This window comes from Acinetobacter sp. BEC1-S18-ESBL-01 (genome assembly GCF_014169935.1).
In the GTDB taxonomy this organism is placed as follows: Bacteria; Pseudomonadota; Gammaproteobacteria; order Pseudomonadales; family Moraxellaceae; genus Acinetobacter; species Acinetobacter pittii.
Window position 1 is genome coordinate 2,302,981 of the sequence record NZ_AP022302.1, and the last position, 115,343, is coordinate 2,418,323.

Consider the following 115,343-nt stretch of genomic DNA (forward strand, 5'->3'; position numbering starts at 1 on the left):
GGGGGATGGGCGTGCGATAAATTTGGTCGCGTGCGCATTGTGGTTATTTCTATTTTAACTTTCTCGCTCCTCACCTGTGGCTTAGGTTTCACTCAAAGCTTTCTTCAGTTTGGTATTTTAAGATTTTTTGCATCACTGGGTTTGGGTTCACTTTATATCGCCTGTAATACACTCATGGCTGAATATGTACCAACACGTTTCCGCACAACAGTACTGGGCACTTTACAAGCAGGTTGGACGGTTGGCTATATTGTTGCGACTTTGCTTGCAGGCTGGATTATTCCTGATCATGGCTGGCGCATGCTGTTTTATGTTGCGATTATTCCGGTCATTATTGCTGTTCTCATGCATGTGCTTGTACCGGAACCAGAAGCATGGCAAAAGTCTCGACTACAACAACCTGTTATAGCTCAAAACGCATCGAAAACTTCGGCATTTAAGCTTATTTTCCAAGATAAACGAAACCGCAATATGTTTATCTTATGGGCTTTAACAGCAGGCTTTTTACAGTTTGGCTACTATGGTGTAAACAACTGGATGCCGTCATACCTTGAAAGTGAACTGGGTATGAAATTTAAGGAAATGACCGCCTATATGGTAGGTACATATACCGCCATGATTTTGGGTAAAGTTCTTGCGGGCATGATGGCCGATAAATTAGGACGTCGCTTCACCTATGCATTCGGTGCAATCGGTACTGCTATTTTCTTACCGCTAATTGTCTTTTATAACTCGCCAAGCAACATTTTATATTTACTGGTGACCTTTGGTTTCCTCTACGGCATCCCGTATGGCGTAAATGCAACCTACATGACCGAAAGCTTTGCAACAGCAATCCGCGGTACAGCCATTGGTGGTGCTTATAACGTCGGACGTTTAGGTGCTGCTTTAGCCCCTGCAACGATTGGTTTCTTAGCCTCTGGCGGCTCAATTGGGTTAGGTTTTGTCGTGATGGGTGCTGCCTACCTGATTTGTGGTGTGATACCAGCCCTATTCATTAAAGAAAAATTATATGACCCTCAAAAGTCATAAAAAGATCTATCAGATAGGTCATATGCCTATCTGATTGATGGTGCTAACGATCGAAACATGTGTTTTAAATTGTTAGCCAAAAATAAGGAATTTACTCATTAAAGTTAATCCTTATTTCCATATATGTAGAGTGTATCTACTCTTCATTTTAATTTTTTAGGTAAGCTTAGCTCCCAAGGGAGCTAAGCTTAAAAAAATATAGACCTAAACTTTGTTTAAGGTCGTTCACCCTGCCCTAAACGGCGTTCAATATCATCGAGTACATTTGGTAAGTCAGCGACACTATCAATCACATAGTGAGCGCCCGACGCATTCATTTTTTGGTATGCCTTATCTTTTAGAACAATCTGTTCATCAGCCGATAATGCACTCCACTCTTCATAGCTTAAACCGACTTCATTACCACTAATCGCAAGTCCTACTGTCCAGCATCCCGCATTTAAACCTTCATCAATACCCACCACGGTATCATCTACTTTTACAACGGTTTTGATATCGGATACGTCGAGTTGAATTAAGTTTTTCCATAGCATTTCAGGATATGGACGGCCAAATTTCACGTCACTTGCCGTAACGATACAGTCCGGTCGATAACCCTGATCGGCAGCATCTTTGACCAAACGACCAATCATCATGGATGCATAACCCGTGTTACTGCCAATTTTTGCACCACGCTTTTTAATATTTTCAAACGTTTCTAATGCTCCCGGAATTAAAGCAGAACATTTCGGAATAGAATTTAATTGATACGGAATAAAGTCTTTATATAAACGATCAATATCGGCTTCAGTTGCAGGCTTCCCATAGACTTCCTGCCATGCCGCTGCGACACGCGGCATTTTTAAAACGGCAGCAATATGGTCACGTTTTTCTAAACCCATTGGCGCACGCGCTTCTTCAACCGTAATTTCAATTTTATTGTCTTTAAATAAAGCCATAAAAGCCAAAATTGGTGCACGTGAGCCAAAATCTACTGTTGTGCCAGCCCAGTCAAAAACTACAGCCTGAATTTGTGTATTGTTGGTTGTCATGATGTATTCCCTTTAATTTAATAAAAATTATGCTGTTACAGCTTGATTGAGATGGCTTTCGCAGTAGCTCGCAATCGCAGCAAGAAGTCCTTCAATGTCATGAATATAAACTTCGCCAATATTGCCAATACGGAAACAGTTAAGGTCAGTGACTTTGCCCGGATAAATTACATAACCTGATTTTTTCAACGTTTCATAAAATGACTGGAAGCTAAATGTTTCGGCTGTTGGGTAAAGGAATGTGGTAATGATGGGCGATTGTGGGCACTCTTTACCGAGCACCAATTCAAAGCCAAGTTGTTGCATACCTTTAGATAAGGTTTGTTGATTTTGTAAATAACGTTGATAACGTGCAGCAACACCGCCTTCTGCTTCAAGCTCAAGTAATGCTTGATAAAAAGCACGCACCACATGGGTTGGTGAGGTAAAGCGCCATTTGCCGTTATGCTGTTCCATCGTGTTCCACTGATCATACAAATCGAGGCTAACCGAACGTGCTAAACCTTTACATGCTTCTAGGCAATCACGCTTTGCCAAAATAAAACCAAAGCCCGGAACACCTTGAATACATTTATTTGCACTTGAAATCAAAAAATCAATTTCAAGCTCAGCCATATCCATAGGCACACCACCAAATGAACTCATGGCATCTACAATCCAGATTTTTCCTGCTGCTTTAACTAAACGGCCAATGTCTTGAATCGGGTTTAAAATACCTGTGGTGGTTTCACAGTGCACACAAGCAACATGGCTAATGGCTTTATCTTCTAAAACGCGTTCAATCTCTTGTAAATCTGGTGTCTGGGTTTCTAAATAGTTCAGTTCTACAACTTCAATATTTAAGCAACGCGCCATTTGCACCATACGTGCACCGTATGCACCGTTATTAATAATCAAGATTTTTCCATCACGCGGAATAGCTGAACCAAGCACGGACTCAACCGCAAAACTACCACTGCCTTGCATTAACACAGCCGTATATTTTTCAGGTTGACTGGTTGCCAAGTTGACTAGACGAGAGCGGATATCTTGTACCAGCGAGTTATATTCTTGGTCCCAAGTACACCAGTCTTTTTGCATGGCACGGCGTACTGTTGCCGATGTTGATAATGGTCCTGGAGTAAGAAGCAAATACTTGTTCTCTAAATCCATATCGAGTTGGGGTTGCATGTTCATAATGTTACTCATTTCTTTCGCGTTCATTTCAATATACACCAATCTGGTTTAAACCAGATTACAAACTAGTAAATATTTTGTTCTAATATTTCTTTCATAAAGCCAGCCCCTGTAGTCATGCCCTTACCCGCAATCGCACTCACCAGAAAGATATTTTTTTCGGCTTCAGTGACACAGGCCAACTCATGTTCATGAGCCAGGTAATAACCATTCCAACGTTTTTGAATTGGAGGTAAAGTCAGCCCTAGTTTTTCGTGGCAGTACGTTTGAATAAACTCATTAATCCCTTCACGCTGCTCGAACTGAGGCGCTTCATTAATCGGATGGTATTCGTGACTATCGCCCACGATCAGTTCACCAAATTCGTTTTGTTTAATCAGAATATGAATACCGAATTCTTTAATGAAACCCTGTTGTGATGCTTTAACCAGCTCTGCATGACTTGGGCAAGTTTCAAAAGCTGGATAACGTGAAATGGATAAGCCCGAATAAAGAGAAGCATTTAAGTTTTGGTGAAACCGTTGAGTCAGGGCCATTTGCAAACCACAACGTTTCAGATTCAAGCTTTGTAAAAGCTCTGGATATAAAACATCGATCACTTCACCGTGGCAGATCAAAACTTTATTTGCCCGATATGCCTCACCACTTGCCAAACGAACCTGACAAATTTCATGCTGATATTGGGTTTGAACGACACAAGCATTGGTATAAATCTTTACACCTTTTCTTTCGGCATATGCCAATAGTCGCTGCCCAACCACATGCGGTTCGACAGAATAGTCTTCTTCAAAAACCAAGCCGCCTTGAAACTGCTGCTCGGGGTTTAAATAGGAAAATTGGGTGACCAGTTCCTCATGCTTTAGCAAATGAACTGGAATTTGATAGTTATTTGCACGCTCGGCAAACTCATTTAAAACCTGCCATTCAAGTGCCGTATTGGCGAGATACACACCTTGTCTTTGCTCAAATGAAATATCAGTTTCAGCCTGAATGCGTTGATAAAAAGAACGCGTTTCAAGCGCGTACTTTCGCCACTGTTGCTCTGGATGGGTTAAAGTCGATGTTCCAACCATGCCGAAATTACGGCGAGTTGCGCCCACAGGCTTGGCATTTTTCTCGAAGATACAAACTTTCAAGCCTTGTTCTTGTGCCTGTATGGCAGCGGACAAACCTAAAATACCTGCTCCGACAATAATTAAATCAAACTGTGCGTTATTCATAAGACTTCCAATTTACGAAATTTAGGATGAATAAACCCTTGCCTTGTTAAACAAAGCATTCAATTTCAGTCGGTTAAATAAAAATTGTGTTTAGCTAAAACTTAATGAGCGCTTTCGCGCCATTGCTGACTTCTTGCCATAATTTTTCTGGTAAATAACCAATGAATGAGTTTTACAACACATGAGGTCGTCAAAATGAGAATACTCATCGCAACAGCAGCAACTGTGTCTCCTGCATCATCCATATTTAAAACAGCTACCGCAGCTAAACTGGTGTCTGGTGAATAGAGGAAAATCGCAGCCGACACAGTGGTCATGGCATTCACAAAAACATAGACCGATACATCGCATAGCGCTGGAAAACACATGGGCAAATAAACTTTCCAAAAGGTTTTCCACTTCGATGTACCTAGAGTTTGTGCTGCCTGATCGAGCTGTAGCGGAATCTGTTTAATGGCATTGGTTAAAGTCAGGTGTGGGACGGTGTAATAATGCACGATGGTTGAAATCACCAAAATGGTCATGGTTCCATACAGCACATTTAAAGGGTTGCTTTGCTGGTTAAAAAATAAAATATAAGCAATACCTAGCACCAACCCTGGCACGGCAAGAGGTAATAAAACCAAAGCTTGCACATAGTTTTTAATGAATGAATGTGTCTTAAAACGTTCGGTTAATAGTGCCACCATAAAAATCAGTGCTGTTCCAAAAACCGTACTAAAGAGTGCCATGCGAACCGAGTTGAAGTACGCCGCCCAACCGCCGCCATCGACATATTCAAAACTGTAATGTGCTAAGGTTAAAGACAAATCATAAGGCCAAGACTGAATGAATGAAGCTAGCACTGCCGTAAAGATAATCAGTAAAATCGCACCTGAAACTAAACCACAAAATAAGCCCAGAACGACTTCAAGTTTTTTATTCGATGCTGAAACATAAGGTTTAGCCTGAAAAGCTTGAAACCGTGTATGGCGTTTGCTTTGAATACGATCGAAAATGAATACAAAAACTGCTGGTAACAACAATAAGATGGAAATCACTGCACCCATGCTCATATTTTGCTGACCAATAATCTGCTTATAGACATCAAGCGCCATCATGTTAAATGAACCGCCAATGACTTTTGGAATACCAAAATCGGTCAGCACATAAATAAAAGCCACTAGACTTGCGCTGATGAGTCCATAGCGAATTGCAGGTAGCGTGACGTGGTAATGTGTCTTCCAGATATTTTTGCCGAGCGACAAAGATGCCTCAATTAAACGCTGATCAACACTGCGAAAAGACACCATCATCAACATTAAAATTGCTGGAAATAGCCAAAAGCAGTAACTGATTAAAATACCGATTGGACCATAAATTTGTATATCGCCCAGTAAAGGTTTAAACACACCTTGCTTACCAAACAAATAAACCAATCCCAAAGACGGTAAAAGTGACGGCGCTAAAATAGGTAAAAAAGCGACCACTTTAAAGAAGCCTTTGCCTTTTATATTTACATTGGTGAGTGCAAAAGCATAAATACTGGCAAGAAATACTGTAATGACAGTAGCAGCACAAGCAATCCACACTGAGTTAAATATAGAGCTGAGTAAAGCTGGGCTTGCAAAATAATTATAAAAATTTTCAAGACCAACAAAACTCTGATTTTCATCAAAAAATGCGGTTTCAAACAGCATCATTAAAGGAGCAACAATCGCTAAAGTCAAAGCGATTGCGACCATAGCTAAAGCAATATTTGATCTTAATGAATATTCAGTTTTTCGACCCGGCTGTGTTTTTAAAACCGCTGAAGCAGCTTCATTTAACATAGTGCATACCCTTGTTCGTCAAAGACATGAATGAGCTGATTAGGTACTTTTATAAACATGAGTTCTTGCAAGGACTTGAACTTGGTATTTTCAATTTCAATTTGCAAGAGGTGTTTTGCCTGCTCAATTCCATCGATATGAATAGTGCAAAACAAACGGCGTTTGGCGCCTAAAAATTCAGTGCTTAATACTTTAACTGGCAAATACAACGATTCTTTATCACTGCCAAAATCATCAACTAACTCGACTGCTTCGGGTCTAAAACCAATGCTGTAGTTTTCCCCCGCTTTAAGTTTTTGCTGTTCCAAATTTAGAGCAATAAAACCTAAAACCTCGAGCTGATTAACTACCGAACAAGTGGCTTCTAAAAAGTTCATGGTACCAATAAACTTGGCAACGAATTGAGTTTGTGGCTTATAGTAAATATTGTGCGGCGTATCAATTTGCTCAATAACGCCATGATTCATCACCACAACACGGTCAGAAATGCTTAATGCTTCTTCTTGGTCATGTGTGACCATAATGGTTGGCAAATTAAGATGTGATTGAATTGAACGAATCTTTTGCCTTAGGTTTAGGCGTACCTGAGCATCAAGAGCAGACAAGGGTTCATCTAACAGTAAAATATCTGGATTCGGCGCAATTGCTCGAGCAAGCGCAACACGTTGCTGCTGCCCGCCTGACAATTGATTTGGATATTTTTTAGCAATATCGGGTAATTCAATTAGTTCCAATAACTGTTGAACTCGTTGACTACACTGTGTCTTATCCCATTTCTTTTTGTCTAAGCCAAACGCAATATTTTCTTCAACGTTTAAGTTTGGAAATAACGCATAGTTCTGAAACACAATGCCACATTGACGCTTTTCAGCACTCAACAACGTAATGTCTGTGCCCTTTTTTATAACCTTTCCATAATCAGATTTTTCTAGACCCGCAATTATGCGTAGCAATGTGGTTTTACCGCACCCTGAAGGTCCCAAAAAGCTCACGAACTCGCCAGCTTTCAGGTCTAAATTAATATGCGTTAGGGCCTGAAAGTGTTGGAACTTTTTTTGTATATCCACCACTTCTAAAACCGACGGACCATGTTCAGGATATTTATAGGTCGTTAATGACGACAGTAAATGCCCTGCTAACTCACCCTTCTGGTTTTGACCTAGTAGCGATGATTGCAATGACGAAGGAATTTGCATAATGAGGCCCTTATCCCAAAGATCACTTTTCAAAACGCTTTGACCATTCAGCCAAAATACGTTCACGCTGCTCAGCCGCCCAATAAAAATCATTTTTTACGAGCATTTGAGGAAGATTTTTTGGGAAGTCCATGGTGGTATTTTCAATGCCTTTGTAGGCCACCATTGAAAAGTTATGGGCATAGGCTTCATTTGCCGCTTTGCTTACCGACCAATTTATAAATTTTTGTGCGCTACTTAATTTCTTGGTTCCTTTCACAATTGCTGAGGCTTCCATTTCCCAACCTAAACCTTCAGTTGGATAAACCACTTCTAAAGGTGCACCCTCTGCTTTTAATTTAAAGGCTGGATAACCGAAGGAAATTCCAATTGGGATTTCACCCTGTGCAGCCATCTTGCAAGGTTTTGAACCCGAATGAGGATATTGTGAAATATTTTTATCTAAAGCCTGCATATAGTCCCATGCCTGCTTTTCGCCCCAAATTTGCATCCAAGCCGTGACATCTAAATAGCCTGTGCCACTCGAAGCTGGATTTGGCATCACAATCAGGTTCTTATAAATCGGGTTGGTTAAATCTTTCCAAGTTTTTGGAATTGGTAACTTACGTTTTTCTAATTCGACTTTATTCACACAGATTGCAGATTCCCATGCATCCATACCCGTCCAAGTCGGTACAGGTTTTTGGCTTACAAATTCCGGTTTTAAATTTTGCACACCTTCAGGTTTGAAAGGCTCAAGCATGTCTTTCTTTTCCATGACCAGCAAACTGGTTAAAGCAACACCAAAAGCCACATCCGCTTGAGGATTTTTCTGCTCTGCCAAAAGTTTAGCGGTGATCACCCCTGTTGAATCACGTACCCATTTTACTTTGAGTTCAGGATAGGCTTTATGCAATTCTTCTTGGTACTGTTTGAGCTGGTCGGCTTCCACTGCCGTATAGACTGTAATTTCTTCTGAGTTTTTTGATGTTGCTGATGAACATCCCATTTGAATAGCGACCACTACACCTAAAACTGATGCAGTACCGAGTTTAATTGTCTGTTGAACATACTGTTTCATCTGCAAACCATCGAATGCAATTATTTGATGATCGTATTTCAACAGCTTTATATGACAGTTTAATTAATCTGGTTTAAACCAGATTATATTTTTATGCTCGCGCTTCGAAATGTAAATCTAAAACATCATGTAGCCAATATTCTTGGTCAACATCGGTAATCACGCCTTCTTCATTTCTATTACTACGACGAATATATAAACCCAGTGCGCCCACATTGACATGCAGTGCTTTGGCCTGCTGTTCCGATAAAGCGGTTGGATACAGATTAATGTCGGCTCTAGTGATATGGCAGTCATATTGTTTTGCCATCAGTAAAGTAATCGATTGCTTAAGATCATGAGTTAAAAACTCAGGGAAAAACTCGGCGTTAACACGTAAATGCTCCACCAAAACAGGTCGACCATTAATACAACGACGTCGCCAAACTGAATAAATCGGATGCCCTTTTTCAACTTTTAAATGCTTGGCATCCCAAGAAGTGGCCTGAGTCAGCTCACTTGAAATCACTTCTGTCGAAGGTTCATAGCCTTGTTCAATCACAAACTGATTAAAGTTTTTAGTCGATTGTGGGTGATAAATAATACGAGGAGAACGGACATACCAACCACGGCGATCTAAGCGATAAATCAAACCATCGGTTTCCAAAGCCAACAAAGCTTCACGTGCAGCAACACGAGTGGTTTGGAATTGTTCAGAAAGCACCCTTTCCGAAGGGAGTTTTGCGTGGGCTTTTAATACGCCAGATTCAATATCGTGGGCAATTGCATCGCGGATAGGAATATATTTAGGTATGCGAGTTTGGTCCTGTTCCATACAAACTTAGAATTTATAAATAAAGAAATTAATAGCAATATACTGAAAAAATGTGACAAAAGCTTTTATTAATGCTGATCTTTTAAGCAAAACGCGTCCTATTCCCCGCTTTTTCCAATTCATTTTTTCATAAAAAAAATCGAGTGTTCACGCCTACAATGGCTTCGCAAAACTTTCCTTAGCTCATTTGTTCATCAAGAAAAAACGGCATGGCATAGCCATTACATCATATTTAATTAGACACTTTTTAAGATAAAAATTCATATTTCTATACGGACTCTTACACAGGAATTGATGGTTTGCACTAAAAATCAATATCAGCCCTCCTATATTACATCCTTGTAGAATTAGAATAATATGATCAAGAAAAAGCCAAACCATCCTAAGCAATAAAAAATACACTCATCATCTTATATTTATAAAGTCTTAATACAAAATTATTCATTTAATAAAAACTAAAATATTAAGAAAATTTCCTGATTTAAAAATAAACATAAAATTTTAATTCAACTAAAATCTTAAACAATAAATCGAATTAAAAAAAGAATATAAGACACACCAGTTCATTTATTACACAAAACCAAAACCAAACACCTACGGCTAAATAACATCCAACTATTCAATCAATCTAATTAATATTTATTTATAAAATTTAAATTAACTTATTAAAAACTATTAAATATGACATTAGACGCTTAAAAATTGACTCAAAATAATTCACAACTTCTAAACAGCTTTAATAAGTAACAAACAAACCAATGAAAAATATAGTTATTTTAATTTTTTGAATTCTATTGAATAAAATTATGGATATTTATTCACCCATTTTTTATATTTTACCAACCGATAAAAAATAAAATCAAATATATTTAAAAAAATAAAAAAATCTTTTGCAATAATAAAGTTAATTATTTACCAAATGTTATATTTTAAAAAATTTGATTAAAAATAGCACCAATAAATAGATTAAAAAATAACATTCAAAAAATTATAATAATTTTTCTTCTTGTTTTTTTTATGAATGTATATTTAGATTTAATTAAGATTAATTGAAATCAGATTTTTATTTTTTCAATTTAGTTTAAGCAAAATTAAACCTTACTTAATAGCGACTATAATATTTTAAGGAGAAAGTATTATTAAGACCAAATCGTGTGACATTTTAAATCAATTATATTTCAGTACTTAACCATAAAAATCCACCCAGCATTAAATTATATTTAGCCAGGAAAGATTAAAAAACTCATGAAACTTAAAACAAAATTTTCTCATCTCGCTTATAGCTGTGCATTAATATTATTCGGTTCGGTGCAATTTGCTCATGCAGCTCCCTTACTTACTCCCCATGTTACAAATGAAGTAAGCCCTGCACCTACAGCAAATGCATGGATAGAAATTGATACTCAAGCTTTTGAAGATAATATTAAAAGGACAAATCAGTTACTTAATGGCAAAACTCAACTTTGTATAGTCATGAAAGCTAACGCATACGGCCATAGTATTGATCTACTTATGCCAAGTGTTATGAAGTTAAACGTATCTTGTATTGGCATTACCAGTAATGCTGAAGCGGCTATGGTGCGTAAGCATGGCTATAAAGGCAAAATTACACGTTTACGTACCGCCACAGATAGTGAAATTATCAATGCACAGGTGTTAAATATTGAAGAGCTTTTAGGTAATTATGACCAAGCTGCTCGTATGTCTAAATGGGCAGAAGCGAACAATACAACTGTTCATTACAGCTTGGCTTTAAATTCAGGCGGTATGGATCGTAATGGTCTTGAAATGGCTACGGCTCTAGGCAAAGAACAAGCTGTTGCGATCACCAAACTTCCACATCTTAAAATTGACGGCATTATGACCCACTATGCAGTAGAAGATGAAAAATTTGTCCGTGAGCGTCTGGCGCAATTTAATGAACAAATCGCATGGTTGATTAAAAAAGCCAAACTGAATCGTAAAGAATTAACATTACATACCGCTAATTCATTTGCTACTGTAAATGTTCCTGAATCACATTTAGATATGGTTCGTGCAGGCGCAATTATATATGGGGATTTTCCTAATCACCCTGAATTTAAAGGTATGATGGCATTTAAAACACAAATTGCCGCAGTGAATAATTACCTGAAAGATTCAACTGTAGGTTATGACCAAACCTATACTTTGAAACGTGACTCTAGACTCGCAAACCTCCCTGTAGGTTATTCGGATGGCTACCGTCGTAGTTTTAGTAATAAAGCTTTTGTATTAATCAATGGACAAAAAGCGCCAGTGGTTGGTCGAGTCTCAATGAATACAGTTATGGTTGATGTAACAGATATTCCAGAGGCAAAAGCAGGTGATGAAGTTGTATTATTTGGTCATCAAGGCAATGCGGAAGTTAAAACGAGTGATTTAACCAGCCTTACAGGCCATATTTTGACAGAAGCCTATATCCCTTGGAGTAACTCTAATCCACAAGTGATTAAACCCCTTCAATCTCAGCAACAAGTGATATTAACCAATAATAAAGTTGCGGCAAAGGCCAACTAAACTTTAGGTGAATTGATAAGTAGCCCTATATTTTGAAAAGTATCGGGCTACTTTTAGCCGAATCACATCTTTTAAGCGATCTTATTCCATCCAGTTTTTATATAAAAAAAGGACATTTGCATGCCCTTTTTATTTTTACTTAGTCTTTAGCTTGCGTGCTTAAAACTATCAATTTGCTTAATCTCATAAGGCAAACCGACATAGTTTTCGGCCAATGTAGTTTTACCTGCAATCGAGCCAAGCACATAACTTAACTCGGCTTGTTTAATCTTATGATCAAACTCGCTCTCAGTTTCAAAACGATGCAATAAATGAGTCATCCACCAAGAAAAACGCTCAGCTTTCCATACACGTTGTAGGCATTTTTCTGAGTATTCATTTATACCTTGCTCGGAACCTTCAACATAATATTCAACAAGCGCACTTGATAAATAAGCAATATCAGATGCTGCTAGGTTTAGGCCTTTTGCTCCTGTCGGTGGAACAATATGCGCAGCATCACCTGCTAAAAATAGTTTTCCGAAACGCATTGGCTCGGTCACAAAGCTGCGTAACGGAGCGATACTTTTTTCAATAGAAAGTCCTGTGACTAACTTTTCACGACTTTCAGGGTCTAGGCGGTTTTTTAACTCATCCCAGAACTTTTCATCCGACCAATCTTCGACGTGGTCTGTTAAAGGCACTTGTAAATAATAACGGCTACGTGTTTCTGAACGCATACTACATAAAGCAAACCCACGCTCTGACTGTACGTAAATGAGTTCATCGGCTACAGGTGGCACATCGGCCAACACTCCTAACCAGCCAAACGGATAAACTTTTTCAAAGGTCTTAATTTTATCTTCTGGCACGCTAGCACGGCAGACACCATGGTAGCCATCACAACCAGCAATAAAGTCACACTGAATTTGAAAGGCTTTACCTTGGTATTCAAACTCAACTTTTGGTGCAGTGTAAAAATCTTTTACTTGTACATTTTGAGCTTCATAAAATGAAGTAAGCTGCTCTGCTTCACGCGCAGTCATTAAATCTTTAGTCACTTCGGTCTGACCATATACGGTCACTTGTTTACCACCCGTGAGTGCAGCCAAATCAACGCGATGCAATTCACCGTTGGTTAAGATTTCGATGCCCGAATGCGGTAATCCTTTGTCTTTTAAGTTTTGATCAACACCTGCTTGTTTCAATAAGTCGACCGAAACTTGCTCTAAAATTCCTGCACGAATCCGCGAAGCCACATATTCAGCACTACGTTGCTCAACAATAATATGGTCGATGCCAGCTTTATATAGAAGTTGCCCAAGCAATAACCCTGCTGGTCCAGATCCAATAATTGCAACCTGTGTCTTTAAAATATCCATAACTTCATCCTTGTTTCATCCTGACTTTTAAATTACTGGCTTTAAGTTTTGTGCACTATGTATCCAAGACGAAAATAACCGTTTATCATTTAGTTTGTCCGAATAGCGGACAGAAACAACCAAAATAACAGGAATGAAAGGATGCCTTCTCTCGATGCTTTTTTAGAGCACCCAAACTCGCATGAGAAAATTCGTCAAGAAGACTACATTGCAGGCTTAGCAAAAGGCTTGGCTTTACTCGAAGCTTTTGGAACAGATCGGCAACGGCTTAATGTCACTCAAGTGGCTGAGCGAACCGGTATTAGTCGTACAGCGGCAAGGCGTTATCTAAAAACTTTAAAATACTTAGGCTATTTAGAAACGGATGAACATTATTTTTGGCTCACGCATCGCGTGCTGCGCTTTTCAAGTTCTTATTTAAGCTCTGCCCACCTGCCTAAAGTTGCTCAATCATTTTTAAATCTTTTGTGCGCGCAGACATCTCTGACTTTTTCGATTGTGGTATTAGACGATAATGAAGTGGTGCCGATTGCCCGTAGTTATTTACCACAGCAAGATAATTTACGTGTCAGCCCTTATGGTATGCACTTAGGAAACCGCTTACCTGCCCATGCCACGTCTACAGGTAAAGTATTGCTGGCTGCACTACCCGAAGAAGCTCAGCATACGTGGGTAAAAAATTATGGTTTAAAACGCTTAACCCCGTTTACCATTGTAGATGAATCAAAGTTTTTTGAAGTGCTTAAGGATATTTCGTTATCGGATTATTGTCTTTCCAAAGAAGAACATGAGCTTGGTGTGATTGCGATTGCAGTGCCCGTATTTAACGCCCAAGGTCAAGCCATAGCAGCGCTTAACTGCATGTCTCAAACTAACCGTGTACAAGAAGATTATTTGGTTCAGCAAATTTTGCCATTGCTGCGCAACACAGCTAATGAGCTCAGAAATGTGATTTAAATAGACTTAGAAACTCTTGTGATCAATTAGAGGTACAAGAGTTTCAGTTCATGATTTTAAATGGCGAATTCTTTCACTTGCTGGCTTGCCAGATCTAATGCATTGCTGCGATAGGCCTGCATGTCTAAGCCTTCTGCATAGATAAAATCGACGTCATGAATGCCCATTAGCCCTAACACCGCTTTGAGATAAGGCGTTACTGCCTCAGTTTCTTGACCAACATGAATACCGCCACGACTACTTACCACCACCGCTTTTACGCCTTCGACCAAACCTTGAGGATAAGTTTCGTTGTAGCGGAATGTTTGTCTTGCTCGTGCCACCAAGTCAAACCAGTTTTTGAGTTGAGTCGGGACATTTAAGTTGTACATCGGTGCGCCTATCACCAATAAATCGGCACTTTTTAATTCAGCAATCAATTCATCAGACAAAGCAACAATCTGCTGAATGTCTTGATTTACATTTTCAGCCCCACGAAGCGCCTGAAAAATTTCTAAATCTAATACAGGCAAGTTCATTTCAGCTAAATTGCGTATGGTGATGTCATCTTGCAAACCTTGGTCTTTTCGATGTTCAAGCATGATATCGATTAGGCGATTGGTTTGTGAACCCTCACCCATAATGCTGGATTTTAATACCAATATTTTAGCCATGACCATCTCCACGTTTTCGATGAAACCATATTAACTCCACAATAAATTCAACAGTGGTGATATTATTTCTTATCATTGGTTCCTTTTAGGCAACAATCATGCAACATGAACTCAGTGCAATTTCTATATTTGTGACGGTGGTTGAAGCTGGAAGTTTTGTAAAAGCTGCCGAGCAATTGCATTTAACTCGCTCAGCCATTAGTAAAAATATTGCTCGTCTTGAAGATCAGCTTGGCGTTGCTTTATTTAAAAGAACAACACGCTCGCTCAGCATGACTGACGAAGGTGCTTTGTTTTATGAGCATAGCCGCCGAGCAGTGAATGAAATACAAAATGCAGCGGCTTTATTAGACCAAGGGAAAATAAACGCAACAGGCCGTTTACGAATGTCTGTGCCAGTGCTGTTCGGGCAACTCTTTGCTACCCCGCTCATGGTTAAATTTGCTCAGCAACATGCGGACTTACAGCTAGAAATTTCATTTAATGATCGAAATGTAGACTTGGTTGAAGAAGGTTTTGATTTATGCATCCGCATCGGAGCGTTACCTGACACCACTCAGCTCGTTGCCAAACCGATTGGTGAGCATCGAATGCTACTTTGTGCCTCACCTGACTATTTAAATGAAGCGGGTCCATTAGAAAATATTGAAGACTTAGACCAGCACGCCACGATTGCTGATCCGCATTTTGGTCAAATGCAAAAATGGCGACTTCAAAAGGAAAATGCAGAACCTTTATTTATAAAACCCAAAGCAAAACTTCTTTTAAATGACTTACAAGCCATTAAAAATGCAGCGCTTGCTGGAGCTGGTATCGCTTGGCTACCCGACTGGCTCATTCAAAATGAATTACAGGACGGTAAGCTGGTACAAGTGTTAGAAACCATGTCGAGCACTGCTTTTCCAATTCATTTGGTATGGCCTACACTGCCTTTTATGCCACTAAAAACCCGTCTTGCAATTGATTATTTGGCGCAGCATTTACCCCCTGAACTGAACAAACAAGCTTAAAATAGATAAAACCTTGCCCACTGGAACAAGGCTTTTTTAATATTCAAAGCCAACGTTTATTGCTTATATTCAAATGCATTGACCGCCTTATTTGCATTAAGGAAACAATCCAACATCTTTTCCCGATCGATTGCCCCATCTGAGCTTAAAAGCTGAATAATTGCGCCTTCAATCATATATAAAAATAGTTTGGCATCATGAAAAGTTGCATCGGTTTTTAGTTTTATAAGCTGGCTATAGATTTCATTCAGCAGCCATGTACGATATCTCACCGCGGTTATATAGGCTTTTGGATAGCTCAGTTTCGTTTCGAACATGGCTTTAAATAAGAGGTAGTACATCCCCTCTACCTCGGTGTGTAAGAAATAAAGCTGTTTGAGTTTATCGGTCGCGCTTGTGTCTTGAGCGTACTCTACAATTGAGACCACTTTTTCTTTTAAACGTTCTTTCTGCACGATCAAACAGATTTCAATAAACCGCTCTTTTGAATGAAAAAAGTTATAAAAAGTTGCTTTGGTAACTTCGCATTCTTTCACGATTCGATCTACCCCAACGGTATGAAAGCCACGATGGTGAAATAAATCAATCGACTTGTTGATGACTTGTATGGCACGGGAAGAAAGTACTAACTTTGGCATAGTTTTACCGTTATAAATTCTTGTTGTTTCTAAATGAGATAAAAAAGCCTGTGCCCTTTTTGGGAGAAAAAAAGGCAAAGCAAAGCCGCAAAGACTGTGCTTGGCACATCTCAAATTTGTTGTTACTAAGTTTTAAGTAAAAATGACTTTAAGCCTGAAAACCTTAAGGCGTTCAAGCTGCTTTAATTTTTAAGCTGTGTCGTTATAGCTTTTGGCTTCGAGAGCCAAGAAATAATGGATGTGCAAAGCCAACTCCTTTTTATGGGGAGTTCTGCCGACATTTAAATTATGGTGGCAGAACGAGAAAGGGTTCGCGGACTGGTACAACAACCAGCACACCCGAAGGTGTCCCTCTCCCGTCCTACCGCTACGGGAGGAGACGAGGAGATGCTCACACAAAATTATACCTCAGAAAGGAATAATTCTGATGCTGTTGTAATCGGTCCGCGACGACCGTCTGGCAATGTAGGCCAGCAGGCAAAGAATAGTGCTCAACCCTATTGCAGTCAAGCACACAAAATGCCATTTGTTTTAAATTAAATCATTAGAAAAGTAAGGCTAAATAATAGGTGGGTTATTGTTAAGTTGGGGTTAGAAGAGATTGGATTTTTAGGAAAAAGAAGGTGATAAGATGTCCTTACTACTCCTGCCAATTACATCTAAGTGAAAAATACTAAAAATCAAAATCAATTTCTCCAAATTTAAACTTATGGAAGTCGTGTAAGGACTGCTCTTTATCTTTATCTAAAACTCTTAAAGGTGTTTCATCAATATCAAGTTTCCACCAATCACTATTTTCACTAATAGTTAAGGCTTTAACTAACTTACCATTAAATCTTTTATAAATAATTGGTTTAGCTACACCTTTATTACCTTCTGAATTGCACTTATCAATAATATCTTCTATGCAATTCAACATTCCCAATGAAATTTTTGATGGTGTAGTAAGAAGATTTTCATACTCTTCAGTTAATGTTTGAGTATGGGCTTTCATACCAATTACTCCAATATTTCCTTCAGGAATTTGAGTAATTACAGGTACCGCTTTAATACCATTATCCGTCTCTTGCTCGATTAATTCAACTTTATAAAGGAAGTTTTTACCTGTATGAGGACAGCATAAAGCAAATAAATATTCATTATTAATCACCCTCTCCCAACTTTCAGAATCTAAAACATGCTTAGAAGCTGAACTAAGAGCTTCTTTTATAGAATACTCAATGATTTGCTTTATACCATCTACACTTATAGCATTGTAAATATCATCATCTGAATAAATATTATTTTCATATACTATATATCCAGTATTATAGAATGGATTATCTTTTGTATTACAATGTCTGATTAATGAATACTTAATTCCATTTATATCATAATCATGTTTCACTCTAATCTTATCTAAATGACCAACAACACTATTTATTACATGCTGTGCGATCAATGTACTACCAGCTAATGCGATTACACATTCGCCTTGATATCGTGTATAAGGAATATAATTTTTGAATGTTCTTAAAATATATGGTTGATTAACCACAATAGGAACAGCATATATTTTTTTAAATCCAGAAAGTAAAGTCACATTATTTGAAGTAATTGCTGAATCACCTATAAAGAAAATTTCTTCACCTTCATAACCTGCTACTACTAATGTCATAATTACCCCATATTTCCTACAATTAATACTACAACCTTTGCATCCAATACTTTTAGAACTTCAAGATCAAGTCCTAATGCTTTTTGTCTTTTCCCATACGAATCGGCTTTTAATGGTATCTAGCAACTGATGACATTACCAAGTTAAATCTGTTGCATGTATATCAGTATTTATAATATCTATTAAAAAATATTTGATAAAATCACTTCTCACATAAACTGTGCAGCCCAATTTCGAAATTCTTTTTTAGCAACATTATCTTTTATTGCATTTTCAATCTTTAAAATATTATCATAAGCTAAAAGCTTATTTCCCTTCAAACAAAAATCATTTATTTCATGCATATTTTGTTCATATGCCCTAAATTCTTTAACCAACTTTTTGCGATCTTCTTTTTTCATATCTCTTGGATGTTTTAAAGTTCTATGAATAGAAGAAAAATATTTTATTAAATTTTCTATTTCATATGCTTTATATATAATTTCAAAACATTCCACCTTTGCAATTTTCTCTCTACGATATAAATCTATTTTTATCTCACCCTGACTAGATGTAGCATCATAAATATTGCCCTGTGACTCAACCCGTAATCTTCTTTCATTTTCTATTTCTTGTTCAGTTTTCCTAATATTCATCCAAATATCGCCAGAATTGGTAATATTCTGACGTATATCAGCGACTGTCCAATAATTTAAACTTTCATTAGCAGTACTTAGCTGTTTAATTGTTTGAAGTATTTTATGAATTCCATATTTACCAGCAAATAAAGTTATTTTTTCATAATTATCTTTTAGCTCATTTATTAATAAAAATTTCTCTTCTAAAATTTTAAAGTTTTCAGACTCAGTTCTAAGAGTATTCATCAACTTATATTGTGCCTTGAATTCAGCTCCAAAATATTTTTTTCCACAATCTTTACCAATTATAATCTCTTTTCCAGTTTTCAACTTAACAAGAAAACCATAGTTATGTTTAGTTTTACATCGACTAATTCCACATTTAACTTTATCTCTAAATTGATAAGGTGCAATAATATGACTAAGATTGTCTATCGCTTCTTCTTCATTATTTATAGTAATTTCAGGCAAAAAATTTGGTCTTTCCTCAATATCTTTCCAATTGTAAATTAAACGGTATTCTTGCACTTCCAGCATTTAACAACCACCTATAAATTCTGCATTATGGAATTTTTGATTTGAAGCTTTAGTAATTTCTTGATATCAAGTCGTAATTTGTGCTTCGTTATCAACTTCAATATTGCTCAAGAAATCTCGAACACTTGCGAAAATGACATTAATTTGCCCTTTTTATTCAAGGCAATTATTAACTTATTAATTTTAATTTACCATATTTGAATCTATATAAAATACATTCAAGTGAATTGTGCGACAGATTAAGTCGTAGGATTAATTGTTATATAGTTCATACTGAAACAGTTAAAAGAATGATTATAAAAGAGCCCCTGTTTTTGCAGGGACTCTTTTTTAAAACCAACCACATCTTACGGCGCGAGTCTATAACAGGTCGATGTAAACAAAGCGACTCTATTATTCAAACCGTCTGTTATCAACACTTCATAATGCGCGAATTTTTTACTACTTCCGACCTTGGTTGCCGTTGCAAATAACACCCTATCCTTCGCACCGCTCATATAGCGAATATCTGCCTGTAAGCCAGTATATGGCGCATCCCCTGCATTACAAGCCATCGCAAAAGCGATATCGGCTAAAGAAAATATGACACCACCATGCACGCCGCCCAAGGCATTCATGTGCTCGTCTTTCACATTAAGCTTGCAACGCGCTTCATCAAAACTGCGATGCAGCACTTGAACACCCAATAGCTCTGCGAATTGATCAACCGCAGTCGTTTCCATATTTTGCACAAACGTCTCCCTACTCGTGCGAGTATTCCTTAAGTTTCATGAACTCATGTGTATTGAAATCGACTGATTAAAAGCCCTTAAACGCTATCTTGTTTAATCTGATAGTTTGAAGAACGAAAGTCCTTATAGGTCAGGCGGTCATCCAACTCTGAGCTTAAAGGCTGAACTTCTTGCATTGAGTTTAAGCAGCGCTGTGCAAGCTCAATGTACTCTTGCGTGCCTCTAGTTTTCCACTTTTTTTCTTGTTCTGATAAATCACGTGCAACCTTGGCAGGACTGCCCATTGCCAATACATTTGCCGGAATAACATCTTTGGTTTTGACTAGACTATTTGCACCAATAATGGTGTTTTCACCAATTTCGGCATAGTCCAAAATTACGCTGTTCATGCCGACCAAGACATTTTTACCAATACGGCAGCCATGTAAAGTTGTGCCATGCCCAATGTGACCCATTTCTTCAACTAAAGTCACGCTTTGCGGAAAACCATGTATGGTGCAGTTATCTTGTACATTAGCATTTTGCTTAATATGGATACGGCCAAAATCGGCACGCAATGAAGCAAATGGCCCTACATATACGCCCGCTTCAATAATCACATCACCAATTAAAACAGCAGTTGGATGTACAAAAGCCTCTGGGCTAACGACGGGAATAACACCGTCAATACTATAACAAGGCATGATTTAACCTCTCATTTGTCGCCACCAAACCTCCGAAACGGCGCCAATAATGTGCTGTGGCATTTGGCATTGGTCCTTCTGCTGTTGCGGCAACAGACAAGAAGTATTCATCCGCAGGTTCAAATACTTTTTTATAAATGTTCATTGATAAAGTTCGTGCACTAATCGCAGGCCAGTCAGTTGGCAACAACTCAAGCGGTAATGCAGGGTCTTTCAATAAAATCCGTCGATAATAATGAATCAGCAAAGTTCGAATTTGAAAGGCCTGAACCGGTTCGAGTTGTTCGTTTTCTTGCATCAGCAACACGCCAATTTCTCTAAAAATATCGAGAAACTGTAAATATCTTTGGCGTAATTCATCAATTGGCCAGTTGGTTCTAAGCATACGCCCGATGGTATCGACCGAATTATTAAAGAGCTGCAAGGTTTCAGCTTTAAACACCACCACTTGCTCACTCATATTTAAATCAACCAACAAACGTTGCAGTTCAATACGGTTACACCCCGGATAAGCCATTAAGTTTGTCGAAATATTGGCAAATCCTAACCATTCAAGTTCTTTTTTTAACAACGCTTTATTTTCAGTGTCGAGGCTAGACATCAGAATAAGATCCCAATAATGGTCCCACTCTTTCATCTGGTCGTTATAAATACGTTGTTCGGCTTGCAAATAGGTCGAACGGCTCGAATCGGTAATTCGATAAAAACTGGTTCTGCCGATTTTGTCCGAACATAACCAATCATTTTTAACTAAACGAAAAACTGAGGTTCTTACAGCGCGGTCATTAAAACCAAATAGCTCTAATAACTGAATCAGGCTTGCAAGACTAATGTTTCCACCCCGATGAAGTACTGAATCTCCAAAAATTGTCGAAATAAGCGAAGTTCCACTTAAGGTTTCATTCTTTACAACAGAATCAATTATTTGCTGTATTTTTGCACTCATACTCATGTCTTGGCGTTTAGTTTCAGGGTATAGATTCTATACCCTGAATGATCTTGATGTTAAGCAATCTGACGCATATCGATTACCCGCTTTGCCTTACCTTCCGAACGAGGTAAGGTCGCTTCCGTCACAACTTCTACAGTAACGCTAATCCCAATCATGGTTTTAATGCGCTTCATCAACTCCTGAGCAAGTTGATTGGCCTGTATATTACAGTTATGACACATCTCTGTACGAATATGCAAAGTATCCATATGTCCTTTTTTAGTCACCAAAATTTCATAATTTGGAACTAAATGCGGAACTTGCAAAATTTGCTCTTCAATTTGTGTCGGGAAAACGTTCACACCGCGAATAATGAGCATGTCGTCGCTACGGCCCACAATTTTATCCATTTTACGCATAACTAGATTTTCACCCGGTAGTAAGCGGGTCAAATCACGAGTACGGTAACGAATAATCGGTAAGCCTTCTTTGGTAATGGTGGTAAAGACTAGCTCGCCAAGTTCGCCATCTTTACAGACTTCACCTGTTTCAGGGTTAATAATTTCTGGGTAGAAATGATCTTCCCAAATTGTTAGACCTTCGCCCTCACCTAAGCACTGCATCGCAACGCCCGGCCCCATCACCTCAGACAAGCCATAAATATCAAGTGCTTTAATATTGAGGCGTTCTTCAATCTCACGGCGAAGTTCGTTGGTCCATGGCTCGGCACCAAAAATCCCGACTTTTAAAGACGTATTACGTGCAGTACCAAATTGTTGTTCGAGCTTTTCAATAATGCTCACGCAATACGATGGCGTAACCATAATTGCAGTAGGTTTAAAGTCTTGAATAAGCTGAACTTGCTTTTCAGTTTGCCCACCAGACATTGGAATAACCGTCGCACCTAAACGCTCGGCACCATAATGTGCGCCTAAACCACCTGTAAACAGTCCATAGCCATAAGCCACCTGAACCATATCTTTCGCGGTTAAACCTGCCATGCGTAAGCAACGCGCAACAATATCCGACCAAGTATTAATATCTTTTTGGGTATAACCCACCACGGTCGGTTTACCCGTTGTACCCGATGATGCATGTAAACGCACAATTTGCTCTTGCGGTACGGCAAACATTCCAAACGGATAGTTGTCTCTTAAATCCTGTTTGGTGGTAAATGGAAACTTCGCCAGATCGTCTAAAGTCACGAAGTCATCAGGATGTACACCCGCTTCATCGAACTTTTTCTTATAGACCGGACTATTTTCATATACAAAAGTCAGGGTTTGCTTTAACCGTTTAGTTTGCAGCTCTCTAAGCTCTGCAAGTGTTAATTGCTCAACATTATCCGTTGTAAGGCTGTCCATCGCCTCTCTCCTCATTATGTAATTTTAAAAACCGTCTGAATTAATTTAAGTTTTCCAAAATCAGTGCAACGCCTTGTCCAACACCTACACACATCGTGCAAAGCGCATAGCGTCCACCGCGTTTTTTTAGCTCACGTGTTGCCGTAATGACTAAGCGAGTACCACTCATACCGAGCGGATGGCCTAACGCAATCGCACCGCCATTTGGGTTCACGCGTTCATCGTCATCTTTTAGCCCAAGTTCACGCATACAAGCCAAAGATTGGGCTGCGAATGCTTCATTCAGCTCAATCACATCCATCTGATCTAGCGTTAAACCTGTTTGCTTTAAAATTTTCTGTACAGCCGGAACAGGACCTATACCCATATATTTGGGTTCAACCCCTGCACTTGCAATGCCTATCACGCGTGCTAAAGGTTTTAAACCATGTGTATCTGCAAATTCACGGTTGGTAATTAACACACACGCAGCACCATCATTTACACCAGAGGCATTTCCGGCAGTCACCGAACCGCCTTCTTTTTTAAACGGCGCTTTTAGCTTAGCGAGCGCTTCAAGTGTTGTTTCACGCGGATGTTCATCGCGGTTCACCACAACCACGTTTTTCTTACGATCTACAATCTCGACAGGCAATATCTCATCGTTAAAGAAACCGTTTTGTTGGGCAGCAGCGGTTTTTTGTTGGCTGTGCAATGCAAACACATCTTGGTCTTCACGACTAATCTGATATTTTTCAGCTACATTTTCGGCAGTTTCAGGCATGCTGTCGGTGCCGTATTGTGCTTTAAGTTGTTTATTTACAAAGCGCCAGCCAATGGTGGTGTCGTAAATTTCAGGTGTACGGCTAAACGCTTCGGTTGGTTTAGCTTGTACAAATGGTGCACGGCTCATTGACTCTACACCACCTGCCAACACAAACTGCGCTTCGCCAGCTTTAATAGAGCGTGCTGCAAGCCCTACTGCATCTAAACCAGAAGCACACAAGCGATTAACCGTCATGGCCGGAACTGTATCTGGTAAGCCCGCCAAGAGTGTTGCCATACGTGCAACGTTACGGTTGTCTTCACCTGCTTGGTTGGCACATCCTAAAAATACTTCGTCTACGGTATTCCACGGCAAGTTCGGGTGTTTATCTTTTAAATATTTGATGGGCAATGCAGCTAAATCATCTGCACGTACTGCACTTAAGGCACCTGCATATCGTCCAATTGGGGTACGAATAAAATCGCAAATTAAAACGTCTTCCATGTTGACTCCTGATTATGCAAATTCGGTCATATCACGTGAATATTGGGTAGCAATGTTTTGGGTTTTCGCTACGTATTGCTTGAGGTAGATACTCGCGCGATATTTTTCCTCTCCATACAGTGCATATAAGTTATTTAAGGTTTGGAGCACATAAGCGCCGCCCATTTGTGTCAACCACTGGTAAGGGCCTTTAGGATAATTCACTCCATATTTCATGGCATTATCAATATCTTCCAGACTCGCAACACCATGTAAACTTGCTTCGCAGGCTTCATTAATGAGTAAAGCGATGGTGCGTAAGGTTAACAGTGCCGGATGGTCTTTAATCCACATCACGCTGATGCCAAACTGTGCAAAGTAAGCCTCAACTTTAGCCAAATCACTTGCTTCACAAAGCTCGTTATGACTGAGTACTAAAGCTTCCGCGTGCTCAAAATCATGATGCCAATCCATTAAAACCACTTTACGGCTCAGGTAATGAATATTGGCTGACTCACCTTGGCTTAAACGTAAGTCGATATCATCAATCTGAAGAATATTGTCGTCGCTCGCAGATCCGCTTTTTAAACCTAAACGGGTTAAAAACGCAGGTAGCTGAGACCAAGTCCCTTTTAGCTGAATATGGGCATCGACTGGCTCGGCAACCACAGCTTGAGGCTGAAATGTCTCGTACAGATTTTTTTCGTTATAGTGATAAAAGCCTTGTTTTGACTTACGGCCCCAAGCACCCGCATCGACTAATTCTTTTTGAATGAGGCTTGGGCGGTAGCGTGGTTCGTAAAAAAACTCTTGGTAAACGCTTTGGGTTACCGAAAAGTTAACATCTTGCCCGATGAGGTCGGTAAGTTCACACGGCCCCATCGCAAAACCGCCGCATTGCTTTAAGGCATAGTCGAGTTGGTCGTAGCTGGTAACTTGTTCTTGCAGTGCTCTAAAGCCTTCTGCATAAAACGGACGTGCAATTCGGTTAACAATAAATCCGGGAGTCGACTTGGTGAGTACCGGAATTTTTTTCCAGCCCAACATCAAGTTTTTTAAAGCCAAACATAAGCTGTTTGGGGTTTTTAAGCCTTGTACAATTTCAACCAGTTTCATCACTGGCGCAGGGTTAAAAAAGTGTAAACCCACCACGCGCTCAGGGTGAGCAATGCCAGCCGAAATTGCAGTCACTGAAATTGAAGATGTATTGCTTGCAAAAATGGTTTGCGCACTACAAATTTCAGCAAGTTGCTTAAATAAAGACTGTTTAACTTCTTTTTTCTCAACGACCGCTTCAATAACTAAGTCAGCGTCTCTTAAAGCTTCAATTTGATTGACCACCGTTAAACGCGCTAAGGCTTCATCAGCTTGCTGCTGTGTGAGCTTGCTCTTTTCAACCAGCTTTTTAAAAGTCTGCCCTAAGCCTTGAGCGGCTTGTTGCGCTTTTTGAGCATCTAAATCATATAAAACGGTCGAGTGCCCATTAACGATCGCTAACTGAGCAATGCCGATGCCCATGGTGCCAGAACCAATGACGGCAATTCGGGCACGAGATAAATCTAAATCTGTCATGCTTAGCGCCCTTTAAAATTTGGTTCACGTTTATTCATAAAGGCTTGTACACCTTCACGATAATCTTCTGAACGACCCGCAATACGTTGTAAATCACGCTCTAACAGCATTTGCTCATCAAAGGTGTTATTACTTGATTGATGAATGGCTTTTTTAATAAGAGATAGACCAAAAGTAGGTTGTTTCGCTAAACGTTCAGCGAGTTCAGTCACCTTTGTTTTAAGTTCAGCATCTTCTACAACATCCCAAATCATGCCCCATTCTTTTGCGGTTTCTGCCGGTAGCTTGTCACCTAACAAAGCCAATCCCATCGCACGGGCATGGCCTACGGCACGTGGTAAAAACCATGTACCCGCAGAATCTGGAACCAAACCTAAGCGGCAAAAGGCTTGTACAAAGTTTGCCGATTTAGCTGCAATCACCAAGTCACACGCCAGTGCAATATTTGCCCCTGCACCTGCTGCCACACCATTTACGGCGCAAATCACAGGCTTTGGCATATTTACAATCGTTTTAATGAGCGGGTTATAGTAGGTTTCAATGGAATATCCTAAATCTGGAGCTTCAGCATTTGGGTCTACTACACGATCACCTAAATCTTGCCCTGCACAGAAGCCGCGGCCTTCACCACTAATTACGACGCAGCGAACATCCGGATTTTTAGTCCACAGATTTAAAACCTCAGCCACTTCACGGTGCATATCAACGTTAAAGCTATTCAGTGCTTTTGGGCGGTTAAATGTCAGGTAGCCAACACCATTTTTTTCTTCAGCAATAATATTTTGATAGTCCATCACTCACCTCTAAACACTGGCTTTCTTTTCTCAAAGAAAGCATTAATCCCTTCGTTTCGATCTTTTGTAGCCGCCAGCCAGACAAAGTTTTGACGTTCAAACTTGAGTCCCTGACTTAACGTTGTTTCATGAATACTTTTAATTGATTGTTTAATCACGCGAATCGCTAAAGGCGCTTGTTTGGCAATTTTGGCTGCAAGTTGAACCGCATATTCAACAGTTAATTCGGTCGGCACCACTTGACTGCAAATGCCGTGTTGCTCTGCCTGTTTTGCCGAAATCATCTCACCTGTCATGGCCCAGCGCATAGTAAGTTGTTGTCCAACCAAGCGTGCTAAACGCTGTGTTCCACCTGCACCCGGTAACATACCAAGGCCAATTTCAGGTAAAGCAAAACGGGCATTTTCACCGCAAATCACCATATCTGAATGCAAAACCAACTCGAACCCAGCGCCCAATGCATAACCATTAACTGCGCTAATCAGCGGTTTACTAAAGGCATCAATTTTTTGCCAAAGCTTCGGACGAATATCGAGTTGTAAAGTCACGGCGTCCATTGCAGCCAGCTCGCTAAGATCTGCTCCAGCCGCAAAACACTGAGCGTTACCCGTTAAAACCACCGCTTTGACTTGAGTATTATGTTCAGCTTCTTCGAGCAACTCGCACAAACACTGCAATGTTGCATTGTTTAAAGCATTTCTTTTTTCCGGACGGTTTAGGATTAATAACAAAACACCGTCAGCAGCTGTACTGGCTTTGATCAACTCTTGCATGACAGCCTCTATTCATCAAAACTCAAACGAACATTTGAGCCTTTTGGTAAGGTCTGACAGCTCAGCACATAGCCCTTTTCAACTTCATCTTCTTCAAGACTGTAGTTAAGGAACATATCGACTTCGCCAGAAAGTACCTTACAGCGACAGGTCGCACACACCCCACCTTTACATGCATACGGTAAGTCAGCACCTGCACGTAAAGCTGCGTCAAGAATACTTTCATCATCTTGAGCCACAGAAACAATTAATTCACGACCATCTAAAATGATGTTTACTTTTTCTTCTTTACGGTTTGCATCCGCTTCAACACTGCGTTTACGCGCTTGTCCTGTATGGAAACGTTCGGTGTGGATTCGCTCTTTGGCAATACCAAAGTTCGGCAAAGTGCTTTCTACAGCATTCATCATTTCGTCTGGGCCGCAGGCAAAAACATGGTCGAAGTTTGTTTCAAGCACTTCAAAATCAAAAAGTTGCTTAAGCTTTTCTGCATCAATACGACCATTCATCAGTTCACTGTCATTGAACTCACGAGAAAAAATATTGATGAGTTGAAAGCGTTCTTTAAACTGATCTTTCAAATCCATAATTTGCTCGGCAAACATGGTTTGTTTCCATGAACGATTGCCATAGAGCAACGTAAATTTTGCTTCAGGTTGCTCAAACAAAACTTGCTTAACAATCGATAAAATTGGGGTAATACCACTGCCCGCAGCAACGCCTAAATAGTTTTGTCCGCCCATCTTGGCTGCTTTTTGAAAAAACACCCCTTGTGGTGGCATCACTTCAAGCACATCGCCCACTTTTAAATGGTCATTTGCCCAGTTTGAAAATTGACCCTGATCAATTTTTTTAACCGCAATGCTGATGTCTTCTTTGCCTGCATAACTACAAATTGAATAACAACGGCGGATTTCACCAGCTTCGGTTAAATGGCGAATGGTTAAGTGTTGACCTGGTTGAAATTGAAATTGTTCTTGTTGTTCAGGTACAACGTCAAATGCAATACAAATTGCCTGATCGGTTTGTGGTGTAATACTTTTTACTTTTAATGGTACAAATTGGCTCATGGCTGATTTCCTTATCTAAAGACTTAAATACATTTGAAGTAATCAAAAGGCTCAAGACAGTCCTGACATTTATAAAGTGCTTTACAGGCGGTAGAACTAAACTCTGTTAACAGTCGGGTATGTCGGCTTTTACAACGTGGGCACTCGACACCATCATTTAAATGAACGTGAGTTCCACACTGATGCGCCAACCCTTCTGGTGGTGCAATGCCATAAACTTGCAGTTTCTTTTTCCCTGCTTCAGACATCCAGTCCGTGGTCCATGCTTCTGACAAATCAACCATGACTTTGACCGGTGTCAAAGCTTCTGCGGTAAATGCCTCAACAATTTGTGCTTTGAGCATATCTGTTGCTGGGCAACCGCTATATGTCGGAGTTAGACGAACAATAATTTCTTGTTGATCATTAAGCTCTACACCGCGGATCATGCCTAAATCGACAACCGATAAAACCGGAATTTCAGGGTCACTTACCGTTTGTAGAACATCCCAACATTGGTCGATGCAATGACGAATCATTTGCATGGCTCACCTCCTTGTCTTACCAGGTCATTCCCGGATAAGTTCTTTGAATACATTGCATTTCAGCCAACAAATAACCTAAATGCTCGGTATGCAATCCTTGTTTTGCACCGCGGCGATAAGCACCGTTCACAGCAACATTTAATTCAAAGCGCTTAAGCTCATCTGCAATGCTTTGGTTCCATTGTTCTTTTTCATTTGAAAAATCTGGAATCACGCCTTCTGCAACTAGTGCTTTTTCGTCTGCACTCAGTTCAAATAATTCAGCGGTAAAGCGCCATAAATTATTTAATCCGTCTTGTACACGTTGATGCGCTTCATCTGTGCTTAAACTTAAACGCTCCATCCAGCTTGTCGAAAAGCGGATGTGATACTTCACTTCTTTTAAAGATTTGACAGCAAGCGCACTTAATTCAGGAAGTGAGCTTTGTGTTAAAGCCGTAAATAAATGAAGATGGTAATGGTCCATCAACCACTGGCGTACAATCGTTTGTGCAAAGTCACCATTGGGTTGTTCGCACAACAATAGGTTTAAAAACTCACGCTCAGTACGGAAATATGCAAGTTGGTCTTCATCACGCTTAGCTTCATCGTATTGACCAGCCAAAGTCAGAAAGTTTCTTGCCTGACCCAACAAGTCCAAGCCGATATTTGCTAAGGCAATATCAATTTCTAGCTCAGGTGCATGCCCGCACCATTCAGCCAAACGCTGAGATAAAACCAGTTGACTGTCGCCAATATGTAATAAGAATTTAGATAAAACTGAATGATTCATTTGCCATTCCCCTTACATGTGCTCAATGCCATCTGGGATATGGTAAAAAGTCGGATGACGATAAACCTTGTCTAAAGAAGGATCGAAAAATTCAGCTTTTTCATCTGGCTGTGATGACTTAATCAGTTCTGAACGAACTACCCAAATGCTAATTCCTTCATTACGGCGCGTATAAACATCGCGAGCATGTTGCAGTGCGATTTCATCATCAGGTGCTCTTAAGCTACCTACATGACGGTGGCTTAAGCCTTGTTTACTACGTACAAATACTTCGTAGAGTGACCAGTTGTTTTTATCTTCCATTTTGATTTCCTCAAATTTTTCCATAAATCTTGTTAAGCCACTTTGTTCGCTTCAAGCTGCTGTTTTTTCGCGTAGACCACTGCTGCATCACGAACCCATTTGCCGTTTTCCCATGCTTTACGGCGTGCTTCGATACGCTCGTGATTACATGGTCCACGTCCGGCAATCACTTCATTAAATTCGTGCCAGTCGATCTCGCCAAACTCATAGTGGCCTGTTTCTTCATTGAACTTTAAATCTGGGTCCGGTACTTCCAAGCCAAGTTGCTGTACTTGTGGCACGGTGTTATCGACAAACTTTTGACGTAATTCATCGTTACTAAAGCGTTTGATTTTCCACGCCATGCTTTGCGCGCTGTTTGGAGAATGCTCATCACTTGGACCAAACATCATCAGTGCTGGCCACCAGTAGCGATTTACTGCATCTTGTGCCATCTGTTTTTGTTCTGGCGTTCCGTTTGCCAAAGCCATCATGGCTTCAAAACCTTGACGTTGGTGGAAACTTTCTTCTTTACAAATGCGTACCATTGCACGTGCATATGGCCCATATGAAGTACGGCAAAGCGCAACTTGGTTCACAATGGCTGCCCCATCGACAAGCCAGCCAATTGCAGCGACATCTGCCCAAGTCAAAGTTGGATAGTTAAAGATTGATGAGTATTTCATTTTCCCATCAATTAATTTTTCCATCATGTCATCACGGTCTGCACCTAAGGTTTCTGCTGCGCTATACAGATATAAGCCATGACCCGCTTCATCTTGTACTTTCGCAAGCAAAACCGCTTTACGTTTTAAAGTTGGTGCGCGAGTAATCCAGTTTCCTTCAGGCAACATACCTACAATTTCAGAATGGCCATGTTGCCCAATTTGACGAATCAATGTTTTGCGATAGGCATCGGGCATTTGGTCCTTAGCCTCGATCGTAATTTCATTGGCAATATTTTGTTCAAATTTCTGGTAATTGTTTTCCATTCTTTCACTCCCTGTAGGCATCACCCTTGAATCTATTTTTCGATACACTAAAAGCAAAGTCAATCACTTTTTTAGTATCAAATTAAATCCAACCAAAAAACAAGAATTAAATAGCTGAAATTAATAAATATTAATTAAAAACAAAAAATCTTTTTACGCTTACAAATCAAAATAAAGTTGACTTTTAGACAAATTAATCTGAAATTATGAATCATATTTTTGCAATTTTTATAATTGATGTATCAAATAAAAAAGGAGTTTGGTCATGCTTGAACAAGCACACCTAGAAGGAACCTCAACTGACACAGATTTTCAGCAGTCTGAGCATCAACTGCCTCATCTTGCTTCTTATATCTATGGAACATGGCATTCGACGAGTGAAGAACTGCGCCCTGTTTATCATGCCATTACAGGTGAATCGATTTATGCCGTAAGTAGTCATGGCATAGATATGAAACGTGTTGTTCAATATGCCAAACAAAATGGTTCAGAACTGGCTAACTGGACGTTTCACCAACGTGCCAATGCATTAAAACAAATTGCCCAATATTTACTTGAGCGCAAAGAAGAGTTCTACAAACTTGCTTATGCCACAGGCGCAACTCGTAAAGATGCGTGGATTGATATTGAAGGTGGTATCCAGACATTATTTGCTTATTCAAGTCTGGTTCGTCGTGAACTTAATGACGAAAAAATTATTACCGAAGATAGCTGGATTCAATTATCTAAAAATGGAACTTTCGGTGCTAAGCACATTTTAAGCCCTAAAGCGGGTGTTGCCGTTCACATTAATGCTTTTAACTTTCCAATTTGGGGAATGCTTGAAAAAATTGCACCGACGTTACTTGCTGGTGTGCCATGTATTGTTAAGCCTGCAACCGACGGTGCCCAATTAACTCAAGCAGTTGTAAAAGCCATTGAAGAAGTACATGTGTTACCAAAAGGTTCACTACAACTCATTTGCGGTCAGACTTATGACCTATTAGAGCATTTAGGCCCACAAGACTGTGTGACCTTTACAGGTTCTGCCTACACAGGCCAAAAACTGCGTAACCACCCTCACCTCAATAAATATTCAATTCCATTTAGTATGGAAGCCGACTCGGTAAACAGTGCAATTTTAAGCCCAGAGGCAAATGAAGAAACTGTCGATTTATTTGTGCGTGAAGTCTTCCGTGAAATGACCACCAAAGCAGGTCAAAAATGTACTGCGATTCGTCGTGCATTTGTTCCTGAAAATTTGTTAGCGACTGTGCAAGAGAAGCTCACTGCCAAACTTGCTAAAGTTGTGGTGGGTGATCCTCAAAAAGAAGAAACCACCATGGGTGCTTTAGCCAGTATTAAACAAAAACATGACGTTGCAGAGAAAGTTGCCGAACTCAGCAAAGACGCAAAAATTGTTTTTGGTGGCAACGATAGTTTTACATTTAATGCAGATCATCCTGAAAAAGGTGCTTTTTTCGCTCCAACTTTATTGGTGTGCGAACAGCCTTTACAAGCGACTAATGTTCATACCACGGAAGCGTTCGGTCCTGTATGTACACTCATGCCATATCAAAACATTGAAGAACTAGCTGACCTTGTTTCGCGTGGTGAAGGTAGCCTAGTGGCTTCTGTCGTTAAAAATAACGATGAGAATATTGAGCAGATTATTCAAAAAATTGCGCCTTGGCATGGCCGTGTGCATGTACTTGATGCAGAATCGGCAAAAGAAAGTACAGGTCATGGTTCACCACTTCCGCATTTAGTACACGGCGGACCTGGTCGTGCAGGTGGTGGTGAAGAGTTAGGTGGTATTCGCGCCGTTAAACACTATATGCAGCGTACTGCAATTCAAGGTTCTCCAAACAGTCTGACGCAAATTACCCACTCATGGACTGCTGGCTCAAAAGTTAATGAAGACCGTGTACATCCATTTAAAAAGTCTTTTGATGAGTTAGTAATTGGTGAACGCCTATTAACAGCGCGTCGTACAGTCACCGAAGCTGATATTGTCAATTTTGCTTGTTTAAGCGGTGACTACTTCTATGCACATACCGACAAAATTGCAGCTGCCGAGTCTTTCTTTGGTGAACGTGTGGCACACGGCTACTTCATTGTGTCTGCCGCAGCAGGTCTATTTGTAGATGCAGCACAAGGCCCTGTAATTGCCAATTATGGTATGGACAACTTACGTTTTGTTGAACCGGTTAAAATTGGTGACTCAATCCAAGTTGAACTCACCTGTAAACAAAAAACACCTAAACCACAAAAAGACCCGTCTCAGCCTGCACATGGCGTTGTGGTATGGGATATTAAAGTCAAAAACCAACGCGGTGAACTTGTCGCAACTTACGACATTTTAACTTTAGTTGCTCGCGAGGCTTAATGTTTAAAATGAGATGGGGTCACCTCGTCCCCATCTCATTTTTTTAACACTCAATGGCGTTAACAGCGAGACCACCTTTTGAAGTCTCTTTATATTTCTCAGACATATCTTTACCTGTTTCCTTCATAGTCTGAATGACTTTATCTAGTGTGACAAAGTGTTCATCGTCATCATGAAGTGCCATTTGGGCTGCATTAATGGCTTTTACAGCCGCAATTGCATTTCGTTCAATGCAAGGCACCTGAACCAAACCACCAATCGGGTCACACGTTAACCCTAAATTATGTTCAAGCCCAATTTCAGCCGCATGCTCCACTTGCTCAGGTGAGGCACCTAAGATTTCGGCTAAACCTGCTGAAGCCATTGCACATGCCGAGCCGACTTCTCCCTGACACCCTACTTCTGCACCAGAAATAGAAGCATTGAGTTTACATAAAATGCCAACGGCTGCCGCACTTAAAAAGAAACGAACCACTTTATCTTCGGAAAAGTCTTTAGAGAAAGTCACGTAGTAATATAAAACTGCCGGAATAATTCCTGCGGCCCCATTTGTAGGTGCCGTCACTACTCGACCGCCAGCAGCATTTTCTTCATTTACCGCTAAGGCAAATAAATTGACCCATTCCATCGCATGAAAAGTCGTCACAATCAGGTTTGAGTTTTTCTTATTTAATAACTTATCGTGAATTTTTTTAGCCCGACGTTTTACGTTTAATCCGCCCGGTAATATGCCTTCATTAATTAATCCGTTGTGAATACATTGCTGCATCACTTTCCAGATTTCCATAATCTTGCTACGAATCTCAGCTTCACTCCGCCAGCTTTTTTCATTTTCAAGCATTAACTCGCTCACTGATAAATGATGAGTTCTACATAAGCTTAAAAGTTCAGCCGCACTGTGAAATGGATATGGAACTTTAACGTCGTTGGTTTCAGTTTGGGTATGTGTTAATTGTCTTTCACTGACAATAAAGCCACCACCAACCGAATAGTAAGTTTCTGTATATAAAATTTCTTGAGCCCCGTTATACGCAATCAGTTCCATTGCATTGGGGTGATAAGGCAAAGATTCATCTAAAAAAAGCACATCATGCTTATAGTCAAAAGAAATACTCTTTTGCTGATTAAGCTGGATGGCTTTATTTTCAAGAACATCTTCAATCAAGCTTGTACTTACTTGAGTATCAATATGTTCAGGGTCAAAACCCATTAAACCTAACAGAACAGCCTTATCTGTCGCATGACCAACACCAGTTGCCGACAGCGAACCGTATAACTTCACCTGAACTCTAACCGTGGCTTGTAAATCGTTTTGCTTCAATAAATCTTCCACAAAACTGTATGCCGCACGCATTGGTCCAACTGTATGGGAGCTAGATGGGCCGATGCCAATTTTAAAAAGATCAAATACACTAATAAACACGTGATCCTACCTTCGATTCATTATTATTCGTATGTTCGTCATTATTGTGTCCTTTCGGATAGCTCTAAAATTATCATTAAGCCAAGTACAAATCACGAATAACTCTTCGGCAGTAGCACAAAAAGACAACGGTTGAACAATCACTATAAATAACTTTGTTCACAGCCATAACTTTTGTAGTTTTTATTAACAAATATAAATGTATTAGCGCCCCCTTCCTTAAAACAAGTACAGGAAGTTGTACAAATAAAAAACTACAAATATTAGCCATTAGTCGCACCTCCCTATTTTTATTCATTTTTGCTGGTAAAGTGCTTTACATGGTTTGATACAACCTACTTAACTCAGATGCATAATTCACCTGTTCTTGCATCTGATGTTTTTCTGCCTCTAGTCCGCTAGGGGCTTTTTTTATTATTGATTTAAATACTGATATATTAAATTTCTAGAGATAATTAAAGACAAGAAAAATGGATCGAGTTTTCAAATTAAGTATTTTAAGTTTTCTGGTTTTATTGTTAAGTGGTTGTATTGGCTGTTATAACCCGACAGGCTGTAACCGTGATACTTCGCCTTATTTCTATACAAAACAAATCACTCAAGTCAAAGGCGTAACAGTTCCTGTTGGAACAAAACTGGTTTATAAATCTCAAAAGTCCAAACAGAAAAATGAGCAAACTGCACCCCTTAAAGAAGAACATATAACAGGAATAAAGTTACCAAAAGATAGCGCTATGCTTTGGGGAGGAATGCCCACCAATCATCTCCTTCAATTTACTAACTCTGAAATGCAAGGATTTACAGCCTACCGAGCACAAGAAGCTCCAACTGTATATTCCAATCAATTTTTAAAACTCTGGAAAGAATGTGATAGTGATTTAGATATCTCGATCAAAAATAAAAATGACTGGAGCTTTAATCCTGCAAATATGAAAATTATTGGATGCGGAATTAACTATCAAGAAAGAGCATCATACAACACCAACAATCCAAGCCAAGACAAAGTGGATATTTTTCTCATCAAAATTAATCAGGCTTTACAGAAGCTGCCACAACAAAAAGAGTATCCTGTCATTCACTATGCTGAAAATTAAAATAGAAAAAGCCCACATTTCTGTAGGCTCTTTTCTTTAAAATTTGATTTACCAAACTTTAATTATACACATTAACCACAGGTTGCTTGAGTAATTTTCTTAGAAGCAGGATCAATAGTAACTTTAACTCGGTTTGTACGATAATCCATAGTCATTGGTTGACCTGGAGCCACTTTGCGCACAATTTCTGATTTAGTTTTTTGTTTAATTTGATCATCAGTAAGGTCAGATTGACCCACTAATTTTTGAGCTTCTTCTGCTACACAGTTCGCTTGGTTATCACGGAATAATTTCCATTCTTCCACGACTTGGCCATTTGGTAAGTGACAATACCCAACCTGACCATTTGCTTCATTTCTAATTTCTAATTTCCCGCCTTGTTCAACACAATATTGACTAGCTGGGTTTGGTGAACCAATTTTTGGTGGAGTTGGATCTTTATGTTGTACAGATGAACAAGCCGTTAACGAAACAAGCGCTAAACCAAGAAAGATAATTTTTTTCATAAATTTTTGCTTCTTAATAAAAAAACTAAAGATATCAAAAAAATTCATGTTTCATGTGTCTTGTTTACAATAAAAAACTCACTTGGAAGTTCTATTCACCATTTCTTTAATTGATTGGAATTTAAGATTTTCCTTTCTAAAAATAATTATCAAAATATTGCGATCATGGCCTTTCCAAAATTCGTGGTCCAGATCCCTCTTGCCCCAAAACATCTTCTGGATTTCTTAAAGGGCATTGCTCTAGTGATAAGCAACCACAACCAATACACCAGTCCATTTCATCCCGTAACCTCGTTAATTTTTGAATACGGTCATCCAGATCTTTTCGCCAATGGCTTGATAACTCTTTCCACTGTTTAGCTGTTAATTTGCTCCCCATAGGATATGCGCTAAGAGCCTCTTTAATTTCATTTAAAGGAATTCCTACTCTTTGAGCAACTTTAATAATCGCAATATATCTTAAAACGATTAATGGAAAGCGACGCTGATTACCATTGGTTCTTATACTTTTTATCAGCCCCTTCGCCTCATAAAAATGTAGGGTCGAGACAGGTACTCCACTCCTTTTTGCAACTTCCCCCACAGTCAAAACTCGACTAGAGTCAGCTTTTTTATTTTCACTTATCATGTTTAACCTCAACTTTACTCGAGGTTTATAAAAGAGCATCTTTACTTTGTCAAATAAAAATCCAAACACCTTAACTGCTAAAAACCACTTTTATGAGCTTATCGCTCTTAACTTTTCTATAAAAGCTGAAAAAATAAATTTGATACGATTATTAATTCAATTAAATTTATAAAATGAGCTGCTGACATTTAAATTTAAGAAATTAATTTTGTAGAGTACATGGACACCCGCAAACCCAAAACATGTTGTAAACGAAAGGCATTGGTGCTCCTAATGGATAGACCTTAGCTTGTTCGATTTTATAAGTTTTTTTACGTGACTCAATGTGAAGTATATTATCGTAGCGAGCAACTACAATTCCCTTTTTATATAATTTTTTCCGTTCATTCTTTGCATCAAATTTATATACCAAAAAGTAAACTTTTTCTCCTACGCTGATCTTTGAATGATTAACCATAATGTAACCATTACAATACTTACATTGCCAATCTTTCATATCTCAAATAATCACACACTTAAATTTAAAAACACATCGAATTTTATAGTATAGATTTATTAAAGCTACAAATCTAAAGAAATATTTTAATTGAAAAAATAAGGTTTATTTGTGACAGACATCACAATAAAGATATAGAAATTTCAAACTATATCTAGAAACATCAATCACTTACCTAGCCAATTTTAATATTATTTTTTTAAAAAATATTAAATTTATCTATATTTTATATTACTATATAATATTTCGATTAATAAATCCAAAAGTGCCTATATAAATAATTTTAATATTTAATAATCTAATTGTTTCATTATATTTAACTAAACCACAAATAAAGTAATAAATAAATTTCAAGATATTAAATTAATTTCATGTTTAATTGAAAATAATTCAGTTCACATTATACAAAATAAAAATATATAATTATTAGAATTGCAATTTAATTTTTTATTATGTCAACTCAACGTTTAAAATTAGAACTCCCATCTGGACATGATCAGTTATTACTTCATTCTTGCTGTGCTCCTTGTTCAGGAGAAGTTATGGAAGCATTAATTGATTCTGGAATTAAATTTTCAATATTTTTTTATAATCCCAATATTCATCCGGTAAAAGAATATCTCATCCGTAAGGAAGAAAATATTCGTTTTGCAGAAAAGCATAATATTCCATTTATCGATGCAGATTATGATACGGATAATTGGTTTGCTCGAGCTAAAGGTATGGAAGATGAACCAGAACGCGGTATTCGTTGTACCATGTGTTTCGATATGCGTTTCGAGCGAACTGCCCTTTACGCACATGAACACGGCTTTAGTCTCATCAGTAGTTCGTTAGGAATTTCTCGTTGGAAAAATATGGCTCAAATTAATGATTGCGGAATTCGAGCAGCATCCAATTATCCAGATATTCAATATTGGGATTATAACTGGCGAAAAAATGGTGGCTCTAGTCGAATGATTGAAATCAGTAAGCGAGAGGAATTCTATCAACAGGAATATTGTGGTTGTGTATATTCTTTACGTGATACCAATCGTTGGCGTATGAGTAATGGTCGAGACCGAATTAAACTGGGTGTTAAGTTTTATAGTAATGCCATGGAAGAAGATTAAAACTTATTCTCCTTAAAAAATTAATTCATTCTAAGCTATATTTATTCCTAATAAAAAGAGGCCACATCTGGAGAATGTGGCCAAAAGGTGTACTGTACTGAGCTTTGATATTATTAGAATAATGAAGTTAGCTTAAAATAAGATTAATAAATCTTTTAAATTTAAATTTTTTAAAATTTCATCAAATATTTAAATCGAATAAATACTTTGCCCTTCTCATTAAAAATAAAATCACTCTAAAATCGAGATATAATTTTGAAAAGTTTAGCTATTTTACTTTTTGATACTGATGGCTAGTCTCTTAATATTTTCCACCATTTCCTCAGGTTGATGTGCAGCATAGCCTAACATAACTGCTGCTTTTTTCGACTCAAGTTGACAATATCTTGATAGAGGTTGAATCTCCAAATCTAATGCCGAGCAATGAGAAATAAACTCCTGCTCTGTCCATGGTGCTTTTAACCAACATATAAGATGAATGCCTGAATCTGTTGGCTGAACGTCGAGTACATCTGAGAAGTGTTCATTAATAGCGTTAATCAATACTTGTTGACGCTCATAGCATGCCTTTCGAACTTTACGTACATGTCGAGCATAGTGGCCTTGTTGAATGAATAAGGCTAAAGCGACCTGCTCTAAATATGAACTTCGTACATCAGTATAGTATTTAGCTGCACTAAAGGTTTCAATTAATGCTTCAGGTACAACCATGAACCCTAAACGAAACTCTGGAAACATCATCTTGGTAAAAGTGCCAGAATAAATGACTCTTTGCTGCTGATCTAAACCTTGTAGTGCTTGAATTGGGTGAGTGCCATAGCGAAACTCACTATTATAATCGTCTTCAAAAATCCATTTTTCTTGTTTGTTTGCCCAATCTAATAAAGCAAAACGGCGAGCTAAACTTAAAGTTCCCCCTAAAGGAAACTGATGTGAAGGTGCTGTATAGACCAGTTTGCTTTTGAAGTAATGATTTGTAATGTCAGAGATTTGCATTCCCTCCTCATCACTCTCGATCAAATTTATCTGAGCACCAAAACTTCGAAAAATCTTAAAAGCTGCATCATATCCCGGCTCATCCAAACACACTTCATCATTTGCTTGTAGCAAGGCATAGGCTGTTAAATGAATAGCTTGCTGCGTTCCGTTTACGATAATAATTTGCTCTTCGTTGCAGTTCAGCCCTCGAGTGGAGCGAACATATTCAGAAATTGCCTGACGCAAAGGTAGATAGCCACGTGGGTCGTAAAATTGACCAAGCTGATAATACGACTGCCGCCAAGCTTGCGTTAATAACTTGCCCCACAGTTGATGAGGAAATAAATCAATACAGCCTACCCCTACATGAAATATCTTTTTCTTTTTACTTAACCATGACTGCTTTCGCCATGAATCCAATAAAGTTTCAAGATTTGGATTAATATTTAAGGAACGATGAGTATTTTTAGACGTTTCTTTTGAATTTTTTTGAACATGTATTAACTGATCTGGCACAACCTCAGCAACATAGGTACCCGAACTTGGTTTGGTAAATAAATATCCCTCATCCAGTAATCGTTCAAGAGCCGCCAATACAGAATTCCTTGAAATTGACATCATCTCTGCCAAAGCACGACTTGAGGGTAATTTTATTCCTGCAGTCAGTCTTCCATCTAAAATTGCATCACGCAAAGCCGTATATAACCCATCTTTAATCTGGCCTTTTGGCAAAATTAAATTTGGAAAAGATGCAGAAATTGGAGCGGCCATATCAAAACTGGTACTGTGAAAAATATCAAAAGTGTATCTTATAAAAATACCACTATCAAAACTACACTCTAGTTGTCGACTTTTTTATTACTTTAAAACAGAGTGTAATTATTATGCAAAATCAAAATCTTCAAATCGTTTCTGTTCAGCAACAAGATTATTCACAATGGGAAATATATTGGCTTGCTTACCAAAATTTTTATCAAGTGAATTTACCCCTTCATGTCACAAAAGTAACATGGGAACGTTTCTTCGATGAGAATGAACCTATGTACTGTGCCGTTGCTAAACAAGGTGAGCAAGTTTTAGGAATTGTGCACTATGTTATTCATCGTTCAACATGGGCAAAAAATACTTACTGTTATCTAGAAGACCTCTATGTTTCACCTGAAGTTCGTGGACAACACATTGGTAAACAACTCATTGAATATGTGCAGAAGCAAGCTATCGAACACAACTGTGACCGTTTATATTGGCATACTCAAGAAACCAATGTAACAGCGCAAAAGCTTTATGACTGGATTGCACAAAAACCAGGAATTATTGAATATCGTATGCCTTTGAACTAAAAAAGTGAAAACACCAAAAGCTGGAGTGCTTTTGGTGTCTAAATTTTAGTACGAATACGCTGAATCACTTTGTCATTAATAGTTGAGCATTGATTAAACGCAGCAAAACGCTTGAGCTCTTGTTCCAGTTCGAAGAAGAAGAGCTCCTTATTTTTTACTGTTTTTTCAAGATGCAAGCTAATCACTTCTAATTCTTTGATAGACCGATGCGCTTTACAATCTACTCGGCCTACTAACTCATCTTGATATAGAATCGGCAAACAAAAATAACCATATACTCGTTTGGCCGCTGGTACATAGCATTCAATGCGGTAATCAAATTCAAATAAAGAAGCTAGACGGTCACGATGAATAAGAGAATTATCAAAAGGTGACAGTATTTTTAAACCGAACTCAGTATTAAACTTTTGTTCTAATGCAGCGACCTCCACATATAGCATTTGACCTTTCTCAAGCTTAATTGCTGATACAACACCTGCGTCAATTTGCTCCTTCAGAACGACACGCATAGTTTCTTTTAAATCATTTTTCTTTAAATGAACTAATTGTTTCCATGTAAATGCACCATGTGCTCGAAGCGTATTATTAAATAAATACTGCGCATATTCATAAAGCGTAGGCATACTTAAATCAATATTTTCAGGCAAGCAGCGCTCGGTCAAATCAAAGACCTTTTCCATTCCGTTGCGCTCACAGATCATCAGGTCACCCTGCATATATAACTGCTCAAAAGCACGACGGCCTGGTCCGGTATTCCACCAGTTTCCCAAACTCTTTTTATTATTTTTATCAATATCACGTAGACGAATTTTTCCTTCAGCACGAACACGGGCCAAAATTTCATTCATGAGGTGTTGATCACCTCTATTGAAATAACGGCTTTCTCCGTTCCTGACAGACATCATGGCAGGCAATGCATAGCGATAATCTTTCATAGGAAGATACGATGCGGCATGATACCAATATTCAAAAATCTGCCGCTCACCAACCAAACTATTGAGATGACTTAGCTCATAATCAGGTAGTCGGCTCCACAATATATGGTGATGAGCTCGCTCTACAACCGATATGGTATCAATCTGCACATATCCTAAATGCTCAATAGCCTGTAAAGTTCCATCCATGCCTTTTGCAAATCGACTGGTTTTTCCTAAGCCTTGATTAAATAAAGTGAGCTGTTTCAAAGAAGAAGTCATAGAAATCAAATATTGTTGTATTCATTTAGAAATGGAAAAATTTCAATTCTATAGTATCACTATTCCCTCATTTGCTTGTGATTATAGGAACAGCAATTCTTAAAAAAAGAATCTCGGCTAACTGAATGTTTTACAGACTCCCTTTAAAATAACTTTTGGGATTCAATCTAATTACTAAAATAACAACTAATATCACACTGACTAAATGAAAAAGCCATCCTGCTTTATAAGCCCCCGTAAGATCATGCAAAATTGCAATAATCCACGGCGGGATTGCTGCCAGTAAAAAACCACCACCCTGCATCAGTGCAGATAAAGCACCTGCATGAGTCGGTTCATCAAAATGGTCTAATGCAACGATAAGCGTTAACGCAAAACATCCACCCAAACCCACGCCCAAACAAATTGCCCAAAGCATAGAGGCAAAATCAGGGATAAAAGCTATTCCAGAGAACCCGACTAGTTGCATTGCTAACGTAAACCATAACCATGGACGTCGATCTTTATATTTTCTAGCTAAAACAGGCAAAATGAGCGCTGAAGCTGCTTGGCTCAAGGCCAGCAAAGCGAGTAATTTTCCACTTTGTGCTGCACTCCAACCCTGATCTTGAAAAGAAGGTGCCAACCACGCTACCACTGACGAGTAGCCACCATTTACAAATCCAAAGCACATCATTAATAACCATGTTCGAGATTGATTTAACAACTTGCGTACAGGCGCATGATGAATGGATGAACTAACTTTTATAGGTAAAAAGACAAGCGCCAATATAAATGCAAATAAAGCTGGAATAGTAAAAAAAGCCAGACCAATCGACCAGACACCCGTTATATTTGAAATTATGGGAGCTAACCATGCACCTAGTGCTCCTCCTCCCATAAGCATAGCCGAATAAAGCCCCATCATCGGCCCAATATATTGGCTAAATTCTCTTTTAATCATGCCGGGAAAGGCCACTTGTATCATCGCAACGCCAAATCCAATTACTATTGCACTAAGAATTAATCCTTCGGATGTAGGCAATAAAAATCGGACAGCACATCCTCCACAAATGGCCAGTAATGCACCAAGAATAGCTTTTCGTTCGCCGACATAGTTCTGCAATATTGGGCCAACAAATGCAACAATCCCCATAAGCATCATCGGTAGCAAAGTAAGTAGTGCTATCCCTTGTAAGCTTAAACCAGTGGCTGTTCGAATATTGGCAATCAATGGTCCAATACTAGTTATAAAAGGTCTTAAATTAAGGCCCACCAAAGCTACCGTTACAACAAGCATGGGACGAGTCAAAAAAACTCCAGACTGCTTCATTCTTCTGGGCCTAAATTCTTGGCTTGATAATTCTTCCAATGCACATAAAGATCAGTGCGGTTTTCAACTCTGATCGGTATATATTGAATTTTCATTGATTGTTCAGAAAACGGCTTGGCAAGCTCCAGCTTGATCATTTAAATTTAATTTAAAATGTATAAGCAGTTCAAAATTACTATCTTCTAGAGATAAGCGCTTTAAAAAACCTAAATCGAGTTTTAGATAATTAAATTTTTCAGGAAAACAAAAATACTCCATCAGCAAACGATAAGCATGATGGGTATGCTGATCAAGCGGCAATAGACTTTCTTGCTCAGAAAAACCTGTTAACTCAAATGGATTTTTATCCAGTTCAACAATTTTCTGTCCTATTTTAATGTCAAAAGTTGTTCCCTTCTTAAAAATACTGTCTAGTACTTGAAGTGGAAAATTAGAAATTGCATCTAAATAAATAGGTAGTTTTTCATTTATTAAACATACATGAGCATGATTAAAAATTTCAAACTTAAAAGTTAAAGTCGCATTTTGGCTTAAATGCATGTGTGCACTAGGTGTGCTTTTAAACTCTAGCGCTTGTAAATTTATAGGGAGTAATTTGACTTCTTGCGTAGTATTAAACTCACACTGAACCCCTTTAAAGCTACGTGACTTCAAAACTGTGTGAGCAGGAACAATATGCGCTTCTGTGAGCTGTTTTATTTTATTTATATCTTCAAAACTTATTACTGAACAAGCTGGAAAGTGACGTAAGTATTGAGGGAACATCACCTCAAATAAAGAACGGGTAAATACGTCATAACTATCAGCAAGCTTCTTATCAATACGAGCAGAAATTAATGAAAATGCTTGTATAAGACGTTCGATATGCGGGTCATCAATCTGCTCTTGATTTAAAGATAAACGCTGAGCAATTTTCGGATATTTTTGAGCAAATTCACGAGATTGCTGACCAAATTCCTGTAGTTGTTTTTCGTAAAAAGGTAAAAGCTCTTCTATCACAACACACCCACTATGCCTAGGTTCTCGCTGAAATTACATATTGCTGCGTTGTCGGTTTCAACAATGCATCAAAAACGACAGGTTCATACAGTGGATGAATATTTAGATAAGCCTGAATGCTTAAACACAATGCCCCCATATTGTGCCCATCCAACAACATCTCTACCCGTATTTGTCTTAAACGAGGTTCATGAGCTGCAATTGACTGTTCAATAGATTGGCAAATCTTGTCACGATCTAGCGGATTGGCTGTAGATAGCCCCACAAAATCAATAATACCGAACTGAAGTATAGATTTTTTAACTAGCGGGTAATCATCAACTACATGATCCAATTTAGCGACTCGACTGTTAAGTAAGTCTTCTAAATCTTTTGCTACCGATTCTCTTAATTGCTGAATAGAAAGACCTTTTGCATAATCTTCACTTTCAGGAATTAAGCGGTCAAACAAAGTTGAACGAAATCCATATGGATAAAGCCGATCTAAATTCATTCGAGTTCACAACAAGCATGCTTAAAGACAGCAGAGGCTAACTTTAAGTCAGCCTCCACCAAATATTCACTTAAACAATTACGCTGCGTAAGAAGCAGTATTGTTAGAAAGTGACCATTTCTTAGTAACAGCACCTTTAGCAGTACCATTAATATCTTGTTGATTGTAAGTCCATTCAACAGCTGCGTATTTCAAACCAAACGCTTCTGTTGGAACACCTTCTTCATTAACTGTTGGAGTTACACTAGAAACTAGAACATGCTTCAATTTGATTTGTAAGTACTTGATGCGCTTATCACCATTTGCACGGTAGAAGTCAATTTGTACTTCATCAAATGTATAACCAGCTGAACATGCTTCCCATAATTTCGGGCTAGTTGCATCTAGATCTTTAACAAAAACCATATCTGAATGTTCAACACGTTCAGCAGTATGACCACCAACACTACTTGAAGTAGCAGATTTAGGTTGACGAATGTTATGAGACCAAGAGTTAACTTCTAACCAGCCTTTGTGCTCAGAGTCAGACTTAAACTCGCATTATCCTGATTAGCACTATGACTATGCTTTGACTGAACACTGCCCATGCCTTCTTCTTGACTTAAAGCATCAGCCTGCCAGCGTTGCACATGCACGGCTGTAGATTGCAAGCTCCGAGTTGGCACAAGGCCTGTCATACTGTCTTGTTGTTCAACAGCACTACTGCGGTGATAACGGATATTTCTTCGGTCTAATGCTAAATATGATTCATTATTATCAATTAAACGTAGTTTCTGTGGTTGAATTTCATCCGAGCTATCAGCGACCCAAAGCTGAGCTTCATCAACCAACCAGTTAATGCCTTCACTACACCAAAGTCGGGTTAAAAATTCATAATCAGTTTCATTAGTTTGCATGATAAAAGGTCGAACATCGTAGTCTTCGGTTAGACCTTTTAAATCCAAAGTTAAACCAGAAGCAAACAACGGGCTTTTGTTCTGCCATTCTGTAAATAGAATTTTGGTGATGTCCCGTACACTCTTATTCATAAACACACGGCTATTTCGGCGTTTATGCCATAGCGCAGTTGGGTCTTGTAATCTCAGTTTATACAATGTTAATGAACCATCACTCTGCCCCTGACTGGCTTCGGTAATAATTCCTGTAGTTCTAAATAATTGCCCCTGATCAGTTACTTGATCGACTGCAACCTGACAACCAATAAATTGTTTTAATGAAATATGGGCATTGGTAGAAAGACAAAATAAATCGGCAGTCAGTCCTTCATTTAGCTGATGCTGCCCTTCAATACTTTGTAAAAAGACTTGAGTATTCAACGATGGATTAGAAAACTGAACATGAAGCACGCGCTTTTGCGAGCTGATACCCAAATCTTCTAGAATTCTATGTATATGAGATAACATCTTTTTTATGAAAACTTTGTCAGGATTGGCATTATTTTATAAAATACAGAAACATCTGTCTATTTTGTAAAGGAAAACTTAACCATATGAATACACGAATAAAGCTATCTTTTAGTCGTAGATAATTTATTTTAATAAAGAGAGTAATTAGAATACATTACTTATCTAAAACCCCATTAAATAATGTTTTTTTTACTTATATATTTTAATTTTTATTCTTCTGTTTCAAACTGCCAGTAAACTTCTCCCCAGTCTTGTTTTTTAATTTCTGGAAGAATCTCTCCAGCATTAAAATATTGTCGAGAATTATTACTAGCTACTGTAAACCAATAACCCGATTGAGGAGCCTTCTCACCTGCTAAATCTTTATACCATTTCTTTAAAAATTTATGTAAATGCTTCAGAGAAACCTTATTATCTTGGCTTACAAAAGCATTTGAAAGCTCAAAGTAAGGCTGGGGAAAAAGAACATCAGAACAGTCAAAACGATTATCATCAGAAAAAGCTAAAAATTCTTCAACGATCCAGTATTACCTCCATTTTCTTGATTCTCTCCATCTACTAATTTGGCAACACTCATTAATAAGTCATTTCTTTTTAATAAATAACAAAGGCTAATTAACCAAATATATAAGCATTAATCATCAAGTAACTCTAAATCAAAGACACTAAAATTTGGATCTTTATAATAAGTTCTTTGCTTTTCAGACAAAATATTAAATAAATTTATGATACTCTCAAAATCTACACGTAAGTGATCAATAGATCTTCCAGCAGTATAATCTAGTATAAATAGATCAAATTGATATCTTGCAGCTATAGAATAAGAATCTATCCATCCCGCTTCAATATCTTCATCACTATTAGATTCACCTAAAAAGTCTTGAATAGCATTTATTAAAGCAGCTCTGGTAGAGAGATAATACTTTTCATCCATTTTTTGTCTTTGCTGATTAATAAACATCATTTCAACCTCACATTTAATAAATTTCAAAAATTAAATTTTAAAAACTTAATATATGTAAGTTTCATTAATTTCCTATATTTATTCCTAGCTCAAAACTATTTTGATCATTTACTATATTTTAGAACTAACTTTTGTAGATAAGAATGCCCTATTGGGCATTCAATTAATTCTCACCATCCCAATACCAATATACCTCACCCCAGTCCATTTCAATAAGTGTGGGAAGAACTTCATCCTGAACAAAATACCGGCGTAAACTTGGCTGTGCAGGTGTTTGCCAATAACCAGTTCTTGTACATTTCTCCCCCCCTCTTAATTTTATTTGTATTACATCATCATTCAATGCTTTTATTTTTGTTTGATTACGAGCCCACAGTACAATATCCTTAGGGTAAAATAGATGTTTATATAAAGAACTATCATCTAAATCAAGTAAATAAACTAATGCAGCTGCTTCAAATGCCCAATAACCTACATAGGAACTTTTATTTTCTAAATCCAAGTGACTATTATACCAAATTTCATTTCTATTCATTTGATACCAATTTGATAAGTATTCATCCAAAAGCTCGACTGAATGTTTTTTATCACTTTTTACTAAAACATTGTCAACCACATCACATAATTTAGCATAACTTAAGGAAAACAAATTTCCTTCATTTATAGTTGGATGAGTAGAATCATTTAACTTAAAAAATTTATTAATAATTTCATCTTCGCCTGTATGACTATCTCCCTCACCATTAACTAAAGAATGAATACGGAGAAAAAGATCATTGCGATGTAGTAAAAAAGCAAGGCTTAATATATTTAAAGTTTCATTTTGGCTAGTAATAACAGAAGGTTTTTCTGATTTATGAAAAAGAGCCAATGCTTCTGATTGCTTTTCATAACCATCGATAACTTTTTCAAATATGGGGATAAGTTCTTGTATAGAATGTCCAGCAGTATATGTAAGATACAATAAAGAAGTATATATATCTGTAATTGCAGTCCAACGACTTGCTTCACCACAATTATATTGATCATCTTCAAATGCATCACTTTCTAGATATAGAGGAATTCCTTCCTCATTGTATTCTTTAGTTTTTAAATAATAATCTTCAGTTAAAAATTGCTGCCTACGCTGTTCTGTAAAATTTGACACGTTTTATTCCTCATATCTGACAAGTCAACTTTACTTAGTATGACCATTCTTAATGTTCGCTCGAGTAACTCGATTGTTTAAAGCCTCATCTATTTTAGCTGCCCCCCAAAAGTTTGATGGAGTATGTTCATTTAAATGTTCACTATGATCAACTGGCTGATTATCTTGAATAGATATAGCTAAAACATTTAAGTGTTCTACAGTTTCAGGGTGAGCGTAATTAAAATAAAGTAAATGACGTGAAAATCCTGCAATTTCAACATTTCTTAACGAAGTTTCTCTTAATCTTTTTTTAACCCATTCATCACTCATCTGTTGATTGATTAAAAACTTTTTCTTTGGTATTAATTTCTTTTCAGCTCTTTTTTCTTTTTTAGCACTAGCTCTTTCTATATGCCTTTCTCTCGTATCCTGTTGTTTATCCAAATCATTTAATAGAGAACCTGGTCCTGTACCTTTCCCCATGCTTAAACTAGCTTTGGCTTCTATAATCGCGTAACTCTTAGTATTCATAATACCAATATTTTTTTTATCAGATTTCCATATCGCATCAATACCTTGATCATGAATACCTATGTGTAATTTCGTCATAGGACGTTGTAATTTGGGAGTCAGTTGCTGCCCAGAATCATGAACTGCCGGAATTGCCAACTTGTTAGCAACCCAATAGTCTGCCATATGCTCACCAACACCTCCAACTTCAAGATTTGATAAAACTTTTGAAATATCAACTTTTGATAAAGTCTTACCCTTGTTACCATGACCATTTCCATTTTGACCAGTTTTACCGTCATAAGTTGTTCCATGGGCAGAATTATTTTGATGACCTTTGCCACCACCTACATGCCGTTTATCCGCTGACGATTTAGGAATTTTTGTCTTCCAATGTAAAACTTTTCTTGCGAGTAATTGCACCAAGGATGAAATAGATGCTTCTAAAAAATTAAATGTAATTTCGATACTTTGGTTAATCCAATATTTTGCCCATCTATTGCCTATATTTTTATTAGATGCATTTAAAGCTTCACGTTTACCGCTTCTAATCAACTCTCTTATTTTTGTATCACTGATTATTTCACTCAACCATTGTTCAGGATTCCCATATATTTTACAATGTATCATGATAAAACGTATTAATTCAAACAATATTTCTGGTTTTCTGTTTACAATTCTTAATCCTGCTTTTAACCCATCTCCTGGTCCTGGTATAAATCCAATCACACATAAAATAACTTCAAAATAATTATCATCAGACTTTTCTTGATATAAATTATATGAGGCTCTTGCTAAATCAGCCACATCAAGTGCAACTCCAGCTGGAGAAAAACCAATAGCAATTGCTTGAGTAATAAGTGCTACATCATCTTTATTTAAATCAACCATATACCACCTATTTTAATTTTCAACATCCCAATTTTTTAATAATTCATCAAGCTCTATTTCATCTTGATCTGTAAAGTTTTCTAAAATGCTTTCTTCTAAAACTTCAATTTCAACTTTTCTTTGATCTTCACCATACCAGACTGTATAAGATTCATTTGTTGGTACATTTGGAATTTTTGCGAACCCTTTATCATCTAAATTTCCTTTAAATTCTTGACCACTTTCAAATACAACTAAATACGGAGCTCCTTTCATCGGTTCTAACGTAGGCCAATGATAATTTAATTCCAAGAAACTTTTTAACTCACCGAGTGGCGGTAAATTGTATGGAACTTTTTCCCCTGATTGGAACAAATGCTGCCCAGCCTTCACCTCAAACTTACCACCCGTAACTGGGAAAATTCCCGAGCCATTAATCTTGATTTGAGATCTGCCCGCTGTGATCACAATTTCTTTAGAAGCACTAATTTCAATTTTGTCTTCTGTTGAAATAATCTGCACAGCTTTACGGGCAATTAAATCTGCACCATCACCTTGTGCTTGTATTTCGACTTTGCCTTTGCCTGCATAGAGTCTTGTCCCTTCTTGAGCCGCAAAAAGGCTAATTTTATTTTGGGCGTGTGCAATCAGGTTCTTTTGCGTAGTCAGGTTAATGCTATCACCAGCAGTTTGACTTAACTGACCATCTGCGCTGAGGTGAATGTCCTCGTTACTAGCTAAAGCGATACTGTTAGTTGCCGTTAATATCATCAAAGCTTGCTTAAAAGCAGCAGCTTTGTCTTGATCTTTTTCTTCAATTTGCTCTATGAACGTTTTTAGGTTCTCAAGCATTTCCAATGGGTCAGTTTGCTGATTTTTAGCAACTTCACTGAGTGCCTTGGCATTGTTAAGGCCGCCTTCTATTTGTTGTTTGGCCTCATTTGCGTCGAGGTGTACGCCTTGAGCTTGATCCTGCTTGTGAGTACTAACAAGTAGCCCACTGCCCGCACGTACCGCACCCCATTGGTCTGTTCGTAGCTCAAAGCCTTCACCACGACCATCACTTTCCGCCTTGTCTTTTGGATGGCTTAAGTTACCGAGGTTTAATTGGCTTGCTGCATGGCTACTTTGCAGTTGGGCACTGATTTGCCCTGTGGTGTCATCAAAACGGAGTTGGTTAAAGCCTTTGCCGTCGACTTCCTCAGAGCGGATACCACTGAGTTTTTTAGTATCCGGTAATTGGCCTTTCTGATCGAACTGCGTTGGGTAGCGTTCAGCTTCGTGAATACGCCCCACCACAAATGGGCGGTCAATATTGCCGTCAAAGAAGTCGATCACAACGATTTCACCAACACGTGGCAAGAAGCGTGCGCCATAACCTGCTCCAGCCCAAGGGGTGAGTACATCGACCCAAGCGGAGTCAGTGTCATTGTCGTTACTTCCTGCTCCCCCGTCATGACTATGGTCATCAGTTCGGGTAAATAGGAAACGAACCTTAATGCGTCCCCACTGGTCGACATGAATGCTTTCACCTTCCAGCCCCACCACTCTAGCGCGCTGCGGATGAGCGGCTGGTCGGTGCTCTAGTGGGCTATATTCAGGCACCGCTTTAATATTACGTCGAATGACTTTCAGCTCAGCAAAGTGGCGCTGCTCAGGATTCTGTGTGTCGAGTTGAGCTGCCTTGAGCTTATCTTTTGTTAATAGCCGCTCAAGTTGCTGTTGTAATTCTTTCGGTAAATTATTCTGGTTGTAGTAGTGTTTACTTAAGATTAAGAATTCTTTATCGGCACTGTCATGTTGGTCGAGTTCAGGATGGTCATTGAGTTCAAACCAGTAACCCACTTGTGCATCACGAACGTTACCTGAAACGGTAAATTGCTTAGAACTCAGGTGATGATAAGCATTGATATGCTGGTTAAGCTGTTCGATCTGGTTATTGCCTGAAGCAGTCGCTTGATCTTCGCCATTTAAGTCCTGCATCCACGCTGGGCTAACATGCCATGCATCATCAAGGTTTAAGCTAGCATTGTCATAGTGTTCGCTGTGCTTTTGTGTGCCTTGTACGCTGCCACTGCCTTCTTCTTGTTGTAGGGCATCGGCTTGCCAACGTTGCACATGAACCGAAGTTGGCTGTAAGCGGCGCTCTGCCTTGACTTGGGTAATGGTATCAAACTGTTCTGTGGCACTGCTGCGTTGATAACGTAGGCTACGACGTTCAAGTACCTGATAATTTTGGTTATCGTCAATTAAACGTAAGACTTGCGGCTGGATAGAAGCATTCGGGTCAGCGACAAAAAGTTGCGATTCATCAATCAGCCAGTTAATACCTTCGCTACGCCATAAACGGGTCAAAAAGTTATAATCACTTTCGTTTGACTGCATCACAAACGGACGCACATCGTAGTCTTTGGTTAATCCTGCTGTATCAAGGGTTAAGCTTGAAGCAAACAGCGGGCTTTTCCCTTGCCATTCTTTAAACAGAATTTCGCTAATATCCCGCACGCTTTTGTTCATAAACACGCGGCTATTGCGGCGTTTATGCCAAAGTGCAGTTGGGTCTTTTAAGGTTAAGTTATATATGGTGAGTGAGCCGTCGCTTTGACCTTGGCTCGCTTCAGTAATAATGCCTGTTGTTCTAAAAAATTGGCCTGTGTCAGTGACTTGATCGACGGCAACCTGACAGCCAATAAATTGTTTTAATGCAATATGTGCGTTGGTCGATAGACACAGTAACTCAGCAACGCTACCTTGGTTGAGCGTATGTTCGCCCTCGATGCGTTGCAAGAAGACTTGATTGTTTAATGATGCGTTGGAAAATTGCACATGAAGAACGCGGTTCTGTGCGACCAACCCTAAACTATCTAAAATTTGAAATATTTTATGGGACATCATTATTATAAAAACTGAGTCATAATCATCGATATTTTATAAAAAACAGACAGAATTGTCTATTTATATAAAATAGCTTATCTTCCATTAACTTACATACTTTTTAGTTTATCTAAAAGAAAGATAAGGTTTTAAAGGAGAAAACCCATGCCTAATCAAATGGATCAAGCCATTCAAAGTGTCATTGACCTACATGTTTTAATAGAAAATGTATTTACAGGAAAAAATGCAGAGCAAAGTCTGAGCCCGCTTTTAGATAGCTTTGATCAAAATTTTAAGATGGTTACGGTTCAAGGTCAAAGTATTGGTTTAGCCGAAGTTAAAAACTTATTTAGTCAAAATATTGGAAAGAAACCCTCTTTAAAAATCACCATTATTAAGAGTATAGCTTTATACGAATTTGAGAATTATTGTTGGGTACAATATCAGGAACATCAGCAAACCGATGAAACCGAGACAGTACGTACATCCACAGCCTGCATTAAAGTAGAAGATAAAAAATGTTATTGGGTGTATTTACATGAAACTTTAGTTCCCTCGTCTTCTTAACTCATCTGATGCACCTTAAAGATGGCACCTATTTTGCTTAACAATATTACGTTTTATGAAAATCGTAATACTGATCAAAATGGGGAGCTCTCGATATGGGTTATGTTGCAAAGGAATTTACGCGAAAGAACAAGCTGATTCTCAGTATTTGTTCTTTCGTGATTCCAATATGTCTTTGGTGCGCAATCAGTTATTTACCTTTTGTTTGGCATCCTCAAGTACAAATCACGAGTTCGGGAAGTGTTTCTTACTTACAAGTAGGAAGTCGCATTGATAAAAATGTGTTCTATCTCGAAGCACAAAATGCAGTCAATCGAAATTCTGCACCACCACAAGGTATTTTGGTTAATCCGATTTATTTACCTGCTCCCCATGAAGTCGCTAAGGCTTTGGTCACCGCATTTACAACACCACCAGAACAACCTGATTCACCGTGGTTTCATCAAAGTTTATGGCACAGTATTAAACTGGTATTTTCAGCTTTTTTTATCTCTTCATTGATTGGGATTCCACTGGGTATTTTGTGTGGTTTTTCTAAGCGAATATCCCTGTTAACAGAACCGTTTGTCGAATTTTTCCGTTACTTACCCGCTCCCGCCTTTGGTGCACTTGCAGTAGCAATTTTAGGGATTAATGATGCGCCTAAAATTGCCATTATTGTGATTGGTACACTCTTTCAGCAAATTCTAATTATTGCCAATACCACACGAATGGTAGATCGAAGCTTAATTGAAGCTGGCTATACGCTTGGTACCAATAAGCTCAAAAGTTTATTTCACGTGGTTATTCCTGCGGCCTTACCTGATATTTACCGCGACTTACGTGTGCTATTGGGCTGGGCATGGACCTATTTAATTGTTTCAGAGTTGATTGGTACGACTTCAGGGATTACATGGTTTATTACCCAACAGGCACGCTATCAAAACTTTGACAATGTCTATGCAGCTATTTTGATTATTGGTGTGATTGGTCTGGTCTGTGATTGGGGATTAATGAAATTAGGTGAGCGGATGTTTGCTTGGAAAGTAGGAGCAAAATAATGAACGATTCAACATTTAACGCACATGAATACTTTCAAAAAATTTATGAACGTCCTGTGATTTTAGAAGTTAAACAACTGAGCCAAGTTTTTAAACATGGTCAAACTGAACGCACCGTTTTAAATAAGCTGGATTTAAAAATTCATAAAAGAGAATTTATTTGTGTGATTGGTCCTTCTGGCTGCGGCAAATCGACACTGAGCCGTGTTATTGCAGGTTTAGACCCATACCATAGTGGAGAAGTTTTAGTAGACGGCGAATGCATTACGGGTCCATGCCCTGAACGCGGCATGGTATTTCAGGGATATACCCTTTTCCCTTGGAAAACTGTAAAAGAAAACGTAATGTTTGGTCCGCAAATGCGCGGTGCTAGCCAAATGACAGCCGAAGCTCAAGCACGCGAATGGATCAATATTATTGGTTTAGAAAAATATGAAAATCAGTATCCACACCAACTTTCTGGTGGCATGAAACAGCGGGTTGCGATTGCTAGAGCTTTGGTTAATCAACCTAAAATTTTACTCATGGATGAACCTTTTGGTGCACTCGACCCACACACACGTCAAAAAATGCAAAAGCACTTAATGGATTTATGGCACAACATTGATATCACCATTATTTTTGTCACTCACGACATGGATGAGGCTATTTTACTGGCAGATCGAATTGTGGCACTTAAAGCCAACCCCGGTGAAATTAAGGAAATTATTGAAGTTAATTTACCCCGCCCACGCTCACTCGATTTAATGAGTACACCTGAGTTCAAACAACTTCGGTCACGGGTAGATTATTTAGTTCACGCTGAAGAAGATGAGCTTGACCCTGCTTTACAAGACTTACCAAAAATTCCACGTATGACTCAGGTCAGTACAGAAAAATAAGTCAGGCATTAAAAAGCCCAAGTTCATCTTGGGCTTTTTTTATTTATGGGGTTTATTTAAGTTGTTCTATGAGTGTTGGATAAATCAGCCCATCTACATTTTGTTCAGTTTTATAAATACCGTTTTCAACATTAAATTTATTGACGTGATAGCTAGAGCCATAAATTGAGTCAAAACCTTGAGATTTAGCAAATACTTTTTTATTGGCATTGATATCTAATAAATGCGTACCGCTGACCATCAACTCATATTGCTTTGGATCAACCCCTGAACGTTTTGCCATAATTTTAACCGCATCGGCATGGGTTGCAGGGTCATTAATATATTTAACTGTTTTATCCCACACTTGAATGATTTTTTTCCATTCCTCTTGATGAGCAGTTAAGTGGCTCATGTTGACTGTTAAGGTGTCGTAAATTAAACCCGGCTTGTCTTTAGAAGTATAGATAATTTTAGAGCCTGCCACTGCTTTTAATGCCTGACCTGCAACAGGTTGCCAAACAGCAATCGCAGAAATATCAGGGCTATTAAACACTTGAGGTAATTGGTTCGTTGCTGAATTTACCAGCTTTACCTCATTCGCTTTAATGTTATGGTCGGTTAAAGCAGTTGCCAATAAAAGATGATCAACCAGGCCTTTTTCGACGCCGATTGATTTTCCTTTTAGGTTTTGAATGGTATTAATGCCCTCTTTTGCAATAATGACATCATTGCCCGCAGAATAATCTGTGGCCATGATCATCATGCCTTGCGTGCCACCTGAGGCCGTTACCAAATTATCGCCATTGGTGACCAAAACAGCGTCGAGCTGATTTGCCGAAAAGGCCGAAAGAGAAGCCGAATAATCAAACCATTTAAACTCTACATTTAGCCCTGCTTCTTTTAACCAGCCTTTCTCAATAGCCACTTGCCAAGCCACCCAGCCCGGCCAATCACTATAGCCAATCGTAATTGGTTTTGTAGTGGTGGCTGCCTGAGCGTCTTGTTTGGCCTCGGGTACTTTAGCGGTATTGTCACACCCACCCAATATAACTGCCGATAAAATAGATACGGATAAAAACGCTTTTTTAATCATATAGAAACTTCCCCAACATTTTTATTAACAACACTTTGAGCGGTTTGATTGAGTGACTGTATGTAAGCTCGCCAACCTCCAAAATGGCTAATATCGGTTGCATCTTGAATGGCATACGCTTCGCAAATAAAGCCTTTAACCCATGTACCATCTTTTAGTTTCAGGTTCCCAATACCAAGTGGTGCAGGTACTTCAGCCACAATGGCTCCAAAATTTGCTAAAGGAATATCCCACACTTCAACTTCAATGGACGTACCTGCTGCATCGCATTGCAGTCCTGGTTTTGGTGGTGTGGTATTTTTTAAAGCAAAGAGTTTATAAGTGTCTGCTGTCTGGGTTTTCTTAAGCAAAGTGGCATTGCGGCTAGTGAGCTGAAAATTAAGTGGCATACCTGTTAAGTGTGCTCCCACCACAGCAAGCTGCACTGAATGATTCGATTGGATTTCTAGACTTTTTTGATAATGCTGAGTTGATTTACCTAAACTCAGCGATGTTTCGGCTTGCCAAAGCTGCGCAAAATTGACGAGTGCCTGATCGTGCCAAGCTGGTGCAATAAAGGTTACGCCGCTTGGTAGGCCGTCTTCACGGAGTACGTTAGGTAAAGCTAAAGCCGAAAGATCAGCAAAATTGACAAAGTTGGTATATGCCCCCATGTGTGCATTTTTAGTCAACGGGTCGGCTTCAACTTCGGCAATGGTGTAAATAGTTGGCGCTGTCGGAACCATCAAGGCATCAAAAGGTTGTAAAGCCAAATTAATTTTTCGAGCCAGAACGGCGCGGTTATATTCGGCTTGAAGCGCATCTGTTGCCTTGAATTTATCTGCCTGTGCAATAATCTGGGCAATGACTGGATGAGCCTTTTCACGTGTTGTCATGCGTTCAACGGCGACTGTTCTTTCTGCCACCCATGCATCGTTATACAGTGCGGCAGCAAGCTCATTAAACGCGCTGAAATCAATACTCTCAATTTCATAACCCAGTTTTTTTACGCGATCGACTGCAACTAAAAAAGCTTTTTTAGATTCAGCATCACCATAAAACTCAAGCTGAGCTGGAATAGCAATCTTCCGTTTAGAAAATTGAGTCGGTACATTGGCTGGATGTGCTCGTGAATATTCATCTGTTTCATCATAACCCTGCATTAAACTGGCAATATTCCAAGCGTCATCAATATTCAGCGCAAAAATAGAAATGACATCAATGGTTCGACATGCAGGAATTAAACCTGTGGTAGAAAACCAGCCCTTTGTCGGCTTAAGGCCCACAATATTGTTATGACCCGCAGGTACACGCCCTGACCCCGCCGTGTCTGTCCCCAAACTAAAAGGCACAATACCATTGGCAACCACCACTGACGAACCAGAGCTTGACCCACCGCTGATATATTCGGGGTTAAAACTATTTTTTACTGCACCGTATGGAGAGCGAACACCAACCAGTCCCGTTGCAAACTGATCAAGGTTGGTTTTACCAACCACAATTGCCCCTGCTTTTTTTAGCTTGGCAACGACGGCAGCATCTTGTGTCGCTAAATATTGAACCTCTTTACAGGCAGCAGTGGTGTGAAAGCCAGCGACATCAATGTTGTCTTTGACTGCAAATGGCACACCGTATAGTGGTAAGTCAGTAATATTCTGATCGTTTAAAACATCCATTTGTGCCTGAATCTGCTCGTTCGATGCAATTTCAATCCATGCATGGTCATCATTTTTAATTTCTGCAACATAGCCAACCAGATCTTTAAGATGGATTTGCCCATTTTGATATGCTGTTTTCCAGTCTTGGATGGTCCATAAATTTTTCAACACGCTACTCCTCATTTAGTCATTTTGCTGTATAGGCGGCATGACGGCATCCATCAGTTCTAGATGTCCTTTGATTACCCCTTTCAGCACAATAAATTGCTGGCTAATTTGTCTAAGCTCAGAACTCGCGCCCTGCATTAACATGACTTGCAATATCTTTTGTTGGTCGAGCTGAATATGAAGTGAACTAATCACTTGTGCTAAAAACTGTTGTTGTAAATCAACCAATTGATTGCGTAAGGTCATTTGGCTAGCGTCATAAAGTAGCGTCAGGGTGCCCACCATGACTTCATTGGCCTGTTCTTGCTCTGCAATCAGGTGTTTATTAATCATGTCGACAATGGCTTGCGAGCGACTTTCATAGTTCTGCTCGACAATTTTTTGATCGAGTGCATTAAGTGTCGTTTCAGGTACGGTAATACTGATTCGAGCAAGCTTTTGTTTTGCCACAGTCTTATCCTTTTGTTTTAGGCAGCTGATTGTTTTGTTTGATATATACGCCTGCGCGTACGCTGAGCAACTGGACTAAAAAGGCTTTTAAAGTTTGCTTTGGTTGAACCACAGGTTTTACATCGTTCATATCACACCTCTAGCTTGGTATTACCAAATTAAGTTTTTGTATTACTGATAAGAGATGCAGAAAATGTGCCAGTTTTTAAGCGTCTTTTTGATGGGCTTGGCAGAGATTTGTGAGTGATTTTTGGGCAAGAAAAAGCCCCATGCACAGGGATGGGGCTAATATTCTTATTTTTAAAAAGTTAATTTTTCATCTTATGACTGATTAATCATTGTATGTGCCCATACCGATAAAGACTCTAAAACAGGTTTAAAAGATTGACCTAATTCAGTCATTTCATAGACCACTTTAATCGGTGCTTTTTCACCATAAACGGTTCTGGAGATTAAACCACTTTGCTCTAATTGTTTAAGTTGAAGGCTTAAGGTCATTTCTGTGATGGTTGGCATTAATTGATTGATTTCATTAAAACGTTTTGGCCCATCTTTTAGATAATACAAAATAACGCCTTTCCATTTTCCACCCACCAAGTCCATAGCCATACTGATATGACATGGATACGTTTTTCCATTCATGGTGATTTCACATTTATTTTCAGTATTTGCCATTTTTAACGCCACCTATCAACTTTGATAGTTATTGTACACCCATACTATAAAAATTATAGTGACTATTATTTTTATAGTTTAAAGGTATTCTCATGGCTTTACTGATTTTAGCTCATCCGTACTACGCGCAATCTATTGCAAATAAAACGATTGTGAATGAACTCGTAAAAACCGATCCAGACCTTGAAGTCCGAGATATTTTTCAGCTTTATCCAGACTATAAAATTGACGTCAGTGCTGAACAAGAAGCCTTGTTGCGCCATGACACCATCATTCTGCAATATCCAATGTTCTGGTTTAATATGCCGGCAATTTTGAAATTATGGTTTGATGAGGTCTTTACTTATCAGTTTGCCTATGGCTCTCAGGGCGACAAATTAAAAGATAAAAAAGTCATTATTAGTATGACAGTCGGCCAAACAGAAGCCAACATGGTGAACGACCAAGAGAACTTAATCGACAGCTTTTTAAAAGCGGTTCAATATTCAATTCGATATACGCAAATGCAATTAAGCAGCACATTCTTGCTTTATGACGTTTCACCTTTATCGGGTAACTCAGAGTCGAAAATTAAATTAGAAGCTGTTGAGCATGGTCATAAAGTATTAAAGCATTTGACCGAAGCATAATAAAAAAGAGAGCATCGATATTGATGCTCTCTTTTTTATTTAGGTCACAGGTGCCAAGGTAAATAGCACTTGTCCTGTTTTTACGGTTTGTCCTTTTTCAATAGTAATGGTTTCAACCTTCATGCGTTCGGGCGCAATAATCGGAATTTCAATTTTCATTGCCTCAATTACTGCAAGGGTTGCACCTTCTTCAACTATATCTCCCGATGCACATTCGATTTTCCAGATTGAGCCCGGCATGTGTGATTCGACTGCACAGCCCCCTTCAGGAATAACTACGGTTTCGCCTTCATCAACCGCATCAAGGCTTTCAGAGATATATTCTTGCAAGCCCGCTTCATGCCAACGGCGGCGTTCAGCCTCAAAGTTAGCTTGCTGTGTATCTTTAAAGGCCTGAATGCTGTCGTGATGTGTTTTTAAAAACTCGTTGTATTCTTTTAGGTTGAGCACGCCATCTTCAATGCGAAGTTGTAGACGGCCTGCCTTAAAGTCTTCACGCATTTGCAAAAGTTCAGTCTCAGAAACTTCATAAAACTTAACTTGGTCAAAAAAGCGTAATAACCACGGTTTGCCTTGTTCAAAGTTAGCATTTTTACGGTAACGGCTCCACATTTGGGTCGTGCGACCAACAAACTGGTAGCCACCCGGTCCTTCCATACCGTAGACACACATATACGCCCCGCCAATGCCCACGGCGTTTTCAGGTGTCCAAGTTCGTGCCGGATTATATTTTGTGGTGACTAACCGTTGGCGTGGGTCGAGTGGTGTCGCCACGGGTGCACCTAAATACACATCGCCTAAACCCATCACCAAATAGTTTGCGTTATAGACCACATCTTTAACCGCTTGCTTGGAAGCTAAACCATTAATACGACGAATAAACTCGACGTTATCTGGGCACCACGGTGCATCTGGTCGAACAATTTGTGTGTAGCGCTCAGTTGCAAGTTGAGTCTGCGAATCTTCCCAAGCCAAAGGCAAATAGACAGTCCGTGAAGGCACCTGCATATTTTGAATATCGGATAACTCGGCTTCTGCTTGCTGAAGTTTTTGTAAAAGCTCCAATTGATCAAGTTGGATTGAATCAAAATGAATTTGTAGTGAACGAATACCCGGTGTTAGGTCGATAATGCCCTGAATATTTTGATCTTTGACCCATTGCATGAGTGCATGAATACGGAAGCGTAAGTTTAGGTCGAGTACTAACTCACCATATTCCACCAACAAATAGCTATTTCCTGCTGGTCGATAGGTCACGCTTGGTAAGTCAGCTTCACCTTCTAAAGTGGCCAAAACCGCATTTTTTAAAGTGTCGGGTTCTGCTTGAATAGCTGGATTAAAATTGATCTGAGTTGTACCGGTCGCAGTTAAGCTTTGATGATATTTTTGATCAAGTGCTTTTGCTTGCGTGTAACTCACAGGTACAAATTTAACTTTATCACCTGCTTTTAGCTGCCCGATTTTCCAAAGCTCGGAATGAATGACTACCGCAGGGCAAACAAAGCCACCTAAGCTCGGACCATCCGGACCCAAAATAATTGGCATATCGCCCGTAAAATCAATTGCCCCAATGGCATAAGCATTATCGTGAATATTGGATGGATGTAAGCCTGCCTCACCGCCGTCTTCACGTGCCCACTCAGGTTTTGGACCAATTAAGCGAATGCCTGTACGGCTTGAGTTATAGTGAATCTCAAACTCATTGGCAAAGAAGGTATCAATATCTTGTTTGGTGAAAAAATCTGGTGCGCCATGTGGACCATACATCACTGCAATTTCCCAGTTTTGGGTAAAGCTAGGAATTTGCACTTGAGCTAAAGCTGTGGTCGATTGAGTAGAATATTCAGTAATTGGCAACATATCGCCAATTAATAAATTACGGCCTGCGTGCCCACCAAACTGCCCTAAAGTGAAAGTCGCCTGTGACCCTAAATACTCAGGAACATCAAAACCACCTTTCACACCTATATAGCTACGGCAACCTGAACGGATAATCCCACATTTTAAAACTTGGCCTTTTTTCACATTGATGGTTTGCCACATCGGCACCAGTTCGCCATCAAGTTTTGACGGCATATCACCGCCTGTAATAACAATTTGGCTGTCGCAGTGAAACTTTAAAGTTGGCCCTTGCAAGGTACATTCAAGCCCTGCAGTATTTGGTTCATTGGCTAGAAGCTGGTTTGCCACCGTTAAACTGAGCGGATCAATTGCACCTGATGGTGGCACACCAACATCCCAATAACCTAATCGGCCTGTTACGTCCTGAATGGCGGTTTGAATACCAGCCTGCAACACCTCAATTTTTTGTGTTTTCCATTCAAACGTATTTAAAAATCGGGTGGTTTGGGTACCTAAAGCAAACACATCGCAAGCAATAATATTTTGCAAATATTCCAAATTGGTTTCGATACCTGCGACTTGCGTGTTGGCAAGGCTAGCACTCATTACCTGTATGGCTTGGTCCCGTGTTGCAGCAGTCACAATGATTTTGGCAATCATTGGGTCATAAAAAGACGACACCGTTGAACCTGTCTCTACCCATGTTTCGACTCGGGCTTGCGGGTCAAATTTAACGTGTGTAAGCAGGCCTGCACTCGGCTGAAACTGTTTAATCGGGTCTTCGGCATAAAGACGAACTTGAATGGAATGTCCTGTTGGCTCTAACTTTTCTGTTGGTGCTGACCAGTCACCGCTTGCCAAGGTAACCATCCACTCGACTAAGTCGACACCAAACACTTGCTCGGTCACGCCGTGCTCAACTTGTAAACGGGTGTTGACCTCTAAGAAATAAAATTCCTGGGTTTCGGTGTCCATGACGAACTCAACTGTGCCTGCCGAGCGGTAGTTCACTGACTGCATGAGTTGAATCGCAACTTTTTGCAAATACTCACGTTGCTGTTCATTCAAGTGTGGTGCGGGTGTTTCTTCAATCACCTTTTGATTACGGCGTTGCACCGAACAATCACGCTCACCCAAGGCTAAAACTTGTCCTTGTCCATCACCAAAAATTTGCACTTCGATATGGCGCGCATGTTGTACAAATTTTTCTAAATACAATCCTGCATCTTTAAAATTGACCTGCGCTAAATAAGACACGGTTTGGTAGGCATCTTTTAACTCGGTTTCATTCCAAACCAGACGCATGCCAATACCACCACCGCCCGCGGTACTTTTCAGCATGACCGGATAGCCAATACGAGCAGCTTCAGTCAAGGCCTCAGCTTCATCTGCAAGTAGTGAACTGCCCGGAAGTAAAGGCACATTGCTTTGAATTGCGAGTTCACGTGCAGTATGTTTTAAACCAAAATCGAGCATTTGGCTTGAAGTTGGCCCAATAAAAGCAATGCCTTGGCTTTCGCACAAATCACAAAACTCGGCATTTTCAGACAAAAAACCATACCCAGGGTGAATGGCTTCTGATCCCGACTGTTTTGCAACCTCAAGGATTTTTTCAATATTTAAATAACTTTGATGCGCAGGTGCAGGGCCAATCAGAAAAGCTTCATCGGCCAAAGTCACGTGTAAAGAATCACGGTCGGCTTCGGAGTAAACTGCAACCGAAGCGATCCCAAGTTTTTTAAGGGTGCGAATTACGCGACAGGCAATTGCACCGCGGTTAGCAATCAGAACTTTTTTAAACATGCTTACACCCCTTCCGCTTCACGGACAACCAGTTGAATTTTGGTTGGGTTATAGGCATTACATGGGTTATTGAGCTGAGGACAATTGGAAATTAAAACAATTAAATCCATTTCCGCCCGAACTTCGACATATTTACCGGGGCCTGAAATTCCGTCATCAAATTTAAGCTGACCGTCAGGTGTCACAGGCACATTCATAAAAAAGTTAATGTTTGGGCCGATGTGACGCACATTTAAACCATGCTTTTTTGCAATCGGGTGTTTTGCCAATGCATACATAAAGTTGTTACGGCAACTATGCATAGGATACGTTTCATGTGCATAGCGAACAGTATTACTTTCACATGAACAAGCACCGCCAATAGTGTCATGGCGACCACAGTTATCATCATGAATAACGGCAATTAGACGGCCAAAGTTACTATAGAGCTTGGTGCCCTTTTCTAAATAGATTTGTTGGTTGATAGCCAAAGTGTCCATTGCACTATAACGCTCAGTTGGATTTTCGGCACTCATAAATAAAGTATCGACCGCTTGGTTTCCCTCAAGATCAATAATTCGAAAGTATTGGCCCTTTTTAACCTCGCACATCCATGCTTCACCCGCAGGACAAACTTCATTTAAAACTGCTTTTTCAAATGATTGTAAAACTGTCATGATGCTTCTCCTGATTTAAATATTGCTAAGCGCGTAGTAGCGGGCTGTGTTTTGAAACGCACGCTGATTTTGTGAACACGCATCACGACAAATATCGCTGTCTGTTAGTGAATTGGCTTTAAATAAACTGAGTTGAATATCGGCAGGTTGATAGCTTTGACTGGTATCTAAACCGTGCGGTGCGGCAGATAAAAATAGCAGGCAGTCCATTTCAAAACGCAGTTCAATGCTTTGATTGGTGTTGTCAGAACTGACATAAGACAAAGCGCCGTTTTCATCTGGCACAACTTTAGAAAATAGGTTAACGGCGGCACTCAGGTCTTGGTTGGCAAGTCCGTATTTACACATTTCAATGAGTAAACTGTCTAAGCCGTTTTGGTACATATCATTGCGGGCATCTTGAAATGTGCGCGCACCAAATTGCTTTTCAATTTGCTCAGGTCGGCTTGGGCCACAAAGTGCATCGTTCCAACCATGATCGTCATGAACAATGGAAGCCATGACACGGCCAAGATCTGAGTACAGCACATTGGAAGCTTTTAAATAGGCAGTGTGTTGCCCTTTTAAACTGTCGGGCATGTTAAAACGTTCAAACACATCGGCAGCATTTACACAAAACAAAGAAACATTTGCCTGAGCGCCAAGCGATGTAAATCTAAGAATAGTTCCTTTTTGAATACGACCCGACCAGTGATGTCCGCCGGGTAAAAGTTCGGTCCAAATCGCCTGATTGTTATGATAACTTGCAGTGTTCATAGCTACTCCTGTCGGATAGTTTTAGACTTCCTCCCGGGCTTTTATCCCTCCGTGTAGTTCGCTAGGAACCGTGAACTCTCGGTCCAGACATACTGTAAGTATCGGAACCCTAGATCACTTTTGATTGGTTAAGACTATGCAAAGGACATGCCAGCTTAGTATTACGTTTTTGGCTAAAAGTAATACTAAAATTGGGCAATTTGAGTGCGATTTAAGTTCAAAAATAAAAAGCTGCACTAAAAATTGTGCACTTCAAAATAAAAAAGCCCCTTTTACGAAGAGGCTTAAGACTAAATTATAAGAGAGCGTATTAAGGAAGCAGAATCACCTTACGACAGTCCTCTTCTCTTTCATTAAAAATGCGATAACCCTCTGCGGCATCTTCTAATTTCATTCGGTGGGTAATAATCGTTTCAGGTGTTAATTCACCACGCTCAATCAATTCTAAGAGTTGCGGTAAATATTGATGCACATGGGTTTGGCCCATTTTAAAAGTTAGTCCTTTATCAAAAGCATCGCCAAATAAGAAACCATGAATCGGGCCTGCATAGACACCCGGTACGCTGACAACACCACCACGGCGAACCGCGGCAATACATTGACGCAGTGCTGCACCACTTGAACCTTCAAGCTTTAAATTGGTCAGGACTGTTTCAATCACACTGCCTTTTGCCTCGAAGCCAATCGCATCAATCACAGCATCGACACCGCGGTAATTGTCGGTATGTTGTATAATAAATTCGGCCGCATCGACTTCATCAAAATTAACTGGAATGGCACCGTATGTTGCCGCTGCATAGTTCAATCGATAGTCATTGTGATCGACCATAAATATCTTTTCAGCACCGAGCATCTTGGCACAAGCAGCGCTTAACAGTCCGACTGGACCAGCACCATAAATTGCAACGGTTGAGCCATGTTTCACTTGGGCATTGGTCACGGCTTGCCAAGCGGTGGGTAAAATATCGGTCAAGAAAAGTACTTTTTCATCTGACAATGAGGTTGGCACTTTAAAAGGGCCTTTATTGGCTTTTGGCACACGCACATATTCTGCTTGCCCGCCCGGTATACCGCCGTAAAGATGACTATAACCAAATAAAGCCGCACCTGGTGGAATCTGCTTTTTATTAATAATTGCGCCGCGCCCTGTATTCGTGGTTTCGCAAGCAGCTGTTAGGTCAAGTTGGCAAAAGAAACATTCACCACAGGCAATCACAAAAGGAACAATGACACGATCACCCTTTTTCACTGCGGTGACGGCCGGACCGACCTCTTCAACCACGCCCATAAACTCGTGCCCAAAGATATCGCCCTGTTCGGTTCTGGGGATTTTGCCTCGATATAAATGTAAATCAGAGCCACATATCGCTGTGGCAGTCACTCGTAAAATAATGTCATCCGGTTCTTGAATAATAGGGTCTGCTACTGTTTCTACTCGAACATCTTCGGCACCGTGGTAAGTTAGAGCGCGCATATTGTTATTCCTCTATTTTCTATCATGTCCTTTGATTATGAGGAGGCTTTCTTTACGGTTTGCAACGATTCTTACTTTTCACGTAAGGCATATAGTTCAAATGCAACGCGATAGGAATTTCAGTAACATTTAATGAATCTAGGATTGTTTCAGCTAGGGATGTTTTTGTTATTTACCCCAACAAAAAAAGCCAATCATCTCTGCAATAAAATGACTGGCTTTGTCTTCAAGATTTAACTCAATCTAACTTAAGTTGTTGTCTCAGCTTTAAGATATCGACCAGACCTTTATCTCTGGTTTGGTATAAATCGATATCTTTATATTGTGTTAGTAACTGGTTGGTTTGTGCTTCCAATAACCCTGTTGTCTCGTCTGAATGTTGAAATGCATGCATATCGTTCCACCATTCTGTCATTGGTGGGCCTAAATGATGAATTGCCTCTATAAAGCCCTTTTGGTTGGCAAGCTGCATATTAATGTAGGGGCCAAAGAGCGCCCATCTTAAACCCGGCCCACTGGTAATCGCGACATCAACATCTTCGGCAGAGCACACACCTTGTTCAACCAATGAAAAGGCTTCTCGCCATAGCGCAGCCTGCAAACGGTTTGCGACATGCCCTTTTACTTCTTTATTTAAAACAATTGGATTTTTGCCCAGCTGTTTATAGAACTCAGAAGCCTGTTTTAAAATTTGAGGATCAGTCAAATTACCGCCAACGATCTCGACCAAAGGTAAAAGATGAGGTGGATTAAAAGGATGACCTAATAAAATACGTTCAGGATGTTGCGCCTCTTTTTGAAAATCAGACACTTTTAAGCCCGATGAACTTGAAGCAATAATGGTATGTTCAGGGCAATATGCTGTGATTTCTTGATACAGCTGTTGTTTTACATCGAGACGTTCAGGGGCATTTTCTTGAATAAAATCTACATCTAAAACCGCATCTTTTAAGTGATTAAAAATTTCCAGATGAAGTAGTACATCTGATAAAGAATGAGTGTGCTCAGCGTTCTGGTCCAAAACCAATAAATCATTTAAATTTGCAGATATTCTTTTTTTAAAGACCGCTTCATCTATAGGATACGGGTCGTAAACATTAACTTTAAATCCTTTATATAAAAATAAGGCCGTCCAACTTGCACCTATTACACCTGCTCCAACAACACCAACCGTTTTAATGACTTCCATATTTTCCTCGTACAAATGTTGTTTTATTCGAAATTTCGTTACTCAATTGAATGCTAAATAAACATAGCAGATTCAACCAATCAATAAATTTAATTGTTTATATTTTATATAATTTGTCCTATATTCCTTAGCTTGAAAATTGATTCCTTTCATCTATATAGCTTCATCTTTTACCATTTTTTAAACGTTATTTACTGAATTTTATGTCAAAAAATCTAGCAACATTGATTGGTTTAAGCGCCATTCTCATGTGGGCATCTCTGGTCGGCTTAATGAAACAAGTCAGTGCCGCCATTGGGCCTGAGCTAGGTGTTACCTTTATTTATTCTTTAAGTGCGCTACTGTTGCTTGCCATTTTCAAAGTTCCAGATTTTAAGCAGATCTCTAGAAAATACTTAATATTTGGCACAATTCTGTTCGTGGCTTATGAGGTGTGCTTTTCATTTGCGATTGCTTATTCTCAGACAGCAAGACAAGCAATTGAAATTAGTATTGTTAACTATCTGTGGCCGAGTTTAACGGTTTTAGCTTTTGTTATTTTTAAGGAATTAAAGTTTAATTTCCTTATTATTTTAGGTCTAATGCTTTCAATTTTCGGCATTATTTTTATTCAAACTGGTAGCGGTGATTTTAGTCTAAATAGTCTTGTCGATAATTTTCATAGCAACCCACTCAGCTATATTTTGGCATTTTCAGGTGCCATCATTTGGGCTTTTTACTGTGTACTCACCAAAAAATTAAGTAATGGGCAAAATCCAATTTCCATTTTCTTTGTTGGTGTCGCGCTAACACTATGGTTCAAGCTGCTTGTATCGGGGCACTTTGCCATCCCTTCAATGGATATTCCAGCTCTCCTCACCCTTTTAGTGGCATCTGCTGCCATGGGTTTTGGTTATGCTGCTTGGAACATTGGCATCATTCATGGAAACATTACCGTGCTTGTGGTGGCCTCTTATTTCACCCCGATTATTTCGTCTATTTTGGCGATGTTTGTTTTACAAACTCAACTTTCAATGAGCTTTTGGCAAGGAACAGCAATGGTGACGGCTGGTTCCTTTATTTGCTGGGTTTCAACCAACTGGTCTATGATTCAGCCTTTCTTTAAAAAATTAAGAAAAGGCCAAAAAGCATTGTAGATTTACCAAAGTGAATTTTTTAAGTATGCGATAACTCCGACGAAGAAGAATTCCCCCATTGCCCAAAGCGTGCTAACATCCAAATTCTGACAATTACCAATGTCAAAATAATTTCTAGAGGGAATAAGATGTTAAAAACTCAAAAAATCAACATCGTACAAGAATTTGATGCACCCATAGACAAGGTCTTCGCGACTTTAAGTGAGCATGAAAACCTAAGTAAACTTTTTGCTCCTGCTAAAGTGACTCGTATAAGCGACGGAAAAGACGCTCGTAATGGTGTTGGCTCTGCGCGCAAAATGTCTATTCCGTTGACCCCTTCATTTGTAGAAACAAATTTAGTTTATAAAGAAAATGAACTGATTGAATATGCAATCACGAGCGGGATTAGCCCAATTAAAGGTCACCGTGGTGTCATGAAATTTACTGACTTGGGAAATAATCGAACTCGTTTGGATTACACCATTAGCTTTAAAGGCCGCGTTCCTTTTATTGGTCCTATTATTAAAGCCGCTCTACAAAATGGTGTGAGTCGCGGACTTAAAAAACTTAAGTTTTAATCAAGATATAAAATAAAAAGCCCAATCACGGGCTTTTTATTTTTAAGGTTTAAGTTGAATGCTCAGATAGCATAAATAAAAAGTAATTTAATAATTTATCCCGTTCATCTACGCTATTGGCACTTAACAGTTGAACCATTGCCCCATCAATTGCAAATAGAAACATGTGGGCATCTTTTATTGAAGCGGTCGTTTTGACAGTAAGAAGCAGGTTATAAAGCTCATTTATAAACCAGTTTCTATAATCAACAACCACTCGATAAGCCGTTGCATAACACTTTTCAATTTCAAAAATTGCTTTAAATGGTAAACGGTAAAAGCCCTCTAAATTGGCATGTAAAAAGTAAATTTGCTTGAGTTTATCGAACACCATAAGTTCGCTGTATGAATTGATAATTGAAAGGACTTTTACTTTAAGCGCATCCGTTTGAAAGGTTAAACACATCTCGATCAGTCGTGCTTTTGAATGAAAGATATTATAGAAAGTCGCTTTGGGGATGTTGGTTTCAGCAATAATTCGGTCAACACCGACCTTGTTAAACCCATCTTGATTAAATAAATCTTTTGCTGTGTGCAGCACTCGTAGTGCTCTAAATGAAGATTCTAAATTTTTCATATATACCGCTTAAAATAATTTTTTGTTGTATATAAAAGAGATAGAAATGCCGTCACTCTTAAATTGAGTGCTAAAAACAGGCATGTAAAAGCCGCACAATAATGGTGTGCTCGCCTACCTCGGTTTTATTGTTGCTATGTTTTAGTCGTAACGATGTTTAGGCATAAAAACCTAGGGTCGGTTAAACCGATTTATAGACTGTTTAAGCGGTATGGCTAGAGAGAGTTTGGCAAAGGCCAAAAATCGAGAAGAATTAGTACGCATAGCGAACTCCTTTGGCTATAAAAGAAGTCTCACCGCATTACTGCTAAATAATGGTGGCGAAACGAAAGAGGGTTAGCAGACTGGAGCCAAAGAATCCAGCACACCCGAAGGTGTCCCCCTCCCGTTCCGCCGCAGAGGGGGCACGCAGGGATTTCCACAAAAAAGTTAGACTTTTTCGTGTACTTTGGCTGATGGTCTGCTAAAACCAACTGGCAATGTAGGCCAGCCCGCAAAGGATAGTATTCGCTCTTGTTGACGTCAAGCGTGGGAAATGACATTTGTATTAAAGTAGATCGTTAAAAAGAAAGGGGACTGTTCTAAATTTTGTGTAAGTACTTAATTTTCATTTATCCTTCAGAGGATAATTACAAAAGGTACTTCACATGGATGAAGCAACAATCAAAAGTATGGCTGCCGAATTGGCTAAAGGTCTAAAAACACCAGAAGACTTAAACCAAATGACAGCAGTCTTTAAAAAATTCATGATTGAAACTGCACTCAATACTGAACTTTCAGACCATCTCGGTTATGAAAAGCATCAGCCCAAGAAAGGCTCAAATAGCCGTAATGGGTTTAGTTCTAAAACCATTACAACTCAAGATGGACAACTGGCTTTAGATATTCCCCGTGATCGAGAAGGTTCATTTGAGCCACAAATTATAAAAAAGCACCAAACACGCATCACCAGTATGGATGACCAAATCCTCTCACTGTATGCAAAAGGAATGACTAATAGGGAAATTGTAGCCTTCTTCAAAGAAATGTACGATGCCGATGTGTCAGCATCTCTCATCAGCAAAGTTACCGATGCTGTGATTGAGCAAGTGACTGAGTGGCAAAATAGAGCCTTAGATAGCCTTTATCCTGTTGTCTATCTTGACTGTATTGTTGTCAAAGTCCGTCAGCACTCCAATGTGATTAACAAGTCCGTATACCTTGCTTTAGGCATCAATATGGATGGGCAAAAAGAATTACTGGGTATGTGGATTGCTCAGACAGAAGGTGCCAAATTCTGGCTGTCAGTCATGACAGAGCTAAAAAATCGAGGAGTACAGGACATTCTTGTTGCCTGTGTAGATGGATTAAAAGGCTTTCCTGACGCGATAGCCTCTGTTTACCCTCATACTGATATTCAACTGTGTATCGTGCATGTTGTACGCAATAGCCTGAGATTTGTAAGCTGGAAAGACTACAAAGCTGTTACGTCGGGTCTGAAAGCGATTTATCAGGCAAGTACAGAGGAAAATGCTTTAAAATCCCTAGACATCTTCTGTGATCAATGGAATCACCAGTATCCCAAAATTGGAGAATCCTGGCGGGCCAATTGGGAAAATATCCGAACGATCTTTAGCTATCCAGCCGAAATACGTCATGCAATTTATACAACAAATGCGATTGAGTCGTTGAATAGCGTAATACGCCATTCAACGAAGAAAAGGAAAATCTTTTCATCTGATGACTCAGTAAAGAAGGTCATTTACTTAGCAACATCAAATGCTGCGAAGAAATGGACGATGCCAATTCAAAATTGGCGTTTAGCAATGAATTGGTTTACGATTCAGTTCGATGATCGATTAAAAGATCATTTATAAAAAATGGAACTTACACAAAATAATTTACAGGCTCAAAGAAAGAAATTAGCCATCGGAAATGGGCTTATATATTCATAGAAAAATAAGGATATACCTTTCTTGCTTTATTAATTTAGTAACTACATAGCAAACTATAGATTAGCTCTAGAGATGACTTATATATTTAATTTTAAGCATTAATCTTTGCAACATAATTAGAATAATAAATAAAATGGGATATGCTAAAAAACTAGCCCTTGTTAGAGCTTCAATAAAATTATTTTTTTGTTCGCATCTCCCAGAATTTATCGCCCTCAAAATTAACATAGTCAGTTATAAAATATTCAAAGTTGACTGAACAATACCAATCTGAGCGATTATCAAAAGGTAAAGCGATAAGTACAACGCCATAATCCTTACTTTCAGGATCACACCTTAACAATAACAAATCTGAATCACCATAAAACTCACCAATTATCAAATCCCCCTTAGTGAAGTCTTTAGGCCTTAACTCTCTATAATATTTATTAGATGACTGTAACTCATCAATACTAAATATTCTCGCTCCCCATTGCCCATATTCCTCATCCTTGAATAAATCAGCCCCATTACTAACTAAAAGGAACTCCTTAAACTCTGTGGGTAATTGCAAATCGATATCATCAAATCTATCTGGTGAAATACCATTATTCAAAATACAACGAAACTGAAAAAAAGTTTTTTCTCCTCTATGAACAGCGTGCTTTAGTTCTTTACTCCAAAGAATCTCTATTTTTCTTAATGCTTCATTCACATTTTTCTCCAAAAAGAATTAAATTCTTGTTAAGGGTGTCCCTAAATTCTTCACAAGAATTTTTTGATCGCTTTTTAAGGCATCAACATTTTTAGCTGCCTTTAAATCCACACGTATTGATAATTCAATTAAAGCAGATGTTCTGTCATCCATAGTGGATGACAGAACATTCAACAGCTATATTCGCTGCTATATATTTCTTGTACAGAATAAAAATAAGGGGCTTCATCCCCTTATTTTTATCAATAAAAGTCTTTTTATATAAATATTACTTAGCTTTAAACAAGTTAAAAATTGGGTTAGAAATTTCTTGAGATTCACTCAAGTCATTACACCAATAATCCATGAAAGTGACTTTAACAAAAAACCGCTCAAATACAATTACTTTAATTGCTATACGAAACAAATTAAACTCTTGTGGATCGATTTGGTCTAAATAAACTTCTGAATGCCCCTCAAAATGATCAACTTTACTTTCTACATTTGACCATTCTGATTGCGCTAATGGGTAATTACTAGCTAATACTTGAAGTATGGATTCAGCATACTTCTGACGGCTCATTGTTTCTTGCTCTGGTCGATCCCACGCTCCAATAAATAGTTCCTTTTCTATAGGAGAGTCATATCCATCGGGTTTATAAAAAAACTCTATTTCACTTACCTCACCATGACTATAAACATCCTCAACACCATAACCAAGCGCTATAGGATCAAACATGCGTAATAACCATGCTTGAGACAATTGAACAATCCATTGATCGGTACCAAATTCCTTTATTCCCTTCAAATATGTATAAATATTTTCCGGCGGCACTTCTGCTTGCATATAAGCATCTGATATTAAATTAAAATGAGGCACACGGAAGACATCAGTATAATTAGTCTGCAAAGGAATATTAATTACATTATGTTCAGATAAGCCTTTTAAAACTCTATAATCCGTGTTTATTACATAAGCCTTTTCTGGTGACCAAAAGGCATCAGTACCCAAATGATGTTTAACTATTTCACGCTGTTCATCCACATGTTCTGTTTTTTCAAATATATCTTGTACTTGCTCAGTTAATTGAATGTAAACAGCATCATCTGATAACTTTTCTACTTTATACGCGGGGGTAGACAATAAACACTCTAAGCCAAATAAATCGACATAAGGTTTACCAAATACCGTTCCCCAATACATATCTGGTAACCAATGTTTTAGTTCATAGGAAAAAGGTGTTACCCCACGCCATCCTTCTTTAATTCCTAACTGTGGTTCCGAATGCCGATTTGCATCAATAATTGCTAAGTCCGCATTAAATTGTAAGGTAGTAGTTTTCAGATAATTTATCAATTTATGCTGATCAATTTGAGTAAACTCTGAGGTAAGATATTCCTCACTATGCGTCTCTCCATGCAGTGAAGGCCAAAAACTTCCTTGATAACGGGGCTTTTTTAAACGTTGACACAATAATCGATCAGCAGCTCCCCCTCTGTCATTAGGAATCAGTTTTTCTATTATGTCAGGTGAAAATGGGATTTTTAATGGTTCCCAAAAACCATACTTTTCTGGAAGCATTTCTGGAAAGGAATTACAGTAGTGGTGTATCCGTTTAAAAAATTCTTGGGGATCTCTCAACATATTTGGAGTAAAAATTTTGCTATAAATAGGACGCTTAAACTTCATTTGATAATTTCCTAATATGAGTGGAGAGTATTTTTGATAGGATCAAATCTTTGAATTGTCCCCTTATTAGATAAAATACTATTCTTCACTGTTTCAGATATCTTTGTATTCATATTTACTACTAAAGTAACTGGTTTTCCTGTTGCCCCATACCCCCTGAGTTGCTGGGTATCTGTAAGATATTGGACATTCTTGAACTCAACTAATGTCCCACCATTACCGAATGCATCTGGAATAATATTAATCTGTCCATCTCTCTCAGTTTTTATGGTAATCATTTGTCGATCGGTATTTCGCTTTACCCCCAATTTACTTGCAGCACTCATTTCAAATTCTTTACCGTTTAATCGGTTTCTGGTAACTACGTCTTTTTTTACTTGTAAAACTTTTAAAGTATAAGCTTGATCTACTTTTAATTTATCCAATTCAGCTTGAGCAAGCTTTAATGATTCAGCCTTCCCCGGTTTTAAATCTGTTCCAATAATAAGGTCAAAAGCTGCTAAAGCTCTATCAAAAGGAGTACTGGCAGGACCAAAAACAGTTACCAAATCATCAGCTATTCCAACAAGCTCACTTACGCCTTGATCTTTAAGTTTTTGTACAAAAACCTTTGAATCGACTATACCCTTATTTGCTTTCTTAATATCACCATAAATTTCAGCTGCTTTTACTAATAGCTTACCTGTGGTAGTTGTGATGTGTGCTGAGAAAACAGGAGGTTTTAACTTGGTAAACTATAGACACTCATCAGGAGTTTACCATGAGCAAGAAACAGAAGACTTACACCGCAGAATTTAAAGTTGAAGCAATAAAATTGATTGAAGCCAATCAAGGCAATGTATCGGAAACAGCCAGACAACTTGGCATTTCAATGCAAACTCTTTCAAATTGGAATAATAAAGCAAAGACTGGCACCTTAGCAGGCACTAAACAATATTCACCTGATCTAAATGCCTTACTCGAAGAAAATAAAAAGCTCAAACAACAGCTCAAAACAGCTGAAATGGAACGTGAATTTCTAAAAAAGGCAGCAGCGTACTTTGCGAAAGAAAGTCAGTAAGGTACGCCTATATGAAACAGCAAAGATATTTATTCCCGATTAGCTTTATGGCTAGATTACTTCACGTTTCAGTGTCACGATTTTATGATTGGCTAAAACGAGGCATGAATAAAAGATTGGTTCAGCGAAATCAACAGACAATTTTGGTCAAAATAGCTCATGAGGAAACTAAACAAAGCTATGGCTATATTCGATTAACTAAGCATTTACAAGCGCAAGGTATCAAAATCAGTACGTATGCTGTACGTCAAATAAAAAAGCTCAACCAGCTGTATTGTAAGCGTCATAAGCGTTTCAAAAGAACTACGAAGAGTGATCATAATCGAGCGATCTACGCAAATTTACTAGAGCAACAGTTTTCAATGACTAAGCCCAATCTTGCATGGTCAAGCGATATTACATACATTTGGACTGCTGAAGGTTGGTTATACTTGGCAGCAGTAAAAGACCTGTACACGAAACAAGTGGTTGGCTATAGCTTAAATGAGCGTATGACCGCACAACTTGTTTGCAATGCACTGACTATGGCGATTCGTAATCAAAAACCAACGAAAGGCTTAATTATTCATTCGGACAGAGGCAGCCAATATTGCAGCCATGAATATCGAAAGATACTGGAAAAATGTGATTTTCAAGGTTCAATGAGCAAACGTGGGGACTGTTACGATAATGCACCGATTGAAAGTTTCTGGGGCATACTCAAGAATGAATTAGTGCATCATTGCAACTATAAAACCAGAGATGAAGCTAAAGCAGATATTACAAAATACATTGTGTTATTTTATAATCAGCGAAGAATTCAAAAGAGTTTGGATTTTAAAACGCCAAATCAAATAGCAGAGAACTTTTATCGGTTAGCTGCCTAGCATATCCCAAGTGAAAGTCTCCTGCTAATTCAGCACATATCATTGCTAATCTAACTAAGGAGTTATTCTGAATCGCAGTATCAGCACTGTTCGCAGCAGTGTTTACATCATAACCAGTATATGCTGCAACCGTTCCAGAAACTAATTTACCTATATTCCGGATTTTTAGTTTTTCTGCATCAGTATATTCAATACCATTGGCTGGTTCTGGCATTAACCCTGCAACTATTTCACCTACACCGGCACCAATCGCACCTGCCTCACAACTAGACTTCGTTGCAGCAGCAGCAGCACATCCAACAGCGGCGTGAGCAATTTTATGAATTGTATATTCAAATATATTCGGATCGACTTTATCTAAACTCGTTCCAATCTGACTAGCCAACTCTCCTTGTAAGGCCCCTGCTAAACCGGCTAGTAATGCAACTTGTAAATTATCGCCAAGATTCCCACCATTAATGGCAGTTTGTACTAAGGTGGATCCTACAGAAGTGGTAAAATTATTTACTAATCGGTCTGATAGGAGAGTACTGTCTGGTTTTAAATTTAGAGCAGTACCAACTTGACTTAATAAACCTGCTGTTACCACAGATGCAGCCAGATTTTTAATGGAATCTTTACTTCCCATCTCTTTTAGGGTCTTGCCAATATCCCCACCGTTATTAATCAGACCAATACTTGCCTGAGCAGCTAGACTCGTGACTGCTGCATTTGCCATTGCCCCTAATGTTGATGGAACAATTGCGCCTGCCGCTGTGGTAGTCACCCCAGCCGTACCAAGCATGCTTGCCCCAAGACCGACCGTAGTACCACTAGCAGCTGTTCCTCCTGCTGCTCCAGCCGCCGCTGCTGTACCAGTACCCATTGTCGCAATAGTGACGATGATGACAATTAAAGCCGCTCCTGCTCCAGTTAGACCTTGTGATTTATAATCCCAATCCTTTTGAGTAAGGAGGACCTTCTGCCAATCCACATCATTACGATTGACTAAATCTTTAAGGTAAGTATTTCCAGGTTGGTTTGCTAATTTTAAAATTTCATCCCGAAGTACTATTTTATTGGCATCTTTTTCACTTATCGGTATTTGTACGCTCAGCCCACCAGCAGCCTTAAATGTAGGCGCAACAGGTCCATTAAAATTTGGGAGTTTGGCTGTTTCTGTAATGGAGCCTTTATCTTGCATAGATTGCCAAACAACAGAATTACTTTCTTTCTTTAGTTTTGTCGAAATATTAGTAATAGCAGGCTCAATAAAGATTTTACCACCTGATTCAATTGTTGCGCCTTTTAAATATTCAAAATCAGTCCCTACTAATCGTGTATCAAAGCCTGATTTTGTACCGATATAATCAGCAACTAATTTCGTCGGTATTTGTGTTACTACATTATGAGTGGAATTTGTCTTTGAACTATTATATTTAATCCCCATTATTGATGATTTACTATTCACATCAATTGTTGTTTTTGAAGATTCAGGAGCTGTATAAAAATTCAAATTACCACCTGAACGAACTGAAATCATCCCTCCATTCGCTGTGAGCTTACCTCCATAAATATCTATACTATTTTGTGGATTTACTTCTTTACTTTCTATATAAATATTTTTTGCATCAATATCAACTGAAGCAGGTCTTATTAACTCGTTTTCCATTACAGTTGTTATTGTCTTTTTCTTTAATCCACCCCAAGATTTTTTCTTCTGTACCTTTGTTGACCGATCAAAAATTTGCTCGAGTGCTACATCAAACAGAATATTCTTTTTCGCTTCTATCTTTACTTGATTTTTAGCTGAAATACCCACTCCTTGAAGTACAAGATTATCACCTGCACTATTTCCTACTGTTTTTATATTTATATCAGCTCCTTCAATAGTAGTAGGGCTTACAAAAGAAATTGCTTTATAATTAGAATCTGTATCATTACCCTTGTCATAAAAGTCATTATGTCCAGCTATAATAATACTAGCATTCATATTTATAGGCTGGTTATTCTTGTTTAAAACCGTAGAATTATAAATTTTATCGCTTCCCCCTTGAGCTTCAATATTTATTTTTCCATCATATCCTGCCTGGATTGTTGCTCCAGTAATTTTTATTCCCTTTTTTGAAATAAGGTTAATAATTCCATCACCTAGACTTGTTCTAAGTACAGTTTCTGCATGTTCGAATCCATTTGTCCCATTTTCTAAAAATGTGGAGGCATCTTTTAGATCTGCTAATTCTTCTTGCATTTGACTAATTCTTGAAGCACTATATTTTTTTAAACTTTCAGTATTAGATAAGATCATTGTCAAATTAAAAATTTTTTCAAACAATTCAGAGCTATATTTTTTACTAGCATAATTATTAAAATTATTCTTAATTCCATCAATATTAATATCACCTGAACTAGAAAAAATATTTATATTTCGACCAGAAATAAAAGCCCCTTGAATATCTACTTTTTTTCCTTCTACGTGAATATCTCCTGTACCACTAATAGTAAAATTCCTCTCAGAACCATTACCTTTACTCCCCCCATATCCAAGTAAGGTTAAATCTCCATTTTTTGAAATTAACTCAATATTATTATCACCTTGAATTTTAATTTTTTCTGGATCCAATACAAGAGTATTATTTGTTTGAATTGAAAGATTTCCCTGTATCTTCTGTAATTGAGGATCACTTGCTAAAAATTTATCAGACTCTTGATTAGAAAATATATTCCTTGCTGAGTTTAGTTGAACATCCTTATTTATATTAAATGACCCATCAGTTTCAATATTGATTGCTCCTCCTTTAATGCTAGTAGAGTTAAGAGCTTGTGAGCCTTTACTTTTTAATGATAATAAACCAGCTGCTTTTAAATTAACTAAACTATAAGATTCCCAAATTGTAGATGTTACTGTAGGGCCCTGTTCACTATTCAAATAGATATTTTTTTGACTATTAAGCGCCATGTGTTTATCAGCATTCGCTTCTATATTTTGTAAAGTCAAATGATCTTTGGCGGAAAGCTCAATATTCCCTTTAGAGTTTAATTCGCTATTTGATAATGTCGTTTTACCCTCGCCATTAATAGATAAACCACCAACAGAAGTTGTTAAATTGGTGCTATCAATAACGATATCTGCTTTCTTATTCTGAATCTGTAAGGATTGTCCTTGTAAAACATTCTTTCTTACATTGTCATATCCACTATCACCACTAATCGTAACATCGGTATTCGCCTGTAAAGAAACACCATTACCAGCAACTAGTTGAATATCACCCTGTTCAGCAGTAATACGAGTAGATTTTAATTGTACATTCCCATCCCCAATTGACCCTAATGTAACCCCTTTATTACCATTAATGAAGGTCATATCAGTTGTTGCGCCATCTTGATCTGCCCAAGGAGCTGATTCTATTTCTTGCAGTGAATTTAAAACTAGATTTTTATTCGCAAGAATCGAAATTTTGCCAGCATTAGAATTGGCTTTGAGGCTATTGGCAGTAATCCCACCAGTTAAAGCTGAAATGTTGATATCATTTTGAGCATTTAATACATTATTTAGAAATAAATCAGTTGTTTCTGTGATCAGATTAATATCTTTTTGGGAGGTGAAATTCGTATTTAATGTTAATTGACCTGCTTGTAACTGGATACTATCTTTACTAGAGACCCCTTGAGCTGAAATACTTAAATTATTCTCGGCATCCAATGCAACTTTCCCTGTAATCTGGGGTAGAACTTTTGTTGCATTGTTCCAAACCAAGTTTCGTCCACTATGAGCATTAATGTTCTTGACTCGTGTTGCAGAATTTTCAAGTGCAAATCCAAGATTTTGTAAATTTACATCTCCTGAACTATATAAGTTTAAATCTTTACCCCCATAAATAGTCCCACCTCGAATATCAATTAAACCATCTGTATTTGAAGAATCTGCTTGTAGGTTTATTGAACCCAAGGATGCCTGTATCTGATTTTCGTTCAGTGAGAGCTTACCTTTTCCGGATACATTCAAATTTTGTGCTGCTATTAATTTTGCACCTTGAGCTGCAACTACATCTTTTTGCGACTGGATATAAGCAGAACCCCGATTACTGGTAATGCCTGCATTAGTTGCCAGATTGATGTTCGCTGCATCAACATATACATCTCCACTCTGTGCATCATTAAAAATTCGACTATTTGCCGCTAAATTTAAATTCCCTTTGCTACTAATGATTAAAGGAGAAGCAGCCAAGCTACCATTATTAATAATTTCTTTAGCATTTACATTCAGGTTATTACCTGAATCAATATTTAACATGCTATTACTATTAATACTGCCTGATGAGTTGATATCTGCAACAGCACCAGTGCCTGTTGTTTGTAGACTCACTAAACCTTGGGTTTTACTGGTCGAACTGATAGTACCGCTATGCTCAATTTTCCCTGCACTGGTAATCACCAGATTGTTGACTGCCTGAAGTGTCCCCGCATTAGTAACGCCTAGGCCCTTTTCTGTACCCATCAAATAAATATTATTGGCATACATTCCACCCAGCGCTTTAACATCTACTGCCAATGTCTGTGCGGTTCCTGTGCCTGTTTTAGCAGTAACATCCTGTAAATCTGCACTGACATTATTTGCTCCGGCAATGACCTGAATATCATTTTTAGCACGTAGCTCAGCACTAAGCTCTAATGCACGGGTATAGAGGTCTACATAATTTGCATCATTATTATTTCCCCCCAAGCCAAATTTAGAATTAGGGTTCGCTAAGACCGTAATTTTTCCTTGGTCAACCGTAAACTGCTTGATACTGCCATCGGCATTTAACTGAGGCTTACCCGTAGTAAAAATTGCCTTATTGGCATTAATAAAACCACCACCTTTAATGTTAATACCAGAAGGGTTGGCAATAATGACATCTGCCATTTGCCCTGCGACTTCTAAGTTTCCTTCAAATCTTGAAGCAGCTGTTGAATTTACCTCATTTAAAATAACTCGCGCTTCACCAGTCGCTAAAAATGGGTTTGCTCCCACTGTCCCTACAGTTTTAGTGGTGGCTCCTGTTCGGCTATTATTTAAAACAGCACCTTCAGCTAATACATCAAACTGTTTATAGATATTGTGAGAAATACCATTTTTGGGAGTCTGAATATTAACCACTGGAACTGTTGTGCCTGTTGAGTTCTTACCAGCACCAATGACAGCCCGATTTGCAGCATTCGCTGCGCTATCTGCAACAATAGCAGCATAAACTGGAGCAAAGGGCACCAACAAGCTGATACTTGCCACCAATGCCTTAACGTGCCACAGTTGATGAAATGATTTTTCTTGCACCAGTGATTGCCCAGAGCTCACTATTTCTGAGGAGGTAGATTGTCCTGCCGCCTTGCTCTGGCTTCTGACATTCTCGGCAACTGCCATAAACATGTTACGGGCTTTGTTAAAAACAATTCGATAAAGATTTTTGTTCATAAGTCAGTTTTCTCTAATTAAAATTAATTTTGTTTCTTAAGGAAACTTAATAAAAAGCATTTAGGCTAAATCCCAAAATCCAGTCTTTTTTTATATTTTTAGGTGCGATTAGGCCTCGCCCTGTAAAGGCATCAATATAAAAATGGTTGAGATAACTTCGTAGTCCTACGACACTTCCCATCAGATGACGCTGCCCAGCAATACTGTTCTCACCGTTCACCCATCCCTGATCTACAGCCATGTAAAATTGAGTATTAGGAATTTGTGTATTTACACTGATTTCCTGTTGTAAATACTGTCCGTTATCGCCTGATAGCATCAGTTCACCATCAAAACCTCGAACGCTATAACGACCACCGATATAAAAACGATCATTAGGTACTAAAACTCGTGGAGCATATTGTCCACGCCAGTTCAAACGGTATTGAGCAGGCGTATCTAAAAGCAAAAATGGCATTTGAAAACGTAAATCGGCACTCCATATCGGTGCACGGGAATACCCTTCTGACGGTAATGGATTTTTATCAATGTCCTTAATTTGTTCTTCTGGTGCTAACAACGCATCAAATGCGCCTGTGCCATGCCGATAATCCAAACCCGCATCTAATACAGCATCACCCAGATATTGGCGATGTTGTATCCCGGCATTCCAGCCTGAAGTTTTTCTACGTTGTACTTCGATTTCAATATCATCAATAAAGTTTGAATTTTGCTTATGGTAGAGCTTGCCATAGAGGCTGGTTTTATGTTGCCCACTTCGGCTAAGTACACGGGATACATTCAAATTACCCTGCTGACTTAAGCCGTGATAACGTAGTACACCATTTGCACCCAATACATTTTGCTCGTATTGATAACGGCTATAGCTAGTACTGAAATCATAATTTCCTAACGGAAGCTGATAACTTACAAAGTAGTTTTTATTTAAGTCTCGATGTAAGTTATCTAATGAATGACTAAAATTAAAAGAAAGAGAATCACTTAAATAGAATGGATTATTAATATTGAGTCCTAGACTACCTATATAACGACCTGTATCTTTACTCCCTGAATTATCCAGAGCAAAATTTAAATTGATTTTTGATTGTGGCTGTAACTTAATAATCAGATCACTATACCCTTTAGCTTCCTGAACAGACTCATTTGACGGCACAATTTGTATATCTACCGTATAAGCTCGTTTTAAGTTTTCGAGACCCTGATCAAGTTGTTGTAGATTAAGGACATCGCCTTCTTTAAATGGTAAAGATGCTTTAAGTTGTAATAAGGAGAGTTGCTCACCTTCTACGATGATCTTACGTAAACGCCCAATCTGCACACCAAGTCGCAAAGAACCTTGCTGAATATCTTGGGGGGCAACAGTAACCTGACTGGTAATAAAACCCTTTTTAATCAATTCATTTTGGGCGAAATTAACGAGGTTACGTAAGCTTTGCGTACCAATACACTTGCCAATAATCTTCTGCGGATGATTCCAGATTGCCCGAAGCATAAAGTGAAATTTATAGTGTTCAGGGTCCTGTAACGTCTTTCTATCAAAATCAATATTCTTGACTTTAACGCATGGCTCTTCCGAAACGACTATAGTTTTAAAATCCTGCAATTGGGTAGTGACAGGTTTAGGTACAAGCTGAGTGATTTGCTCTTCTAATTGTTGATTAAGCTCTTTTAAACGTTGTTCCTGACGTATACGATCTGGTAAAGAAATATCATCGATAGCATAAGCATGTGTAGCTAACCCATACAAAAGAAAAAAAGCGTGAGTAAAAAAAATTTTGTTTTGCATAAAATGTTATTTTTAATTTACCAAATGGATAAAAAATCAAACAAAAACTACATGAATCATTCACAATCAACAATAAATGTCATAAAAATTCATAATTGAAACATTTTGGAAATTTTTAAATATTTTTAATTTTATTAATGTATATCTATAGTTTAAATATTTAGGAAACAATAGTTGTTCATTAAAATTAATTTATATCTTCTTTTATAAAGATATAAATTCAATTCTTTCATATTTTTAGAAGTATTTCATTTACTAGGCCAATTTTTATTATTAAAAAAAGAAGATTTAATAGGAGTTAAGCAATTTGAAATCACTCAACTCCTTAGAAATGCTTAATCAATCCATCAACTTTTTACGGCGATACAACCCACAATTCCCTGAAAATAGCGCTGCCAACAAACAGGTAATAATGGCGTAAGTGGCAACATTCATTCCAAATAGCTCAACAGCTAAAATAATAGATGTTAACGGTGCCTTACTCGCCCCAGAAAATAGACTCACCAAACCTAAGCCTGCAAGCAATGAAATTGGCAGGTTTAAAACTGCTCCTAAAGCATTCCCTAACGTCGCACCTACATAAAACAACGGCGTAATTTCACCGCCTTTAAAGCCTGAACCTAAAGTGATGGCAGTAAAAACAGTCTTGTTAAAAAAGTCGTAAAACTCAATCGGCACATAAAAAGATGAAATGATTTTATCTGTACCCAAACCGTTGTATTGCTGATGCGCAGTGAACAAGGTAAGTAGCATAATGACAATACCACCCGCCATCGTTCTTAATGGCAAATAACGCACATATTTATAAAAGACGTCACTCGCAAAATGAATGGCAGCAATAAAGAAACGTGCGACTAAACCAAAGATCAGACCTGCCACAATTAAGTTCATAAGCGTGCCAAAATGAATGGCCGGAAACTCACTAATCACATAGAAAATATGCGGATGAACAATATCAAATAGCTCAGGGATGGCCGATGCAATCAGCGCCGACACAAAACATGGAAAAATAGCTGAGTATCTTAAATTACCTAAAGCAGTAATTTCCAACCCATAGATTGCACCCGCTAGAGGCAAGCCAAACACCCCTGCAAAGCCTGCACCAATACTGGCGATTAAACAGATTTTTCGGTTGTCTTCCGAGATTTTTAATATATGGCTCAAGTGGTCAATTAAGGCACCCGAAAGCTGAACCGCTGGGGCCTCACGCCCTGCCGAACCACCAAACAACTGCGTTAAAATTGAGGTGATAAAAATGATGGGGCTCATTCGTTTTGGAATGAACGACTTCGGCTGGTGAATTTCATCAATCAGTAAATGAGTTCCCCGCTCAATCGGTGATCCATATTTTTTAATGAGATAGCCAATACCAAAACCCACAAAAGGTAAAAAGTAGATCAGCCAGTGATGCAGACTTCGAACTTTGTTTGAAATATCAAAAGCCACAAAAATTAAGGTCGAAGCTAGCCCTGCTACGACTCCAATCACGATCGAGATGACGAGCCAATAGACACTGTATTTTAGAATTTGATCATATTCAGATGAAGGTAGAATTTTCATTCGCTTTCTTCAATTCGCCTTTGAGTGAGTGCCAAATTCTCAAATTGTTTTTATGCTGCCAGCTCATTAAGTGAGAAATGCTTAAACTGGGCTAAAAATTAAAGCCCGCATAAGCGAGCTTTCAATACAGTGATTAATTTTGATATCACTAAACTGTGATAAATATCTCACAATTAGGGCTGATTTTCAAGCTGAAAATGGTTAACGAGTACTGTGAAAAATAACAAACCGAGTGAATAAATAAGCATTCGATTTGACCCAATTAAACTAATGCTTAAGTGAGCCAAATCATTTATTCAAAACTTAATTAATACTCGCAATCACAGTTTCTGCATGGCAGGTCGCCCCCTTCTCTGCGCCAATCTGAATAACACCACTGCGATGTGCCAGTACCTGCACTTCCATTTTCATGGCCTCCATAATGGCAACCACTTGGCCTTCGGTGACTTGCTCACCATTTTCGACTTTCCAAGCGCTAATCACACCATTAATTGGAGCAAGTAAATGCTCGGCACTTACTTCTGGCTCGGCTGTTTGGGCTGGAGCTGCAGTTGCTGGGCCTTGTGCAAACATACCCGCAGGTAAACCTAAACGGTGTAACTTGCCATCAATTTCAATGTAGCTGAGTAGCATTGGCTGTTGATGGTTTGGAATGCCACGTTTGGTTGGCTTTAATTCTTGTTTAAAGTCATTTTCAATCCAGCGCGTGTGTACATTAAATTCATCTGTAAAGTCAGGTTCATTAAGTACCGCGCGGTGAAAATCTAAAACCGAAGCTACGCCTTCAATTTTAAATTGTTTTAAAGCACGTTTAGCGCGAGCAATTGCAACTTCGCGGGTTGGACCAGTCACAATCAGTTTTGCCATGAGTGAGTCAAAATGGCTAGACACTAATGACCCAGTGCGAACACCTGTATCTACTCGTACACCGTTACCAAACGGCGCTTCAAATAAACTCAATACACCAAAGGCTGGAATAAAACCACGTGCTGGGTCTTCAGCATTAATACGAAACTCAATGGCATGGCCTTGTGCTTTTGGTGTTTCTTTAATAGAAAGCGCTTCACCTTGTGCAACACGAATTTGTTCCACCACCAAGTCGACTTTCGACGTTTCTTCGGTCACTGGATGCTCAACTTGCAAACGAGTGTTTACTTCTAAAAATGAAAGCTTGCCGTCACGGCTCAGTAAATATTCAACTGTGCCCGCACCCACATAGTTTGCAGCCTGACAAATGTTTTTTGCCGAGCTTAAAATTTGCTGATAAATCGCATCGCTAATAAATGGCGCTGGTGCTTCTTCGACTAACTTTTGGTTACGACGTTGCAATGAACAATCACGTGTGCCCAGTACCACAATGTTGCCATGTTGGTCCGCTATCACCTGCGCTTCTACATGACGCGGTTTATCAAGATATTGCTCGACAAAACATTCACCACGACCAAAAGCAGCTTTTGCCTCTCGCACTGCCGACTCATAAAGCTCTTTCACTTCTTCGAGTTTCCACGCGACTTTTAAGCCACGCCCACCGCCACCGAATGCGGCTTTAATGGCAATTGGTAAACCATATTGTTTGGCAAACTCTAAAGCTTCATCTGCATTATTGAGTGGATCTTGCGTACCTTGAACCAAAGGCGCACCGACTGAAGCAGCAATTTTACGTGCTTCAATTTTATCGCCTAGTTTTTCAATGGCACTTGGTGATGGCCCGACCCATTTTAAGCCTGCATCAATCACGGCTTGAGCAAACTCAGCACGTTCAGATAAAAAGCCGTAACCCGGATGGACCATGGTTGCTTTCGATTTCTTTGCAACTTCGATAATGGCTGGAATATTTAGGTAAGTCTCGCTAGCAGTCGTACCCGCCAAACCCCATGCTTCATCTGCCAGTTCGACATGCATGCTGCCAATATCGTCATCTGCATATAACGCGACTGATGAAATTCCCATATCACGGCAAGCATGAATAATACGAACGGCAATTTCACCACGGTTAGCAATCAATAATTTTTCTGTATTCATCTTTCATTCTCAAAATCTGTAAATTCGGCAATTTTTTTAAATTTGATGCGGCAACCTGCCGGAATCTGTGCCACCAAATCCCAATGGTGTTTAGCAACAGAGGCAATGACCGGATATCCGCCCGTTAAAGGGTGATCATTCATAAACAAAACAGGCTGACCACTCGGTGGAATCTGCAAAGCACCAATACATGTACCTTCACTTTCCAACTCGTAGGTAATTTTGCGAGTTAAAGGCTGTGCACCTGAAAGTCTTAGCCCGACTCGGTTGCTTTCATTGGTCACGAGCCATTCTTGCTGACATAGCAGTTCAATACTGTCTTGTTCGAACCAATCGGTACGTGGGCCCATCACAATATCTAGCTCAACGACTTCGCCAGCTTGTGGCAAATCGGTTTTACCAACTTCATTTACGCTAATATTGGTTGCCTTTACTTGCCCTTGATAAATGGTATCTCCAAGTTTTAAAGGCTCTGGACCTAACACTGCCAAGCTGTCAAACGAAGCACTATTGAGCACTGGTTCAACGTCTATACCACCACGAACGGCCAGATAGTTTCTTAAGCCTGCTGTTGGTGGTTGAATTTGAAATTCATCGCCTTCATCCAAATCAATCGGTTGATAGCTTGCAAAGTCTACGGTTTGACCATCCGCAAATTTCACACGAATGTTTGAAATAGCCCCAGCCACTGCAATAACGCCCGCATGCTGCATTTTGGCTTTTAGACCGCCATTTAAAACTTCAATGACGGGTGTATCGGTTGGGTTCCCGACAATACGGTTAGCACTGTGCATGGCAGATAAATCCATTGCACCCGCTACGCCAACCCCAATATTGGTCTGGTTTAAGCGCCCTTCATCTTGAATGAGCATTTGTAAACTTGGTGCAGTGATCTTAAACAGTTGCACAGATTGTTGAGGCTTAGGTGTACGCGTAATTTGCTGCGGTACAGTCACTATCGTTGGGTTATGCGTCACATCTTCAAAATGTACTGTCATACCCGGCAACAACAATGCAGGATTTTTACGCTCTAAATCCCACATTTTTTCTGATGTAGTACCAATCAGCTGCCAGCCACCCGGACTGTCTTTTGGGTAAATACCAGAGTATTTTCCAGCCAAGCCCAAAGAACCTGACGGTATTTTTTTACGCGGAACCGTTAAACGTGGAATATCGGTAAACGGTCGGTCAGGACTGCTCATATATGCAAAGCCTGGTGCAAAACCAATAAAAGCCACATTCCACACGCTTTGGTGATGTTTTCTAATCACATCGGCAACAGATAAACCTTGCAACTCGGCAACCTGTGCAAGGTCTTCACCATCGTAACGAATCGGTACAATCACTTCTTGGCCGCTACGCTCAAATCCAGAATCAATTTTGAGACTCTGAATTGAAGCAACCAGCGTTTTAAAGTTGGTTTCGATCTCATTAAAGAAAACCAAAATTGTTTTTGCAGCGGGGACTAAGTCTTTAATTCCATTCAATTGCGTATTTTGCAATTTATTGTACAACGCCAAAGTTTCCTCTAAGCTCGCAAGCTCAATCAGAAAACAATCGGCGTTTACCGATAAAAAACGCATTTGTTTATCCTTTTAATTCTTCTTTAGTCCAATTAGCCAATCCAAGCACGGTCAGGAATGTCGGTAATAAACATGTAACCCGGCGCATGACTAATCGCAAAAGGAATTTTCGAGTTCATGACGGCAGCTTGCGGCGTTACTCCACACGCCCAAAACACTGGAATTTCACCCGCTTCAATGCGAGAAGCATCGCCAAAGTCTGGCTTATTTACATCCTTAATGCCTAAGCTTTCAGGGTGACCAATATGTACAGGCGCGCCATGTACACTCGGCATACGTGCTGTAATTTTTACTGCTTCACTAATTTGATGCGATGGAATTGGTCGCATGGAAACCACCATATTTCCTGAAATACGCCCCGCTGGTTCACACTTTATATTGCTTAGATACATCGGCACATTGGTGTCGTCATGAATGTGGCGAACTTCAATACCTGCTTCTTGCAAAGCTGTTTCAAACGAAAAACTACAGCCAATTAAGAAAGTCACCAAATCAGGATGAGCGTTATAAATCTCTCTTGCATCGGTCACTTCATCGACCATTTCGCCATCTTTCCAAACGCGATAACGAGGGAAGTCAGTTCGGATATCTGAATCTGCCGCAAGCTTAGTTGCATAGATACCTTCTTCGAGCACATCAAGCACTGGGCAGCTTTGCGGGTTACGGTGTGCATAGAGTAAAAAGTCATATGCCCACTCTTTTGGCACCGAAATCATGTTGACCTGCGTCATGCCGGCAGCCATGCCTGCTGTCGGTTTATCAAAACCTGCACGGATTTTTAAACGCGCATCTAACGCGGCTTCAAGCTGAGCTGGGTCGACTTTAATATCCTTATACATGGTGCTCATCCTTATGCTTTGTTTACAAACGGGCGGATTTCAATATTGTTTTTTACAAGCTCGGCTTTAATGGCCGCCGACATTTCTAATGCGCCGTCGGTGTCACCATGTAAACAAATGGTGTCGGCTTGAATTGGGGTAAATACGCCATCAATTGACTCAACTCCACCATTTTTGAGCATTGACACCACACGGCTCGCAACAAATGCCGAGTCGTGTAAAACCGCACCTTCTAGACGGCGGGAAACCAATGAACCATCGCTGTTATAAGCACGGTCTGCAAAAGCTTCAGACACAACTTTTAAACCAGCCGCACGTGCCTGCTCGACTAAGTTCGACCCAGCCAAAGCCACCAAAACCAGTTCAGGGTTATACATTTTAATGGCATCAATTACTGCTGCTGCCTGAGCTTGGTCATGTGCAATGGTGTTATAGAGCGCGCCATGTGGTTTAACGTATTGCACTTTTGAGCCAGCTACTTTCGCCAAACCATCAAGTGCAGAAATTTGGTAAAGCACATCGGCAATCAATTCGTCACGTGACAAATCCATATTACGGCGGCCAAAGCCTACAAGGTCTGGATAAGACACGTGAGCTCCAATGGTCACACCAAGCTCAACGGCTTTACGAACCGTTTTTAAAATGCCGAGTGGGTCGCCCGCATGAAAGCCACACGCAATATTGGCACTGGTCACGACAGGTAAAATCTGGTCATCATTACCCATTTTCCATGAGCCAAAGCTTTCACCCAAATCACTATTTAAATCTACAAACATGGCATTATTCCTTTATCACTTCACGCAGTCTGGCTTAAAGCTTGGTCAAATAGTTAAACACAGTCGTAAACGACATATAGCCCATCCACCACGTTAACAGACATGTTAATCCACCCAAAATAAGCAACCATTTCGGATAGTTATAATTACCCATCAAATCTTTACGGCACGCGGCAACATACACAAAAATTGTAAGGCCAATTGGCAACACCAATCCGTTAAAACCACCTACGAAAATGAGTAGACCTGCCGGAGTTGCACCCAATAACACATAAAGCAATAAAGCCAGTGCGATAAAGGTAATGGTCGTATAGTTGGTTTGTTTTGGTGTTAAGTTCTTTTTAAAAGCAGTAAAGAATGACACTGAAGTATATGCTGCGCCAATGGTGCTACTAATCCCGGCTGCCCAGAAAATTAAGCCGAATAATTTAAAACCGAATGTACCCGCTGCATATTGGAATGCTTGAGCTGCCGGATTGGCGTCATGGCTGGCTAAATCAATGGTTGCCCCGCTCACCACCACACCTAAAAAAGCCAAGAACAACACATAGCGCATGATGCCGACTACAACAATGCCCTTGGTCGCAGCTTTAGCAACTTCATCAATATTTTCAGGGCCAACAGCGCCTTTATCGAGTAAACGGTGTGCTCCCGCGTAACAGATATAGCCACCTACTGTACCGCCAACAATGGTGGTAATAATGGCGAAGTCGATCTGATCTGGAGCAAAGGTTTGATGTACAGCTTGCCCAACTGGAGGCATTACAATGACAGCAACGATAATAATCAGGAGGATTTTAAGCAATCCCAACACGATCATGCTTTTATCCATGGCGAGCGTTGCTTTTCTAGAGGCAAAAATCAAAATGGCTAAAGCACCACTTAAAATACCACCCCACTTTGTGTCTAGGCCAAAAAGCGCATTTAAACCTAAAGCTGCACCGGCAATGTTACCGACACTAAAGAAAAACCCGCCCAAAATCACTAGAAACGCCAGTAAATAACCACTACCCGGCAATGCTTTATTGGCAATGTCTGATGCACGCATTTGGGTAAGTGTGACCACTCGCCAAATGTTTTGTTGAACCACATAATCAATCAGAATGGAAACTAAAATGGCAAAGCCAAATGCCGCGCCTAGCTTGACTGTAAATACAGCAGTTTGGGTTAAAAATCCGGGCCCCATTGCAGAGGTCGCCATCATAAAGATCGAGGCTACAATGGCCCATTGGCGATCTGATAAAAAAGAAGATTTCAGTAAAGACATATTAATGCGTTCCTCATCCATTTGAGCTTAACAACGCTATTTTCAAGTTGAACCAAGAACACCATTTTTTGTCCCAAACGATATTCTTTAATCCTTTAAAATGACAAAGATTCCCTGTTCCCCAATCAACACAATCGGTGATCAAATCTTGTGTCTAAAATAAAAACATAGCTAATCCCTACGGACAATAAGACTTTTTACATTAAGTTAAAAATTTAAATAATTGATTTTAAATAGTTTAGTATTTATTAAAAAATCAAGATAAGCTTTACTTATTGAAGTTAATAAGCTGCTTTTATGGTTTTACATACAAAACAGCTTTTTTTAAATAATAAAAAATGAGATAAAAGACACTCAAAAACAGCTTATTTTTTAATTTGCTCATTGAGCCTTTTCATAGCACATTCAGAGACCTTAACTGCAACTTCGGTCAATTTCTCTTTTAAGGCCACATCGTTTCCTTGAATATAAATCGAGGTGAAATGGAACGTCTTTAACTGAATAGGCGTATTTAATATTTCTAGTCGCCCATCAGTAATTTCTTTTAGCGCTGTTAAGGTCGGCACCACAGCAATACCTAAACCCTGCTCGGCTAAACGTAACAGCGTTGCCAATGAATAACTGGTAATTGAAAGTGGTTCATCAATCCCTTGCTCTTTCATTCGTGCTTTCAATTCTTTATAGGGATAGGTAATTTTTGGATAAGTTAAAATGGTATGTGACATTAAAGTTTTAAAAGACATTTGAGCAACACCACCTTTAAATGAAGGTGAAGCCAAGAAACTTAGTTCAAAGTCACATAAAGCTTGTTCAATACACTCAAAAGCTAAAGTTGGCCCAAGTAAAAAAGCCATGTCTAAGTCACCTGTCCGAACACCTTCTTGTAAGTTAGGCGTGAGGTCTACCACAATTTCTACTGAAATTTTTGGGAACTCTTGCTGAACCTTTTCGATATATTCAACCAACCATGTATAAACAATAGTTTCGGAAACGCCTAAACGAATGGTGCCAGTCAGGTGTTGATTTTCAGTCAGTTCAGCCACCAGATCGGTCTCTAGTCGCATAAATTTTTCGGCGTACTTAAATAAAGTTAAGCCTTTGTGTGTTGGTTTAAGCTGCCGATAACTTCGATCTAAAACTTTAAAGCCTAATTCATTTTCAAGAGATGTGATTTTTTGAGAGACCGCAGGCTGGGTGGTTTGTAATTTAGTCGCGGCCTTATTGAAGCTCTTTAAAGTCACAACCCAATAAAATGCTTCAAGATTCTTTAAATTCACGTTTCATCCTGTCTTAAAAAACTCCTTTACTTTTATAGTATGGGAGTTGTTAGCGTGATTAGGCTAGCAATAAATAAATTTTTAAATAAAATTAGCCATCTAAATTTTTAAATGTTTTAGAAAGCTGACTAATTGTTTTGATCTGTTTTGAATAACGGCGGCATGAGCGGCACGCCAATAAATGCAGTTGTAAACCACTTTGCTCACGTAATAACAATGGTCTATCTTGCTTTTCAGACAACAGTTGAGTGGCTTGTCGACATGTCAGCATGAACAATCCTCCTTCAATAACCATTTATTTTCTAAACATTCACGTAGTCTGGTACGACTCCGATACATCAACACATTAAAGTTTGAGATAGACAATTCCAACTTGCTACAAATCTCATTAGAACTCAGCTCTATCACCTCTCTCATCATAAAAACTTGAGCATATTTGGCAGGTAAATGATTTAAACAAGCTTCAAAAATTATCCAGAAATCTGCCTGTTCCATCATTTCTTCAGGGCTTTGCCATGCTTGAGGCGCTTCATATTTGTGCCAATGTCCAGAAGCATCAAACAGTGCATCAATACTCAGTTCACTTTCCTCATCTTTAAATAATTCTGTCATTGCGACCAAACGCGATTTTTGCCGAATCACATCAATAATTTTATTTTTTAAAATGGCAAATACCCATGTTTTGAACGCAGCCCGCCCTTTAAATGAATCTAAATGTTGAAAAGCACTCGTTAATGCTTCTTGCACCACATCTTCAGCTTGAGGAAGAGAAGAAAGCTGTAAAAAAGCAAATTTTATCATTTGCTGTCTTAAGTCTTGTAAAAAGGCTGGATTATGCAACTGATCTTCTATTTCTTCATGATCTGATGCCACGGCTGAAGTCATCCCTCTACCTCTTTAAAATTATGCGAAGCTTGAATTAATCGCATTCGAGTTAACAGCGCTTTTAGTTCTTGAATTTGCAGATAAATATCATGTTCAGATAAATCAGTGAGTACAGGTTGAATGAATGTATGAATATCTTGGTCAGTTAACTCTATATTTTGAGTCAACTGTTCAATCACCATAGCAAACAAAGGCGAAAGCTGTTCAATACATACTTTGTCTTGTTCATCTCGCCAAACCATAATTGCTCCAAGCATAGGCTCGACCTGTTCTGGAGTCATTAAAGTTGTCCACGTATAAACGGGATATTGATAAACCAATACCCATACCTTCGTGGTTAACTGCCAATTACAGTTTTCCTGCAAGACTACTTTTTCAATTTCAACAGTGTCTAAATACAACTCAAGCCATTCAAACTGCAACAACTCAGCCAACCAAGGATATTCTTGCAATATCGGGTGCTGCTGATCTGTCAAATATTCTCTAAATTCCAGAGAAATATCATTATACAAAGGTGAGCGACACTGGGCTTTTTGAAAAAATTCCGAGAGTAATTGTTGCCACTTTAACTCTGGCAACATCGCACGAGCCACGGGATAAACTAAATCAATAAATGAACAGACATTATTAAAAAGCAAGTCTCGATAAATGTGCATTCGTTCGGCAGGAAGAGCTTGAGGTAATTCCAAATCAGGATCACGAATCCAGTCACAAAACTGTTGTTGCATGGTCTGAAAGGATATTTGATTTTCCTTCATAGCCACTCTCCTGTTGTTGAATTATTTTAATTTTGGCTAGCTCCTCTTCTAGCTCTCGCCATGAGGGAATATTAAAGTCGCGTTCAAGTAAAGTTGCTTTCACACCACACACTTGATAGGTATATCTCAATAGTTCCCATACGCGATCACAAACTTCTGCGCCATGCGTATCAATTAATAAATTTTTCTGAACTTGTTCATGTCCAGCAATATGTAAATAACGGATTCTCTCTTTTGGCATGTCCCGAATAAATCCAAATGCATCACTGCCATGATTAATACTGTTGACATAGACATTATTTACATCCAGAAGCAAATCACAGTCTGCATATTGAAGGACTTCACGAATAAATTCCGCCTCACTCATTTGGGCATTGGGCATTAAATAAGTAGAAACATTCTCTATGACTAATCGTCTTCCTAAAATATCTTGAACACGTAAAATACGTTCAGCGACATATTTAACAGCCGCTTCGGTCATAGGAATGGGCAACAAATCATATAGATAGCCCCCATCATTTGTATAACTTAAATGTTCAGAGTAAATCGAGACATCATATTGTTCTAAAAAGCTTTTTATTTTTCCAATAAATTCAAGATTGAGTGGATGAGGACCGCCAATAGACAATGACAGGCCGTGACAAATTAATGGGGCTTTTTCAACACACTGTGCGAGTAATTTCGCATGTCGTCCACCAAAACCTAGCCAGTTTTCAGGAGCAACTTCGATAAAATCGGGACATGTTTTTGCATCTAAAAACGAATCTATAAAATCACGCCTTAAACCCAGCCCTACGCCTGACAAATCCATCATGGTGATTTCTCCTTTTGGAAACGATGCCGGCACTTACTAGAAGGCCGACATCATCCATGATCAGATCGTTTACTTAGCGCCGCACTTACCGTCAGCGACTTTTTTATCTGCACCGCACTTGCCGTCCGCTGCTTTTTTGGTTGCTCCACATTTACCATCAGCTGCTTTTTTATCTGCACCACATTTTGCTTCGGCAGACTTTTCGTGGTTTTTCATTTTGTTAGCACCGCATTTTGCTTCACCGCATTTTCCATCTGCTGCTTTGGTTGCATGTGCTTCGGTTGTTGTATGGGTTGCTGCTACCGCCACTTGTGTAGCGCCAGCAACTGAAAGTGCTAATAATGCCGCCACTGAAGTCATTGAATTGAGCTTGTTCATGTTAGTATTCCTTTAAAGATAAATTCTCGGTTTGTACATTTGTACGTATAGTTAGACGGACCAAATCCTTTTTTATTACACCGTAAATAAAATTTTTTTTATGTAAGAAATACAGTTTTTATCCGACTAATTAATATTCAATCGCATCGGATGTGAAATTATCATGAAGAATTTTATTTATGGCTTATCTCAATATTATCAAAAACTGGGTAAAACTCTACAACATGCGGACGGCATCGCAGCTCTGGCTCTCCGGTTATATTTAGTTCCTATATTTTGGATGGCTGGCACAAATAAATTAATGCATTTCAATGACATTGTAGAATGGTTTGGCAACTCAGATGGAGGTTTAGGACTTCCCTTTCCATATTTAATGGCATTACTTGCAACAACGGCTGAATTAGCAGGTGCAATATTATTAACATTTGGCCTCTTTACTCGCTTAATTAGCATCCCACTCATGATTACCATGTTGGTTGCCATATTTACGGTCCATCTACCGAATGGATGGCAAGCCATTGCTGATCCGAATGCGCCCTTTGCAAACATGCAGGTCTTGGCCTCGGCTGAAAAGTTAGAAAAGGCTCGCGAAATATTACAAACCTACGGCAATTATGACTGGCTCACGTCTAGTGGTTCGTTTGTAATTTTAAATAATGGAATTGAGTTTGCCGCTACGTATTTGGTCATGCTACTCGCACTGCTTGTTCTTGGAGGCGGCCGTTATTTCAGTTTAGATTATTGGATTAAAAGAAACTGCTCTAATTAATCATTACGCCAACAATCCTTCTGACAGCCATATAGAGCATCTTTTTCTTATTGTGTGTCATGTTACGCTCATGACACACAATTGATAGTGAGCCAATTTGGTCAAACCAGAAGCTTGTATGAAATTATCGAACTCTCACAAAAATAATATCTAGGTCCTTTTTGGGTACAAACTTAGTCTTAGTCATTTGAAATTGAGTTGAACTAATTTTTTTAACTGGCCCATCCCAACAAAATGAAACCAGTTCGTCTTTATCGCGCTCAATGGTTAACTTAAAGTTTTCAATTGGTTTTGCCCAATTTGCGCCCGTCGTCAAAATATAACCCAAAGCACTAAACGGCGAATTTTCTGCACTGGCTTTTTTTAAGCCCTGCTTAAATTGTTTATCCATACAAAATTGCTGGTTATATTCATCTGGATAGAGAGCTACAGAGCCACCGACCAAAGGTTTGTATTCATGATGAATCTTAGTCAAACCATTGGCTTTAAAAGTCTGCTTCCAACTATAGATCACTTGAGATGACCACGGAATCACATCATCTTTTTTAAATTTGGCTAAAATTTTCTGTATTTGCGGCTTTTTACATTGTTTTAGCTTATCTACATAATACTCATAATCATAGTTAGTACGAGTCCACGGATTTAGCATCTCTTTTTCACTAAAACCGCATTGCTTAAACTCATCCTTAGCATCAATCAGGGGAGATTTTTCATCTTTTTGAATAAAAGTTCTGACATGCATCTCAGGTTTTATATTTTTACCATCCACCACAATTTTAAAACTTTTTAAAAGCTGTTCAGTGTGAGCAAAATCAGACTCAAAAAAATTATCAATGCGTGGTAACGGGAATAAGATGGTTTCCGTTACGTCTTTATTGCTTAAGTTTTTATAGAGGTAGTCGACCTTAATCAGTTTTTTACTGATGAATAGATCTTCACTTTGCATGGCAATCTGTGAGTTTTTGAGATATTGAATCCCACCTGTACCCACGTAACCCGTAGAGTCATTGGCTAGACCATAGGTAGATAGCGAAGCTAAAACAGCAAAGGTTAATGCAAACGTTTTCATTTTAAAGCGCTCTGTCATTTTCTAATTATGAAATATCGATCTGTAATAAAGCATAACTGTTTAAGCATAGAGGCAGTTAGTTTTTTAGTAATGACTTATATCGCTTTAAATCTAAAAAACTTTAATGAAAACTTAGCTTTTGTCTCGTCATCTTTTTAGGCACACTAATTTTTCCAATAAAGTTGGTTAGCCATAAAATGCATTCATCACGATGTTCAAAGTGAGGCATCAAACTAAGGTCAATTTTTATATCTCTATCTGCCAAAGGCAAACTCAAGCAATATTCAAAGTCAATCGACTTATATTTTAACTTTAGGTCTTTTTCTTGGGCCTGTTTTTTGATTTCCGCCATGATGCGGTTAAGGTTAACAATCAAATTATTTGAAATTTGATTATTCTCATAGACACGTTCATAGACGTTTTCAGCAACGTCAATGTATTTTATAAGCTCTGCATTTTCATTCATATCGTTCACTTTCTCTTTTTTTAAAGATTATGAACTGCTAAATGTTTAATTGCGTTACTTGGTACATTAGTAATGTGAAAAATGTATTTTTTACTTTACCGACAAATATAATTAAGCAATTGATATTTATTAAAAACATTTTTTATTTTCATATTTATATACATTTAAGACTTTTGTTGAAGTTAAATTTTTCTAGTTATCACAATTAAGTAATGATCAATTTTAAGTCAAAAAAAACCGCCCCAGAAGGCGGTCGCTGAATTTAAACCAGCAGATATAGAAGTAAGGTGGACGTTTACTTCTATATTCTTTTATGAAGGAGTTTTATTAGTTTTAATAAAATCCTCAGATTTAAAATAATTGATAATCATGTCTGCATGCTCTTCTTTTGGAGGAGCAACAGTGACCGGAAACGAATCTTTCGACATTTTAAAACCTGGTGGTAAAAAGTGCGAAATTGGTGGCAATTTAGGCTTTCCCCCTTCTGTGATTCGCTCAATAAGACCAGCTAACCAAAGAAGATATTCACCTTCGTTTGCAAACTTTGGCATGACACTCAAATCAATTTTAACTTTGCATTCACTTAACGGTTTCGTTAGGTTTTCTTCAAAGTCGATATAGTTGAACTTGAGCTTAAACTCAGTTCCCTTGATGGCTTTTCGGATCTGACTAATTAAACAGTTAAGGTTCTGAGTAATGTCATCAGTGAATAAGCCATCTTTTTTTATATTTTTATAAACCTTTTCGGCTACAGCTAGATACTTTGGCATTAACCTCTCTCCGTCCTATTGTTATAAAGTTCTGATCTATGAATGTCTTATGTATTTGATTATGCTTAAACGCGTGTAATTAAAGGTAACCTTATTAGACTTGTTTGTAAGTAGTTGGCGCTTTATGTAAATCGTACCAATAAAATACCGAAAAAAATTATGGTTTTGATAACTCATCCGCAAAAATGCATGGTTGAATAGAGAAAGTTTGAAACATTTATTTTCATATTATTTTTACCATTTGGTAAAATTAATATGCTTTCATTTGCTTATCTCGTCTCACTAAACCCAGAACAGCTCGACGTACTCGTATTTCTTCTTCAGAAAAAGGTAAATGCTCGATGAGCTCGCAAATTGAGAGAGAATTATTTTCGATCAAAAAGCAGTCTTGCTCTGTTGTCCAATTAGTCGTAGCCGATTCAGTTTGTTTTAAATAGCGTTTCATATTTCCTAGCAGACTTAATTACACATATTAAAAGCCTGCCTTTAGGCAAGCTTATATTTCAGATTTTGAATTGATCATTATTATAGCAGTCTATAAATGGTATGTTCAGTTAATATTGTAGTTGCCCTAACTAAACATCATAAAAAAAGCCCACTTACTGTGGGCTTCTAAATGGTTATTGTGCGGCATTTACCCCAACAATAAACTGACTACAATTAGAACCTTCAGATGCATTACCTAATTGCTTTTCAGAGAATTTAAATTTGGAAGCAACTGACTCATAATCTTTTTTAAGGCTTTGGCCTGTGAGCTCACCAAGCTCTTTCACCTGTTCTGGTTTTAAGATGCCATGTTCAACTGCTTGGTTTACCATGACACATGCTGTCGTCATCGCGTCATAACGTGCAGCAGTTTTAGAGTAACCAAGAGCACCGATTACACCACCAACAATTAAACCAATAATGACCGCTAAAGTTACGTGCATTTTATTCATTTTTTAAATACCTAAAAATCTAACCAAAAGACGAACACTTCAAAAGGATGTGCTCAAGTCCAGTTAGGATAGTCGTATTTACAGGTTTTAAAAAGTTAGATTCTGTCACATTTATTGATAGATTACGTGAAATGTGTTTAATCAATTAAAAGGAAAATATCAGACCTTCCTAATTCTCTTTCGTTTTTTGCTTGGCACTTCTAAAGGAATTGCCACCTTACCTGTATCCAACCCGCGGAAAAAATAATTAATGATATATAAGAATAACAAGCCAAAATAAAAAATCGGAAAAATACTAAAGACAGTTGTTACTATTTCCCAAAACATCACTCCGACTCTGTAATTATACCCCAATACTATAAGCCCACCTCTACGTCTGGGCCTCTGCTGAGTAATATCATCATAAATAAAGTGAAGTATTCCCATGACAAAACATAGGGCAAATAAACTTGAGACTAATGTCTTTTTGATTAAAGGTTTCTCTAACCAAGGGTATTTTTTTGAAGACTCAAATTCGGCTTTAAAAAATATTTTATAAATTTCCTCTTGATAAGATTTATTAACCCCATATTTTTTAATAAAAAAATAGCAGATAACACAACCCACAAAGAACATGACTATGGTTATATAAATGCTATAAAGAATCGTAAAAAACGGTAGTGGACCTTTCGTACCAACAGTCACATGCATAGTTTGTGTGATGTATTGATATAGCTCGTACTGCCATTCATTTTTTGGATAAGCAGGAAATACAAATAAAGGAATAATAAAAAGAATGGAACATATAGCTATATTTCCTTTGTTCTCCTTACTTTTCCGTGCAAGCGTAGAAAGAAAATTTTTAGAAGCCATATCTATATTTTACAATTTGGAATCACTTCTTTAACCTTATAAAAATCATTAAAAGCTTTTATAGTATTCATAAAAAGTCATTCATTTTATTTAATATCTTGTGAACGAACTTTACTCTATGTTTTAGATAAAATCAAAAGATGAGAGAGAAAGTTTCCTTATATGAAATATATACTTATTTTTACTTGTGCTCTTTATATTCAAAAGAGCACTTTTTAAAGGGAACTTTGAGACATTTCTAAGTTATTAATGTAAAAACGGTTTTGTTAAAAATACAAACCCGACAGAGAAAAAAGCATTATCGTGATGAGAAATTTGGTCGCCATAACTTGCATTTAATTGAACAAAGTCTTTATAAATCATGTATCGAAAACCTGTTTGGTAAAAAGCATCATTTCGATCATTGCCATATACTTCGGCAGTGAATGTTAATGGATGGGTAAGTTGTGTTTCGGTTCCAATTCCCCATGTGGTTTGATTTTTATGTGTGGTATTTTCACGTAACCAACCAAGGTTGGCATGGATTAAAAATTTATCATCCAAAGTATAAAGACTTAAAGGAACATTAACCGTCCAATCTTTCTTTGAAGAATCCTTAGTATTGATTTGAGTGCCAAAAGAAAAGCCGATTCCCCAATCATTAGTTTCTAAAGGTTTTAATAAGGTCTTGCCTTGTAGAGTTGCATAACTGACATGCTCAGTATCATCATTTACTCTCCCCATCCCTACAGCAAATTCAAAATTACCACCAAAATTACAGGCTGGTGTTGCCCAATATTCTTTGCTGTCAGAGTTATGCTGCGCCCATGTTTCTAGCTGGCAGGTTTTTGGAGAAACTAGAGCAGCATCGTCAACAACCATAGGTCGTCCACTATGGCTCGCGCTAGATAATGCGAATAAACAGAAACCAGAAATAAGTGAGCGTTTCTTTAAAGTAAATAACACTGGCATCACTCCCATAAGTCATGGAGCACATGCAAGTACTGCAACCCGTCATGAATAAATCATGGGTTAATAATAGAAATGAAAAGATGGAAATAAAAAACCTCTTCTTGCATCCACAAGAAGAGGCCTGTAGGGACTTCAGGGGATACTTAGACTATTACCGATCGACTACTGTCACTCGAGCAAGTACTCACATTGAAGCTCCTAAAAATTAGTTGGGCGGATTCTAAAATTACCGTTGTTAAATATCAAGTTAAAATTTAATGACAATCTAAGCGATAGAAAAACAGATTATTTTAAAAACTCTTTCACAGTTTCTTGCATACTTGTCGTTGGACGGCCAATGAGCTGATGCAGATCTTTGCTATCACTATATAAACCGTCTTTAGATACGCCTTCATCCGAATCTGCCAATATATGAGCAAACCCTTCTGGTACACCAACCTGCACTAAGAATGCTTTATATTCTTCTTCGGGTAAATCTTGATAAGTTACATCTTTTTGAGTGATTTCACTTGTCCATTTTGCTACATCATCAAGGGTGTAACTTGTATCACCTGCCAGCTCATAAATCTTATTTTCATGCCCGTCTTGCGTTAATACCACAGCAGCCGCTGTTGCATAGTCTAGACGTGAAGCAGAAGAAACTTTACCGTGATGAGTTGCCCCAAAAATTTTGCCGTGCTCAACTGCTTGTTTAAGACCCATTGCATAATTTTCGTTGTACCAGTTATTGCGTAATAACGTGTAGGGAATATTCGATGCTTTTAAATATTGTTCAGTTTCAACATGTTCTTGTGCAAGTAAAAGCGATGTTACATCTGCTTTTAATAAACTTGTGTAAGCAATAAATTTTACATGCGCGAGTTTTGCTGCATTAATAATATTTTGGTGTTGTACTGTGCGTTGACCAATTTCATTTGATGAAATTAATAAAAGCTTATCAATACCTTGCAGTTGCTCTGAAAGTTTTTCTACATCATTAACATAATCAAAAGGACGAACTTCTACCCCTTTTGAACTTAAATCTAAAGCTTTTTCTGGATTACGGACTAATGCCACAATATTTTTTGCTTCGGTCCGTTCAAGTAATTGAGAAATAACGAATTGACCAAGTTGACCTGTTGCACCAGTAACTGCAATACGCATGGTGATCTCCATCTGATGTAATTGAAATATTTCAATCATCGTAGTATCTTCACTTACTAAAAGTAAGTACTTACCTAAAAGTAAGTTCAGCATTAAATGTAAACTTTTGTAATGCAGGTAATGAGCAATGAAAGGTTTGGTTTTTGCAGCAAATTGTCCATCTAGAAAAATTTTGTTAACACTAACAAGCCGTTGGAGTGTTTTAATTTTAGTTGCATTACGTGATCAGCGTTTGCGCTTTAATGAATTAAAAAAATTAATTGATGGCATCAGTGAAAAAATGCTGGCACAAACCTTAAAGTTGCTCGAGCAGGATGGTTTTATCTTTCGTCAGGACTATGCCGAAGTGCCCCCTCGAGTAGATTATCAATTAACCGACTTTGGCCGAGAAGCTTCCGATAGACTTTTTGATTTAACGGATTGGCTTGAAAATAATATATCTCAGTTATTAGAACAGCAGCCTCGTTCAGACTTAGTTTTATAAGCAAATCTTTGCATATTTAAACTTGCGTCACGATTGATATATCTTCATCTAACTTTGATCAACAAACTTAGAGTACGTACTCCTTTACCCAAACCCCAGCAAAAAACACTCAAGCACTCTCTCCCGCTCGATTGCCACATCCGAGCCTATAAGCTGAATAATTGCACCTTCAATCATATATAAAAATAGCTTGGCATCCTGAAAGGTAACATCGGTTTTTTGTTTTATAAGCTGGCTATAAATTTCATTAAGTAGCCATGTGCGATATCTCACTGCTGTGATATAGGCTTTTGGATAGGTCAGTTTCGTTTCAAAAATGGCTTTAAATAAAAGGTAGTACATTCCCTCTACATCGGTGTGTAAGAAATAAAGTTTCTTAAGTTTTTCCTTCACGCTTGCGCTTTGGTCGTACCCAACAATTGAAACTACTTTTTCTTTTAAACGTTCTTTTTGTACGATTAAACAGATTTCAATAAACCGCTCTTTAGAATGAAAGAAGTTATAAAAAGTTGCTTTGGTCACTTCACACTCTTTCACAATTCGGTCGACTCCAACCGTATGGAATCCGTGATGGTGAAATAAATCAATCGATGTATTAATGACTTGAATAGCACGTGTTGAGAGAACTAAATTTGGCATAATCTTACCGTTATAAAATTATTGTTGTTTCTAAATGAGATACTTTTTTGGGAGAAAAAGGCACAGCAAAGCCCATAAGACTGTGCTTGGCACATCTCAAGTTTTATTGTTGATTAAGTTTTTAGACGAAGTAATTTAAAGCCTGAAAACCTTACGGCGATCAAACTGCTTTAAACGTTTAAGTTGTGTCGTTATAGCTTTTGGCAAAGTCTGCCAAGAAATAATGGATGTGCAAAGCCAACTCCTTTTTATTGGGAGTTCTGCCAGACATTAAAATTATGGTGGCAGAACGAAAGGGGTTAGCAGACTGGTCAAACGTGGCCAGCACACCCGAAGGTGTCCCCCTCCGTTCCGCCATAGAGGGGGCACGAGGGCTCAACACTAGAAGCACGAAACTTCTAATGTACGTTTGATACGGTCTGCTAAAACCGACTGGCAATGTAGGCCAGCAGGCGAAGAATAATATTCAGACCTCTTTCAGTCAAGCACACAAATTGATATTTGTTTTAAAATAGATCATTAAAAAGTAAGGATAAATAATTAAAATTTATTGTTAAATTGGGGTTTATAAAACGCTTATCAATCAAAGTTCTAACGAGGTCTTAAAAGATACAACTTGCAAAAAATTATCTATGATAATATTTTAGAGTTATTACTCTAAAATGAGAGCTAACCATGAAAACTAAAAGAATTGGTTCATATCACTGGATGCAAGCTACAAATGGTCAGCTCAGCTTCAAAGAGAAAGTTAAGTTAATTCAAAAAATTATGCTACCTAGTGTTAAGGCCTCTATAAAAATAAATTACTTTCGGTTCAAAACTTCTAGCGATTTTGATATCGATCAGATCGTAATACCAGATACTCAAATGGTTAAAGTCGCGCTTGATGAACTAGAGGCTAAAGCAGATATATCTATCTATAATCATTCATGGCGCACTTATTTCTGGGGTGCTGCCCTAGGTCATATACAAAAACAGCAATTTGATGATGAGTTACTTTTAATAGCCTCACTTTTTCATGATATTGGCTTAACTGAGCAACATATTCATAGTAAAGGTTGTAACTGTTTTACCTATGAGAGTGCTAAACAATTTGAGCTAAAGGCTAAAGAACATAGCTTTGATGAGAAGAAAAGTGGAGTTATTAAAGATGCTATCTGCTTACATATGAACGGTTATATAGATCACTCTGACCCAGCAGAAATTACGCTATTACAGCAAGGTGCATCATGTGATGTGATTAGTGACGGTCTATATAGACTTCCCGTCTCTTTTAGAAATGAAATTTTAGAAAAATATCCTAGAAAACAATTTAATAAAGAATTTATTGAGCTTGTTAATTTAGAAAGTAAGAATGTACCAAATTCTCGAACTAGTTTATTAAGTAGTCTTGGTTTGCCGCTCATGATTAAGTCAAATTTATTTAAAGAGTGAATTTTACGAGAGCTATTAATCGTAAAAATCCTATTAAGTCTCAGCTTGAAATTTCAGTTAACAACTGTTTAATAGTGCTTCGGCTGACTATGTCTTACTATAGCTGAAAGATATAAGCATGAAGGCCTCTGTTGCAATGAATGACTCAGTGAAGTGGTTAGAAACTTTAAATAAAATTACTGGTATTGCTCAAACAGGTTTACATTATTCAAAAGATGTTTATGACAAAGAACGTTATGAACAACTCTTAGGGCACATTGAGTATTTATTAGAATTAAAAGAAATCAAAACAGAAAATTTTATTAATAACGTGCTCCAAGATGTAGGTTATGCGACTCCGAAACTAGATGTTAGAGCAGTTGTTTTTAAAGAAAATAAATTATTATTAGCAAAAGAAATTGGAGACGGGAAATGGTCTGTTCCGGGTGGATGGGCTGACGTAGGTTACTCAGCATCGGAAAATGCTGAAAAAGAAGTTATAGAAGAGACAGGTCTACGAGTTAAGGCGATTAAGTTATTGGCTTTAACAGATAGAACTAAGCACCCACATCCTCCAATGTTTTTACATGTGTATAAGGCTTTCTTCTGGTGTGAAATTATTGATGGTGAACTAACACCAAGTATTGAAACACCCGAAGTTGGATTCTTTGGTAGAGATGAGTTACCGCCTATTTCTACAGCACGGGTAACAGAAGAACAAATACAGCAATTTTTTGATTATTTAGAGTCAGTATGATATGTGCTGAATTAGCAGGAGACTTTCACTTGGGATATGCTAGGCAGCTAACCGATAAAAGTTCTCTGCTATTTGATTTGGCGTTTTAAAATCCAAACTCTTTTGAATTCTTCGCTGATTATAAAATAACACAATGTATTCTGTAATATCTGCTTTAGCTTCATCTCTGGTTTTATAGTTGCAATGATGCACTAATTCATTCTTGAGTATGCCCCAGAAACTTTCAATCGGTGCATTATCGTAACAGTCCCCACGTTTGCTCATTGAACCTTGAAAATCACATTTTTCCAGTATCTTTCGATATTCATGGCTGCAATATTGGCTGCCTCTGTCCGAATGAATAATTAAGCCTTTCGTTGGTTTTTGATTACGAATCGCCATAGTCAGTGCATTGCAAACAAGTTGTGCGGTCATACGCTCATTTAAGCTATAGCCAACCACTTGTTTCGTGTACAGGTCTTTTACTGCTGCCAAGTATAACCAACCTTCAGCAGTCCAAATGTATGTAATATCGCTTGACCATGCAAGATTGGGCTTAGTCATTGAAAACTGTTGCTCTAGTAAATTTGCGTAGATCGCTCGATTATGATCACTCTTCGTAGTTCTTTTGAAACGCTTATGACGCTTACAATACAGCTGGTTGAGCTTTTTTATTTGACGTACAGCATACGTACTGATTTTGATACCTTGCGCTTGTAAATGCTTAGTTAATCGAATATAGCCATAGCTTTGTTTAGTTTCCTCATGAGCTATTTTGACCAAAATTGTCTGTTGATTTCGCTGAACCAATCTTTTATTCATGCCTCGTTTTAGCCAATCATAAAATCGTGACACTGAAACGTGAAGTAATCTAGCCATAAAGCTAATCGGGAATAAATATCTTTGCTGTTTCATATAGGCGTACCTTACTGACTTTCTTTCGCAAAGTACGCTGCTGCCTTTTTTAGAAATTCACGTTCCATTTCAGCTGTTTTGAGCTGTTGTTTGAGCTTTTTATTTTCTTCGAGTAAGGCATTTAGATCAGGTGAATATTGTTTAGTGCCTGCTAAGGTGCCAGTCTTTGCTTTATTATTCCAATTTGAAAGAGTTTGCATTGAAATGCCAAGTTGTCTGGCTGTTTCCGATACATTGCCTTGATTGGCTTCAATCAATTTTATTGCTTCAACTTTAAATTCTGCGGTGTAAGTCTTCTGTTTCTTGCTCATGGTAAACTCCTGATGAGTGTCTATAGTTTACCAAGTTAAAACCTCCTGTTTTCTCAGCACACATCAGTACCAGAAACTACTAAGTTTGATTAGTTAAAAAAATCAATGTAAGGCAGATCTCTTATATTTAGAGTTCTGCTGTTAAATGAAGATTTTTAATTATCCTTTTGCCTATTTTTTGAAATGGGCTATCTGTTTTACGAAGTCATTTAACGGCATCGGACAGCCCCACAAATATCCTTGAAACTCAGTACATCCATTATTTTTAAAAACACTAAATTGTTCAGTCGTTTCGATGCCTTCAACTAACACGCGAAGGTTCAAATCCAGACCAATTTTAATAATGCCAGTGACGAGTTTATTACTGCGTTTATCATCCAATGCCGACTGTACAAAGCTACGATCAATTTTGATTTGGCTGATGGGCATTTTTTGTAAATAGCTTAAAGATGAATAACCAGTACCAAAATCATCAAGAGAAAGCTGAACTCCTTGTTTAGATAAGAACTGCATTTTTTCGATCATGCTTACACAATTCGTTAAAGCAATATTTTCAGTAATTTCTAGTGTGAGCCGAGATGGATTGACCTCATATTTCTGAATCAGCCCAATCACAGTTTGTTCAAAGTTTGGTTGCATGAAGTGATCAGGACTAATATTGATTGAAAGTGTAAGATCTTTAGTCTCGGCTTTTTTACTCCAATCTTGTAAAACTTTACAGGCTTGAGCCAATACCCATTCCCCAATCTCTGGCATTAACCCAAAAGTTTCGGCTGCTGGAATAAAATCTTTTGTGGGAATATATCCTGAAACAGGATGATGCCATCTTAATAAAGCTTCCGCGCCAATTCGCGTTTCAGAAGCATTAATTTGCGGTTGATAAAAAAGCTCAAACTGTTCTTTAATAAGCGCTAAGCGTAAGTCTTGCACCATAGTGCTTTCGGTTTGTATCTCTAATTGCATGGTGTAAATTGAAATACAGATCATGAGCGTAGCGACACAAGTTGCAATCCATCCCCCATGATCACGAATATCTTCCGGTAAAGGTATGGCGCTCTCCAGATTAAAAGAGCTGCCACTAAAAAATATAAAGCATCCAATCGACAAAAGAATTAAAGCAGCTTGTAAAAAGCTTGGATTTCTACGGTAATTCAAATATCCCAATATCGCCCCAGCGGGTAAAAACAATTGAGCCACTTGCGGACGGTCACTTGTAGCGACATCAAAAAATAAGCAAAAAATGACTGGAAAAACAAGCAGAACGACTTGAGATAAAAGAATACCCGCTGAAATGCGGTTTATATAAATAAGAAAAAGGCTAAATATAGAGATCAGTGTAAAAATGATATCCATACCCACAATTAACCACATTTTTGCAAATATAAAATATGTGGTCCAAAACAAACAAAAAATAATACAAATGAAGATATTTGCTTTTGCGGCGATTGTAAGCTGCTGGTCCTTTACGGTACGGTAATTTTTTTTGCGTTTTTTAAAGTAAGACGAAGCTATCATAAATAAATCAACCGTAAAATATTTCTTCATAAACCCCAAGCTTGAACAGTGATATACCCTGTCAATTTTCACCAATAAAACCTAATGTTTTATTTATTTTTATATGACTCATCTTGAGGTGGGTGTTGTTTTAATTGTGGTGGCACAGTCCGGTTGTTTAATTGAATAATTTTGTTTTTCAATCACCTTATTATTTTAAAGTATTATCCCCTAACGATACATGTGTCTGCGACTAAGGTACAGGCTCTAAATAGCGAAAAATTAGAACATTATTGTTTCTAGAATATATTGCCCCAATGATTGATATTAATAATAATTATCATTACTATTTAAGAATAATTTAAATGTGTGTTTAATTGCGCTACTCAGTGCCAATTTGTGGACTTCACTGCTATGAACCTCGATGTAGACAAACAGGTATGGTTTAGCCAAATTTACCGTTCTCAGCAAACTACGCTTTTATCATGGTTTAAACACAAACTTCAGCACCATCATCAATCTGAAGACCTAAGCCAGGAAGTGTTTTATCGTGCTTTAAAAAGTGAATATTGTTTTCAAAAAATTAAGGAACCACAGGCATGGCTTATGGGGATCGCCAAGCATGTCATGATTGACTATTGGCGCCGTCAGCATATTGAAAACATCTACCTAGATGCCCTAAAGCAACTTCCAGAAGAATATTATCCCTCTGCTGAACATGAAGTTTATATTCAAGAAACCTTATATCAGGTTCATTTAATATTAGAAAAACTGCCTACCCGCACAGCTCAGGTCTTTTTAATGTCTCAACTAGATGGCATGACTTATCGAGAAATTAGTGAAAAAATGAATATTTCTGAAGCCACTGTGAAAAGAGATATGAAACAAGCTTTTTTAGCTTGTATAGACCTTTATAATTAACCCTGTTAGCTGCGCTTAATTTGTTACCTTATGTCTGATATTACTAAAATCCCTCCTCATGTTTTAGATGCGGCCGCAGACTGGTTGGTAATCTTACATTCGGGTGAAATGACCGCGTTACAGCAACAACAATTTGAGCAGTGGAAAACCGAAAAACAAGAACACCAGCTAGCACTCCAGCAAATGGAAAAATTCAGCCATGGTTTATCAAACCTTGCAGGTAACTTCCCTTCCGAAGCTTTAGTTCAGTCTAATCAAAAATTTAATCTTGCTGCAAAACGCAATATGCTGTTAAGTCTTTCAGGTTTAATGATCGTTGGTTTGTCTGCCTATTTCATACCTTGGGAAAAATGGCAGTCGGACTACCACACCAAAGTGGGTGAAATTAGAAAAGTATCGTTAAAGGATGGTTCTCAACTGATTATGGCAAGTGATTGCTATGTCGATGTAAATTTCACGCAAGAGAAACGTCAGATAAAGCTGATTGATGGGGAAATTTATGTTGAAACAGCAAAGGATGCTCAACATCGACCATTTATTGTCGAAACCAAGAATGGTTCCGTAGAAGCCTTAGGGACTCAATTTACGGTTCGCCAAGAAAATAGCGAACAAACCAAAGTCAAAGTCTATAAACATGCTGTAGCAATTGAACCCGAGAACTCCCCTAAACGGCAAATATTAAAACAAGGCCAGCGTGCTTTTTTTGACGAAAAATATATTTCAAGATCTCTTCCTCTCGATAACGATCAGCCTTATTGGACCCAACAACTTTTGGTTGTAGATCAATGGCCACTTCAAAAAGTGCTGGATGAGCTATTTCGTTATAAAAAAGGTACTTACCATCTCGATGCAGAATTGAAAAATATAAAAATTTCGGGCGTATTCTCTCTAAAAAATCCTGAGCAAAGCTTAGAAACTTTAGCCTATAGCCATCAACTTGAAATGAACTATTACAGCCAATATTTGTTAAATATTAAAAAAAGATAAAAAAATGTGACCCTTTTTTTGATCTGGTTCGACTTATAGAGAAATACACTCCCTGTCGAGAAGACCACATGAAGGATTATCAAGCAAAAAGTAAATTGGCTTTGGCTATACGTGCAGTGCTATGGAGTACGCCATTGGTGGTCACGGCGCTTACCTCAACTTCTATTTACGCTGCGCAAACTTATAGTATTTCAATTCGCCAGAGCACGCTTGATCAGGCCATTAAACAACTGGCGATTCAAACAGGTACCACCATTAGCTACGATAATGCCAGTCTTTCAAAAACAAAAAGCAAAGCTCTTCAAGGCAATTACGCTGTTGAAGATGCTTTAAGTCTGTTATTACAAAACCATCCATTTGAAGCCGTTAAAGTCAACAATGGTGGTTACAGCATCCGAGTGAAGGCTCCACCCGCTCCAATTGAACCCAAAGTTTTCCAGTTAGAAGCCATTAAAACAAAAGCAAGTAACAATAATGAATTTGATACAGCAGGCAGTGAAACAGGTACGGCGCATTTAGCAACAATTCATGTTAATGCTGATCATGGTGAAAAATTAACAACCGAAGGTTCAGGTTTATATACGGCGAAGGCGACCACCGCTTCTAATGGCTTAGCTTTAAGTTTGCGAGAAACACCTCAACTGGTCAGTGTAATCACCAATCAACAAATGAAAGATCAGAACCTCACCCAATTAACCGATGTTGTGAGTCAGGCAGCAGGTCTTTCTATTAAACAAGGCGGCAACATTGGCAGTGATAACTCACCTATTTACGCTCGCGGCAAAGAAGTAGATAGTTATTTACTCGATGGCGTAAAGCTCATGAGTTCATATGCAAGTATTTTCCAAAGTCAGGACATGGCTTTATTTGACCGAGTCGAAGTCGTGCGCGGTGCAAATGGCTTAATGACAGGTGCTGGCAGTGCAAGCGCAAGTATTAATCTGGTCCGAAAAAAACCATTACAAGACTTTAAGGCTTCGGTGAGTGCTGACATTGGTTCTTGGGATTCCTACCGTACCGATATTGATGTTTCTACACCCCTTAATGAGTCTGGAAGTATTCGTGGCCGTACCCTTTTTGCCTACCAAAAGTCAGACTCTTATATCGACCGCTACAATGAAGAACGTAAAGTTGCTTATGCGGTCGTAGAAGCTGATTTAACAGACCAAACCAAAGCAAGTTTAGGTGCAAGTTACCAGCAAATTGATTTGACTGGTGTGGCTAGAGGTGGTTTACCAAGCTTTTATACAGATGGCACACTCATTAATTGGTCCCGTTCAGATTCAGCGGCAGCAAGTTGGACGGGTTCAGATCGCTCAACGACATCTTACTTTGCCGACATTGAACACCAGTTTAATGACCGCTGGAAATTAAAAGGTGTAGTATCTAGAACCATTACCGATTCTGATGAAATTGTAGGTTATACCTACTCAAGTGAAGGAATTGATAAAGTCACTGGCAGCGGGGCGATGTTATACGCAACCCGTTGGGATTATCGTCCAACTCAAGACTTATTCAATTTAACCTTAAACGGTTCATTTGATTTATTTAATCAAACTCATGACGTAGTGTTGGGCACGACTTACACAAAAAGTAAAAATAAACGTCCTACCTATTCAGGCTGGAATAATGGGATGACATGGGATGGAACTCTAAAAAATATTTTTGCTTGGGATGGCAGTACACCTAACCGCCCTGAAACGAAAATAGATGGTTGGTACAGTGGAGATGATCGTAGCCAATCTGTTTTTGGTGCTGTTCGTCTTAAAGCAACCGACAATCTTGCAGTCATTTTAGGCACTCGAATTGAAGACTGGGAGCGCGTAACTGGCAACCATTCAGATGCTAAGAATACGACTACCTACACAACACAAGAAGAAAGTGGCAAGGTAATTCCATATGTGGGCATTACCTATGATTTCACTGACAACTGGACTGCGTATGTAAGCTACACCAATATTTTTTCACCACAAGATAAGAAAGCCGTTACAGGCGAATACATAGACCCATTAATAGGTAATAGTACCGAGCTGGGTATTAAGGGTGAGTTTTTTGATAATCAGTTGAATGTCGGAGCTGCTATTTATCAAACTGAAGAAGACAATACAGCGATCGCATTAACTAATGTATTTGCCCCAGATGGTTCTCAAGCGTATCGAACAGAATCTGGCACCAAAAGTCGCGGCTTTGAAATTGAAGCGACAGGTAAGTTGACTGATTTATGGCAAGTTTCCGCAAGCTTTAGCCGTAACCTATCAAAAGATAGTCAAGACAACCGATTAAATACTGGCGTGCCAAATAATACAGCCAAACTGTTTACCACCTACACCCTACCTTATCTTGATGAAGCCCTCACTATTGGTGGCGGTGTTCGTTGGCAAAGCGAAATTTATGAAAAAAATGCGGTCTCTGCAACGGGTAGATTTACTCAAGAAAGTTACGCTTTGGTCGACTTAATGGCACGTTATAAGGTCAACAATAATCTTATGCTCAACTTTAATGTTAATAATTTATTTAATGAGAAATACCATTTAGCCACCACAAATAGCTATTACGGCGCTCCGACCAATTTTCGAGTAGGTGTGAAATATGAGTGGTAAATAAATTACTCGACTTTTAAAGACCTTACTTCAGAGGAAAATAATGTTCTTCTGAAGTAAGTCTAAGCTGGCTTAATAAATTGGAATGAAATATTTTTGGCTAAGCTCAGGCTATAATATTAGACATGCTCTATTATTTTATCTAATTCTCATATGAAGAACGCGTTTTCTGACAGCAACCAAATTAGAAAGGTGTCTAGTTTCTCTGAACTTGTAAATACACATTTTCAAGGAGAAACAAATGCGATTTGTTGGCACAGAAATTTGGTGGGCGACTTTAAAGAAATTGTGAATAAACTTCAGTTAAAAGAAAATATTACAGAAGTTTCTGTTGAAGACTTGTTAGCCCTACAACTTTCAGAAAAAGGTAATCTAGCAAGAACAACTATTTTAGAAGATATGCAGCGGTTAACTGAATTTGGCGCATCACCTGTACTTAATTTGCTTAAAAACTATGAACGCGATGAAGAGCTAGATTTCATTTCAACAGATGTATATTCATTTCACGTTGATCGCTCCCCCATTGAAACCGATACATTCTTATGTACCTATCACGGCGCTGCTAGCGATATTGTGCCCAATGATCAAGTTAAACAAAAAGTTTTAATTCCAGAAATTAGAGAAAAGCTCAAAGAATTACATGACGGCTCTGATGCTGAATTTGAAGCTTTTTTGGCAGAGTATTTTTTTGATTTGCATTATCAGCCTAAACCCGATGCTCAACCTGTAAATTTAGGCACGGGACATATTTGGCGTTTAGCAGTAGATCATCCAACTCAAAGGGTTTTACCTTGTGTTCATCGAGCACCTGTTGAAAAAGATGGCGAGTATCGATTGCTGTTGATTTGTTAAATATATTGCCACTCCATGACTGGAGTAGCTTGAAATCATTTTTATCAAATAAAAACTGGCTTAAGTAATCTCTTAAGATATTCCGAAAACGAATCAAATAAATTCGAATATTTACCAAAGCGAAAATAATGAAAAAATATGATTTAAAGTAGTTGACCCTCACGTAACGTAAGCCCCTAGCATAAAACACGCCTAAGGAAGAAGGAGCTAAAAAGATGCTGTTAAAAGTTGGTGAATTGGCTAAGCAAACAGGACTTACTGTCCGTGCTCTTCATCACTATGACGATATCGGTTTACTTCAGCCTTCGGTCCGTTCCGATGCTGGTTATCGACTATACACCCGTAAAGACATTACTCGTTTGCATCAGATTCAAGCATTACGAGGACTGGGAATGTCGTTAGCCGAAATCCATACGGTTCTTGAAGACCCCAATCTTGCACTTTTACCAATTATTGATCAGCAGATTCAAGCAATTGATCAAAGGCTGACAGAGCAAAAGAAATTGCGAAATCAGCTCAGCAAACTTAAATCTCAGATCATAAGTGGTGAAGAGCTTGGTTTGGAGGATTGGCTAAAAACACTGGAGCTTATAGCGATGTTTGAAAAATACTTTACAAAAGAAGAGCTTGAAAAACTGACTTTCTTACAAGCAGGCACTAAAAGCCACCAAGAATGGCAAGAGTTAACTCAAGCAGCAAATGCACTATTTAATGCTGGCGAACCATCTAATAGTGAAGCAGCTCAAGACTTGGCTCGAAAGTGGATGAAAACTCTTGAGCACAATACGCGAGCTAACCCAAAATGGTTAGTTAAACTAAATGCTATAAACTCAGCCGAGCCTGAATTTCAGGAAAAATTAGGCGTAACGCCAGAAGTTGTTGAGTTTTTACTTAAAGCTTTTTCTGAGAGTAAGCTGTGTATTTTTGCCCGTTATTTATCTGATGATGAGTTTACTTTTTTAAAAGAAAATTACATTCGTGAGATGAAAAAATGGCCTCAATTATTGGTCGATATTGAAAAATTGATTGATGCCGAGGTCACACCTGATAGTGATGGAGCGAAGCATTTGGCACAACAATGGCTCTCTATGCTACAAGGCTATGCTGGCAAAAACCCAAGTACTCAAGAAAAAATCCGTACAGCAATGCAAAATGAACCAAGCCTTGCTGACGGTACTTGGCTCAAACCAGTGACCCTACAATTTCTGGAAAAAGCAGTAGCAGCACTAATGCGTGGTGCTTAGTTCTATCAAAGCAGCTGGCTACACCATAATCTGGTGTAGCTTTTTAAAATACTCTACTCACTCCTAAAAACAGGTTTTTTTATAAATTAGTTTTGATATTTATGATTATTTTGGTTTTCACGATTAATATATAACATTCACACGAACCCAATCTTCATACTTGGTTGCCTGAACATTCGTAGTTGATATGATGGCCCCGTGAATAGGAATATTTTCTTTCATTCCTGTCGCAATTCGTGAACGAACTTTATCTGCCGCCCCTCCCCAAATTTGAGTGTGGCCCGCATCTTGATACAGTACATATGCAACAGATG

The 115,343-nt window shown here is 38.5% G+C and carries 100 protein-coding genes, 8 pseudogenes and 1 riboswitch (2 of these 109 only partly in view); of the genes and pseudogenes, 26 read left to right on the forward strand and 82 right to left on the reverse strand.

Annotation, left to right across the window (positions count from 1 at the left end):
* Positions 1 to 1,032: the 3' portion of an MFS transporter gene (locus H7R46_RS10830; RefSeq protein WP_005069958.1), read on the forward strand. The gene continues 219 nt to the left of window position 1, outside the view; only the last 1,032 of its 1,251 coding nucleotides appear in the window; its start codon lies beyond the left edge, outside the window; the stop codon is at positions 1,030 to 1,032.
* Positions 1,033 to 1,247: 215 nt separating this feature from the next.
* Here the strand turns inward: H7R46_RS10830 and phnX are convergent, their stop codons facing one another.
* The 7 genes from phnX to H7R46_RS10865 form a co-directional block, all read right to left on the reverse strand.
* A complete protein-coding gene (gene phnX / locus H7R46_RS10835; RefSeq protein ID WP_005069960.1) occupies positions 1,248 to 2,063 on the reverse strand; it encodes a phosphonoacetaldehyde hydrolase in 816 nt (271 codons plus the stop codon).
* A gap of 27 nt (positions 2,064 to 2,090) precedes the next feature.
* Entirely contained in the window at positions 2,091 to 3,278 is a 1,188-nt protein-coding gene (phnW, locus tag H7R46_RS10840; protein WP_025469834.1) for a 2-aminoethylphosphonate--pyruvate transaminase, read from the reverse strand.
* A 26-nt stretch (positions 3,279 to 3,304) separates the two neighbouring features.
* Positions 3,305 to 4,459, reverse strand: a complete 1,155-nt coding sequence (locus H7R46_RS10845; RefSeq protein ID WP_005069965.1) for a TIGR03364 family FAD-dependent oxidoreductase — start codon at positions 4,457 to 4,459, stop codon at positions 3,305 to 3,307.
* Between the two features lie 101 nt (positions 4,460 to 4,560).
* The gene (locus H7R46_RS10850) at positions 4,561 to 6,270 is read right to left on the reverse strand and encodes a putative 2-aminoethylphosphonate ABC transporter permease subunit (protein WP_005069966.1); all 1,710 of its coding nucleotides are present in this window, start codon (positions 6,268 to 6,270) and stop codon (positions 4,561 to 4,563) included.
* A complete protein-coding gene (locus tag H7R46_RS10855) occupies positions 6,264 to 7,466 on the reverse strand; it encodes an ABC transporter ATP-binding protein (RefSeq protein ID WP_005069968.1) in 1,203 nt (400 codons plus the stop codon). The genes H7R46_RS10850 and H7R46_RS10855 overlap by 7 nt, the downstream gene beginning before the upstream one ends.
* Positions 7,467 to 7,488: 22 nt before the next feature.
* Entirely contained in the window at positions 7,489 to 8,526 is a 1,038-nt protein-coding gene (locus H7R46_RS10860; RefSeq protein WP_005069971.1) for a putative 2-aminoethylphosphonate ABC transporter substrate-binding protein, read from the reverse strand.
* A 91-nt stretch (positions 8,527 to 8,617) separates the two neighbouring features.
* On the reverse strand, positions 8,618 to 9,340 hold the full coding sequence (locus H7R46_RS10865; protein WP_005069973.1) for a UTRA domain-containing protein: 723 nt from the start codon (positions 9,338 to 9,340) through the stop codon (positions 8,618 to 8,620).
* 1,245 nt (positions 9,341 to 10,585) lie between these two features.
* On the opposite strand from H7R46_RS10865, the gene alr reads away from it, so the two are divergent.
* Positions 10,586 to 11,878 (forward strand): alanine racemase, encoded by a 1,293-nt coding sequence (gene alr, locus H7R46_RS10870; RefSeq protein ID WP_005069975.1) that lies wholly within the window; start codon positions 10,586 to 10,588, stop codon positions 11,876 to 11,878.
* Positions 11,879 to 12,024: 146 nt separating this feature from the next.
* Here alr and pobA read toward each other — a convergent pair whose 3' ends face one another.
* Positions 12,025 to 13,239: a 4-hydroxybenzoate 3-monooxygenase gene (gene pobA / locus H7R46_RS10875; RefSeq protein WP_005069977.1), complete on the reverse strand. Its 1,215-nt coding sequence runs from the start codon at positions 13,237 to 13,239 to the stop codon at positions 12,025 to 12,027.
* Positions 13,240 to 13,380: 141 nt separating this feature from the next.
* Here pobA and pobR point away from each other — a divergent pair, with 141 nt between their 5' ends.
* Complete coding sequence (gene pobR, locus H7R46_RS10880; protein WP_005069979.1) at positions 13,381 to 14,196, forward strand: IclR family transcriptional regulator PobR; 816 nt, start codon at positions 13,381 to 13,383, stop codon at positions 14,194 to 14,196.
* A 56-nt stretch (positions 14,197 to 14,252) separates the two neighbouring features.
* Here the strand turns inward: pobR and H7R46_RS10885 are convergent, their stop codons facing one another.
* A complete protein-coding gene (locus tag H7R46_RS10885) occupies positions 14,253 to 14,849 on the reverse strand; it encodes an NAD(P)H-dependent oxidoreductase (RefSeq protein WP_005069981.1) in 597 nt (198 codons plus the stop codon).
* Positions 14,850 to 14,947: 98 nt separating this feature from the next.
* On the opposite strand from H7R46_RS10885, the gene H7R46_RS10890 reads away from it, so the two are divergent.
* A complete protein-coding gene (locus H7R46_RS10890) occupies positions 14,948 to 15,859 on the forward strand; it encodes a LysR family transcriptional regulator (RefSeq protein WP_005069982.1) in 912 nt (303 codons plus the stop codon).
* 56 nt (positions 15,860 to 15,915) lie between these two features.
* On the opposite strand, the gene H7R46_RS10895 is transcribed toward H7R46_RS10890, so the two are convergent.
* A complete protein-coding gene (locus H7R46_RS10895) occupies positions 15,916 to 16,497 on the reverse strand; it encodes a TetR/AcrR family transcriptional regulator (RefSeq protein ID WP_005069985.1) in 582 nt (193 codons plus the stop codon).
* 387 nt (positions 16,498 to 16,884) lie between these two features.
* Here H7R46_RS10895 and H7R46_RS19225 point away from each other — a divergent pair, with 387 nt between their 5' ends.
* Positions 16,885 to 17,037, forward strand: a complete 153-nt coding sequence (locus H7R46_RS19225; RefSeq protein ID WP_194156744.1) for a hypothetical protein — start codon at positions 16,885 to 16,887, stop codon at positions 17,035 to 17,037.
* Positions 17,038 to 17,170: 133 nt separating this feature from the next.
* Here the strand turns inward: H7R46_RS19225 and H7R46_RS10905 are convergent, their stop codons facing one another.
* The 15 genes from H7R46_RS10905 to paaA all read right to left on the reverse strand — a co-directional run bounded on the left by H7R46_RS10905 (position 17,171) and on the right by paaA (position 31,024).
* Positions 17,171 to 18,154, reverse strand: coding sequence for a hypothetical protein (locus H7R46_RS10905; protein WP_005069987.1), 984 nt, complete (start codon positions 18,152 to 18,154; stop codon positions 17,171 to 17,173).
* A gap of 209 nt (positions 18,155 to 18,363) precedes the next feature.
* The gene (locus H7R46_RS10910) at positions 18,364 to 19,308 is read right to left on the reverse strand and encodes a hypothetical protein (protein WP_005069989.1); all 945 of its coding nucleotides are present in this window, start codon (positions 19,306 to 19,308) and stop codon (positions 18,364 to 18,366) included.
* A 347-nt stretch (positions 19,309 to 19,655) separates the two neighbouring features.
* Complete coding sequence (locus H7R46_RS10915; protein ID WP_005069990.1) at positions 19,656 to 20,039, reverse strand: PaaI family thioesterase; 384 nt, start codon at positions 20,037 to 20,039, stop codon at positions 19,656 to 19,658.
* Between the two features lie 77 nt (positions 20,040 to 20,116).
* Positions 20,117 to 20,722 carry a DapH/DapD/GlmU-related protein gene (locus H7R46_RS10920; protein WP_005069991.1) on the reverse strand — a complete coding sequence of 202 codons (606 nt, stop codon included), beginning with the start codon at positions 20,720 to 20,722 and terminating at the stop codon, positions 20,117 to 20,119.
* On the reverse strand, positions 20,709 to 21,674 hold the full coding sequence (paaX, locus tag H7R46_RS10925) for a phenylacetic acid degradation operon negative regulatory protein PaaX (protein ID WP_000062822.1): 966 nt from the start codon (positions 21,672 to 21,674) through the stop codon (positions 20,709 to 20,711). The genes H7R46_RS10920 and paaX overlap by 14 nt, the downstream gene beginning before the upstream one ends.
* 53 nt (positions 21,675 to 21,727) lie before the next feature.
* Positions 21,728 to 23,017, reverse strand: a complete 1,290-nt coding sequence (gene paaK / locus H7R46_RS10930) for a phenylacetate--CoA ligase PaaK (protein WP_005069995.1) — start codon at positions 23,015 to 23,017, stop codon at positions 21,728 to 21,730.
* Between the two features lie 40 nt (positions 23,018 to 23,057).
* Positions 23,058 to 24,266, reverse strand: coding sequence for a 3-oxoadipyl-CoA thiolase (gene pcaF / locus H7R46_RS10935; protein WP_005069998.1), 1,209 nt, complete (start codon positions 24,264 to 24,266; stop codon positions 23,058 to 23,060).
* 12 nt (positions 24,267 to 24,278) lie between these two features.
* Positions 24,279 to 25,817: a 3-hydroxyacyl-CoA dehydrogenase gene (locus H7R46_RS10940; protein WP_182924203.1), complete on the reverse strand. Its 1,539-nt coding sequence runs from the start codon at positions 25,815 to 25,817 to the stop codon at positions 24,279 to 24,281.
* A gap of 2 nt (positions 25,818 to 25,819) precedes the next feature.
* Entirely contained in the window at positions 25,820 to 26,611 is a 792-nt protein-coding gene (paaG, locus tag H7R46_RS10945; RefSeq protein WP_000386291.1) for a 2-(1,2-epoxy-1,2-dihydrophenyl)acetyl-CoA isomerase PaaG, read from the reverse strand.
* Entirely contained in the window at positions 26,611 to 27,384 is a 774-nt protein-coding gene (locus H7R46_RS10950; protein WP_005070004.1) for an enoyl-CoA hydratase-related protein, read from the reverse strand. The genes paaG and H7R46_RS10950 overlap by 1 nt, the downstream gene beginning before the upstream one ends.
* Before the next feature lie 8 nt (positions 27,385 to 27,392).
* On the reverse strand, positions 27,393 to 28,454 hold the full coding sequence (paaE, locus tag H7R46_RS10955; RefSeq protein ID WP_005070007.1) for a 1,2-phenylacetyl-CoA epoxidase subunit PaaE: 1,062 nt from the start codon (positions 28,452 to 28,454) through the stop codon (positions 27,393 to 27,395).
* A gap of 23 nt (positions 28,455 to 28,477) precedes the next feature.
* Positions 28,478 to 28,978: a 1,2-phenylacetyl-CoA epoxidase subunit PaaD gene (gene paaD, locus H7R46_RS10960; RefSeq protein WP_005070011.1), complete on the reverse strand. Its 501-nt coding sequence runs from the start codon at positions 28,976 to 28,978 to the stop codon at positions 28,478 to 28,480.
* 16 nt (positions 28,979 to 28,994) lie between these two features.
* Positions 28,995 to 29,750, reverse strand: a complete 756-nt coding sequence (gene paaC / locus H7R46_RS10965; protein ID WP_005070012.1) for a 1,2-phenylacetyl-CoA epoxidase subunit PaaC — start codon at positions 29,748 to 29,750, stop codon at positions 28,995 to 28,997.
* A gap of 12 nt (positions 29,751 to 29,762) precedes the next feature.
* Positions 29,763 to 30,053 (reverse strand): 1,2-phenylacetyl-CoA epoxidase subunit PaaB, encoded by a 291-nt coding sequence (gene paaB / locus H7R46_RS10970; RefSeq protein ID WP_000389648.1) that lies wholly within the window; start codon positions 30,051 to 30,053, stop codon positions 29,763 to 29,765.
* Positions 30,054 to 30,085: 32 nt separating this feature from the next.
* On the reverse strand, positions 30,086 to 31,024 hold the full coding sequence (gene paaA, locus H7R46_RS10975; protein ID WP_005070015.1) for a 1,2-phenylacetyl-CoA epoxidase subunit PaaA: 939 nt from the start codon (positions 31,022 to 31,024) through the stop codon (positions 30,086 to 30,088).
* A gap of 265 nt (positions 31,025 to 31,289) precedes the next feature.
* On the opposite strand from paaA, the gene paaZ reads away from it, so the two are divergent.
* Positions 31,290 to 33,392: a phenylacetic acid degradation bifunctional protein PaaZ gene (gene paaZ / locus H7R46_RS10980; protein ID WP_005070018.1), complete on the forward strand. Its 2,103-nt coding sequence runs from the start codon at positions 31,290 to 31,292 to the stop codon at positions 33,390 to 33,392.
* A gap of 43 nt (positions 33,393 to 33,435) precedes the next feature.
* Here the strand turns inward: paaZ and H7R46_RS10985 are convergent, their stop codons facing one another.
* Positions 33,436 to 34,815: an L-serine ammonia-lyase gene (locus H7R46_RS10985; protein WP_002114276.1), complete on the reverse strand. Its 1,380-nt coding sequence runs from the start codon at positions 34,813 to 34,815 to the stop codon at positions 33,436 to 33,438.
* 470 nt (positions 34,816 to 35,285) lie between these two features.
* Here H7R46_RS10985 and H7R46_RS10990 point away from each other — a divergent pair, with 470 nt between their 5' ends.
* A complete protein-coding gene (locus H7R46_RS10990) occupies positions 35,286 to 35,909 on the forward strand; it encodes a hypothetical protein (RefSeq protein WP_005070021.1) in 624 nt (207 codons plus the stop codon).
* A gap of 71 nt (positions 35,910 to 35,980) precedes the next feature.
* Here the strand turns inward: H7R46_RS10990 and H7R46_RS10995 are convergent, their stop codons facing one another.
* The 3 genes from H7R46_RS10995 to H7R46_RS11005 all read right to left on the reverse strand — a co-directional run bounded on the left by H7R46_RS10995 (position 35,981) and on the right by H7R46_RS11005 (position 37,539).
* Complete coding sequence (locus H7R46_RS10995; protein ID WP_005070023.1) at positions 35,981 to 36,415, reverse strand: I78 family peptidase inhibitor; 435 nt, start codon at positions 36,413 to 36,415, stop codon at positions 35,981 to 35,983.
* 163 nt (positions 36,416 to 36,578) lie between these two features.
* Positions 36,579 to 37,043 carry a redox-sensitive transcriptional activator SoxR gene (soxR, locus tag H7R46_RS11000; protein ID WP_005070025.1) on the reverse strand — a complete coding sequence of 155 codons (465 nt, stop codon included), beginning with the start codon at positions 37,041 to 37,043 and terminating at the stop codon, positions 36,579 to 36,581.
* Between the two features lie 202 nt (positions 37,044 to 37,245).
* Positions 37,246 to 37,539, reverse strand: a complete 294-nt coding sequence (locus H7R46_RS11005; RefSeq protein WP_005070027.1) for a hypothetical protein — start codon at positions 37,537 to 37,539, stop codon at positions 37,246 to 37,248.
* A gap of 452 nt (positions 37,540 to 37,991) precedes the next feature.
* On the opposite strand from H7R46_RS11005, the gene H7R46_RS11010 reads away from it, so the two are divergent.
* Complete coding sequence (locus tag H7R46_RS11010; protein WP_005070032.1) at positions 37,992 to 38,651, forward strand: epoxyqueuosine reductase QueH; 660 nt, start codon at positions 37,992 to 37,994, stop codon at positions 38,649 to 38,651.
* Between the two features lie 273 nt (positions 38,652 to 38,924).
* Here H7R46_RS11010 and H7R46_RS11015 read toward each other — a convergent pair whose 3' ends face one another.
* Positions 38,925 to 40,400, reverse strand: coding sequence for a PLP-dependent aminotransferase family protein (locus tag H7R46_RS11015; protein WP_005070033.1), 1,476 nt, complete (start codon positions 40,398 to 40,400; stop codon positions 38,925 to 38,927).
* A gap of 113 nt (positions 40,401 to 40,513) precedes the next feature.
* Between H7R46_RS11015 and H7R46_RS11020 the strand changes: the two genes are divergently transcribed.
* Positions 40,514 to 40,969, forward strand: a complete 456-nt coding sequence (locus H7R46_RS11020; RefSeq protein ID WP_005070037.1) for a GNAT family N-acetyltransferase — start codon at positions 40,514 to 40,516, stop codon at positions 40,967 to 40,969.
* 38 nt (positions 40,970 to 41,007) lie between these two features.
* Here the strand turns inward: H7R46_RS11020 and H7R46_RS11025 are convergent, their stop codons facing one another.
* From H7R46_RS11025 to H7R46_RS11075, 12 genes and pseudogenes are all read right to left on the reverse strand, one after another.
* On the reverse strand, positions 41,008 to 42,165 hold the full coding sequence (locus H7R46_RS11025; protein WP_005070039.1) for a winged helix-turn-helix domain-containing protein: 1,158 nt from the start codon (positions 42,163 to 42,165) through the stop codon (positions 41,008 to 41,010).
* A gap of 130 nt (positions 42,166 to 42,295) precedes the next feature.
* On the reverse strand, positions 42,296 to 43,477 hold the full coding sequence (locus H7R46_RS11030; RefSeq protein ID WP_005070041.1) for a cyanate transporter: 1,182 nt from the start codon (positions 43,475 to 43,477) through the stop codon (positions 42,296 to 42,298).
* Positions 43,474 to 43,611, reverse strand: a pseudogene (locus H7R46_RS11035) (nucleoside deaminase); the annotation flags it as partial. The pseudogene H7R46_RS11035 and the gene H7R46_RS11030, both read right to left, overlap by 4 nt.
* Positions 43,604 to 44,476, reverse strand: a pseudogene (gene tssF, locus H7R46_RS11040) (type VI secretion system baseplate subunit TssF); the annotation flags it as partial. The pseudogenes tssF and H7R46_RS11035, both read right to left, overlap by 8 nt.
* Before the next feature lie 16 nt (positions 44,477 to 44,492).
* Complete coding sequence (gene tssE / locus H7R46_RS11045; protein ID WP_002048404.1) at positions 44,493 to 44,969, reverse strand: type VI secretion system baseplate subunit TssE; 477 nt, start codon at positions 44,967 to 44,969, stop codon at positions 44,493 to 44,495.
* A 78-nt stretch (positions 44,970 to 45,047) separates the two neighbouring features.
* Positions 45,048 to 45,494 (reverse strand): annotated as a pseudogene (locus tag H7R46_RS11050) (Hcp family type VI secretion system effector); the annotation flags it as partial.
* A pseudogene (locus H7R46_RS11055) lies at positions 45,494 to 46,372 on the reverse strand (phage late control D family protein); the annotation flags it as partial. The pseudogenes H7R46_RS11050 and H7R46_RS11055, both read right to left, overlap by 1 nt.
* Positions 46,373 to 46,776: 404 nt before the next feature.
* Positions 46,777 to 46,896, reverse strand: a pseudogene (locus H7R46_RS19460) (hypothetical protein); the annotation flags it as partial.
* Positions 46,897 to 47,009: 113 nt separating this feature from the next.
* Complete coding sequence (locus tag H7R46_RS19350) at positions 47,010 to 47,336, reverse strand: DUF1910 domain-containing protein (RefSeq protein WP_164831727.1); 327 nt, start codon at positions 47,334 to 47,336, stop codon at positions 47,010 to 47,012.
* Positions 47,337 to 47,502: 166 nt separating this feature from the next.
* The gene (locus tag H7R46_RS11065) at positions 47,503 to 48,486 is read right to left on the reverse strand and encodes a PoNe immunity protein domain-containing protein (protein WP_017400129.1); all 984 of its coding nucleotides are present in this window, start codon (positions 48,484 to 48,486) and stop codon (positions 47,503 to 47,505) included.
* Between the two features lie 30 nt (positions 48,487 to 48,516).
* Positions 48,517 to 49,869: a hypothetical protein gene (locus tag H7R46_RS11070; protein WP_032012985.1), complete on the reverse strand. Its 1,353-nt coding sequence runs from the start codon at positions 49,867 to 49,869 to the stop codon at positions 48,517 to 48,519.
* A gap of 12 nt (positions 49,870 to 49,881) precedes the next feature.
* Complete coding sequence (locus tag H7R46_RS11075) at positions 49,882 to 52,743, reverse strand: type VI secretion system Vgr family protein (RefSeq protein WP_050675646.1); 2,862 nt, start codon at positions 52,741 to 52,743, stop codon at positions 49,882 to 49,884.
* Positions 52,744 to 52,887: 144 nt separating this feature from the next.
* On the opposite strand from H7R46_RS11075, the gene H7R46_RS11080 reads away from it, so the two are divergent.
* The 3 genes from H7R46_RS11080 to H7R46_RS11090 all read left to right on the forward strand — a co-directional run bounded on the left by H7R46_RS11080 (position 52,888) and on the right by H7R46_RS11090 (position 55,210).
* Positions 52,888 to 53,289: a hypothetical protein gene (locus tag H7R46_RS11080; RefSeq protein WP_017399756.1), complete on the forward strand. Its 402-nt coding sequence runs from the start codon at positions 52,888 to 52,890 to the stop codon at positions 53,287 to 53,289.
* A 95-nt stretch (positions 53,290 to 53,384) separates the two neighbouring features.
* Positions 53,385 to 54,329 carry an ABC transporter permease gene (locus tag H7R46_RS11085; protein WP_032012983.1) on the forward strand — a complete coding sequence of 315 codons (945 nt, stop codon included), beginning with the start codon at positions 53,385 to 53,387 and terminating at the stop codon, positions 54,327 to 54,329.
* The gene (locus H7R46_RS11090) at positions 54,329 to 55,210 is read left to right on the forward strand and encodes an ABC transporter ATP-binding protein (RefSeq protein WP_017399758.1); all 882 of its coding nucleotides are present in this window, start codon (positions 54,329 to 54,331) and stop codon (positions 55,208 to 55,210) included. Before H7R46_RS11085 ends, H7R46_RS11090 begins: the two co-directional genes overlap by 1 nt.
* Before the next feature lie 52 nt (positions 55,211 to 55,262).
* Here H7R46_RS11090 and H7R46_RS11095 read toward each other — a convergent pair whose 3' ends face one another.
* From H7R46_RS11095 to H7R46_RS11115, 5 genes are all read right to left on the reverse strand, one after another.
* Positions 55,263 to 56,285 carry an ABC transporter substrate-binding protein gene (locus tag H7R46_RS11095; protein ID WP_017399759.1) on the reverse strand — a complete coding sequence of 341 codons (1,023 nt, stop codon included), beginning with the start codon at positions 56,283 to 56,285 and terminating at the stop codon, positions 55,263 to 55,265.
* Complete coding sequence (gene atzF, locus H7R46_RS11100) at positions 56,282 to 58,093, reverse strand: allophanate hydrolase (RefSeq protein ID WP_042783446.1); 1,812 nt, start codon at positions 58,091 to 58,093, stop codon at positions 56,282 to 56,284. The genes H7R46_RS11095 and atzF overlap by 4 nt, the downstream gene beginning before the upstream one ends.
* Positions 58,094 to 58,105: 12 nt before the next feature.
* Positions 58,106 to 58,540: a CopG family ribbon-helix-helix protein gene (locus H7R46_RS11105; protein ID WP_005111339.1), complete on the reverse strand. Its 435-nt coding sequence runs from the start codon at positions 58,538 to 58,540 to the stop codon at positions 58,106 to 58,108.
* Positions 58,541 to 58,544: 4 nt separating this feature from the next.
* Positions 58,545 to 58,670 carry a hypothetical protein gene (locus tag H7R46_RS11110; protein WP_001000631.1) on the reverse strand — a complete coding sequence of 42 codons (126 nt, stop codon included), beginning with the start codon at positions 58,668 to 58,670 and terminating at the stop codon, positions 58,545 to 58,547.
* 191 nt (positions 58,671 to 58,861) lie between these two features.
* Positions 58,862 to 59,215, reverse strand: a complete 354-nt coding sequence (locus H7R46_RS11115) for a winged helix-turn-helix transcriptional regulator (protein WP_000024061.1) — start codon at positions 59,213 to 59,215, stop codon at positions 58,862 to 58,864.
* A gap of 92 nt (positions 59,216 to 59,307) precedes the next feature.
* Here H7R46_RS11115 and H7R46_RS11120 point away from each other — a divergent pair, with 92 nt between their 5' ends.
* On the forward strand, positions 59,308 to 59,844 hold the full coding sequence (locus tag H7R46_RS11120) for an NAD(P)H-dependent oxidoreductase (RefSeq protein ID WP_032012979.1): 537 nt from the start codon (positions 59,308 to 59,310) through the stop codon (positions 59,842 to 59,844).
* 39 nt (positions 59,845 to 59,883) lie between these two features.
* On the opposite strand, the gene uca is transcribed toward H7R46_RS11120, so the two are convergent.
* From uca to H7R46_RS11145, 5 genes are all read right to left on the reverse strand, one after another.
* The gene (gene uca, locus H7R46_RS11125) at positions 59,884 to 63,489 is read right to left on the reverse strand and encodes an urea carboxylase (protein ID WP_086260812.1); all 3,606 of its coding nucleotides are present in this window, start codon (positions 63,487 to 63,489) and stop codon (positions 59,884 to 59,886) included.
* 2 nt (positions 63,490 to 63,491) lie between these two features.
* Positions 63,492 to 64,145, reverse strand: a complete 654-nt coding sequence (locus H7R46_RS11130) for an urea amidolyase associated protein UAAP2 (protein WP_032012978.1) — start codon at positions 64,143 to 64,145, stop codon at positions 63,492 to 63,494.
* Between the two features lie 15 nt (positions 64,146 to 64,160).
* The gene (locus H7R46_RS11135) at positions 64,161 to 64,901 is read right to left on the reverse strand and encodes an urea amidolyase associated protein UAAP1 (protein ID WP_032012976.1); all 741 of its coding nucleotides are present in this window, start codon (positions 64,899 to 64,901) and stop codon (positions 64,161 to 64,163) included.
* Between the two features lie 28 nt (positions 64,902 to 64,929).
* Positions 64,930 to 65,025: riboswitch (guanidine-I (ykkC/yxkD leader) on the reverse strand.
* A 186-nt stretch (positions 65,026 to 65,211) separates the two neighbouring features.
* Positions 65,212 to 66,375: a zinc-dependent alcohol dehydrogenase gene (locus tag H7R46_RS11140; RefSeq protein WP_005070050.1), complete on the reverse strand. Its 1,164-nt coding sequence runs from the start codon at positions 66,373 to 66,375 to the stop codon at positions 65,212 to 65,214.
* 238 nt (positions 66,376 to 66,613) lie between these two features.
* Complete coding sequence (locus H7R46_RS11145; RefSeq protein WP_005070053.1) at positions 66,614 to 67,564, reverse strand: 3-hydroxyacyl-CoA dehydrogenase NAD-binding domain-containing protein; 951 nt, start codon at positions 67,562 to 67,564, stop codon at positions 66,614 to 66,616.
* Between the two features lie 203 nt (positions 67,565 to 67,767).
* Between H7R46_RS11145 and yddG the strand changes: the two genes are divergently transcribed.
* Positions 67,768 to 68,700, forward strand: a complete 933-nt coding sequence (gene yddG, locus H7R46_RS11150; RefSeq protein ID WP_005070055.1) for an aromatic amino acid DMT transporter YddG — start codon at positions 67,768 to 67,770, stop codon at positions 68,698 to 68,700.
* A gap of 128 nt (positions 68,701 to 68,828) precedes the next feature.
* Positions 68,829 to 69,260: an SRPBCC family protein gene (locus tag H7R46_RS11155; RefSeq protein ID WP_005070058.1), complete on the forward strand. Its 432-nt coding sequence runs from the start codon at positions 68,829 to 68,831 to the stop codon at positions 69,258 to 69,260.
* Positions 69,261 to 69,309: 49 nt separating this feature from the next.
* On the opposite strand, the gene H7R46_RS11160 is transcribed toward H7R46_RS11155, so the two are convergent.
* Positions 69,310 to 69,876, reverse strand: a complete 567-nt coding sequence (locus tag H7R46_RS11160) for a TetR/AcrR family transcriptional regulator (protein ID WP_005070059.1) — start codon at positions 69,874 to 69,876, stop codon at positions 69,310 to 69,312.
* 647 nt (positions 69,877 to 70,523) lie between these two features.
* Here H7R46_RS11160 and H7R46_RS11165 point away from each other — a divergent pair.
* On the forward strand, positions 70,524 to 71,732 hold the full coding sequence (locus H7R46_RS11165; RefSeq protein ID WP_000343018.1) for an IS256-like element ISAba26 family transposase: 1,209 nt from the start codon (positions 70,524 to 70,526) through the stop codon (positions 71,730 to 71,732).
* Positions 71,733 to 71,988: 256 nt separating this feature from the next.
* Here H7R46_RS11165 and H7R46_RS11170 read toward each other — a convergent pair whose 3' ends face one another.
* From H7R46_RS11170 to H7R46_RS11180, 3 genes and pseudogenes are all read right to left on the reverse strand, one after another.
* Positions 71,989 to 72,504 (reverse strand): SMI1/KNR4 family protein, encoded by a 516-nt coding sequence (locus H7R46_RS11170; protein WP_005070062.1) that lies wholly within the window; start codon positions 72,502 to 72,504, stop codon positions 71,989 to 71,991.
* A gap of 268 nt (positions 72,505 to 72,772) precedes the next feature.
* On the reverse strand, positions 72,773 to 74,173 hold the full coding sequence (locus H7R46_RS11175) for a hypothetical protein (protein ID WP_005070065.1): 1,401 nt from the start codon (positions 74,171 to 74,173) through the stop codon (positions 72,773 to 72,775).
* Positions 74,174 to 74,184: 11 nt separating this feature from the next.
* Positions 74,185 to 74,871: pseudogene (locus H7R46_RS11180) on the reverse strand (putative toxin); the annotation flags it as partial.
* 62 nt (positions 74,872 to 74,933) lie between these two features.
* Here H7R46_RS11180 and H7R46_RS11185 point away from each other — a divergent pair.
* Positions 74,934 to 76,099 (forward strand): IS3-like element ISAba21 family transposase gene (locus H7R46_RS11185; protein WP_085947552.1). Its coding sequence is split into 2 segments (ribosomal slippage): positions 74,934 to 75,192 and positions 75,192 to 76,099, totalling 1,167 coding nucleotides; the frame shifts between segments, so codons are not numbered across the junction.
* A 25-nt stretch (positions 76,100 to 76,124) separates the two neighbouring features.
* On the opposite strand, the pseudogene H7R46_RS11190 reads toward H7R46_RS11185, so the two are convergent.
* The 14 genes and pseudogenes from H7R46_RS11190 to H7R46_RS11255 all read right to left on the reverse strand — a co-directional run.
* A pseudogene (locus tag H7R46_RS11190) lies at positions 76,125 to 81,530 on the reverse strand (DUF637 domain-containing protein); the annotation flags it as partial.
* A 46-nt stretch (positions 81,531 to 81,576) separates the two neighbouring features.
* Positions 81,577 to 83,316, reverse strand: coding sequence for a ShlB/FhaC/HecB family hemolysin secretion/activation protein (locus H7R46_RS11195; protein WP_002122106.1), 1,740 nt, complete (start codon positions 83,314 to 83,316; stop codon positions 81,577 to 81,579).
* Positions 83,317 to 83,655: 339 nt separating this feature from the next.
* Complete coding sequence (locus H7R46_RS11200) at positions 83,656 to 84,876, reverse strand: chloride channel protein (RefSeq protein ID WP_002163229.1); 1,221 nt, start codon at positions 84,874 to 84,876, stop codon at positions 83,656 to 83,658.
* A 303-nt stretch (positions 84,877 to 85,179) separates the two neighbouring features.
* Positions 85,180 to 86,898, reverse strand: coding sequence for an acetyl/propionyl/methylcrotonyl-CoA carboxylase subunit alpha (locus tag H7R46_RS11205; protein ID WP_005070071.1), 1,719 nt, complete (start codon positions 86,896 to 86,898; stop codon positions 85,180 to 85,182).
* Positions 86,895 to 88,481 (reverse strand): urea amidolyase family protein, encoded by a 1,587-nt coding sequence (locus tag H7R46_RS11210; protein ID WP_005070072.1) that lies wholly within the window; start codon positions 88,479 to 88,481, stop codon positions 86,895 to 86,897. The genes H7R46_RS11205 and H7R46_RS11210 overlap by 4 nt, the downstream gene beginning before the upstream one ends.
* A 32-nt stretch (positions 88,482 to 88,513) precedes the next feature.
* The gene (locus H7R46_RS11215; RefSeq protein WP_080631128.1) at positions 88,514 to 89,329 is read right to left on the reverse strand and encodes a putative hydro-lyase; all 816 of its coding nucleotides are present in this window, start codon (positions 89,327 to 89,329) and stop codon (positions 88,514 to 88,516) included.
* Positions 89,330 to 89,331: 2 nt separating this feature from the next.
* The gene (locus tag H7R46_RS11220; RefSeq protein ID WP_000496072.1) at positions 89,332 to 90,096 is read right to left on the reverse strand and encodes a LamB/YcsF family protein; all 765 of its coding nucleotides are present in this window, start codon (positions 90,094 to 90,096) and stop codon (positions 89,332 to 89,334) included.
* A 34-nt stretch (positions 90,097 to 90,130) separates the two neighbouring features.
* Complete coding sequence (locus H7R46_RS11225; RefSeq protein WP_014206320.1) at positions 90,131 to 91,384, reverse strand: NRAMP family divalent metal transporter; 1,254 nt, start codon at positions 91,382 to 91,384, stop codon at positions 90,131 to 90,133.
* A 344-nt stretch (positions 91,385 to 91,728) separates the two neighbouring features.
* Complete coding sequence (mumR, locus tag H7R46_RS11230) at positions 91,729 to 92,640, reverse strand: LysR family transcriptional regulator MumR (protein ID WP_014206319.1); 912 nt, start codon at positions 92,638 to 92,640, stop codon at positions 91,729 to 91,731.
* 91 nt (positions 92,641 to 92,731) lie between these two features.
* A complete protein-coding gene (locus tag H7R46_RS11235; RefSeq protein ID WP_005070080.1) occupies positions 92,732 to 92,911 on the reverse strand; it encodes a zf-HC2 domain-containing protein in 180 nt (59 codons plus the stop codon).
* Positions 92,905 to 93,525 carry an RNA polymerase factor sigma-70 gene (locus H7R46_RS11240; RefSeq protein ID WP_005070082.1) on the reverse strand — a complete coding sequence of 207 codons (621 nt, stop codon included), beginning with the start codon at positions 93,523 to 93,525 and terminating at the stop codon, positions 92,905 to 92,907. The genes H7R46_RS11235 and H7R46_RS11240 overlap by 7 nt, the downstream gene beginning before the upstream one ends.
* Positions 93,522 to 94,283, reverse strand: coding sequence for a DUF2063 domain-containing protein (locus H7R46_RS11245; RefSeq protein ID WP_005070084.1), 762 nt, complete (start codon positions 94,281 to 94,283; stop codon positions 93,522 to 93,524). The genes H7R46_RS11240 and H7R46_RS11245 overlap by 4 nt, the downstream gene beginning before the upstream one ends.
* Entirely contained in the window at positions 94,234 to 95,097 is an 864-nt protein-coding gene (locus tag H7R46_RS11250) for a DUF692 domain-containing protein (RefSeq protein WP_005070086.1), read from the reverse strand. Before H7R46_RS11250 ends, H7R46_RS11245 begins: the two co-directional genes overlap by 50 nt.
* A 69-nt stretch (positions 95,098 to 95,166) precedes the next feature.
* Positions 95,167 to 95,475, reverse strand: coding sequence for a hypothetical protein (locus tag H7R46_RS11255; RefSeq protein ID WP_002122109.1), 309 nt, complete (start codon positions 95,473 to 95,475; stop codon positions 95,167 to 95,169).
* A 163-nt stretch (positions 95,476 to 95,638) separates the two neighbouring features.
* Between H7R46_RS11255 and H7R46_RS11260 the strand changes: the two genes are divergently transcribed.
* Positions 95,639 to 96,244 carry a DoxX family protein gene (locus H7R46_RS11260; protein ID WP_005070090.1) on the forward strand — a complete coding sequence of 202 codons (606 nt, stop codon included), beginning with the start codon at positions 95,639 to 95,641 and terminating at the stop codon, positions 96,242 to 96,244.
* Positions 96,245 to 96,368: 124 nt separating this feature from the next.
* Here the strand turns inward: H7R46_RS11260 and H7R46_RS11265 are convergent, their stop codons facing one another.
* The 8 genes from H7R46_RS11265 to H7R46_RS11300 form a co-directional block, all read right to left on the reverse strand.
* On the reverse strand, positions 96,369 to 97,313 hold the full coding sequence (locus H7R46_RS11265; protein ID WP_005070092.1) for a DUF4424 family protein: 945 nt from the start codon (positions 97,311 to 97,313) through the stop codon (positions 96,369 to 96,371).
* 121 nt (positions 97,314 to 97,434) lie between these two features.
* On the reverse strand, positions 97,435 to 97,779 hold the full coding sequence (locus H7R46_RS11270; RefSeq protein ID WP_005070094.1) for a hypothetical protein: 345 nt from the start codon (positions 97,777 to 97,779) through the stop codon (positions 97,435 to 97,437).
* 311 nt (positions 97,780 to 98,090) lie between these two features.
* Complete coding sequence (locus H7R46_RS11275; protein ID WP_005070095.1) at positions 98,091 to 98,549, reverse strand: hypothetical protein; 459 nt, start codon at positions 98,547 to 98,549, stop codon at positions 98,091 to 98,093.
* Between the two features lie 250 nt (positions 98,550 to 98,799).
* Positions 98,800 to 98,994, reverse strand: coding sequence for a hypothetical protein (locus tag H7R46_RS11280; protein ID WP_005070097.1), 195 nt, complete (start codon positions 98,992 to 98,994; stop codon positions 98,800 to 98,802).
* 175 nt (positions 98,995 to 99,169) lie between these two features.
* Positions 99,170 to 99,487, reverse strand: coding sequence for a hypothetical protein (locus tag H7R46_RS11285; protein ID WP_005070099.1), 318 nt, complete (start codon positions 99,485 to 99,487; stop codon positions 99,170 to 99,172).
* Positions 99,488 to 99,646: 159 nt separating this feature from the next.
* Positions 99,647 to 100,339: a hypothetical protein gene (locus H7R46_RS11290; RefSeq protein WP_005070100.1), complete on the reverse strand. Its 693-nt coding sequence runs from the start codon at positions 100,337 to 100,339 to the stop codon at positions 99,647 to 99,649.
* A gap of 246 nt (positions 100,340 to 100,585) precedes the next feature.
* On the reverse strand, positions 100,586 to 101,290 hold the full coding sequence (locus H7R46_RS11295) for a hypothetical protein (RefSeq protein WP_025469839.1): 705 nt from the start codon (positions 101,288 to 101,290) through the stop codon (positions 100,586 to 100,588).
* Positions 101,291 to 101,575: 285 nt separating this feature from the next.
* A complete protein-coding gene (locus H7R46_RS11300; RefSeq protein WP_182924260.1) occupies positions 101,576 to 102,433 on the reverse strand; it encodes an SDR family oxidoreductase in 858 nt (285 codons plus the stop codon).
* 127 nt (positions 102,434 to 102,560) lie between these two features.
* On the opposite strand from H7R46_RS11300, the gene H7R46_RS11305 reads away from it, so the two are divergent.
* Positions 102,561 to 102,917: a winged helix-turn-helix transcriptional regulator gene (locus H7R46_RS11305; protein WP_005070106.1), complete on the forward strand. Its 357-nt coding sequence runs from the start codon at positions 102,561 to 102,563 to the stop codon at positions 102,915 to 102,917.
* 84 nt (positions 102,918 to 103,001) lie between these two features.
* Here H7R46_RS11305 and H7R46_RS11310 read toward each other — a convergent pair whose 3' ends face one another.
* Entirely contained in the window at positions 103,002 to 103,556 is a 555-nt protein-coding gene (locus H7R46_RS11310) for a TetR/AcrR family transcriptional regulator (RefSeq protein WP_005070108.1), read from the reverse strand.
* A 675-nt stretch (positions 103,557 to 104,231) separates the two neighbouring features.
* On the opposite strand from H7R46_RS11310, the gene H7R46_RS11315 reads away from it, so the two are divergent.
* Both H7R46_RS11315 and H7R46_RS11320 read left to right on the forward strand, forming a co-directional pair.
* A complete protein-coding gene (locus H7R46_RS11315) occupies positions 104,232 to 104,990 on the forward strand; it encodes an HD domain-containing protein (protein ID WP_005070110.1) in 759 nt (252 codons plus the stop codon).
* Positions 104,991 to 105,126: 136 nt separating this feature from the next.
* Complete coding sequence (locus H7R46_RS11320) at positions 105,127 to 105,726, forward strand: NUDIX hydrolase (protein ID WP_086260962.1); 600 nt, start codon at positions 105,127 to 105,129, stop codon at positions 105,724 to 105,726.
* Between the two features lie 39 nt (positions 105,727 to 105,765).
* On the opposite strand, the gene H7R46_RS11325 is transcribed toward H7R46_RS11320, so the two are convergent.
* Together H7R46_RS11325 and H7R46_RS11330 are read right to left on the reverse strand one after the other, a co-directional pair.
* Positions 105,766 to 106,931, reverse strand: a protein-coding gene (locus H7R46_RS11325) for an IS3-like element ISAba21 family transposase (RefSeq protein WP_085947548.1) whose coding sequence is annotated in 2 segments (ribosomal slippage) — positions 105,766 to 106,673 and positions 106,673 to 106,931 — 1,167 coding nt in all. Because the reading frame shifts where the segments join, the coding sequence is not laid out codon by codon here.
* 171 nt (positions 106,932 to 107,102) lie between these two features.
* Positions 107,103 to 108,476, reverse strand: a complete 1,374-nt coding sequence (locus H7R46_RS11330; protein WP_017399949.1) for a putative bifunctional diguanylate cyclase/phosphodiesterase — start codon at positions 108,474 to 108,476, stop codon at positions 107,103 to 107,105.
* A 363-nt stretch (positions 108,477 to 108,839) separates the two neighbouring features.
* On the opposite strand from H7R46_RS11330, the gene H7R46_RS11335 reads away from it, so the two are divergent.
* The 5 genes and pseudogenes from H7R46_RS11335 (at position 108,840) to H7R46_RS11360 (ending at position 115,029) form a co-directional block, all read left to right on the forward strand.
* Positions 108,840 to 109,346 carry a sigma-70 family RNA polymerase sigma factor gene (locus tag H7R46_RS11335; RefSeq protein WP_005070118.1) on the forward strand — a complete coding sequence of 169 codons (507 nt, stop codon included), beginning with the start codon at positions 108,840 to 108,842 and terminating at the stop codon, positions 109,344 to 109,346.
* 30 nt (positions 109,347 to 109,376) lie between these two features.
* Positions 109,377 to 110,343, forward strand: a pseudogene (locus tag H7R46_RS11340) (FecR domain-containing protein).
* Positions 110,344 to 110,401: 58 nt separating this feature from the next.
* Positions 110,402 to 112,933, forward strand: coding sequence for a TonB-dependent siderophore receptor (locus H7R46_RS19355; RefSeq protein WP_005070121.1), 2,532 nt, complete (start codon positions 110,402 to 110,404; stop codon positions 112,931 to 112,933).
* A 153-nt stretch (positions 112,934 to 113,086) separates the two neighbouring features.
* A complete protein-coding gene (locus H7R46_RS11355; RefSeq protein ID WP_005070122.1) occupies positions 113,087 to 113,785 on the forward strand; it encodes a DUF1826 domain-containing protein in 699 nt (232 codons plus the stop codon).
* Between the two features lie 215 nt (positions 113,786 to 114,000).
* Positions 114,001 to 115,029, forward strand: coding sequence for a MerR family transcriptional regulator (locus H7R46_RS11360; RefSeq protein ID WP_005070125.1), 1,029 nt, complete (start codon positions 114,001 to 114,003; stop codon positions 115,027 to 115,029).
* 123 nt (positions 115,030 to 115,152) lie between these two features.
* On the opposite strand, the gene H7R46_RS11365 is transcribed toward H7R46_RS11360, so the two are convergent.
* Positions 115,153 to 115,343 carry the 3' portion of a spore coat U domain-containing protein gene (locus tag H7R46_RS11365; RefSeq protein ID WP_005070127.1) on the reverse strand. The gene runs 280 nt beyond the window's last position, so 191 of the gene's 471 nt are visible here — the last part of the coding sequence; its start codon lies beyond the right edge, outside the window; it ends in the stop codon at positions 115,153 to 115,155.

Bases quoted from the DNA above. Each gene is read 5' to 3' on its own strand.
- pcaF (WP_005069998.1), bottom strand. From the start codon at position 24,266: ATGGAAGACGTTTTAATTTGCGATTTTATTCGTACCCCAATTGGACGA.
- H7R46_RS11025 (WP_005070039.1), bottom strand. From the start codon at position 42,165: ATGACTTCTTCTTTGAAACAGCTCACTTTATTTAATCAAGGCTTAGGA.
- pobR (WP_005069979.1), top strand. From the start codon at position 13,381: ATGCCTTCTCTCGATGCTTTTTTAGAGCACCCAAACTCGCATGAGAAA.
- H7R46_RS11335 (WP_005070118.1), top strand. From the start codon at position 108,840: ATGAACCTCGATGTAGACAAACAGGTATGGTTTAGCCAAATTTACCGT.
- pobA (WP_005069977.1), bottom strand. From the start codon at position 13,239: ATGGATATTTTAAAGACACAGGTTGCAATTATTGGATCTGGACCAGCA.
- soxR (WP_005070025.1), bottom strand. From the start codon at position 37,043: ATGATAAGTGAAAATAAAAAAGCTGACTCTAGTCGAGTTTTGACTGTG.
- H7R46_RS11160 (WP_005070059.1), bottom strand. From the start codon at position 69,876: ATGAAAAATTTAGAATCTTCATTTAGAGCACTACGAGTGCTGCACACA.
- H7R46_RS11085 (WP_032012983.1), top strand. From the start codon at position 53,385: ATGGGTTATGTTGCAAAGGAATTTACGCGAAAGAACAAGCTGATTCTC.
- uca (WP_086260812.1), bottom strand. From the start codon at position 63,489: ATGTTTAAAAAAGTTCTGATTGCTAACCGCGGTGCAATTGCCTGTCGC.
- H7R46_RS11305 (WP_005070106.1), top strand. From the start codon at position 102,561: ATGAAAGGTTTGGTTTTTGCAGCAAATTGTCCATCTAGAAAAATTTTG.
- H7R46_RS10940 (WP_182924203.1), bottom strand. From the start codon at position 25,817: ATGACAGATTTAGATTTATCTCGTGCCCGAATTGCCGTCATTGGTTCT.
- H7R46_RS11250 (WP_005070086.1), bottom strand. From the start codon at position 95,097: ATGATGGATTTGTCAGGCGTAGGGCTGGGTTTAAGGCGTGATTTTATA.
- H7R46_RS11210 (WP_005070072.1), bottom strand. From the start codon at position 88,481: ATGCGTTTTTTATCGGTAAACGCCGATTGTTTTCTGATTGAGCTTGCG.
- H7R46_RS11070 (WP_032012985.1), bottom strand. From the start codon at position 49,869: ATGGTTGATTTAAATAAAGATGATGTAGCACTTATTACTCAAGCAATT.
- H7R46_RS11215 (WP_080631128.1), bottom strand. From the start codon at position 89,329: ATGAGCACCATGTATAAGGATATTAAAGTCGACCCAGCTCAGCTTGAA.
- H7R46_RS11200 (WP_002163229.1), bottom strand. From the start codon at position 84,876: ATGAAAATTCTACCTTCATCTGAATATGATCAAATTCTAAAATACAGT.
- H7R46_RS11320 (WP_086260962.1), top strand. From the start codon at position 105,127: ATGAATGACTCAGTGAAGTGGTTAGAAACTTTAAATAAAATTACTGGT.
- yddG (WP_005070055.1), top strand. From the start codon at position 67,768: ATGTCAAAAAATCTAGCAACATTGATTGGTTTAAGCGCCATTCTCATG.
- H7R46_RS11315 (WP_005070110.1), top strand. From the start codon at position 104,232: ATGAAAACTAAAAGAATTGGTTCATATCACTGGATGCAAGCTACAAAT.
- H7R46_RS10990 (WP_005070021.1), top strand. From the start codon at position 35,286: ATGGATCGAGTTTTCAAATTAAGTATTTTAAGTTTTCTGGTTTTATTG.
- paaG (WP_000386291.1), bottom strand. From the start codon at position 26,611: ATGGACTATCAAAATATTATTGCTGAAGAAAAAAATGGTGTTGGCTAC.
- H7R46_RS11030 (WP_005070041.1), bottom strand. From the start codon at position 43,477: ATGAAGCAGTCTGGAGTTTTTTTGACTCGTCCCATGCTTGTTGTAACG.
- H7R46_RS11300 (WP_182924260.1), bottom strand. From the start codon at position 102,433: ATGCGTATTGCAGTTACTGGTGCAACAGGTCAACTTGGTCAATTCGTT.
- H7R46_RS11265 (WP_005070092.1), bottom strand. From the start codon at position 97,313: ATGAAAACGTTTGCATTAACCTTTGCTGTTTTAGCTTCGCTATCTACC.
- phnX (WP_005069960.1), bottom strand. From the start codon at position 2,063: ATGACAACCAACAATACACAAATTCAGGCTGTAGTTTTTGACTGGGCT.
- H7R46_RS11205 (WP_005070071.1), bottom strand. From the start codon at position 86,898: ATGAATACAGAAAAATTATTGATTGCTAACCGTGGTGAAATTGCCGTT.
- H7R46_RS11110 (WP_001000631.1), bottom strand. From the start codon at position 58,670: ATGAACGATGTAAAACCTGTGGTTCAACCAAAGCAAACTTTAAAAGCC.
- H7R46_RS11120 (WP_032012979.1), top strand. From the start codon at position 59,308: ATGGCTTTACTGATTTTAGCTCATCCGTACTACGCGCAATCTATTGCA.
- H7R46_RS11245 (WP_005070084.1), bottom strand. From the start codon at position 94,283: ATGAAGGAAAATCAAATATCCTTTCAGACCATGCAACAACAGTTTTGT.
- paaB (WP_000389648.1), bottom strand. From the start codon at position 30,053: ATGGAAGATAAAAACAACTGGTCACTCTACGAAGTATTTGTACGTAGT.
- H7R46_RS10905 (WP_005069987.1), bottom strand. From the start codon at position 18,154: ATGACATTAGTAGTAGCAGGTTATGAAGGTGAAGAAATTTTCTTTATA.
- paaD (WP_005070011.1), bottom strand. From the start codon at position 28,978: ATGCAAATGATTCGTCATTGCATCGACCAATGTTGGGATGTTCTACAA.
- H7R46_RS11330 (WP_017399949.1), bottom strand. From the start codon at position 108,476: ATGAAGAAATATTTTACGGTTGATTTATTTATGATAGCTTCGTCTTAC.
- H7R46_RS11010 (WP_005070032.1), top strand. From the start codon at position 37,992: ATGTCAACTCAACGTTTAAAATTAGAACTCCCATCTGGACATGATCAG.
- paaK (WP_005069995.1), bottom strand. From the start codon at position 23,017: ATGGACAGCCTTACAACGGATAATGTTGAGCAATTAACACTTGCAGAG.
- H7R46_RS11020 (WP_005070037.1), top strand. From the start codon at position 40,514: ATGCAAAATCAAAATCTTCAAATCGTTTCTGTTCAGCAACAAGATTAT.
- H7R46_RS11255 (WP_002122109.1), bottom strand. From the start codon at position 95,475: ATGAACAAGCTCAATTCAATGACTTCAGTGGCGGCATTATTAGCACTT.
- H7R46_RS11115 (WP_000024061.1), bottom strand. From the start codon at position 59,215: ATGGCAAATACTGAAAATAAATGTGAAATCACCATGAATGGAAAAACG.
- H7R46_RS10890 (WP_005069982.1), top strand. From the start codon at position 14,948: ATGCAACATGAACTCAGTGCAATTTCTATATTTGTGACGGTGGTTGAA.
- H7R46_RS10885 (WP_005069981.1), bottom strand. From the start codon at position 14,849: ATGGCTAAAATATTGGTATTAAAATCCAGCATTATGGGTGAGGGTTCA.
- H7R46_RS10850 (WP_005069966.1), bottom strand. From the start codon at position 6,270: ATGTTAAATGAAGCTGCTTCAGCGGTTTTAAAAACACAGCCGGGTCGA.
- H7R46_RS10950 (WP_005070004.1), bottom strand. From the start codon at position 27,384: ATGCAAGAGTTGATCAAAGCCAGTACAGCTGCTGACGGTGTTTTGTTA.
- H7R46_RS11175 (WP_005070065.1), bottom strand. From the start codon at position 74,173: ATGAAGTTTAAGCGTCCTATTTATAGCAAAATTTTTACTCCAAATATG.
- alr (WP_005069975.1), top strand. From the start codon at position 10,586: ATGAAACTTAAAACAAAATTTTCTCATCTCGCTTATAGCTGTGCATTA.
- H7R46_RS19350 (WP_164831727.1), bottom strand. From the start codon at position 47,336: ATGTTTATTAATCAGCAAAGACAAAAAATGGATGAAAAGTATTATCTC.
- H7R46_RS11145 (WP_005070053.1), bottom strand. From the start codon at position 67,564: ATGGAAGTCATTAAAACGGTTGGTGTTGTTGGAGCAGGTGTAATAGGT.
- H7R46_RS11220 (WP_000496072.1), bottom strand. From the start codon at position 90,096: ATGTTTGTAGATTTAAATAGTGATTTGGGTGAAAGCTTTGGCTCATGG.
- paaZ (WP_005070018.1), top strand. From the start codon at position 31,290: ATGCTTGAACAAGCACACCTAGAAGGAACCTCAACTGACACAGATTTT.
- H7R46_RS11270 (WP_005070094.1), bottom strand. From the start codon at position 97,779: ATGAATGAAAATGCAGAGCTTATAAAATACATTGACGTTGCTGAAAAC.
- H7R46_RS11195 (WP_002122106.1), bottom strand. From the start codon at position 83,316: ATGCAAAACAAAATTTTTTTTACTCACGCTTTTTTTCTTTTGTATGGG.
- H7R46_RS11140 (WP_005070050.1), bottom strand. From the start codon at position 66,375: ATGCGCGCTCTAACTTACCACGGTGCCGAAGATGTTCGAGTAGAAACA.
- H7R46_RS11005 (WP_005070027.1), bottom strand. From the start codon at position 37,539: ATGAAAGATTGGCAATGTAAGTATTGTAATGGTTACATTATGGTTAAT.
- H7R46_RS10995 (WP_005070023.1), bottom strand. From the start codon at position 36,415: ATGAAAAAAATTATCTTTCTTGGTTTAGCGCTTGTTTCGTTAACGGCT.
- H7R46_RS11360 (WP_005070125.1), top strand. From the start codon at position 114,001: ATGCTGTTAAAAGTTGGTGAATTGGCTAAGCAAACAGGACTTACTGTC.
- H7R46_RS11275 (WP_005070095.1), bottom strand. From the start codon at position 98,549: ATGCCAAAGTATCTAGCTGTAGCCGAAAAGGTTTATAAAAATATAAAA.
- H7R46_RS11075 (WP_050675646.1), bottom strand. From the start codon at position 52,743: ATGATGTCCCATAAAATATTTCAAATTTTAGATAGTTTAGGGTTGGTC.
- H7R46_RS11155 (WP_005070058.1), top strand. From the start codon at position 68,829: ATGTTAAAAACTCAAAAAATCAACATCGTACAAGAATTTGATGCACCC.
- H7R46_RS11080 (WP_017399756.1), top strand. From the start codon at position 52,888: ATGCCTAATCAAATGGATCAAGCCATTCAAAGTGTCATTGACCTACAT.
- H7R46_RS10845 (WP_005069965.1), bottom strand. From the start codon at position 4,459: ATGAATAACGCACAGTTTGATTTAATTATTGTCGGAGCAGGTATTTTA.
- H7R46_RS10910 (WP_005069989.1), bottom strand. From the start codon at position 19,308: ATGCTGGAAGTGCAAGAATACCGTTTAATTTACAATTGGAAAGATATT.
- H7R46_RS19225 (WP_194156744.1), top strand. From the start codon at position 16,885: ATGCTCACACAAAATTATACCTCAGAAAGGAATAATTCTGATGCTGTT.
- H7R46_RS11135 (WP_032012976.1), bottom strand. From the start codon at position 64,901: ATGAACACTGCAAGTTATCATAACAATCAGGCGATTTGGACCGAACTT.
- H7R46_RS11095 (WP_017399759.1), bottom strand. From the start codon at position 56,285: ATGATTAAAAAAGCGTTTTTATCCGTATCTATTTTATCGGCAGTTATA.
- H7R46_RS10855 (WP_005069968.1), bottom strand. From the start codon at position 7,466: ATGCAAATTCCTTCGTCATTGCAATCATCGCTACTAGGTCAAAACCAG.
- H7R46_RS10920 (WP_005069991.1), bottom strand. From the start codon at position 20,722: ATGCCTTGTTATAGTATTGACGGTGTTATTCCCGTCGTTAGCCCAGAG.
- H7R46_RS11310 (WP_005070108.1), bottom strand. From the start codon at position 103,556: ATGCCAAATTTAGTTCTCTCAACACGTGCTATTCAAGTCATTAATACA.
- H7R46_RS19355 (WP_005070121.1), top strand. From the start codon at position 110,402: ATGAAGGATTATCAAGCAAAAAGTAAATTGGCTTTGGCTATACGTGCA.
- H7R46_RS11165 (WP_000343018.1), top strand. From the start codon at position 70,524: ATGGATGAAGCAACAATCAAAAGTATGGCTGCCGAATTGGCTAAAGGT.
- H7R46_RS10895 (WP_005069985.1), bottom strand. From the start codon at position 16,497: ATGCCAAAGTTAGTACTTTCTTCCCGTGCCATACAAGTCATCAACAAG.
- H7R46_RS11295 (WP_025469839.1), bottom strand. From the start codon at position 101,290: ATGCCAGTGTTATTTACTTTAAAGAAACGCTCACTTATTTCTGGTTTC.
- H7R46_RS11090 (WP_017399758.1), top strand. From the start codon at position 54,329: ATGAACGATTCAACATTTAACGCACATGAATACTTTCAAAAAATTTAT.
- paaE (WP_005070007.1), bottom strand. From the start codon at position 28,454: ATGAGCCAATTTGTACCATTAAAAGTAAAAAGTATTACACCACAAACC.
- H7R46_RS10860 (WP_005069971.1), bottom strand. From the start codon at position 8,526: ATGAAACAGTATGTTCAACAGACAATTAAACTCGGTACTGCATCAGTT.
- H7R46_RS11285 (WP_005070099.1), bottom strand. From the start codon at position 99,487: ATGAATAAAATGCACGTAACTTTAGCGGTCATTATTGGTTTAATTGTT.
- paaA (WP_005070015.1), bottom strand. From the start codon at position 31,024: ATGGAAAACAATTACCAGAAATTTGAACAAAATATTGCCAATGAAATT.
- H7R46_RS11280 (WP_005070097.1), bottom strand. From the start codon at position 98,994: ATGAAACGCTATTTAAAACAAACTGAATCGGCTACGACTAATTGGACA.
- H7R46_RS11225 (WP_014206320.1), bottom strand. From the start codon at position 91,384: ATGGATGAGGAACGCATTAATATGTCTTTACTGAAATCTTCTTTTTTA.
- H7R46_RS11355 (WP_005070122.1), top strand. From the start codon at position 113,087: ATGAAGAACGCGTTTTCTGACAGCAACCAAATTAGAAAGGTGTCTAGT.
- H7R46_RS11240 (WP_005070082.1), bottom strand. From the start codon at position 93,525: ATGACTTCAGCCGTGGCATCAGATCATGAAGAAATAGAAGATCAGTTG.
- H7R46_RS11130 (WP_032012978.1), bottom strand. From the start codon at position 64,145: ATGACAGTTTTACAATCATTTGAAAAAGCAGTTTTAAATGAAGTTTGT.
- paaX (WP_000062822.1), bottom strand. From the start codon at position 21,674: ATGAGTATGAGTGCAAAAATACAGCAAATAATTGATTCTGTTGTAAAG.
- H7R46_RS11015 (WP_005070033.1), bottom strand. From the start codon at position 40,400: ATGGCCGCTCCAATTTCTGCATCTTTTCCAAATTTAATTTTGCCAAAA.
- H7R46_RS11290 (WP_005070100.1), bottom strand. From the start codon at position 100,339: ATGGCTTCTAAAAATTTTCTTTCTACGCTTGCACGGAAAAGTAAGGAG.
- H7R46_RS11260 (WP_005070090.1), top strand. From the start codon at position 95,639: ATGAAGAATTTTATTTATGGCTTATCTCAATATTATCAAAAACTGGGT.
- paaC (WP_005070012.1), bottom strand. From the start codon at position 29,750: ATGAATCATTCAGTTTTATCTAAATTCTTATTACATATTGGCGACAGT.
- tssE (WP_002048404.1), bottom strand. From the start codon at position 44,969: ATGAATTTAGATCGGCTTTATCCATATGGATTTCGTTCAACTTTGTTT.
- H7R46_RS11235 (WP_005070080.1), bottom strand. From the start codon at position 92,911: ATGCTGACATGTCGACAAGCCACTCAACTGTTGTCTGAAAAGCAAGAT.
- H7R46_RS10865 (WP_005069973.1), bottom strand. From the start codon at position 9,340: ATGGAACAGGACCAAACTCGCATACCTAAATATATTCCTATCCGCGAT.